Genomic DNA, 87,500 nt, shown 5'->3' on the forward strand with positions numbered 1-87,500 from the left:
ATCTCCCCCAAGAGTCCACATCGACGGGGAGGTTTGGCACCTCGATGTCGGCTCATCGCATCCTGGGGCTGTAGTCGGTCCCAAGGGTTGGGCTGTTCGCCCATTAAAGCGGTACGCGAGCTGGGTTCAGAACGTCGTGAGACAGTTCGGTCCCTATCCGTCGTGGGCGTAGGAAATTTGAGAGGAGCTGTCCTTAGTACGAGAGGACCGGGATGGACGCACCGCTGGTGTACCAGTTGTTCTGCCAAGGGCATAGCTGGGTAGCTATGTGCGGAAGGGATAAGTGCTGAAAGCATCTAAGCATGAAGCCCCCCTCAAGATGAGATTTCCCATAGCGTAAGCTAGTAAGATCCCTGAAAGATGATCAGGTTGATAGGTTCGAGGTGGAAGCATGGTGACATGTGGAGCTGACGAATACTAATAGATCGAGGACTTAACCATATAATATGTAGCAATGTTATCTAGTTTTGAAGGAATATATATTTAAAATTCCTTTTGACATTCTGAAAAGAATGTGTATAATGATAAAAGTCTGGTAATGATGGCAGAGAGGTCACACCCGTTCCCATACCGAACACGGAAGTTAAGCTCTCTAGCGCCGATGGTAGTTGGGACCTTGTCCCTGTGAGAGTAGGACGTTGCCAGGCTTGTATTATTCCGCAGTAGCTCAGCGGTAGAGCTATCGGCTGTTAACCGATCGGTCGTAGGTTCGATTCCTACCTGCGGAGCCATTATGCTTCCATAGCTCAGCTGGTAGAGTACTTCCATGGTAAGGAAGAGGTCACCGGTTCAAGCCCGGTTGGAAGCTTGGAAAAGTTTTTAAATTTTTGGCCCGTTGGTCAAGTGGTTAAGACACCGCCCTTTCACGGCGGTAACACGGGTTCGAATCCCGTACGGGTCACCACTTTTGGAGGATTAGCTCAGCTGGGAGAGCACCTGCCTTACAAGCAGGGGGTCGGCGGTTCGATCCCGTCATCCTCCACCATATATGTTTAAATGTCGGAGGGGTAGCGAAGTGGCTAAACGCGGCGGACTGTAAATCCGCTCCTTCGGGTTCGGCAGTTCGAATCTGCCCCCCTCCACCATTTTCTTAAAAATAACCTGAAAGGGTTTATTTTTTTGAGAAGATAACCATACTAGTAAATATTAATGGGCTATAGCCAAGCGGTAAGGCAACGGACTTTGACTCCGTCATGCGCTGGTTCGAATCCAGCTAGCCCAGCCATTTACGAGCCATTAGCTCAGTTGGTAGAGCATCTGACTTTTAATCAGAGGGTCGAAGGTTCGAATCCTTCATGGCTCACCATTTTCGCGGAAGTAGTTCAGTGGTAGAATACAACCTTGCCAAGGTTGGGGTCGCGGGTTCGAATCCCGTCTTCCGCTTTATTACTAAGGGGCCTTAGCTCAGCTGGGAGAGCGCCTGCCTTGCACGCAGGAGGTCAGCGGTTCGATCCCGCTAGGCTCCATCTAAATAGAAAAAGCTTACATCATATGATGTAAGCTTTTTTGTGTTTAAAAAGACAACTTTTATATTTATCGTTTAAAATGAAGAAAACGTAAAAATAAGGGATGGGGGATAATTGTGAAAGTTGTTATTGCATCTGATTCATATAAAGAAAGCCTAAAAGCTATAGAAGTATGTGAAGCTATTGAAAGAGGTTTTAGAGCAATTTTTCCTAATGCAAAGTATGTGAAAATACCAATTGGAGATGGAGGAGAAGGGACGGTTGAATCGCTTGTTGATGCTACAGGGGGGAGAATTATATCAATTAGTGTGACAGGACCGCTTAGAGAAAGTGTGCAAGCTTTTTATGGCGTGTCTAAAGATAAAAAGACAGCGTTTATTGAAATGGCAGCAGCATCAGGATTACAGCACGTTCCAGTTGAAAAGCGAAACCCACTTATTACAACGACAAAAGGAACAGGAGAACTTATATTACATGCGCTAAATCAAGGGGCGGAGTACATAATTTTAGGACTTGGAGGAAGTGCTACAAATGATGGTGGGGCAGGCATGTTAGCAGCTTTAGGAGTAAGATTTATAAATGATAAGGGTGAAGTAATAGATCCATCTGGAGGTACGTTACATTCGATTGTTGCTATTGATTTTTCACAAATGGACCCACGCTTAAAGGGGGTAAAGATAGAAGCGGCATGTGATGTGGATAATCCATTAGTCGGAATGCAGGGAGCATCTTTCGTATTTGGGAGACAAAAGGGTGCGAATATAGAGATGATGAAAGAGCTAGATGAGAATTTAAAACATTATGCGAATATCCTTAAAAGATATGTATCTTCTGATGTATCTGAAATACCTGGTGCAGGGGCAGCAGGAGGAATGGGGGCGGCTGTTATTTCAGTGCTAAAGGGAGACTTGCGAAGGGGCATTGAAATTGTATTGGATTATACAAATTTCGATAAACATATAGAAGATGCAGATCTCATTATAACTGGTGAAGGTAGAATAGATGAACAAACTGCATATGGGAAGGCTCCTGTTGGTGTTGCGGGGCGTGCGAAACGTTTTTCTGTGCCTGTAATTGCCATTGGAGGGTCTGTATCATCTGATTATTCAGCCGTGTACGAGAAAGGAATAGATGCGGTATTTAGTATTACAACGAGACCGATGACACTAGAAGAAGCATATAGAGTAGCAGAAGAAAATATTGAAATGACAACGAAGAATATTGCAACAGTATGGAAAATAGCGTCAGAAAAACACTTCTAAATGTAGGGGTGTTTTTTTATTATTATTTAATAATAGTGATTGTGATTGTTTCATTAAGTTAACTTTATACATAGAATAGTCTTGAAATTTGATTTTGAACGTGAATATAAGTGAATAATTTGTATAACCATACAGAAAAATGTCGAGTTGAGTCAGACTATATAAAAGATTTAAAATATTTAGTGAAGGCACAGAAGGGGGATACTATCTATGAAAAAAGAAATCTCAGTTATTGGAGTTCCAATGGATTTAGGGCAGATGCGTCGTGGCGTTGATATGGGACCGAGCGCAATCCGTTATGCAGGGGTAATTGAAAGAATTGAAGAAATTGGATATGACGTTAAAGATATGGGAGATATACGTATAGAGAGAGAAAAAGAGATAGATGAAAATACAAAATTAAGAAACCTTACACAAGTTGCAACTGTATGTAATGAATTAGCAAGTAAGGTGGATCATATTATAGAAGAAGGACGTTTTCCACTTGTATTAGGTGGTGACCATAGTATTGCTATCGGTACATTAGCTGGTGTAGCAAAACATTATAAAAACTTAGGTGTTATTTGGTATGATGCACACGGTGATTTAAATACAGAGGAAACTTCACCATCTGGAAATATTCACGGTATGTCACTTGCAGCAAGTTTAGGTTATGGACATTCTTCACTTGTAGATTTATATGGAGCATATCCAAAGGTGAAAAAAGAGAATGTCGTAATTATCGGTGCGCGTGCATTGGATGAAGGAGAAAAAGATTTCATTCGCAATGAAGGTATTAAAGTGTTCTCAATGCATGAAATTGATCGTATGGGGATGACGGCTGTTATGGAAGAAACAATCGCATATTTATCTCATACTGATGGTGTACATTTATCATTAGATTTAGATGGTCTTGATCCTCATGATGCACCAGGTGTTGGGACGCCTGTAATTGGTGGTTTATCTTATCGTGAAAGCCACTTGGCGATGGAAATGTTAGCAGAAGCGGATATTATCACATCTGCTGAATTTGTTGAGGTAAATACGATTTTAGATGAGAGAAATAGAACGGCAACAACAGCAGTTGCTTTAATGGGTTCTTTATTCGGTGAAAAACTAAAATAAATGTAAGAAAAGCAACTGAGAAGTTGCTTTTTTTATTTGAAAATAAGCGTATAATAATGATTTATATTATACTGTACAATAAAAATGTTTGACATCTTACCAATTTGAGCTAAAGGGGGTTGTTTGTAATTGTCGTTTGTTTCATGTATGGTATAATTAACTAGTTGTTGGAAATACATACAGATAGAGCATAAAACAATATTTCAATATATGGATAGAATTGCTCGTAAGTAGGAGGAAGGGATAGCATGCCTTTTGAAGATACGACCATTTTGAAATATCTTAGTACGGCATTAGATATTGCCATTGTATGGTTTATTATATATAAGCTAATTCTTATAATCCGAGGGACGAAAGCTGTTCAACTTTTAAAAGGGATTACAGTTATTATCGTCGTTAAGATGATCAGTATTTTCCTTGAATTGCGTACGCTATCTTGGCTAACTGAACAAGTATTAACGTGGGGATTTTTAGCCGTTATTATTATCTTTCAGCCAGAATTGCGAAGAGCACTTGAGCAGCTAGGGCGCGGGAGTTTATTTTCGCGTGTTGGACCGCATGAGGATGATGAACCTGAAATGGTTGCAACAGCGATAGCAAAAGCAACCGAATATATGGGGAAACGTAGAATAGGTGCATTAATTACTTTGTCAAAAGAGACCGGTATGGGTGATTATGTGGAAACGGGTATTCCGCTGAATGCAAACGTATCATCGGAATTACTTATTAATATTTTTATTCCAAATACACCTCTTCATGACGGAGCGGTAATTATGCAAGGAAGTACAATTAAAGCAGCAGCATGCTATCTTCCATTATCAGAAAGTCCGTTTATTTCTAAAGAATTAGGAACTAGACATCGTGCTGCAATGGGAGTTAGTGAAGTTACTGATAGTATTACAGTAGTTGTGTCTGAAGAAACTGGTCAAATTTCTTTAACGAAAAATGGTAAGTTGCATCGTGATTTGAAGACAGAACAGCTGAAGGATATGTTATTAGCTGAATTTAGTGGGAACGAAAAAACGACTTCTTCGTCTTTATGGAATTGGAGGAGAAAGCGTCATGGATAAGTTAATGGAGAATCATTGGTTTTTAAAAGGGATCTCATTACTATTGGCGTGTATGCTTTTTATGTCAGCGACGTTAACTGAGAAAAATACGACATCAGGTATATTACCTTTTGCAAATGATACGAAAGAAACATTAACTAATTATGAGATTAATCTTAAGTATGATGAGGAGAAATATATTGTAAGTGGTATTCCAGCAGAGGGCGTTAAGGTGAAGTTAGAAGGCCCAAAAGCATCAGTTGCTACAGCAAAAGCAAAAAAACAATTTGACATACCAATTGATTTGCGAGATAGTCCAAAAGGAACTTATGAGATTTCTTTAAAAACGAACGGGCTTCCAGACGATGTGAAAGGAACAGTTCAGCCATCAACAATTAAAGTTACTCTTCATGAAAAGGCGAGAAAATATGTTCATGTAGATTTGAAATTATCAAATGAGGATCAAATGCCAGCGGGGGCTACTCTCGAAAAATCAAGCATTAAACCGGATACTGTTGAGGTAGTTGGGACGAAAGAAGAAATTGAAAGCATTTCATCTGCCAAAGCGTATGTTGATTTAAAAGGTGTTAATAAAACTGTTACAAAAACGCCCGAAGTTACATTATACAATAAAGAAGGAAAACGTTTAAATGTAAGAACAAGTCCATCTAAAATTAGTGTAACGTTGAATGTGGCAACGCAAACTACAGCCAATAATACTGAAAAAACTGTTCCTGTAACGTATACGAAGAAGGGGAGTTTAGCAGAAGGATTGGCAGTTACAAATATCAGTGTCGAGCCGAGAGAGGTAACGATAGCTGGTCCAAAAGATATTTTGGATAATATACAATCGCTAGAGGGGGTCGAAGTAGATCTTAGTCAATTGACAGAGTCTACAACATTCGATGCCTCTGTTTTATTACCCAAGGGTGTAACCAGTGCAAAACCGAATCAAGTGAAGGTTTCAGTGGGAGTGCAAAAAACAAAACAAACGAAAACAAAAACGATTGATGGCATCCCAATCCAAAAAAATGGCCTTTCTAAAGATGTTACGGCTCAGCTAATTTCGCCGCAAGATGGAAAGATAAGTGTTGATATTTCAGGAGAAGCAAGTATAGTAGATAAAATAACAGCTGCCCAAATAACAGCGGTAATTAATTTGCAAAATGTATCTTCAGGGACGAAAGATATTTCTATTCAAGTGAGTGGTCCTGGTAATATTTCAATAGAGCCAAAACAAAAAAGTGCTAAAGTTACTATTGTAAAGAAAGAAAAACCAGATAAAGAAGTACAGGGTAACGGTCAACAACCGGATTCAAACACCAATCAAGAAAATCAAAATGAGAAGCCAAAAAATCCTGAATCCAATCAAGAAAAAGAAACGGAACAGGAAAGTAATCAAAATAAAGATAAAGAAAATAGTCAAGAACCAACGGTAGATAACCATAATCAAAAAGAGCAAGAAAAAGGAGCGAATCATAATGGGTAAATATTTTGGTACAGATGGAGTACGTGGAGTTGCAAATAAGGAGTTAACACCTGAATTAGCTTTCAAAATTGGGCGTTTTGGTGGTTATGTATTAACAAAAGATACAGATCGTCCAAAAGTAATTATCGGTCGTGATACACGTGTATCTGGTCATATGTTAGAAGGAGCTTTAGTAGCAGGTCTATTATCAACTGGAGCAGAAGTAATGCGCCTTGGCGTTATTTCTACACCGGGCGTTGCTTATTTAACAAAAGCACTAGATGCACAAGCAGGTGTTATGATTTCTGCATCTCATAATCCAGTACAAGATAACGGTATTAAATTCTTTGGTTCAGACGGCTTTAAATTAACAGATGAGCAAGAAGCTGAGATTGAAGCTTTATTAGACAAAGAAGTTGATGAACTACCACGTCCGACAGGTACTAATCTTGGACAAGTGAGTGATTACTTTGAAGGTGGACAAAAATATTTACAGTACATTAAACAAACTGTTGAAGAAGATTTCTCTGGCCTACATATCGCTTTAGATTGTGCACATGGTGCAACTTCGTCTCTAGCTCCATACTTATTTGCAGACCTAGAAGCTGATATTTCAACAATGGGAACTTCTCCAAACGGTATGAATATTAACGAGGGTGTAGGATCTACACATCCAGAAGGCTTAGCTAAATTGGTAAAAGAAAAAGGTGCGGATATCGGACTTGCTTTTGATGGCGATGGCGACCGTTTAATTGCTGTAGACGAAAAAGGAAACATCGTTGACGGTGATCAAATTATGTTTATTTGTGCGAAGTACATGAAAGAAACTGGTCAATTAAAACATAATACAGTTGTTTCAACTGTTATGAGTAACTTAGGTTTCTACAAAGCACTTGAAGCAAACAATATTACAAGTGATAAAACAGCAGTTGGTGACCGCTATGTAATGGAAGAGATGAAACGCGGTGGTTACAACTTAGGTGGAGAACAATCAGGCCATATTATCTTACTTGATTACATTACAACTGGTGACGGAATGTTAAGTGCACTTCAACTTGTAAACATCATGAAAATGACGAAAAAACCATTATCTGAGCTTGCAGGAGAAATGACGAAATTCCCACAATTGCTAGTAAACGTTCGTGTAACAGATAAAAAATTAGCATTAGAAAATGAAAAAATTAAAGAAATTATTCGTGTTGTAGAGGAAGAAATGAACGGTGATGGCCGTATTCTTGTTCGTCCATCTGGAACAGAGCCACTTATTCGTGTAATGGCAGAAGCACCAACACAAGAAGTTTGTGATGCATATGTACATCGCATTGTAGAAGTTGTGAAAGCCGAAGTTGGCGCTGAGTAATTAGCTGAATTTATATGAAAAAGGAGCACAAAAAGTGCTCCTTTTTCATATGTTTTATAGACGATGAAAAAAATTTCATTGACGGTTTATCCATGTTTGTTATAAGATGGTCTTGTTCTTTTTCTCAAAGGAAATATTGTAAATTATAAAAGCGCCAGAACTACAAATAGTGTAGTTGACGAGGTGGGGTTTATCGAGATTTCGGCGGATGACTCCCGGTTGTTCATCACAACCGCAAACTTTTACTTAAATCATTAAGGTGACTTAGTGGACAAAGGTGAAAGTGTGATGAGAGAAGAGGAACGGATGAAAACTAGCTGTATAAGTATATACGGACTTAAACCCAATCGAGAGGAAGGTGAAAGCCGTTACAAGCTTACAGGGCTAGCAATATGTAATCCGTTTTTTTAGTATAAATAAAAATGGTATCGGACTATGTCGTTACATGTTCGCAGAGCAGTGTAAGCATTTGTAACGGCGACTAAACATGTGTGGAATCGTAGGATTTATTGGAGAGCAAGATGCAAAGGAAATTTTATTAAAAGGTTTAGAAAAGCTAGAATATCGTGGATATGATTCAGCAGGTATTGCAGTACAAGCAGAGAACGGTGTTGTTGTATACAAAGAAAAAGGCCGTATCGCAAAACTTCGTGAAATCGTAGATGAGAATGTAGCAGCAAGCGTAGGTATCGGACACACACGCTGGGCTACACACGGTGTTCCAAGTAAAGTAAACGCGCATCCGCATCAAAGTACATCAAAACGCTTTACACTAGTTCATAACGGTGTAATTGAAAACTATGAATTAGTGAAAAAGGAATATTTACAAGATGTAACGTTCGTAAGTGAAACAGATACAGAGATTATCGTACAGCTTATGGAACAACAAGTGAGCACAGGATTAAGTGTAGAAGAAGCGTTCCGTAATACGCTATCTCTTTTACATGGCTCTTATGCAATCGGATTACTTGATGCTGAAAATCCAAACATGATTTATGTTGCTAAAAACAAAAGCCCGCTATTAGTAGGTGTTGGTGACAACTTTAATGTTGTGGCGAGCGACGCTATGGCGATGTTACAAGTTACAGATCAATTTATTGAGTTAATGGATAAAGAAATCGTAATCGTAACGAAAGAAAGTATTACAATTAAAAACTTACAAGGTGAAACGATTGAACGTGCACCGTTTACAGCGGAATTAGATGCAAGTGATATTGAAAAAGGAACATACCCTCATTTCATGCTTAAAGAAATCGATGAGCAACCACTTGTAATCCGTAATATAATTCAAAAGTATCAAGATGAAAATGGCGAAATTGAATTAAATCAAGACATTCGCAATGCGATTTTAGATAGCGATCGTATTTACATCATTGCATGTGGAACGAGCTATCATGCAGGTCTTGTTGGAAAACAATTTATCGAGAAGTTTGCAAAAATGCCAGTTGAAGTGCATGTAGCAAGTGAATTCTCTTACAACATGCCATTATTAACAGAAAGACCATTCTTCATTTACATTTCACAAAGTGGTGAAACTGCTGATAGCCGTGCAGTACTTGTACAAACAAATGAAATGGGTCATAAAGCATTAACAATTACAAACGTGCCTGGTTCTACTCTTTCTCGTGAAGCTGATTATACACTTCCGTTATATGCTGGACCAGAAATTGCAGTTGCATCAACGAAAGCTTACACAGCACAGCTTGCAGTACTTTCAATTTTAGCAGCTGATATTGCTAAAGCAAAAGGTGAAGTTCTTGATTTCGATTTAACACACGAACTAGGACTTGTAGCAAATGCAATGATAGAACTTTGTGATCAAAAAGAAGAAATGGACGCATTAGCAAAACAATTTTTAGCGACAACGCGTAACTGTTTCTTCATCGGACGTAGCGTAGACTTCTACGTAGGATTAGAAGGTGCGTTAAAACTAAAAGAAATCTCTTACATCCAAGCAGAAGGATTTGCTGGAGGAGAGTTAAAACACGGTACAATCGCTTTAATCGAAAATGGTACACCAGTTATCGCACTTGCTACACAAGAGCACGTAAACCTTGGAATTCGCGGCAACGTGAAAGAGGTAGTAGCACGCGGTGCTAACCCATGTATCATCTCAATGAAAGGCTTAGAAATGGAAGGTGACAGCTTCGTATTACCAGCTGTACACGAAGCACTAGCACCGCTAGTAGCAGTTATTCCATTACAACTTATCTCATACTACGCAGCACTTCACCGCGAGTGTGACGTTGATAAGCCACGTAACTTAGCTAAGTCTGTTACTGTTGAGTAGGAGATTGGTAGGTTAATAAATATATGAATCGGTACCCCTTTAGATATTGTATCTAAAGGGGTATTTTTTATTGAAAAAGAAAATCTAAAATTGGTAGGTGAATAGAACCCTATAGATTAAATTTTTACTTTATCAGATTTACTTTTATTTATCTGAATTTTCCGCTATCATTTTAAGTATGCGTGAACAATTTTCTTTATTATGAAGAGAAGAGACGATAGATTCATGGACATTATAAGGGGGCTTATTATATGGAAGTGAAAGCAAAAACATATTTAAGTATAGAAGAGATTATTTCATTACCGACCTTAGCGAGTACAAATATAAGTGATGATGGCAAAAACGTAGCATTTGTAAAGAAGACAGCTAACTGGGAAGACAATGCGTATAGAAATCATGTATGGATATATGAGAAAGATAAAGGGCAGAGTTACCCACTAACAAATGGAGATATAGATAGTACACATCCATTATGGTCTCCAGATTCTAAGACTATTGCATACCTTAGCCCAGGTGGGGACGGGGCTAATACAAATCAGATCTTTGTTAAGTCAATAGACGGTGGTAGTGAGGTTCAAATTACGAATGAGAAGGATGGAGTTAATACATTCAAATGGGAGCCTACTGGTAAAGGTTTTTATTATATTGCACAGTCAAAAGAATGTGAGGGCATAAAGAAACGTAAGGAACTATATGGAGATTTCCACCATGTAGGTAAGGAACATCGAAATAATTGTTTATACTACATTGAGATAGAAAAGGTAATACAAAATGATAAAGAGGAACGCGAGATTAAAGGTGCTTATCAACTAACGGATGGTAAGGATTTTTATATACATAACTTTGATATTTCAAATGATGGGAAAAAGGTTGTATGTATGGTTACACCAAACTTAAACGATTATATGAATAGTGATCTATACATATTAGATGTTGAAGCTGGGGCACTACAAAAGATGAATATAAATAAGTTGTTAGGAGCGAGTGTCTGCTTTTCTCCAGAGGGCAGCAAAATTTGTTACTCAGCAAGCATAAGAGAGAAGGATTACTATAGAAACCATATACAAGATAGTACATTAGAGATATATGATATGAATACGGGAGAGGTAATTCAACCTTTAATAAATTTTGATAGTACGGTTATGCCATTACAGTGGACGGCTAAAGGGATTTTAATTAGATGGCAGGATAAAACGAATTACCGTATTGGATTGCTATGTGAGAATGGCACTGTGGAAATGCTAAACGAACCAGTAGATGGGTTTATAATGGATGCCTCTATAACAAAGGATGGCAAATATATATCCTACAATAAGGCAATAACAAATGAAACCTTTGAAATCTATTTAGACAATAAAAAAATAACGGATGAAAATAGCTTTTTCAAAGTGAAACTTAGAAGTAACAGGGAAATCATCTCATGGAAAAGTAGCGATGGTCTTGAAATAGAAGGTGTTTTATCAACGCCAGTAGAGTTTGATACTAATAAAAAATATCCTTTATTAGTAGTAATTCACGGCGGTCCGGCTTGGGCGTCTTTTCCGATATTTTCAGACTGCTTCAATGAGAAATATCCGATTGAACAGTTTATCGAAAAAGGCTTTATCATTTTAGAACCAAATTACAGAGGAAGTTCAGGTTATGGTAATGAATTTTTAAAAGCTAACTATAGAAAACAGGGGATTGCTGACTACGATGATGTTATATCTGGAGTGGATGAACTAGTAGAAAAAGGGATGGTAGACAAGGATAGAGTAGGAGTTATGGGATGGAGCAACGGTGGATATGTATCAGCTTTCTGTTCTACATTTAGTAGTCGATTTAAAGCTATTTCAGTTGGCGGTGGAATCACTAACTGGAGTAACCATTATGTAAATACAGATATACCTTACTTTATTAGAATGTATTTAGGAAATACTCCATGGAATGATCCAGATATATATATGAAGACATCACCTATGACGTATATTAAATCAGCTTGTACGCCTACCTTAATTCAGCATGGAGAAAAGGATGCAAGAATTCCAATTACAAATGCATATGATCTATATCAAGGATTAATGGATATGGAAGTGGATACAGAATTAATTATATTTAAAGGAATGGCATATAGTCCTAATCAGCCGGGAATGAATGTAGCTATTATGAAGCAGAATTTGATGTGGTTTTCACACTATATTCTTGGAGAAAGTATGGAGGGTTTTAGAACTTTATAATGGATGTTTGTACAAGACATAAGGCTGAAACGGTCTTCATCTTGAGATGATTTATTATAAAATATATACTTAAACTAATATCTGTACACACATCAGGGAGGACTAATATGACAGGAAATAAAAATGACTTACTAGTAGAAAAACGTCAAGAGTTATTGAAAGTATTGCAAGCTCGTTTTGAGAAAAATATGAACCGCCATGAAGGTCTTGAATGGGCTAAGGTTGAAGCTAAGATAGAAGCTAATGCTGAAAAATTATGGTCACTTAACGAAATGGAAGTAACTGGCGGTGAGCCGGATGTTGTCGGTTATGATGAAGAAAAGGACGAATATACTTTCTATGATTGTTCAAAGGAGAGTCCTAAAGGCCGCAGAAGTCTTTGTTATGACCTTGAAGCATTAGAATCAAGAAAAAAACATAAACCAGAAAATAACGTTATTGATGTTGCCAATGCTATGGGCATTGAATTATTAACGGAAGAACAGTATCGGGAATTGCAACAACTTGGCGATTTTGACATGAAATCATCAAGTTGGGTACAAACACCTTCAGATATTCGAGAACTCGGTGGTGCTTTATTTTGCGATTATCGCTTTGGACATGTTTTCGTGTACCACAATGGAGCAGACTCTTACTATGCTGCCAGAGGTTTTCGTGGCTCGTTAAAATTTTAAATTAGGATAAATAAGAAAAAGAGCCTATACTCAGGCTCTTTTTCTTATTTATATTTTAAAAGTAAACTGTTACTACGCAGTTTTACTTAATTTATATGTTCCGTGGTTATTTTTACGGAAAAGTTTAGGGAAAACATAGCCATCTAATCCAATACGTCCAGCGTTTTGCCCTGCAACTAAAATGAACATAGTTAAAATAAGCAGATTTGGGTTTACACTAACAGTTCCGCTTAATAAAAATGAAAGATTCATTATGATTCCGAAAAATGCAGCTGTTTTTGTTAATCCGCCTAAAATTAAACCTAGACCTACTAAAATTTCTCCCCATTGAACTAAAAAGCTAAATAGGTCTGCGTTTGGAAGAACAAAATGTTGAAGAAAATCTGCCCACCAACTTTGTACTGCAGGATGGTCACCTGATGCTTGAGCGATAGCGCCCTTTAGAAAACCACTTGCATCAAAAGATTGTCCGAAAACTTTACCTATCCCAGCAGCGAGCCATTTATACCCTATGTAAAGCCGTAAAAGTAATAATATGAAAGCAGCACGTTTATCAGTTCTTAAAAAATTGATAATCATTGAAATCCCTCCAATATTGTATTTACAAGTTTATTATATATCTATTGTGAAAAGATTCACAATGGATAAAGTGTGAACAAAAATGGTGTTTTTATAAAATGAAAAAGGCATATAACAATCATATGTTATATGCCTTTTCTAATATATACTTAGTAACTTATTTAGGTAATGTAAATTTAGCTTTTTTACCTTGTGAAATATCTTTAGCTTCTTTATTTCTCATAGGTCCTAACTCAATCTCAAAGCTTTTGTCTTTCCAAATCTTTTCATACTGCTCTTGATCTAAAATATATACTTGTAGTAACTCTCCAGATGTTCCAGTTTTAACTGCAGCATTATAGTCATAATTTAATAGCATACCTTCATTAATCGTATATTGTGTACCATCATTCACTCTTAATGTAGAGCTTATAGGAGATAGTGAAACGTCTTGAACATCTTTGTTATCAAGCTTGAATTTTACTGTTAACAGAACAAGACCGTTTTTAAAATTTGCAAAGCGTGGAGCTTCGACGGAATTTGGTGTGAATTGAGTGAATTGGTATCCGTCTAATGTAACATTAACAGCGCCTAATTCTTGGTTGTTATTAATACTTGATTTCTCTTTTAACATTTTTTTATCGCCCATGTTATTAGCTGTAGCTTTATCTTGGTAGAAAGTATTATCTGTTGCAACTTTTTCAGCACCCTGTTTGTTTAAACTTAATGAAAAGCTTCCAGGATTTCCGATTGGAGCATCAAATTTTCCTTTATTAGCTTGTGCATTTGGGACTGTGACTGAGACTGTTGAGAGACTTGAAATTTTCGCTAGATCATCTTTTCCAAATGGATAAGCGATATAACCAGAAATAGTTTCTCCTGCTTTTACTAAGTAATCATTCGTTGGAGCAAGTTTAGTTGGGAGCTGATCTTCTTTTGGAATTAAATCTTTATAGTTACTATATGCTTTCTGCGCGCCAGTAAATGACATGTCCAATGCTGGCATATAATAAATATCTTTAGCTGAACTATTTTTTACGCTGTAGTTCACAAGAATAACTCCGCCTTCTGTTTGACGATTAAACGGAATATCGAAGTTTGTATGGAATCCATTTAATTCAACTAATGTGTAACTATTCATTGATACTGAAACATCTTCAGCTTTATAGACTTGTGGTTCTTTATTTTCAAAAAGAACTTTTGTTTTACCACCTGTTTCTTTTTCCATATAGGAAATCAGCTTAGAGTAGTCGCTTGATCCAGTAGCTGTATTTTCAGGCTTTTTATCTTCAGTTTTTTTATCTTCGGATTTTTTTTCAGTAGGTTTACTTTCTTTCGTTGTATCTGTTTTTTCCGTTTTGCTTTCTTTTGTTGCATTCTCTTTTTGTTCTTTATTTGTCGTATCGCTTTGACCACAGCCGGTTATTACAAAAGCTGCTACGATTACTGCAGAAAATAAAGAAAGTAATTTTTTTGACATATTTCTTCCCCCTATTTGTTTAAAACTAAATTCTCACATTAGCCCCACGTTTTATTATAAGAAGGTTAGTCAATATTTACCAGTATTTTTCTGATTATTTCCATTATTTATTATATTATAATATAATAAACTCGATAGAAGTTTGGAATGGAATATTGGTTTTTATTTTTTTATCATTTGAAATAGTACATCATATTGGTATGATAGAAACAGAGATATATGGAAAGGAGACAAGGACTCGATATGTGGATGAACTTGTAATGATTAGAAATTGGATAGATGAATTTTTCTCTCATAAGTGAGGGTTTATTTAGCTATTTGTAAATCATGCAAGGACTGCATAGTTGGCTTGTACATCCCTTTTGTAAGGACAGAGGTCTAGGTGGGGAAATTTATATCTCTTATATAAAATATGCGTCCTTTAAACTTGGAGGAGTATATGATGAAACAATTAAAAAATAAAGTAGCAGTTGTTACAGGCGTAAGTCGTCTAGACGGTATAGGAGCAGCGATTTGTAAAGAATTAGCTGGAGCAGGATACGATATATTTTTTACGTATTGGACAGAGTATGATAAAGAGATGCCTTGGGGCGTTGAGAAAAATGAACAAATACAATTAGAAGAAGAGCTATTACAAAACGGTGTTAGAGTATCGAGCATGGAGTTAGATTTAACTCGGAATGATGCACCGAAAGAGCTTATAAATAAAGTTACTGAACAATTAGGGTACCCTCATATATTAATTAATAATGCAGCATATTCTACGAATAATGATTTCTCTACGTTGACTGCTGAAGAATTAGATAAGCATTATATGGTTAATATTCGTGCGACTACATTGCTCAGTAGTCAATTTGCCCGAGGATTTGATAAGAAATTTGGTGGTAGAATTGTTAATATGACTTCGGGGCAATTTCAAGGTCCTATGGCAGGAGAACTAGCTTATGCGACAACGAAGGGAGCTATTGATGCTCTTACTAGTACGTTGTCAGCAGAGGTAGCTCATTTAGGAATAACAGTGAATGCAATTAATCCAGGACCAACTGATACAGGATGGATGACTGAAGAGATAAAACAAGGGTTAAAGCCGATGTTTCCTTTTGGCAGAATTGGTGAGCCAAAGGATGCAGCTAGACTCATTAAATTTTTAGTAAGTGAAGAAGCTGAGTGGATTACGGGGCAAGTTATTCATTCAGAAGGTGGATTTAAAAGGTAAAGTGAAACTTTAATCAGTGGGGGGGTTCATCACCCACTGATTATTAGTTGAACCAATCGGGCTTTTACTGCCCGTTAATGCGGGATAAAAAGAAGGTATCTCCCCCTGGGGAGATACCTTCTTTTTTAATCTTTCTTCAGTCTTCGTGCAACACCATTTCCTAAAGACTGTAATCCTTGAACGAGGATAATTAAAATAAAGACAGTTGCATACATTACTTCAGGCTCGTAGCGTAAATGTCCGAAGCGGTATGCTAAATCCCCTAGCCCGCCAGCACCCACAAGGCCAGCCATTGCTGTTGCGCCAATTAAGCCAATTGTTGCGATTGTTAATCCAAGTACAAGGGAGGGACGAGCTTCTTTAACCATGACGTGCCAAATGATTTTTATAGTAGAGACTCCCATCGCTTGGTAGGCTTCAATGACACCGCGATCGACTTCTAGTAAAGCTGTCTCCATTAAACGTGCGATATAAGGAGCTGTGAAGACGACAAGAGGTACGATAACACCTTGTACGCCAATGGATGTTCCCATTAGAAACTTTGTAAAAGGTAAGATGAAGAATAATAGAATGATAAATGGAAGAGAGCGAATGATATTAATAATTGTATTAAGAATAGGATAGATGATTTTATTTTCACGCTGCCCACCAGGTCTCGTTAAAACAAGTGTGACGCCAAGTGGCAGTGCAATAAGGATTGAGATGAGTAATGAAATAGATGTCATTTGAAAGGTTTGAATTGTGGCTTCCCATATGACTTTACCCCATTCATCCAAAAAGGACTTGTTTCCCATAATCTGTTCTACCTCCTTCTACAATGATTCCTTGCTCTTGTAAAAATGATAAAGCACGGTGGATTTCATTTTGTTCTCCTTGCATATGAACGACTAGTTTCCCATATGCTTCATGTTTTAACTGCGTAATATTACCGGATAAAATATTCGGATACACTTGGAAACGTTTTGTGGCAACAGCTAAGGCAGGTTCACCTGAAGTAGTGCCAATAAATGAAAGTGTTACAATTTCTCCAGTATTCTGTAGTTCTTTCTGTACCTCTTCTGGAATTTTAGCTGCAAAGGCGCTATTTACAAATTTCTTCGTTGTTACATGTTGTGGGTTTGTGAAAATATCTTTCACAGTCCCGCTTTCGACTACAGATCCATGTTCCATAACGGCAACGCGGTCGCATATACGTTGGATAACGTTCATTTCGTGTGTAATGAGTAAAATCGTAATTCCAATTTCTTCGTTAATCTTTAATAACAAATCAAGAATAGAATCAGTTGTTTCTGGATCTAAAGCACTCGTTGCTTCGTCACTTAATAACACTTCAGGCTCATGTGATAGTGCACGTGCAATTGCAACGCGCTGTTTTTGACCGCCAGAAAGTTCACTTGGATAAGCATCTTTTCGATTGAAAAGATCGACAATGCGTAAATATTTTTCTACCCTTTTTTTAATTTCCACTTTTGGAATACCAGCAAGGCGTAAAGGTAATGCAATGTTTTCATAGATGCTAACAGTTTTAAGTAAATTGAATCCTTGAAAGATCATTCCGATTTTTTGTCTCGCTTTTGCTAGTTCTTTTGTCGATAACGTTGTTAAGTCTTGTTCGTTTACAATGATATTTCCTGTCGTTGGTTTTTCTAATAAATTTACACATCGAATCAATGTACTTTTACCAGCGCCACTATACCCAATGATTCCAAATACCTCGCCTTTTTCTACTTTAAGGGAAGTAGACTTAAGAGCCTCAACATTCCCTTTTTTTGTTGTAAATACTTTGGATATGTTTTTTAATTCAATCATTATCGTCAGCTCCTACCAAGATGGTAAAACTGAACCATCAAATTTTTTCTCGATAAACTCTTTTACTTCTTTAGATTGATAAGCTTTCTTTAATTTATTTACAACGGCATCATCTTTATTTTCAGTACGAACAACAACCCAGTTCACATATGGTGAATCTTTTCCTTCGCGGAAAATAGAATCTTTCGCTGGACTTAATTTTGCACCTAATGCAAAGTTTGTGTTAATTGCAGCTGCTTTCACTTCACTTAGTTGCGTTGGTAATTGAGATGCCTCTAATTCGACAATCTTTAATTTTTTTGGATTTTCAATTACATCTTTTGCAGTCGCTTTTTCTGTAGCCTTTGGATCAACTTTTAAAACCCCTGCTTTTTCAAATAATTTTAAAGCTCGAAGTTCATTCGTTGGGTCATTTGGTACAGCAATTGCATCGCCCTCTTTTAAGTCTTTTACATCTTTTATATCTTTAGAATATACGCCCATAGGGAATGTTACTGTTGAAAATACTTCAGCTAATTTCATATTGCGTTCAGCTTTAAATACATCTAAATACGATTTCGTTTGGTAGCTATTTACATCAAGGCTTTTTTCATCTAAAGATACGTTTGGCGCTACATAATCATTAAATACTTTTATGTCAATTTCCAGACCATCTTTTGCTGCAACTTCTTTTACCTTTTCAAAAATTTGTTCATGTGGTCCACCTGTTACACCGACAGTAATCTTTTTCTCGTCTAATGCTTTTACCTCTTTATCTGAAATCGCGCTACATGCGCCTAATAATAATACTGCTCCGCTTACAATGCTTAATAATACCTTTTTCATCTATAAATCCCCCTTCATATACGTTCCAAAATAAAAAGCACCTCCCAAAAATAAGAGAGGTGCCGAATAGACGAAATAGATTCCTCTCTTATCTTCCAAAACGAAAACTCGTTTTGCAGGAATTAGCACCTTAGCTTATACGTCATAAGCTCGGTTGCCGGGCATCATCGGGCCAGTCCCTCCGCCACTCTTGATAAGAGTATGTGTATGTAGTTTTGAATATGGTACTAATAGTAAATCTTACAAAAAGAATTGTCAATTATATTTTCAGAATATATTTTATTTTAAGGTAATCGAAACATTTCCTTTCTTATGGCCCATTTCTACATACGTATGGGCTTCTACAACTTCTTCTAATCGGTAAGTTCTATCAATAACAGGTTTTAGCTTTTCTGTTTCAGCTAGTTGTTTTAGTAGGTTCATATCTTCTTTACTGACCTTTGCCATCATTCCGTTCACAGATACATATTTTCCATTAGGCATTAATGCATCTGTACAAAGAGACTTTTTATATTTTCCAACTGCGTCAAATATAATATCGTAGTGATCGCCCCGCTTAGTAAAATCTTCTTTCATATAATCAATTACGTTGTCTGCCCCTAAAGCTGTTACTAAATCGAAATTCGAACTACTACAAATGGCTGTGACAGTCGCCCCGAAGTATTTAGCAAGCTGTACGGCAGCTGTCCCTACTGACCCAGAGGCGCCGTATATAAGTACTCGTTGCCCTTTTTTTATCTGTCCTTTTCTAAGGAAGTGCAATGCTGAAGTTCCGCCAAAAGGAATAACGGCAGCTTCTTCATATGTCACATTGGTAGGTTTTAATGCTATTAATCCACTTTCATGCACGCATGTGTATTCCGCATAACCACCAAGGTTTAGTTCTGTTAATGCAAAAACTGGATCTCCTTTTTTAAATTGTGTTACATCTGATCCAATGTCTTCGATTTCACCGGATAACTCTACGCCAAGTATAGGTTTTCTCGGTTTTCTGAAACCTAATATGATCCGCATAGGAATCCAAAATAAGAGGGGGCTATTAAAGCCACGTATTCTACAATCTCCAGTCGATACACTTGTTGCGTGAATTTTAACTAATACTTCATTTTTCTTAGGTTTAGGCTTTTCTATATTTTGAAGCTGGAGAACATTAGGTGGTCCATACTTTGTGCAAATAATAGCTTTCATAATGACCTCCTGAAATGAGTTGTTATTATTTACATCATATTTAAACTTTTTCTCAAACATGTTGCTATATAGGAAATAAATTTAAAGAAGAATATTACGAATTATATAGATTTCATAGGAAAAGAGATGATATTATTTTTGGGAAGGAGGGGACGTTATGAAAAAATTTATTTTAATTTCAAGTTTAGTACTTGCAGTCGGTCTAGGAGTAGGGTGTAGTAATGAGAAAACAAAAAAGACTGATGAGCCGAAAAAAGAAGCTGTGCAGAAAGAAAAGGAATTAACAGCGAAGGATGTTTTCAATAAAGCGAATGAAGCTTTTAAAAACGAAGAAAATGTAACGATGACATATGATGTGGGAATAAAGGCTGAAGGAACAGAGATGAATGTAATAAAGGCCAAAATGCAATTAGAGCCGAAGCAAAAAAATTCTCGTTCTGAAATGAATGTTTCTGGTACAGAGGTTGTTGTTTATGATGTGGGTGGCAAAATTGCTGGTCAGTTGAAAAATCCTAATACGGGTGAAGTGATGTCTGTACCAGAGGAACAATTAAATGCTAACGGAATGAATGCAACTCAAGGAATGGTAGATAATTTAGAGATTCCATCGGAAATTTTAAATAAAGTGAAGATGGAGAAAAGTGGAGATAATTATAAGCTGAAGTTTGCATTAAAAGGGCAAGAGACAGAGAGTATGTTAGCTAGTATGGATGAAAAGCAGAAACAAATGCTACAAGGCCAAAATGCAAAGATAGAAGAAATAGATGGAGAATATATTATTACAAAAGATTTTAAATATGAATCAGCAAAGATAGATATGGTTATGAGTAGCAATGGTGAGGATAAAGCGCACATTATTACGGATGCGAAGTTTACATCGTATGATAAATTTGATCCAATACAATTGCCAGCAGCAAAGTAATCACTGTCAAGAGAGGTACCTGAAAGAACGGGTATCTCTTTTTGTTGCTAGTAAGGAGAGTGTCCTTTGAAAAAAAGAAAGATAGTAGTGGTCATTGTCGCATATACGGTTTTGCTTGCAACGTCTGTACATACGTATAAAAAACAAATTGATCATCCTATTATGAGTGATGTAGGTAAATTGCTTCCGACAAAAATAAAACGTGTTGAAAGTGCTACGGAAGAGCACTCGTTAATAAAATTAGTGCGAGATGCAAAAGTTTCAGGAGAGAAAATTTCCATTGCAGGCATGCAACATAGCCAAGGAGGACAGACATATTATCCGAATGGCACGATGCTCGATATGAAAGGATATAATAAAATATTAGAATTCGATCCAGAGAAGAAGCGTATTACAGTTCAAAGTGGTGTCACGTGGAATGATATTCAGAAGAAAATAAATCCATATGGCCTTGCGGTACAGGTCATGCAGTCTCAAAATATTTTTACTGTTGGTGGTTCATTAAGTGTAAATGTACATGGGCGTGATATTCGTCATGAGGCACTAATTGATACAGTAGATTCATTTAGATTGTTAATGGCAGATGGCACGATACGTAATGTAAGTAGAGAAGAAAATGCAGAGTTATTTCCATATGTCATTGGGGGTTACGGTTTATTTGGAGTTATTTTAGATGTGACGCTGAAGTTAACAGATGATGAATTATATGAAATGCACACAAGAATGATAGATTATAAAGAATACGCATCTTATTTCAAAGAGAAAGTGAAAAGAGATGAGAATGTTCGTATGCACTTAGCGCGTATTTCTGTTGCTCCAAATTCATTTTTAAAAGAGATGTATGTGACGGATTATACTTTGGCACAAAATCAAAATATGAGAGAAGAGTACAGTGAATTAAAGGAAGAAAATATTATAGCTGCACCTAAATTTTTACTTGGGTTATCACGTTATAGTGATTGGGGAAAGAATACATTTTGGGATATACAAAGAGGTTATTTTGAACGTACAGATGGAAAGTATGAGACGCGTAATAATGTTATGAGATCAGATAGTGCTTTTATGGAATATGAAAATCCAAATAGGACCGAAGTGTTACAAGAATACTTTGTGCCTATAGATGCTTTCACGGAGTATATAGATGATTTACGTAACGCATTAAATGAAGAAGAGTTTAATTTACTCAACATTACGATTCGTTACGTGGAAAAGAATGAAAATGCAGTTTTGTCCTATGCGAAAGATGATATGTTTGCGCTGGTTCTTTTGATTAACCAGGGACGCTCAGAGAGTGAGATAAAGAAAACAGAGGATGTCATTCGGAAGATGATTGATGTTACTTTAAAGCATAACGGTAGTTACTATTTGCCGTACTATTCTTATCCAACGAAAGAGCAGTTAAAAAGGGCATATCCTCGTATTGAAGAATTTCTTAAGAAAAAGAAGGAAGTAGATTCAGAAGAGAGATTTGTTAATTTATTTTATAGGGAGTATACGAAATGACATATAGAAGATTTGTGGCTTCGCAAAGTATTATCATGATGGCAGGAAGTATGGTATTTCCTTTTTATATATTATTACTTCGAAACGTTGGAAATAGCTTCTCGCAATTTGGCTGGGCGTATGGCTTATTTGCTTTAACATCAGCACTTGTATATCCACTAGTGGGAAAGGTATCTGATCAAGTAGGTGATAAAAAATTATTAATCATATACGCTTGGTCCATGGCAATCTTAATGCTTTGCTTTCCGATTGCCACGGAAGTATGGCATGTGTATATTCTTCAAATTGTAATGGGAGTTTTAGGTGCTGTGCAGCGTAATACTGAGAAGACTTCATTAGCACGAAAGGTGGCGCAGGAAAAGGCTGGTTATGAGATTGGAAAATACCATGTGTGGACATCCATTGGCGGAGCAGTAGCGGTTATTGCCACGGGATATTTAGTAGATTTCTTTACGATCGGTACAATTTTTTATATTGCATCTATTCTATATGTAGTGAGCGGGATTGTATTAAGTAGTAAAAAAATATAACTATTCCTATTTTCACCTTAATACCCTTTATTTGCTATACTAAAAGGGAATACAAAAGAAAAGGGGACAGTGCCTTTGATGAAATTTGTAGTTTTAGCTATTCTTACTTTGTTTTTGATTCCATGGACAAGAAGTAGTAGTAAGCTTCGAGCAGTGGATAAGAAGGGAGATAAGAAGGTTGTAAAGGGTAAGAAATCATCTATTTTAGTTATTCCTGTTTTATTTTGGATAGGTATTGCAATCTATGAATACTTTTGGCTAATTGATGATCGAGTAGACTCGATTCTTACTCATTATTCTGTTGCAGTAGCAATTTTAATTGGGCTTGTTTTATTTTCACAAGATCAAATAGGGAAATTAGAAGGTACATTAAAAGGACTTCTAATGTTTATTTTACTCGCAAGTTACGGCTACTTTGGTTATTTGCACGATATAGTAATCTCGCAAAAGAAATATGATTCTGTTGTTAAGATAGAGAAAGATATTTCAGAGCCATTTACTGAAAATGATCAGCCGTTTACAGTGCCGCCAAAGACAGCGGAGAATAAGATGAAAAAAGTATTTGGTGATATTCCGAAAGTAGCTTATTTTGAGCTAGGAGAATTAACGCCACAAATGGTAAACGGCGAAGCTTTATATGTAGCGCCGATTGAAGTTTCAGGATTTTTTAAAGCGCGTAAAGCTGAGACAATTCCAGGGTATGTAACGATGTCAGGTACGAATCCTGATGCGGAAGCGAAACTGCACCTCGGTTATAAAATGAAATATGTGCCAAGCATGTTTTTTGGTAATAATTTAGAGCGTGTGGTAAGGCAAGCAGAACCAAATTTAATCTTTAAAGGAAAACCTAAATTTGAGGTTGATGATAAAGGAAAACCATATTATACAATGACGTATGGTGAATTTATTTCAGGAAGATCTGGATTTGAGGTAGAAGGTGTTGTCGTAGTAGATGCACAAACAGGTGAAGTGAAAAGATATGATAAAGGAAAGGCACCTAAATTTGTTGATGGTGTATTAAATCATGAGACTGCATCTACGTTAAATACGTACTTTGGTAAATATATTCACGGATTTTGGAATACGAAATTCTCACAAACAGATATGAAAATTCCGACTGAGTGGGGAACGAAAGAAGGCGTGACCCCGATCTTTGGTAAAGATGGAACACTGTATTATTTTACAGACTTTACTTCTCCAAAAGAAGGAGTAGATTCAGCCCTAGGCTATTCATTAGTAGATGCACGCACAGGCAAGCTATATTACTATAATGGAAAAGAAGTGAAGGGGATTATGGATGGTTCAGCAGCTACAGAAGTAGTGGATAATTCCTTTAAGAGAGAGAAATGGCATGGGACAATGCCTGTCATTTATAACGTATACGGAAAACCAGCTTGGATTATTCCGGTTGTTGATGACGGAGGCCTAGTACGTGCACATACAGTTGTATATGCTGCTAATGCAAAAATATTTGCGACAGGTTCGACGCAGAAAGAAGCGCTTGAGAATTATAAAAACGTAATGAGCGGTAATGGTGATACCTTTAGACCAACCTCAACAGGAAAAGAAGCGCAAAAAGAAGGTATTGTACAACGTGTATATAAAGAGAAATCAGGTGAAAATACAATCGTGTACGTACTTTTAGAGAATGAACAAAAGGTATTTATGATACCAGTGAAGAAATTCCCGTATGCTATGTTTACAGAAGTAGGAGACCCAATTCAAATTACATATTTAGATACAGGAGAGACGATGGCCTCGGTATCTAAATTTACGAATAGCAATGTGAAAAAGTAAAGCGATAGAATTTCTATCGCTTTTTTTTACATTATGAAAGAGGAAAATGCGCTGTACTTGACGTATGTTTATGATGTAACTATAATTGTTACGATTCAGTGTGTATAGGAAAGGGTGAATTGAAAAAGTGAATGAAGTTAATCACGAAATATACAAACCTGTAAAGGCAAACAGGTTATGGATGATTCTTGTATTAGGAACACTTACGGCGATTGGGCCATTATCTATTGATATGTATTTGCCTTCATTACCGAAGTTAACGGATGATTTGCAAACAGGTGCATCCCTAGCGCAGCTTACATTAACAGCTTGTTTGCTTGGGCTGTCAGTAGGACAATTATTTGTTGGCTCAATTAGCGATATTTATGGAAGACGCAAACCACTTATTATTGCTCTTATTATTTATGTTGCTTCTTCTTTACTTTGTGCTGTTGCGCCATCTATTTGGACATTAGTATTATTGCGCTTCCTACAAGGAGCTTCAGGATCAGCCGGGATTGTTATATCACGTGCAATGGTACGTGATATGTACTCAGGTTCTGAAATGACGAAGTTTTTCTCACTGCTTATGTTAGTAAACGGAGCAGCACCTATTTTGGCACCGATTATTGGGGGGCAATTATTACAGTTTACAACGTGGCGCGGTGTTTTCATCGTTCTTGGAGCAATTAGCGTATTCATGTTAATCTCAGCTACTTTTGTATTGCGTGAAACATTACCTCCTGAAGAAAGAGAAACGGGTGGTTTGTCAGGGACTTTGGCGACGTACGGAAAATTGTTAAAGGACCGTCTGTTTATGGGATATGCATTGTCACAAGGATTAGTAACAGCGGCAATGTTTGCATACATTTCGGGCTCACCATTTGTGTTGCAGAACATATACGGAGCATCACCACAGCAATTTAGTTTATTCTTTGCGATTAACGGCATCGGTATTATTATTGCTAGTCAGGTAACGGGTCGTTTAGCGGGGAAAGTGAATGAGAAGACATTATTTGTTGCTGGTATTATTATCGCAGCTGTTGGTGGCCTATCTTTACTACTGACAATCGTACTAGGAATAGGTTTAATCGGTGTTTTATGTTCGTTATTCCTTGTTGTATCAAGTGTCGGGGTTGTATCAACAACTGGGTTCTCATTAGCGATGAGAAATCAGAAGCAAGCTGCAGGAACAGCTTCAGCTTTATTAGGCTTATTACAGTTCATTTCAGGAGCCCTTGTCGCTCCGCTAGTAGGTATTGGTGGGAGTAATACAGCGTTACCGATGGGTGTTGTTATTGCGCTTTGTGAAGTAGGAGCAGTATTATGTTATCTATTTATGGCCAGAAGAAGTGAGAAGCAGTTTGAACTGCAACAAAGACAAAATTTAGAGGCTTAACAAAAAAGAACTGATTCAAAGGGAATGTTTGAATCAGTTCTTTTTTTCATTTCTTTGAAATACCTCATACATATTATTCATGATCGTATCATATAAAACAGCAAGTTTATCCCACACCCAGCGATTACTATCGACTTCTTTTTCCCCACAGTCGATAATATCGGTATGGTCAGTAATTTTATACGCTTTTTTAACGATAATAGGAGCAATCTTCGGTATACGTGGGATTTCCTTTAAGGTATCTGCAAAGTTTCCAATGTAGACATGACCGATGATTTCGATTGTTAATGATTTATCCGATATATTTAGCACGGTATGAAATTGATTTGTATGTTGTTGTTTTAAATATTGAGCTAACTTAAATGGAGCATGCTTCTTCTTTAATACGCGGCGAAGGCTCTCTGTATTTTCGATATGAAGTGATTTTTCGCGAATAAGGACACGAATATCTTCTCCCATAAAAGGCATTGTGTTGTACATAGATGATTCTCCTTAAAACCTTACATATGTTTGCGTTATGCATATGTAAGTCTAGCATGGTTTGTTCTTTATGTGTGCTTACAGTTTTGTAAGGTGATGTAGTAAAGCATTGCAAAAGTTATTTGTATAAAGTGACGATACTGTGACAAACATGTTGGTATATATATTACGATGTCGTCTTAAGTGTAAAAAGTAGGGCGTTCTCGGTATAATAACAAGTGGAGATAAAAGAAACTATAATGAGTAATAGTTGTAGATAAAAGGAGAAGAAGAGATGAAGAAGGTTTTGGGTATTGCTGTAATGGGAAGTATGATCCTTCTAGCAGGATGTAATGGAAATAAAGATACGAAAGAACCGAAAGAAAAGGTAGAGCAATCTGCTGAACAAACAGAAGAGATGAAAGAATACCTTGCAGTACATGAAAAATACGATATAAAAATGAATAAAGAAATTAATAAAGCACTGCAGTTATTTGAAGTGGCAAAAGAAAAGGGCGGTAAGGAAATAACGAATGCTACATATAAAGAAGATGTGCAAAAGGTAACAACGAGCATGTTAGAAGATATTGATCATATACGTAAAGAAATTCGTGTGCCGAAGTCGAAAGAGCAAGAACATGAAGTATATGTTGGTTTCTTGAATGAATCGGAACAAGCGATGAAAAAATTACAGAAGTTAGCTAAAGAAGAAGATTCATCGTTGATTCGTGATATAGAAATTAATTTTGCAACAGCATCGACATACTATAAACGCTTTCAAGCAGAAACGAAAAAATAACCTTGCCTGTGCAAGGTTATTTTTTCTTCTTACCATCTCCGTCTGCATCCTCGGATACTAATATTTTCTGTTCTTCGTGAAATTCGGAAATAGTTTGCCCGGTAATATTATCGAAAGGGGTATAAGAAAGAAGTGATACGTTTCTTTTTAATAAAGAGTTTATAGAAGCCGATGATGACAAGTATAACGATAGTTAAGGATAATCCTATAGTAGCAAGAAGTAAGGGATCCATCTTATAACTCCTTTAACATTATTTCTTTTTATTATAAGCCTGTAATTTCGATAAATGAATTAAAAACTGATTTTTCTAAATTTATCCAATCTGATTGACTTTTCGATTTTTCAGAATTATAATTCGAAATATACAATTTGAACCAAATAATAATATAGCAATTTACTTATCCAGAGAGGTAGAGGGACTGGCCCTATGACACCTCAGCAGCGGGTTCTGTAATAGGAACACCGTGCTAATTCCAGCAAGCAAGTCTTGAAAGATAAGTGATGGGCCTTTGTTTGTTAAGCCTTGATCTTATTTTTTAAGATCAAGGCTTTTTGTATTCTAAAAAGAGAAAAGGAAGTAATGGAAAAAGTACATCCATAAAACAAAGTAAATTCATGTGTTTAGGGGGTTATTGAAGTGTATGTAATTAAAAAATTATCGGTTATGGTGTTTACACTATGGGTTATTACGACAGTGACATTTCTAATTATGCATATTATTCCGGGAGATCCATTTTCATCAGATGCAAAAATCTTTCCTGAAGAAGTGATCCAAAACATGAGAGCGAAGTATCACCTTGATGAACCGTTATGGAATCAATATGTTGCTTATTTAGACGGTGTAGTTCATTTTGATTTTGGTGAATCTGTTCAATCAACCGGGCAAGGTGTATCAGAAATTATAACAACTGGCTTTGGTCCATCAGCAATTATTGGTCTACAAGCACTTGTTATTTCATTGTTAGTAGGAATTGCGGCAGGGACATTTGCTGCTCTCTATCATGGGAGAGTAATTGACTATAGTGTGAGTTTGCTCGCAATTTTAGGTATTTCTATTCCAAGTTTTATTTTAGCGCCACTATTTATACAAGTATTCGCTATCCAATTTGAGTTTTTACCAGTAGCCTCTTGGGGAACATTCGAACATACGGTATTGCCATCCTTTGCATTAGCGTTAGGGCCAATCGCAGTTATTACAAGGTTTGTTCGTTCTAATATGATCGAAGTACTGCAGAGTGATTATATTAAGCTAGCAAGAGCAAAAGGTATACCAATTAAGAAGATTATTATAAGACACGCTCTTCGAAATGCGATTGTTCCAGTACTTACATTTGTTGGACCGTTAATGGCTGGACTCTTAACAGGGACTTTCGTTATTGAAAAAATCTTTTCAATTCCTGGCCTAGGAAAATATTTCGTAGATAGTATTTTTAACCGAGACTATCCGGTGATTATGGGAACAACGATTTTCTATAGTGCATTATTAATTGCTTGTATTTTCATTACAGATATTATTCATCGCATTGTTGATCCACGTATTCGTTCTATTACGTAAGGAGGAGGATATTTAGATGGGAGCTTATGAAATTAATGACCAGATATTAACAAATGAAGAGAAAAAAGAATTAACGATAAATAAAGATCAGCAAAAGATTAGCCGAAAGAAAGAAGTGTTTCGTAAGTTTGTATCGAATCCAATCGCAGTTTTAGGATCAGTGACGTTATTACTCATTATTGTTTTCTCGCTTGTTGGTGAAAGTTTAACGCCATTTACTGCGAGTGAACAAGTAAAAGAGGCCACAAACTTACCACCTAGTAGTGAGCATTGGTTCGGAACAGATGATTTGGGAAGAGATATATGGGCACGTACTTGGGCTGGCGGAAAAATTTCATTAACAGTTGGATTAGTGGCAGCTGCTCTTGATATAGGACTTGGTGTGCTAATTGGAGGATTTAGTGGATATGTGAGAGGGCGCAATCGCTTTGGGACATTAATTGATGAGTGGATTATACGAGGAATCGAAGTGTTATACGGTATCCCGTATTTATTGATTGTTATTTTATTATTAATTGTTATGAAACCAGGTCTTTTTACCATTATCATCGCCCTTGCATTAACAGGATGGATTGGTATGGCACGTCTCGTTAGGGCGCAAGTTTTATCTTTAAAACAAAGAGAGTTTGTTATTGCAGCGGAGCGATTAGGTACATCACATATGAAAATTATATATGGGCATTTAATTCCGAACTTAACAGGCATTATTATCGTAAATTTATCATTTACAATTCCAGCAGCTATTTTCTCAGAATCATTTTTAAGCTTTATCGGACTAGGAGTGCAATCACCGGCAGCAAGCTGGGGGACGATGACGAATGATGCACTTGGGACATTATTGAGTGGGGAATGGTGGCAGCTATTCTTCCCAGCAATCATGATTGCTCTCATTATGTTCGCATTTAATGCAATTGGTGATGGTTTACAAGATGCAATTGATCCAAAAATCGTAAAACAGAATCGAAAGGAGAAAAAACATGGCACAAATCTTATCTTTAGAAAACGTAACGTTAGCCGTTGAAAAAGAGAATAGTAAGCAAGCGATTGTGAAACATGTTTCCTTTTCTATTAACGAAGGTGAAATAGTTGCACTTGTAGGAGAAAGTGGTTCAGGAAAAAGTGTCACAGCACAATCCATTATCGGCTTGAATCAAGAATCAATTCATATCGATGATGGAAATATAGCTTTCCAAGCAAAGGAATTAACGAATTTACAAGAGTCAGAATGGAATCAAATTCGCGGAAAAGATATTTCCTTTATATTTCAAGATCCGCTTTCATCTTTAAACCCAACGATGAAGGTAGGCAAACAAATTACAGAAGTAGTTTTGCAACATGAGAAAAAATCGAAAAGAGAAGCAAAGGAAATTGCGATTAACTTGTTAACAGATTTAGGGATACATGAAGCAGAGAAACGCTTTGAACAGTACCCACATCAATTAAGCGGAGGTATGAGGCAGCGTATTTGTTTAGCAATTGCGTTTGCTTGTCATCCAAAGCTTGTAATTGCAGACGAGCCGACAACAGCGTTAGATGTAACGATTCAGAAACAAATTATGGGGCTATTAAAAGAAAGAAAAGAAAAACAAAATACGAGTATTTTATTAATTACACATGATTTGGCACTTGTACGTGAAGTAGCTGATCGAGTAGTTGTTATGTATGGGGGACGTGTCGTTGAAAAAGGAACGATACAGGAGGTAATAGGTTCTCCTAAACATCCATATACGAAAAGTTTATTACAAGCAATTCCGAATATGGATGATTCCGAAAAGGTATTACGTGCTATAGAAGGAACGACACCTTCCATTGAAACATTAAATAGCTTTGGTTGTCCTTTTGTAAATCGTTGTCCAGTAGCGATAAAAGAATGTATTCATCGTTTCCCAGAGAGAACAACATATTCTAAGGAGCATAGTTCACATTGTTGGCAGCATGTTCTAGAGCATAATAAAGCGAAATCAAAAGAGAAGGTGAATGCCTCATGACGACAGATTTAATTACTGTAAAGCAAGTAATGAAAACGTACGGAAGTAAAAGTAAAGAAATCACAGCGTTAAAAGACATATCACTTTCTATCCCGAAAGGAACAACACTTGGCATTATTGGTGAAAGTGGTTCAGGAAAAACAACACTTGGAAAGCTCATAGCAGGGATTGAGAGTCCAACGTCTGGTGAAATTGATTATAACGGTCAAGTCGTTCACAAGCTGAAGTCGGCTCATAAGCGAGAGTTTTTACAGAAAGTACAGTTCATTTTTCAAGATTCTACAGCTGCATTAAATCCGCGCTGGAAAGTACGCGATAGCGTAACGGAAGGTTATATTTCATTCGGTTTAGGTGATAAAGGGTTGAAGGATAAAGTAGCAGGTGATGCGCTAGAGCGTGTTGGATTAGATAGAAGATATATTGATCGATATCCGCATGAATTTAGCGGAGGACAACGTCAACGTATCGCTATTGCAAGAGCGCTATTATGTGAGCCAGAAGTATTAATTCTTGATGAACCAATTTCGGCATTAGACGTTTCATTGCAAATTCAAATTGTACATCTGCTGCAAAAGATTCAAAAGGAGCAAGGCTATACATATTTATTTATCGCGCATGATTTGCCGATGGTTCACTATTTATGTGAAAAAGTGGCTGTCTTATATAAAGGAGAACTTGTTGAATTTGGAAATACGGACGAAGTGTTCCGTAATCCACAACATTCTTATACAAAAACATTATTAGCATCAACACCAAAAATTTCAGGTTAAAGGAGAATGTAGGATGAAGAAGTTTTTACTGTTTGTCATTATGACTGTTTTAGCGATTACTTCAGTCGCTTGCGGTAAGAAAGAGACGCAAAAGGCGAGTGCCGGTAAGGGAGAAGGAGATCGATTAGTAACGAATATTAGTAGTGATCCATATACACTTGATTCTGCTATTGCAACAGATAGCACGTCAGGTTATATAATTGGGCAGTTGTTTTCAAGTTTATATACGCAAGATAGTGATGGGAAATATCAAAATGAATTAGCAGAGAAAGAAGAAGTAAATGCTGATGGAACTGAATATACAATCCATTTGAAGAAAGATATTAAATGGTCAGATGGTTCTCCTATTACGGCAAATGATTTTGAATTTGCATGGAAGCGATTATTAAATCCGAAAACGGGTTCTATGAATGCGACAGAAATGTATTTCATTAAAGGGGCAGAGGCATATAATACTGGAAAAGGTGAAGAGGGACAAGTTGGTATTCAAGTCGTTGATCCTCAAACATTAAAGGTAACTCTTGAACATCCAGTTGCTTCTATTAAACAAAAATTAGCAAGCTCATTATTTATTCCATTAGCTAAAAAGTCGATTGATGATAATAATAAATTAAAAACAGATCCAAAAGAGTTAATTACGAATGGACCATTCACGTTAAAAGAGTGGAAGCATAACCAGGCTATTACAGTACAAAAAAATAAAGAATACTACGATAAAAAGGTAACTCTAAAAGAAATTGAGTTTCGTATTATTCCAGACTCTAAAACAGCGTATCAATTATTTAAATCAAAAGAATTAGATTTACTAAGTGGTTTACCACAAGAGATGATTGAAAAAGAAAAAGGAAATAAAGAATATAAGCGTGTTGCAGGATTCTCATCTTATATTTATTCGTTTAACGTAGAAAAAGAGCCGTTTACAAATGCGAAGGTACGTAAAGCATTTTCATTAGCGGTTGATCGTAAATTTATCGTTGAAAAATTGTATAAAAATAATGCGCAAGAAGCATATGCATTCGTTCCAGAAGGAGCAAAAACACAAAGTGGGCGTGATTTCCGTAAAGAAAAAGGTGGTTACGTTAAATTTGATCCATCAGAAGCGAAAAAATTATTAGAAGAAGGTATGAAAGAACAAGGGTGGTCTACATTACCTGAAGTAACATTAAAATTCACTACAGATACACAACATAAAAAAGTAGCAGAAGCAATGCAAGAAATGTTTAAGAAAAATCTTGGCGTAGATATTAAATTAGAAAATAAAGAGTGGAAGAGTTACATCGACACATACAAGCAAAGTGATTTCCAATTAGCTTATATGGGATGGGGCGGCTCTTTATTAGATCCAATTACTAAACTAGATTTATATGCAGGTGATGGTCCGAATAACTATGCAAAATGGCATAATAAAGAATTTGACGCTTTAGTAAAAGAAGCAAAAGTTGAACAAAACGAAGATAAGCGTTTTGACTTATTGCATAAAGCGGAAGATATTATGTTTACAGATTCACCATTAATCCCAATTATTTTCCCAAGTGCTTCATATTTACAAAAACCATCAGTATCTGGTGTTCAGTTCATTATCGGTTCTAGTCCAGAACTAAGATACGCAAAAATTAAAAAATAAAGAAGTAGGCAATTGCCTACTTCTTTATTTTATTTCTCTTTTATATTCTTTTTTCGTTCCATCAGAGAAGACAACTTCTAAATCGAATTTTTGGTAGTCTTTATCAAGTTTGAACACGTTCACTACTTGATCGATTACTTCTTGGTCAGCAGTATCTTTATCAAATTTTAATTCTTGTAGAAGTGGGCTTAATTTTGTGATAGCCTCATCTCCTGTTAATTTTACATCTGCTTTATGATCTTCAATTTTTGCTTCCATTTTTTTATCAGCTGCTACATTTTTATAGTCTGCTTCGTAGTCTTTCTTAGTATCTTGGTAGTCTGCCTTTAAATCGAATTCATTGAAATTTAGTTTTAAATCAGCAGGGGCTTCATTCTTCGCCTCTTCTGTAGTCTTTTTATTAGAAGTCGTGTCTTCCTTTGCAGGAGCTTTACATCCTGTTAATGCAGGTACTAGCATAAGAGCTAATAAAACTGATAGTAAAATTCTCATTATAAATTCCTCCTTATGTAAATTTGTTCTATACAAGTTTTTCCTAAAATCATGTAATTATGTATGTGTTGAAAATAAAATTTTGACTTGTAGCTTCAAGGATTAATCCGCAATTTAAATCAAAAATGATTTGTATGTATATGGTAAATTGAAGTTGTGAGGGAGGTACTGAAATGCTTTCTAAAACGTATCAAACCATTTCAAGTAACATATGCAGCAAATGGCTATTATACAATAATATTCGGAGGAGTTAGTTTAGAGAGAAATATTATTTCATTATTAGTTATTGTATTGGTTACACAATTAGTAGCAGTGAAGACTTTAGCTATAAAAGGAATGATAAAGGGAAGAAGAAGCTCTGTAGTTAAAGTTGTATAAAAGTAAAAAGGTATCCTTTGTAGGATACCTTTTTACTTTTGTTATTTTGCAACTTCTGTCCACTTGTAGTTAAATTCACCGCCGAAGTCAGTCGTTACAAGTCCTTTAATGAAAGAGCGTTGTAAGTAAGAACGACCTTGTTGGTATAAAGGAGCGACAGCGCCGTCTTGTAATAGAATTTTTTCAGCTTGCTTCATTGCTTCAAAGCGTGCTTTTTCATTGCCAGCTAAATCTGTTTTCACTTTATGAATTAGCTCATCGTACTCTTTGTTAGAGTATTTATCGAAGTTATAAGCACTATCTGTTGTAAATAAATCTAAGAATGTAATTGGATCAGCGAAGTCAGGGCCCCAGCCGTCAATACCAATTTCATAGTCACCACTTAATAGTAGTTTCAACTGTTGTTTACGTGGTTGTGGTTTTAAATTCACTGTTAATCCATCTAGGTTTTTTTCTAATTCACCTTTTAAATATTCACCAGTCTTTTTAGCTAAAGCATTGTCACTTGTTAATAGTTCGATTGTTACTTTGTCAGTACCAAGTTCTTGTTTTGCTTTTTTCCAGTTTTCTTTCGCTGTTTTCACATCATCCTTGACTAGATTTCCATTTTCTTTACGGAAGTCATTGCCTTCTGGACTCTTTGCAAATTTCGCAGGAACCATTCCTTCAGCTGGAATAGCACCGTTATTTAAAATTGTTTCTACGTAAGCCTTTTTATTCATTGCGCCGTTAATAGCAAGGCGTGCATGTTGATTTTTTAATGTTTCATTTTTCTGATTTAGTCGTAAGAATTGAATGCCGACTTCAGCGCGTTCCTTGAAGTTTGGATCGCTCTTATATTTATCAACAAACTCTGCAGTTAAAGCAACGCGATCAATTTGTCCTGAATCATATAAGTTCACTTCTGTAGACTTATCTTTAACGACATTGAAGTTGATTTCTTCTAATTTTACCGTTTTAGCATCCCAATAGTTAGGGTTTTTCTTCAATTGGAAACTTTGTTCGTGTTTCCAGTTATCTAATGTGAAAGCACCGTTGTAAATTAAATGATTTGTTTCTAAACCGTATTTATCGCCCTGAGACTTTAAGTACTCTTCATTAATTGGCAAGAATGTTGAGAATGTCGTTAAGCTTAAGAAGTAAGGAACAGGACGGTCTAGTTGTACTTCTAACGTTTTGTCATTAACAGCTTTGACCCCTAGTTGATCAATTGGTAATTGTTTTTGGTTTATTTGTTTCGCATTCTGTACATCGAAGAATAAGAATGCGTATTCAGCTGCTGTATCAGGATTTACGGCACGTTGCCAAGCAAAGACGAAGTCCTTTGCTGTAACAGGAGTACCGTTTGACCATTTTGAATCACGCAGATGGAATGTATATTTTGTTTTATCGGGACTAATGTCAACCGACTCAGCAACACCAGGAATCGGTTTATTATCTTCTCCCATTGCATATAAGCCTTCAAAAACATTGCGCATTACATTCATGGATTCCCCATCCGTTGCTTTTGCAACATCCATTGTTGGAATTTCTGAAGCGAATGATAAGTTAATTGCTTGTTTATCAGGTACTTTATCGTTTGCTTTCGCTCCGCCTGCATTATCTTTATTTCCCCCGCAAGCAGTTAGTAATAGACTTGCCCCTAAAACAGATGCAACAACAGGTACAACTTTTTTCTTCATTGTTCGTTCCTCCCTAAATGTGTTGTTCGTAACGTCATAATGTCCATGTCTTGAAGTGGCTATAGAAGGAGATGGAACCTATTATAAATATTTGTTTATAGGTAATCAGGTGTTCTATATGTATATACATGTTGAGCTATAATCTATCGTTATATGTTTCAACTTAGTAGACATTATATTTTGATGGTGAAATATTTTGTTTCTTTGATTATTTAGAATATTAACACTGGAAAGAACTATATGTCAATAATAAAAATAGAATGTTAATTTCTTGGAATAATATATTAAAAAAGTATATTCTCTTGTGTGAGAGAACCTACTTTTAATATATTTTGCTAAAAAAACAATTGGTGTGGGCTAATAATAAGTGGGGATGAAGAACCCCCACTTATTACGGTTTTACTTTATTTTTCAATTTTTGCCCACTTGAAGTTTAATTGACCCGCAAAGTCTACTTGCACAATTCCTTTCACATAAGAACGTTCTAAATAAGATTCGCCTTTTTGGTAAAGAGGAGCGATAACAGAGTCTTTAAATAATATTTTCTCGGATTCTAGTAATGCTTCCCAGCGAGCTTTTTCATCACCAGCTAAAGTTGTTTTCACTTTTGCTATTGTTTCATCGAATTCCTTATTAGAGTAATGATCTAAGTTATAAGGGTTATTCGTTGTAAATAGCTCAAGGAATGTAATTGGATCCGCAAAGTCAGGGCTCCAGCCGTCAATTCCGATTTCGTAGTCACCTTTTAATAAAAGCGAAACTTGTTGCTTACGCGGTTGCGGTTTTATATTTACTGTTAATCCATCTAGATTCTTTTCTAGTTGCCCTTTTAAGAATTCACCAGTTTTCTTATCAAGGTCAGCATCACTCGTTAATAATTCTAATGTTATCTTTTCAGAACCAAGCTCTTGTTTAGCTTTTTTCCATAATTCTTGTGCAGATTTTGTATCAACTTTTGTTAAATCGCCGTTTGCAGTACGGAAGTCTTTTCCTTCAGGTCCTTTTGCAAAGTTTTTTGGAACGAGACCAAATGTTGGTGTAGAGCCATCATTTAATAACGTATTTACAAAGGATTTTCTATCAATTGTTTGATCGATTGCTTGGCGTGCAGAAACGTTTTGAAGTACTTTGTTTTGTTGATTCATGCGTAAAAATTGTACGCCTACATTTGGACGTTCTTTAAAGTTAGCATCTTTTTTATATTTATCAACGAAGTCAGATGTTAGTTTTATACGATCTAATTGTTTTGACTCGAATAAATTTACTTCTGTTGATTTTTCTTTTACGACGTTAAAATTGATTTCTTCTAGTTTGACAGTATCTTTATCCCAATAAGTAGGGTTCTTCTTAAATTTAAAGCTTTGTTCGTGCTTCCAATCGCTTAGTGTAAAAGCTCCATTGTACAAGATTGTATTATCTTCTAAAGCGTACTTATCACCTTGTGCTTTAAAGAATTCCTCGTTAATTGGTAGAAATGTTGGGAACGCTGTTAAGCTAATAAAATACGGAACAGGACGCTCCAATTCTACCTCAAACGTATGGTCATCAACTGCTTTTACACCAAGTTGGTCGGCTGGAAGTTCTTTGTTGTTAATTTTTGTTGCATTTTTAATATCAAAGAATAGAAATGCATATTCAGAGGCTGTTGCTGGATCTACGGCTCTCTGCCAAGCGAACACAAAATCTTTCGCTGTAACAGGAGTGCCGTTTGACCATTTTGAATCTCGCAAATGGAATGTGTATTTCGTTTTATCGCCACTTACTTCATGAGATTTTGCAACACCAGGAACAGGTTTGTTACCTTCACCAAGATTATACAAACCTTCAAATACGTTTCTCATTACTTGACCAGAATCAGTATCTGTAGCACGGGCCGTATCCATTGTTCGTATTTCAGTAGGTGAAGATAAATTTAAAACCTGTTTGCTAGGTGCCTCGTCTTTTGCATTTGCTCCGCTTGCTTCGTTTTTATAACTACCGCAACCAGTTAATAAAATACTTACTCCTACAACTGATGCAATACCGGGTACAAACTTCTTTTTCATTTGATTTTCCTCCTAAATAATTAAGTTTGGATGATGATGAGGGAAATGAAAAATAAAAAATCCCTCTTTTCATATTGAGAAAGAGGGATTTTTACGTACAAGTTATGCACCCGTATATAAACGAAGTCCCTCATTCTATCTTTCAAGCATAAAGCTTGCAGGAAGTGGCACAGTATTCAAAATGAACCTGCTGCCGAGGTTTCAAAGGGCCAGTCCCTCCACCTCTCTTGATACAATGAGTAAACGAATAAATTTTATTAATTTTTGTGTTTCTTTGATAATTCAAAATCTTACACCTTGAATAATGAAGTGTCAACCAAATGAAATATAGTTTAAATTTTCAGTTTTCTTAAACGAAAAAACCACTGCATATGGCAGTGGTTTTTCTACTAGAAGTTAAAGTTATCTGGATCTGGACCAACGCGACGATCTTCATTTAAAGCTTGAATTGCTTTCATATCATCAGCACTTAATTCAAAGTCGAAGATGTTTGCATTTTCAATAATGCGATGTTCTTTAATTGATTTAGGGATTGTTACAACTTCGTTTTGTAAATCCCAGCGTAAAATAATTTGCGCAGTTGATTTATTATATTTTGTCGCAATTTCTTGTAACGTTGGATTATCTAGTAGTTGTCCTTGCATTAATGGTGACCAAGCTTCAAGCTGGATATTATGTTCTTTACAGAATGCATGTAGCTCTTCTTGTGCTAAACGTGGGTGATATTCCACTTGGTTGATCATTGGCTTAATTTCAGCAATTTCAAATACGTCTTGTAAGTGGTGAATGTGGAAATTACTCACACCGATAGCGCGAACACGGCCATCTTTATAAAGTTTTTCTAATGCTTTCCATGATTCAGTATATTTCCCTTTTACAGGCCAATGTACTAAATATAAATCTAAATATTCTAGACCTAATTTCTCTAATGTAGTTTCAAATGCTTGAAGTGTAGTTTCATATCCTTGATCGCTATTCCATACTTTTGAGGTAATAAATAATTCTTCACGTGAAACACCGGATTCACGAATCGCTTGTCCAACGCCTTCTTCATTTTGATAGATTGCTGCAGTATCGATGCTGCGGTAGCCATTTTTAATTGCTGCTTTTACAGAATCAATTACTTCTGAACCATCTTCTACTTTAAAAACACCTAAACCAAACCAAGGCATTTTTACACCGTTATGTAATGTTGTATAATCTTTTAAACTTGTTAAAATCATATTATTTCCCCCTAGCTTTTTTGTTTGTTGCTTCTACTGCTTTTTGAATTGCCTCTGAAAAATTATATTCGTATAAAGTTTTGAGACCCTCAGCTGTGGAACCACCTGGCGTTGTTACTTGTTCGCGGAGGTTAGCTGGATTTTGCGTTTGCTCGAGCATAGAAGCAGAGCCAGAAATCATTTGAATGACAAGATGTTTTGCGGTTTCTTCATCGACTCCATAACTTTTTGTTGCTTCAATTAAGCTTTCAGCAAAGTAATAAAGGAAGGCTGGTGCACTTCCAGTAACTGCAGTAAGCTGATGAACTTCTTCCTCAGTACAAAGTTGCGAAGTACCAATACCTCTTAAAAGCAGTTGCAGGGTTTCTTGATGCATCTCGGTTACTGATTGTCCTATTGTATATAAGGAGATAGACTTTCCAATTTCAGCAGCTGTATTAGGCATAATCCAAGCAACAGGTGTGCCTTTTGGGAGTCTAGCTTCTAAATAAGATGGTCCAATGCCAGCTGCTACTGTTACGACAAGTTGATTTGATATTAACGGAGATAGCTCAGCTAATAATTCTTCATGAGCAGAAGGTGGCATTGCTAAAACAACCGTATCGACAGATGTAATATGCTGCTTCCAATCCGTTGTAATAGACACATTATATCGCCTTTGTAATTGTTCTAACTTTTCTACGTTGCTTCGGTTAGAGATGATAATTTCTTCGATGTATTCTTTGCTTGTTTTAAGTAATCCGGAAAATATAGCTTCTGCCATACGACCAGCACCAATAAATAAAATTCGATGTTTGTTAGGCATATCCTTTATTCCTTTCTAGTAGAGATATGTTATAAAAACGATATCATCTTTAAGAGAATTTTGTAAAAAGAAAAGACTTACCGTAGATGGAATGGATAATGAGAAGGAGGAAATTCATGGTAAAGGAAAGGGCTATTCCTTATACTGGTGATAGGGAATTTATTACACATCTGGGGAGAGATAAATATGGTTAGAAGTCCACTTTTTTTACTTGTTTCTAGTATTATTTGTGTATTAGTTGGATTGTATATTCAATCGAGTTATATTGAAATTTTCGCATCAATTATGGGAATCATTAATGTTTGGTTATTAGCGAGAGAAAAAGTATCCAACTTTTTATTTGGCATGATTACTGTTGCGGTATTTCTATACATTTTTATTACACAAGGTTTATATGCAATGGCAGTATTAGCCGCTTTTCAATTTATATTTAATGTATATGGTTGGTATTATTGGATTGCACAAAGTGGGGAGGGAGAAGTAAAAGCAACAGTTCGTTTAGATTTGAAAGGGTGGACTTTTTATATAAGTTTTATTTTAGTTGCTTGGATTGGTTGGGGTTATTATCAAGTCCGTTATTTAGATTCAACAAGTCCATATTTAGACGCTTTAAATGCCGTATTGGGACTAGTGGCTCAATTTATGTTAAGTCGAAAAATATTAGAAAACTGGCATTTATGGATTTTATATAACGTAGTTAGCATTGTAATTTATATTTCTACTGGTTTATACGTCATGCTAATATTAGCTATTATTAATCTCTTTATATGTGTAGCTGGTTTGCTAGAGTGGAAGAGCAATTATAAGGGGCAAGAACATACAAATAATTATATCTAGAAAATAATTAGAATTAAAAAACCCCTGAAGTACATATGCTTCAGGGGTTTACTAATAGAATATAAGATTATGCTTTTGTCATACCAAGTAATACAGCGCCGCCGATAATTAAAACACTACCTAGTGCAATAAAGATCAATTGACGTTTTGTTTTCTTTTCACCTAAGAATACAATCGCACCGAATGTTGAGATAACGATTCCAGTTTGAGATAATGGGAAGCTTGTTGCTACTCCAACACGTGGTAATGAAAGAAGTAAGAATAAGTTTCCAGTTCCCCATAGTAAACCAGATAAAGCATTACGGATTGCATATTTGTTAAATGGTTTATGTTTAGATGTCAGTACAACCGCACCAACAAACATACCAACTGCTTGTGGTAAAATAGCAGACCAACCATCGATATTATACCAACGAATAATAATTACATATACAAGATAGCCGAAAGTAGAAACAATTAAAGTAAGAAGTCCTTTTTTCAATTGTCCTGGTGGCTGAGCATTTTCTTTATCATCTAGTGATGTGAATACAACACCAACTACGATTAATAGGATTGCAATCGTTCCCAGAATAATCGTTGTAGTAGTAGTCCACTCACGGAAAGCGATAACCCCAAAGATAGAAGTTGCAACAAGTTGCATACCAGTAGAAATTGTTACGGTAGTTGAAACACCTAGTTTTTCAACTGTTTTTAATTGGTTTACTTGTCCTAAAGCCCAGAATAAACCTGAAATAAACCCAACAATTAAGACTGTCATTGTTAAAGCTGGTTGAGTAAATACATACATAATTGTTGCGAAGAATAGAGCACCGATTGTCATACCTACCGTTTGGCTATATGCACCACCGCCCATTTTTACGCTTACTAATAAGATGTTTCCCCATGCAATTGCAGGAAGAAGCGCTAATAAAATGTCCATTACAAGACTCCCTTCGGTTTGCTATACCAATATAGTTACATATCGTTCTAACGATCGGTAATGCCCCACTAATAGAGTAGAAGATTACCGATCGCTAAAACAGGATGAAGAATTCACGATATAAATGCGTTTTCATTTCTTCATTTTTTGAAACACCTCCATATAATAACAGGAAATTGCCTATTTTAGAAAGTGAATTCAAATAAAATGTATATTTAAATAAGAGGTAAAATTCAGTTATTTCCCGGTGGTATATTTTATTTCCTAAGAAATAAAGAAGCAGCTTCCAAAAAAGCTGCTTTAAGGGTTAGTAATTCTTTTGTTAATAAGCTGAATACATAGCAGAAATAGGAGTGACATACTAATAGTGATAACCACAAGTGTCCAGGCGAGTTGCATATTACTTGCGTCAATGGCCATGTAAATTGCAGTCGGGATTGTCTGTGTTTTACCAGGGATATTCCCGGCAAACATGAGTGTAGCACCAAACTCACCGAGCGCGCGGACAAAGCTCAAAATCATCCCGCTTAGTAATGCAGGAAATGCGAGCGGAAGTGTAACGTGCAGAAAAACTTGATATTCACTTGCGCCAAGGTCACGAGCACTTTCTTCAATTTGTACATTTGCGATAGAAAATCCCGTTTTCGCTGATTGGTACATAAGCGGAAATGCAACAACTGTAGAAGCGATGATCGCAGCGGTAGATGTGAACATAATAGACTGCTGAAATAATGATTCAACCCACCTTCCGATCGGGCTGTTGTTTCCAAAAATGATAATGAGAAAGAAGCCGATAACAGTTGGTGGAAGTACCATTGGTAATAAAAATATGGTTTCTAATAGTACTTTATATCGCCATGAGGAGCGAGCTAGTGCTCGCCCGACAATCGTCCCTAAAATTGTAACGAGAATAGTGGCACACGCAGCTACTCTTAAAGATAGAAAGACAGGCGATATAATAGCATCAATGCTCATAGTAATTACGACAGGACTGTAAATCCATATTTCTTAAAGATAGATTGTGCATCTTTTGACTGCAAATACTCATAAAATGAAGTCGCCTCTTTCTTATGTTTAGATTCCTTTATAACACCTAAAGGATACTGGATTGGCTCATGAGAAGTAGCTGCTGCTGTTTCACCAATTTTTACTTTATCTGAAATGAGAGCATCTGTTTTGTATACGATACCAGCATTGACATTTCCTGTTTCTACATATGTTAACACTTGGCGAACATCTTTTGTAAATACGACTTTATTTTGAACATCATTCCAAAGGTTTTCGTGTGTTAGAGAGGCCTTTGCATATTTGCCAGCAGGTACAGATTCAGGTGTACCAAGTGCGATTTTTTTGATTTTCTCATCTTTTAAATCTTGAAATTTTGTAAGAGAACTATCTTTAGGGATGACTAGAACTAGTTCATTTCCAAGAAGATTTTTCCCTTCTTTTTCATTAATGAATCCTTTTTTTACAAGGATTTGGAATTTATCTTCTGCAGCAGAGAAGAATAAATCAGCAGGTGCACCTTGTTCAATTTGTTGTTGAAGTGCTCCAGAAGCACCGAAGTTAAAAGAAAGTTTAATATTTGGTTCTTTTTCTTTATATTGTTTTTCAATTTCTTTTAATGCATCTTGTAAGCTTGCAGCAGCTGAGATAGTAAGTTCAACTGCTTTTCCTTCTTTAGCAGTTGATTTCTCTTTCTTATCTCCGTTTGTACATGCAACACTAAATATAAGAAGAAAAGAAAGTATAAGTGCCCCAATCGAACGTAATGTAAATTTATTCATAAAAAAATCCCCTTTCGTTTTGACACATCTAATTATAACTAAATATAACTAAATATAACTAGTTATAATTGAATATAATTTGAACATATATCTATTTTTAAAAAATAGGAGAAATATTCTTTTCTTTGTTACAATGAAAGAAGAAAGTGAGGAATCGTCTATGGATCATCATTCCTACACAACGGAAGAAGTAGCAAAGCGATTAAAAGTATCAAAATTAACTGTATACGACTTAATTAAAAAAGGAGAACTTCCTTCTTATAGAGTTGGTAGACAGATGCGCATTGATGCAGCAGATTTAGATCAATATATAAAACAAATGAAAACAGGAAAGGTACAAGTTACTCCTGTAAAAAACGATGGTAGTAGTATCTTGAACACGTGTATTATTAGTGGTCAAGAACTAACGTTAGATATGTTAGCTAAACGTATAGAAAATCGTTTGCCGAGTTCTAATGTTTTAAGGGCGTATCAAGGTAGCTTAACAAGTTTAGTGAAAATGTATCAAGGAGAAGGAAGTATCGTTAGTTTGCATTTGTTTGATGGTGAAACGGGTACATATAATGTTCCTTATGTAAAACGCATTTTAGTAGGCCAGCCATGTATTATGATTAATTTATTGTCCAGAAATGTAGGATTTTATGTCCAAAAAGGAAATCCGAAGAAAATAAAGACATGGGCCGACATATCCAGATCCACTATAAAGTTTGTAAATCGAGAAAAGGGTTCTGGTATTAGAGTGTTAGTGGATGAACAATTACGAATCCGAAAATTAAATAAAGCTGATATTAGTGGATATGAATGGGAAGAATCGAATCATCTGGGTGTTGCCACGCAAGTTGCAAATGGAAAAGCTGATGTAGGAGTAGGTTCAGAAAAGTTTTCGCAAATTGTAAATGTGGACTTTATTCCAATCATGAAAGAACAGTATGATTTAGTAATTTTGAAGAATAAAGAAAATGAAGAGCTGATTGAAGTCGTGAAAGACATTCTGCAATCGGAAGAATTTCATAATGAATTAAATGCGATTGGCGGATATGATATTACGAAAACAGGTCAAATTATATATGAAACAAACTAAAAAGCTGCTTGTCTATAAGACGAGCAGCTTTTTCTATATATAAAGGGGTTTGGGGAAACAAAGTGTTAAACAAGACCTTGAGCAAGTGTATAAATGAAAGCCGTAAGAAGAGTAGCTCCACTTGCAAGTCCGATAAAGTCTGATTTGTTGAAAGTAATGTTGTTCATTATAATCTCTCCTTATTTGTTTAATGTAGTTGCAACAGCTTTTGCATCGACAAGTGCGGATAGCACCATGCCCATTGTATTTAAAAATTTATTTGATTTCATATTGTTCATCATGCGTATCCGCTCCTTTTCGAATTGTTGTTGCCCTGCTTATGTCTTAATTATAGGAAATATGTCCACTTGCAACTATCGAATTAGCTTACGAAAGACTTACACTTTTGTAAGAATGTCTTTCACAGCATATTGATATGATGATGTTCTTCAATTGTTTTTAAAAAACTACGCATTGAATTCGTCATATAGCTATCTTTACGGCGTATGAAAACCGTTGAAATACTGCCGTATTTTTCAGGGATTGCATGACAATGTACCTTACCTGCTTTAGAAAGATGATGGACAGCAGACTGTGGTACGAGTGTAATTCCGAGGCCGAGTGCAACGCTGTTTAATATTGTCTCTAATATATTGAATTCCATAATTCTTTTTGGTAGCAAACCTTCGTCTTTAAGCCAACGTTCTAGTTTGGAACGGTATCCGCATCCTTGGTTAAAAACGAGTAGAGGCGTTGTTGTAAATTCTTCTATATGAAAGGCTTTATTTTGTGTTATAAGCATTAATTTCTCTGTACTAACATCGTATTGTTCGATTAGTGGATGTTTAATAGGACCTGATATAAAGGCGCCATCTAATTGATGATCAAGTACTTCTCTAATTAATTCTTCTGTTAGACCCGCTTGTAATGATAAATCGACATTCGGATAGCTTTTATAGTAAGAAGATAAAATGGTAGGCAGTGTACTTACTGTTTCGACTGTACCGATTTTTAATATACCGCAGGGTGTTTCGCTATCTAAAAATACTTGTTTTAGTTCGTCGACATCTTGCAAAATTTTACTAACATAAACGAGCATTTTTCTTCCTTCAGCTGTTAAAGTCATTCCTCGTTTATGGCGGTAAAAGAGTGGGGTTTTTAATTCGTTTTCTAGTTGTTTAATACGTGCAGTTACATTTGATTGTACATAATTTAATTCCTTTGCTGCGTTACTTACACTACCCTGGTCGGCAACGCTTTTAAAGATTTGTAAGTCTCTTAATTCCATTTTGTAATCCCCCTTGATGTTAACTATCATTATAAATGATAGTTAACATCATTTTGAATCATTTTACGTGATATATTTTTTCTTTTACAATTCTCTTTGTGCAAATAGAAAGAAACGGGGGATTGCGGTGAGAAGAGGTCAAATGATAATAGGGGCTTTAGCGTGTTTAATTGCGAGTATGTCATGGGGAGCGATGTTTCCAGTTGCTGATCATGCGCTAGAATACATAGATCCATTTTATTTTTCGCTTATTCGTTATGGAGCAGTGGCGATAATGCTGATTGTATTGTTGTTAATGAAAGAAGGAAAACAGGCATTTCGTTTAGAGGGAAGAGGAAAGTTACTCGTCTTTTTTGGAACGATGGCATTTACAGTATATAATGTCCTCATATTTTTAGGGCAAATGTTAATGGGTAAGTCGGGTGTAATGGTAGCTTCCATTATGGAATCACTTATGCCGATGATTTCTATTTGTATTTTATGGGGATATAAGCATATAAAACCGAAGAAGTATATGATAACGAGTATGGTTATTGCTTTTGTAGGAGCTGTGTTTGTTATTACAAAAGGTGACATGAGTTTCTTTGTAACATTGAAAGATAATATGTTCTCATTAGCATTTATATTTATTGGTGTTGTAGGCTGGGTTATTTATACGATGGGTGGTCAAACGTGTAGTGATTGGTCAACATTACGTTATTCTACGTTGACGTGTGTATTCGGTACGACTGTTACAGGAATTATAACGGTAATTATTACGTCGCTTGGATATGTTTCAGTTCCTAGTATGGGAACGATTTCTATTGTGAAGTACGATTTGTTATTTATGATGACATTGCCAGGTATTGTAGCGCTACTTGCTTGGAACTATGGTGTGAAAATTTTATCATCCATTAATGGGATTTTATTTATTAATTTTGTACCAATTACGACTTTAGTTATTATGATGATGCAAGGGTATCAGATCACAATGTTTGATATTATAGGGACTGTACTTGTTATTGCAGCGCTTATTCGCAATAACGTTTGTCAGAGAAAAGAAGAAAATATAAATAAGAGAGTTTTACAAGAAGAGCAATTACGTCAAGCTGTTTAATAGGCAAATGGAGGATTTCACATGTTAGAAAGTTTATTGTTTTTCTTCGCCGTCGGAGTTGCCTGTGAGCTTGCAGCAATTAATCGAAATGGTCGTAAAAAGATAAAACAACAAGCTGAGCTGATACAGCTTTTAAAAGAATTGAAAGAAAGAAAAAATTAAAAAGACGACCGGGCATAGACGGTCGTCTTTTTCTATATAAAGGGGAAAGGGGACACAAAGTTATACAAGCGTAGCAGCGTAAATGAAAGCAGTAAGAAGAAGAGAGCCGCTAGCTAATCCTAAAAAATCTAATTTGTTAAAAGCAATGTTATTCATAATACATTCTCCTTACTTGTTTAATATAGAAGCAACAGCTTTTGCATCGAAAAGAGCCGATAATACCATGCCCATTGTATGTAAGAAATTGTTCGTTTTCATTTTGTTCATCATATTGATCCACTCCTTTTCGAATAATTGTTGCCCTGTTTCTGACTTAATTGTATGAAATATAGTAAGAAGTAACTATCGAATTAGCTTACAAGAAAATTACACTTTTGTAAGAATTGAAATTTAACAATTCATCCTTAATTTTATTACCAACTCCTAAAACTTAGTGTTATAATTATTGTAAGAATATGATTATACTTCGGATGTTTAGAAAGGAACGAAATAAATGTATAAACCAATTACATTTTTGTTGAAATATATATTTAAAACAGCTGGGAAAGTAGAAGTACAAGGAAGAGAAAAGCTACCAGAAGGTGGACCGTATGTTGTTGCATGTACACATACAAGTTTTATGGATGTATTAATGTTAGCTACAGGGATGTATCCAACTCAAATTCATTACATGGCCAAAAAAGAATTATTTGAAGGGAAATTCAAAAATTGGTTCTTTAAAAATGTAAATGCATTCCCTGTAGATCGTGCGAATCCAGGACCAAGTACACTTAAAATTCCATCACGTTTATTAAAAGAAGGAAAGGTAGTAGGGATTTTTCCGAGTGGAACAAGATCAGCGGAAGATGTTTCATTAAAAGCGGGTGCTGTGACAATTGCGATGCGTTCTAATGTACCTTTAGTGCCGGCAGCTTATGTTGGTCCATCAAGTGTAAAAGAATTAATAAAGGGGAAAAAGGCACAATTGATTTTTGGAGATCCAATTCAAATTGAGGCTGGAGAACAAATAGATCGAAAGACCGCTATGAAAATGATGACAGATCAATTAAATGAGAAGTTTGAGGAGTTAAAAGAAGCTTTGCAATCAAATCAAAAATAAGAAAAGACGACCGGGCATAGACGGTCGTCTTTTCTATTACTATTTATAATAAAGGGGAAAGGGGACACAAAGTTATACAAGCGTAGCGGCGTAAATAAAAGCAGTAAGAAGAAGCGAGCCACTAGCTAGTCCTAAAAAATCTAATTTGTTAAAAGTGATGTTATTCATAATATATTCTCCTTACTTGTTTAATGTAGAAGCAACAGCTTTTGCGTCGATAAGAGCGGAAAATACCATGCCCATTGTATTTAAGAAATTGTTCGTTTTCATTTTGTTCATCATATTAATCCGCTCCTTTTCGAATAGTTGTTACCCTGTTTCTGACTCAATTGTATGAAATGTTGCGGAAAGTAACTATCGAATTAGCTTACAGAAAAATTACACTTTTGTAAGAGAAACGAATGAAGGTGTAATGATAAGAAGATTTGACATATGTTCATGAGATTCATTAAGTTAAAGGTAGAGGTGAGTGTATGGCTAATATTAAAGATATTGCAAAGATGGCGGGAGTTTCAGTTACGACTGTTTCGAGAGTGTTGAATGATCACCCATATGTAAGTGAAGAAAAAAGGAAAGCGGTTATAGAGATAGTTGAGAAATTGAATTACTCGCAAAACGCAAATGCTGTTCATTTATCAAAAGGAAAAACGAATATTGTTGGTGTGATTTTACCGTATATTAATCATCCGTGTTTTGATGCGATGGTGAGCGGAATGATGGAGACTGCGTTAGCGCATAATTACAGGGTGCTACTTTGCCAAACGAATTATAATAAAAAAGAAGAAATGAAAAGTTTACATATGTTAAAAACAAAACAATTGGATGGTCTTATTATTTGTTCACGTGCAAATGATTGGGAAACGATAGAACCGTATGCTTCTTACGGCGCAATAATTGCTTGTGAAGACAATGATATTTCAAACATCTCAAGTGTATATACGAATCATTCAGCGGCCTTTCAATTAGGAATGGATTATTTGATTGAGAAAGGTTATAAAAAAATTGGTTATTGTACGGGAAGAAAATTAGGGCCGAGTAGTCAAAAGCGTTTTGATGTTTATAAACAGCAATTGCAATCTATAGACGAAGAGGTTAATGAAGAATGGATTTTTACAGAATGTTTTACACTAGAAGATGGTGTAAAAGTGGCTCATAAGTTAAAAGAGATGCAGGATCTTCCTGAAGCATTAATAGTAGCAGGTGATGAAGTTGCGATTGGGGTTATGACAGAGGTTGAAAAATTAGGGATTCAAGTTCCTGAGGATTTAGCGATTATTGGCTTTGATAATCAACCTATCTCGCAAGTGTTACAATTGACAACTATTGATCAAAATTTAAAGGAGATAGGGAAAACTGCTTTTGAAATGTTGCATAGAAAAGTGAATGACGAGAGTTCTGGACAAGAAAAGCTGGAAATTCCATACGAACTTGTGGAACGCTCTACAGTTTAATCGTAATCCGTTATGTGTATAATCGCATAACGGATTATTTTTTTGAAATATCTTTGACAGGAAACGCGTTTCATACTTTATAAAGGAGTTAAACCGGTCTGTAATAATCCATGGATTCTTTTCAAGTGTTAATGCAGTGAATAGAATTTGGAGGAATATGCATGAATGAACTTTTATCGAGTATGAAAAAGTATGTAGATGATGATGAAAAGATTCTGGCTTTTGTGGTAGGGATATTTGAGAAGGATAATTTTATATTATCGTATCAACATGGGGTTTTTGTTGCCACTACTAGACGTCTCCTTTTTTACGGGAAATTTCCGTACTATTCTTCAACATTTAAAGAGTATTCATATTTGCATATAGATAGCATAGATTTTCATCCGTATTTTGAATTTACTTGTAGTCATGAAACCATTCGCGCTAAGTATATTCAGAAAGGGAATGTGGAGCGATTTGTCCGTGCAGTTAGAGCAAATATGAATAATTAATCAACCCTCTGTTTAAACATAATATTTCAATTTTTAAGAGGGAAAATGCGGAATAAAAACCACTTCTAAACCTCTAGGAGATAGTGATACAATGTCAAATGGGGGGAGGGTATGAACTATGGTTAATCAACGTATAAAGGAAATAACACTAATTACAATTGGTTCATTATTATTCGCAATTGGTATTAATTACTTTGCAATTCCAAACCGTTTATCGGAAGGTGGAATTATTGGTTTAACGGTTGTTACGTACTACTTATTTGATTGGTCACCAGGAATTGTGAACTTTGCTATAAATGCAATTTTACTAGCTGTTGGTTATAAATTTTTTGATAAGAAAACAATGATTTATACAATTTTAGGGATTGTAGAAACATCTTTGTTTTTATACGTTACAGAACATATTGAGTATCATGTAAATAGTGATACATTATTAGCAGCTTTATTTGCTGGTTTATTTGTGGGCATTGGATTAGGCTGTATGTTCAAAGCCGGAGGTACATCGGGAGGATCAGCAATCTTAGCTCAGTTAGCAAATCAATATTTAGGTTGGAGTGTAGGGAAAGGCGTACTAATTATTGATATTGTTGTAATTGCTGGTTCTGTATTTATAATAGGGCAAGAAAAGGCAATGTATACACTTGTGGCTGTGTTCATTGGAGCGAAGGTGATTGATTTCATTGTAGAAGGAATGGACACAAAAACGGCTGTTACGATTATTTCGAATCAACCAGATTTAATTCGTGAAGCTATTACGAAAAATATGACACGCGGTGTTACTGTATTAGAAGGGCGCGGCGGATATACTGGTAAAAATAAAGAAGTTTTATATGTTGTTATTAATAAACAAGAGCTTGTTAAGTTAAAACAAGTTATTAGCCGGGTAGATGAAGATGCTTTCGTTGTTATACATGATGTACGTGATGTACTTGGCGGTGGCTTTAAAGCGAGCTAAAAGGTGAACGAGTAAATTCGTTCACCTTTTTTAATTCTTACAAAAATGTAAGTGTAATGTAATGAGATTCAATAGTAGATTTTATTCCCCCTTTTTAAAATGGATGTATATATATCCTGCAGAGGAGGAATGTTTATTATGAAGAAAAAAATGATCACTACTATAATAGCGATGATAGTGATAGTAGTAATGTTACTGCCTACGAAACTTGGACCGGTTATCGATAAATATAATCCACTGTATAAGACGAAAGAATACTATACGGTTGTGAATACAATTGGTCAGCATATCGGTGATGAGTGGTATGAATATGAATTTATTGCATTCGATGAACGTGGTAGAGAGCAGAAAATAAAGAAAACGGTTAAGCATATGTTAAAGAGAGATGAAGCATTAAAGGTTTTTGCAAAAGGGCGTTACGGTGAGTCCATTGAAGAGATTGAGGTTGCAAATATTCCTATAAATGCGAAGAGTAAACTTTTAACGGTGAGATAGCGAAATATACCCCCAGCTATTTTTTGTCGAAAATAAAAATACTGGGTAAGGGTATTTTTAAGGTTAACAAAAAAGCCTTAGTCCATATAGACTAAGGCTTTTTTGTTATATAAAGGGGAAGGGGGTACATTGTAGTAGCATGGGTGAAAGGTATAAGAAGAGTAGCTACTAGCAATGTAATTTGGTTATGTGATTGTTCTTCTTATTTGGCTTACTTTCTAACTTTATTGTACGAAATATAAATAAGGAGAACTATCGAATTACATTACACATAACTTACAAACATGTAAGCCTTCTGTAATGTAATTCGATAGTTAAAAGATAGTAATTTTCATATAGTGTAACTAGAAAGTATCAATGTATTACTTTCTGTTTGTAATGAAGAATGAAAAACCAACTAATTTTTAATAATCCTCATCTGAATAAAGATGGGGATCTTTTTTAAACCTTACAACATTGTAAGGTTTACGTAAGTTAATTCGATAGTAAATTTGTCATATTTTTTGCATAATAGATACAGATAGAAAAATAATTAGGGATCTAGTAAGAAGGGAGAAAAATGGGATGCGTAAAGAAGAAGTAGTGAAGTTACCAATTAAAGATTTCTGTAGCTACTTTACTGTTGCCGTAGTGTGTATTGGATTATTTGATATCATAACAAACTTAATTGTTAAATAATATAGATGCTAAAACAAGAAAGGAAGTCCTTTCTTGTTTTTTTTATGGGGGCATAAAGATGAAATGGATTGATAGTCATATACATGTTGATCAATATAAGGATGAAGAGAAGAGCAGATTACTAAAAGAGGTGGAAAATAGTAAAGAAATAAAGGGGCTTATTGCGGTATCTATGAATTATCAATCTTGTAAGGAAACGTTATCTTTAGCGAAGAAGTATCCCTTTATATATCCAGCGTTAGGGTTTCATCCAGAGCAACAGATTCATAAAGAAGAGTGTGAACAGATTTATCAACTTATTGAACAGAACGCAGAGGAAATTGTTGCGATTGGTGAAGTAGGTTTGCCCTATTATTTGAGAAAAGAAGATGAAAGAATTGCTGCAGATCCATACATAGCTGTATTGAAAAAATTTATAGAACTAGCTAGTAAGTATAATTTGCCGATTGTATTACACGCAGTTTATGAAGATGCTGACATTGTATGTGATTTGCTAGAGAAATATAAAGTTTCACGTGCACACTTCCATTGGTTTAAAGGAAGCGATGAAACAATGAAACGGATGATGAGAAATGGTTATTATATTTCGATTACACCGGATGTTTTACATAAGGAGAAGATTAGAAAAATCGTTTCGTATTATCCGCTTGAATATATGATGGTAGAAACAGATGGTCCGTGGGAATTTCAAGAGGATGTTATAACGCACCCAAGAATGATTCGAGAGGTATTAAAGGAAATTAGTTCTATAAAAAACATATCCATTGATAAGGTCGCAAAAACAATATATGAAAATACAAGTCAATTTTATTTGAAAGGATAGGGGAATTATAGTTTTAATCATGTAACGGAAAAAGTAAAAGTTGAATTTATTTAGTAAAATGCCACGGTTTGATATATGACAAAAAACCACCAAGCGTTCCGCTCGGTGGTTTTGTATTAGGATTCTAATTTTTTCGCACGTTTTAATAATAAAAGAAAGACAATGATAACGAATCCTAGTATAAGGAAGAAGCCATATTGCTTTATATAATCAATTATGTCATTTGCACTTGTTGGTTTTTTAACGTGAATGCCGTCTTTATTCGTAGTAATATGAATATCTTTCATTTTTACTTCATTCTTTTCCTTTTGTAAATCAATCCATTCTATATTTGGAATACTCTCTAGATCCTTTAACACTTCTTTTAATGGTTTCACACCTAAGTAAGGATGATAGAATGCTCCAATAATCCCATCGGATAATTTAGCAACAGATAAAGCATTTGCTTTCATTTTAGCAATAGCTTGTGGCTTATCTTCTTCAATAAAACCGACTGTTTCAGGCATTAATTTCATTCCATGTAGAAATGATGGTGTACTTCTATATGCTGGAGAGTGCATGGATTTCCAAGTTGTATCACTTAACTGTAGTTGTCCTACATAAGTTGAAAAGTATCTTGATAATATTTCATACCCTTTTTGAGACATTGTGTAATGAGGTGCTTCAAAGGCGACAGGATATAGTTTAGCATCTACAAGTTCTTGAATCCCCTTTTCGATATGATCTGTCGTATATTTTTCCTCAAACTCTTCCCCTTTTTTTACATATTGGTTATATGACTCTATATTTGGAAATTCATCTTTTCTCTTCGGTTTTTCATGTTTCGATTGGCGAATTGGTTGATCCGTCTTTACGTCCCAAAATTCAAAACCTTCCCCAGTTTCACTATCATAAAATTGGTGAGTGTAACCATGCATAATAATCGCTGCGCCATCATCTTGCATAGAGCGTAAAAGATCGACTAGTTCGGGTTTATCTTTTAAATGTAGTGTTTTACCTGTATCTGGATCTGTATATACAGGAATAACAGTGATCATGTAAGGGATCTTCTTCTCTTTTAGTAATTCAGCAATTTCTTTCAATTGATTTATATCTGCTGCTGGGTGAACATCCTCAAGACGTAAATAAGCTAATTTTTTATTGGTTTCGGGTTTTTGCTGAAAATAAGAAAATAGGCTTTCGCCAATATAATAAGATATCCAATCAAAGAGGTTAGAAGTAGCTACATAATAAGAATTATTTTGCTGTACAATTAATGGATAAGTATTATTTCCTCTTAAAGCATGTGCGAGAATTGTTCCGTTTGTATCAAGTTGTTTAATTGATCTTTCTTCTTCTAATATATTCTTTAGTTTACGTGTTGGATATTCAATTGTATCAGAGTTTATATCTTCATTTTTAAGTGTGATAAATGAAAAACGAGTAGATAACTGTTCTATATTTTGACCTAAAACTAGTAATGGTCCTGGGAAGCCTTCTAGAAATTCCTTTGCTTCAGTAGAAAGTTCTTCTTGTTTTTCACCCATGTAAATAACATGTGTATACGAAGATTTATCAGTTATTTCAGCTAACTGTTTTATGTTTTTAATTGTTATATTATTAGTGAAATGCCCTACTTGTGTATTAAGTATTTGGATATCGCTTGTAATTTGATCATCGTTTGAACTATATAAAATAAGGGTTTTTGGTTGTTCAGTTTTTTGTGCGGAAATAGGGACAGGAATTAATAGTAGTAAACTAAATAAGAGTAACAGCCATTTTTTCATATTATTATTCTCCTAGTTTATATTTAGAATTCAATTTACAATTATATACAATAAATGCGTTATAGTCTATGAAAGTTACATTTTTGCACGTATTTACCAGCTGTTTTTTCGCAAAATCGGTCTAAAGCATGATGATAATATGTATAGTTATTTGCTATGATAAAAGAGTAATAGAATGTAGGTAATTGTAAAGGGAAGGCTGAAAGGGGAAAAATTTCAGCGGAGAAAGAGGTAGAGGTAGTGAAGAAATTCTTTGTAGGATTTTTAGTTGTTCTTGGAGTATATTTATATTTCCAAGGAAAGTCTGAAGGAATGGATAAGCTAGTGAATGGAACAAGCTATGTTGATTCAGAAGAAGCAAAACAGGTGAAACAAATCATTATAGAGGAAGCGAAGAAAGTAAATCTTCCGGAATGGATACCTCTTGCAATTGCTGAGCATGAAAGTCGATTAAATCCAAGGAGTGTTGGAGATAATGGAACTTCATTCGGATTGTTTCAACTGCACCGCGGCGGCGGGCTTGCACCAGAACATTTAACTGATGATGAGCTAAAAGATCCACGTACAAATGCACAAATTGCAATGCCGCATTTACTGAAAGGATATAAGCGCGGGGTGCAAAAAGGTTTGACTGATTTTGCATTACTGAAATATATAGCGAATACATCTGGATGGCCAGGGAATTTAGGGCCAGAGTGGACGGATAATAACATGAAGTATAACATCGGATTAGAAGATGTGTACTATCGAAATAAAGGTGTAATAAAAGAGTAGGTTTTAACCTACTCTATTTTTTTTGGTAATCGTGTCATTTTGTGAAATACTCCGCTAGTTGTATTTTTACGTCTTCTAGTTTTGTAGAAACTTGAGGTATTTTATATCCTACATACAGCGGTGAAACGACAAACCTAGGAACAACTTTACAAATAATTTTTCCATTTAAGTAATAGAAGAATAAGTTATAACTACTGCATCCTTTATGGAAATCTGTCAGTATGTAACGTACAGTTTGCTGAATGTAATTTGCCATATCATCTATATATGAAATATTATCAATGATTATATTGAATTCAGTGAAGCCAATAATGGGACGCTCTGAAATGTTAAGCTCAATGCGTTCGTTTTTTTGAACAATTACCCCTTGGAAATTTTCTTCTTCAATATTTTCAAGATAATCTACATGTTTCATTCCGATAATTTGCATGTGTGCATGATGCAAACTTCCACCTGAAAATGGACCGTGATTTTTGTATAAAATCACAGACGCGAACTCTTCTTTCTTCTGTAAGTGTAACCAATGTTGAATAGAAAATTGCATTAATTTCCGCATATGTTCTTCTGTATATGTTGCGATATGATCTTCGCAATTATCGGTTTCAATTAACACTGTTTGAAATGTATCTTGTAATGTAGGAAATTTATTTTTTAACCAAATAATAGAACCATCAGTTGCTAAAATATCCGTTAAATGTTCTTTATCGCAAAATGGACATGCAGCGCTTCTATTCCGAATACTTTCTGGTTTTTGTTTACCGATATCGTTTAAAAAATATAGTTGTTGTGTATCCATTTATATATATGCCCCTTTAAAATATGTGTAAAAATCCCGCTTAATACATTCGGGAAAAGGAGAAGGAAATCCTCTAAAGGCAATATAGAAAAAATAAAAGACAAGATATCCTCATTACGATAGGGTACCTTGTCTTTTATTTTTTCTCTAATAGTGTGTATGGATAATATAGAACATTTTCATTATTTCTCTTTTTTCTATTTTTTATTGTGTATAAAGTAATTGCTGTGCTTGCAATGATAATAATGGCTTTCTTCATATTCATATACCCCTTTTTATTGTTGGTTTAATTCTTGGCTAACTGCTTTTGCATCGACTAAAGCGTGTAAAATCATTTTCACCATGTTCATCATATTTCTTCACTCCTTTTTATAGTTCATTTAGTTCTTTTACAACTGCTTGTCCGTTCACTAATACCTCAAAGATTGTTTTTACGATTTCTTTCATCATGTTTGTTTCCTCCTTTTGTTTGTCTCTCTTGTTTACATCTTTATTGTATAGGGAGGCATCTTTTCGTACTATCGCTTTCCATTACGTGAACATAACAGTTTTGTAAGATTTGATGTCACTTATTGAAATGTTTAGTCTATCTTCATTATTTTCAGAAAAATGACTATTCAAACATGAAATTGGAAAGTATAATAAAGAAGTAAGTATTAAATTCCGTACGAAAGGGGTGAATGAGATGAAACGTTCTTTAGCTGCACGTGCCAAATTTTTAGATTTTATCTATTTTTGTCGTGCGATTTTTCATGATGTAGTTGTTAACGGGATACGTATGCCCTTTTTTAACAATTGCATAGTGACTATTGAACGATAGAAATCTCTTCACCCATTTTTAATAAACGTGTGAAAAGGGAGCTATTTGGCTTCCTTTTTCTATGCCGAAAACCATGGGGAATGTTTCTTTCTCATGGTTTTTTATATTGAAAGGAGTACGGAAAATGACTATTTGTAGTGTAAATAATGTAACGAAATCTTTTGGTGGAAACACTATATTTGAAAATATATCGCTTGAAATAAAGAATGGTGAACGTGTTGGATTAGTTGGTCGTAACGGTAGTGGGAAGACAACAATCTTTGGGCTTCTAACGGGAATGGAGAGTTTGGATGCAGGAGCCATTCATATGAAGAAAGGTACACGTATTGGTCATGTCGCACAAATTCCGAAGTTTGATGAGGCTATGACTGTATATGATGTATTGAGTTCTGCTTTTAAAGTAGAAAAGGAATTAGAAAAAGAAATGCATGCTTTAGAAAAAAATATGGCGGTGGAACAGGAACAATCTGCTTTGGAAAAGCTAATGGAGAGGTACGGAGTCATTCAAGAAAAATTTGCGTTTCTCGGTGGTTATGAAATCGAGGCAAATATAATGAAGGTAGCAAATGGCTTACAAGTGACAGACTTATTTTCAAGAGTATTTACGGAATTAAGTGGAGGAGAACAGACGAAAGTAAGCCTTGCATATATGCTATTGCAGAAACCAGATTTACTTCTATTAGATGAACCAACAAATCATTTAGATTTATTTGCAGTTGAATGGTTAGAGCAATTTTTAAAAGAATACACTGGAACAGTTATGGTTATTTCACATGATCGTTATTTCCTTGATGAAGTTGTAACGAAAATTTTTGATTTGGAAGATGGAGAGATTCACGTGTACCATACGAATTATTCTCAGTTCGTTGAGGAGAAGGAAGAAAGATTACTTCAAGAGTTTCAAGCTTATCAGGAGCAACAAAAGAAAATAAAGAAAATGAAAGAAGCAATTAAGCGTCTACGTGAATGGGCAAATCAAGCGAACCCTCCGAATGAAGGATTGCATAAAAGAGCGAGAAATATGGAACGTGCGTTAGAACGTATAGAGAAATTAAAGAGGCCAATTTTAGAACGAAAACAGATGGGTCTTCAGTTTGAAGGGCAAGAGAGAAGCGGGAAAGATGTTGTTGTAATGAAAGAAGTGAGTAAAGGTTTTGCTGGTCGACCTTTATTTGAACAAGCGAATTTACATGTTCGTTTTCAAGAGCGTGCGGCTATCGTTGGTCGTAATGGTACAGGAAAGACTACATTATTAAAACTACTATTAAAAGAAATAAATCCAGACGTTGGTGAAATTCGAATTGGTAGTAGTGTCAAAATTGGTTATTTATCACAGCATACGTATGGAAATGTGAAGAGTAATGTATTGGAAGCGTTTAGAGAGTATGTAGCTGTAACAGAAGGAGAAGCAAGACATATATTGGCTAAGTTTTTATTTTATGGTCCAGCAGTATTTAAGAAAGTAACGCAACTGAGCGGTGGAGAAAAAATGAGGTTAAGACTTGCGCAACTTATGTATCAAGACATCAATTTTTTAATTCTAGATGAGCCGACAAACCATCTTGATATTGAATCAAGGGAAGTTTTAGAGGAAGCCCTTGAGCAATATAATGGAACAATCCTAGCTGTTTCACATGATCGTTATTTTTTAAATAAGTTATTTGAAAAGACGTACTGGATTGATGAATGTAAATTATTTGAGTTTGCAGGAAACTATGCATGGGCTCGTCAAAAATGGGAAGAAAAGCTTGAGAAGCAAGTAATAAAGCAAAAACGCCAAGGGAGAAAGAGTGTTGAAATGGTTCCAGTAAAAGAGAAAAAAGCTAGGAATCTTGAAGAGATTGAAAATGAGTTAATGCATGTAGAAGAAGATATATATGCAATAGAATGTGAAATGGAACATGTAGCTGATGTTGAAAGACTTGAAAAATTATATGAGGAAAAAACGATGAAAGAGTTGTTGCGAGCGAAGTTATATAGTGAGTTAGAGAATATTGTGGAGTAAAGAGTAGAAAGCCACTTCCTTTCAGTTTTGCTGGAGGAAGTGGCTTTTTCATAATGATATTTTGCTTTAAAGATTAAATGAAGCGATGTGTTTCACGTGAAACAGTAACTTAGATAAATCCGTGTTCCTCAATTTGCATAGCTTGTGAAGCGTATGAAATGATAAGGTGAAAAATAAATGCCATTAGTGGCTGTTCAATAGGAGTAATCACAAAAACAAAGGCTAATTATTTCCCGAGAGATAAAGTGAAACTTTAATCAGTGGGGGGGTTACTGCCCGGCAAATAGCGGGATAAATATGTGTAACAGAGACTAGTGATTGAAAACGAAAAGAGAGCAAAGTTACAGCTTTACGCGCTGAACTCTGCTCTCTTTTTGCGTGGCATCTTCTCTCGTTGAAATTATAATAGCGATCCCGAGCATGATAAAAAAAGCTAAAAAGAGGACGAACTTTGGGAAGAACGGGAATAGTAATAGCGCCCCGACTATCATAATTGTTAATAATACGTAGTGCAGGACGTATTGGAATAGGTTGTCCATATTTTCGCCCCCTTTTTGGTAATTGGTTATTAGTATTCTATGTTTCATGCTGAAGAAATAGAAGTAGATTTTTAAGTTTTTAATACGAATTATAGCTGAGTTTTCTTAAAGTATAAGGATAGAGTGATAATTTTGGAAAAATTCTCAAAATATTTATTTAGAAAGAATTGACAAAATATACTGAACGATATAAGCTAATAACCATAAAGTCTACCGGAAAGGTCGGAATAAGATTGTTACCCCTCAAAAACATCTATTTTTTTCTGATTAAAACCGACTTTTCCGATTGGCTATAAATGTGCTGTGGGAGGCATACATAAGCTAATAAGTTCAAAGGGTATAACTATTAAACAGTTAGGGTGGGGACAATGAAGAAAAAGACAAAAAAATGGGCTGGTGTATTTTCAGTATTACTTAGTAGTTCGCTTGTGTTATCTGCTTGTGGGGGACAGGAGGATACGGCTTCTACAGAACCAGTAAAAAAGCAGGATTTAAAAGATTCTAAGATTGAATCAATTCCAGCTACAGATAAAAAGAAAAGTCCAGAGAAAGCAAATCAACGAAAAGATACTTTCATTACAGCCATTTCTAAGCCAGGGGGAGTTTTCCTTCCGTATTTCCAAGATAATGGTTGGGATGGAAATGTAACGTCGGTTATTTTTGCTTCATTAGTAACAACAGACAAACAAAGTAAACCTGTTCCGGATCTTGCAGAAAAATGGGATATTTCTGCTGACCAGTTAACATATACATTCCATTTACGTAAAAATTTAAAATTTAGTGATGGGTCGCCTCTAACAGCGGATGATGTAGCATTTACATTAACACTACTTCATGATAAAGCGTATGAAGGTGGATTGGATATTGCTCAGTATGCTGTTAAAGGTGGGAAAGAATATAAAGAAGGAAAAGCAACTTCTATTGAAGGAATCCAAGTTGTTGATCCACAGACAATTAAAATTACAACTGAAAAAGTTAATTCACAGGCGCTAACGAATTTAGGTGGCCCAGTGCTATCAAAAGCTTATTATGGAAAAGATTATAAACAAAATACAAGTTTAGACTATTTAAAAGCATTATATGGGCAACCAATTGCAGCGGGTCCATATAAATTTGAAAAATATGTTCCAGGTCAAGAAGTCCGCTTTGTTGCTAACGAAAATTATTATGCAGGTAAACCAAAAATTAAAAACTTTATTTACAAAATCACATCAGGTGATACTGGATTCCAATTATTCCAAACAGGTGAACTGGACTATAGTGGATTTAGAGCGAACCCTGAAAATATAGAACAATTAAAAGGATTGGAGTTTGCAAATATTAATCTTGAATCATCAAGTGATATTGCTTATATCTATGTAAATAATAAGAAGTCGTATTTGAAAGATAAAAAGGTACGCCAAGCACTTACTTATGGATTAGACCGTAAGAAGTATGTGGATACAGCTTTACAAGGCTATGGCTCTGTCGCTAACGTACCAATTGCTCCAGTTTCATGGGCATATACAGAAGAAGGTATTAATAAATATCCGCACGACGTAGAAAAGGCTAAAAAATTATTGGATGAGGCTGGTTGGAAAGTAGGTTCTGACGGGGTTCGTGAAAAAGATGGTCAAAAATTAAAATTAACATACTACGCATCAAATACAGGTAAAACAAATGATATCTTTATTCCAATTGCAAAAGAAAGTTACAAAGAAATTGGTGTTGAATTAAATCCAGAGTTGATGGACTTTAATACGATGCTTTCAAAAGTAGGAAAAGGTGACTACGATTTAGCGGCAGTTTCAACACCAGGAATTAGTGATCCAAGTGAAGTTGTAAGTGAGTACTTATCAACTAATCCAAAAAGTGATACGGGTTATAATAATCCGAAAGTAGATGATTTGATTGTAAAAGGTATAGGAACGACAGATATTGAAAAACGTAAAGCGATTTATAAAGAGCTGTATAAAGAGTTAAGTGATGATCCACCAGTTATTTTATTAAACTATCGTAAACTACTTTATGCTCATAATGCACGTATAAAAGGAATTGATCCAGAAAAGTATGATAGCATCAGTTCCAACTTACCAGTGTTATCTATTGAACAATAAGGGTTGACCTAACTAATAGAAGACGTTTTTTCACACAGCAATGGAATGGTAGCTGTTTTGAAAAAATGTTCTTCTATTTTTAAGTAAATAGGATTGGGGAGACAAAAGGTGAAAACATATATCATTCGTAGGTTTCTACAAATGATTCCTACATTGTTTGGTACGTCTATTATTATCTTTTTCTTATTTGCACTCTTACCGGGTGATTATATCGATTCAAATCCGAAATTAACACCAGAGAGAGCTCAAGAATTAAGAGAGTTGTACGGTTTAAATAAACCGATTATTGAAAGGTATTTTCATTGGCTAGTGAATGCTTTGCATGGTGATTTTGGATTTTCTTTACAGTACCAAGAACCGGTAACTTCATTACTTAATAAATTCATTTGGAATACATTTATTGTTGCTGCTGCAGCTTTATTTTTCACTTGGATTATTGCTCTTATTATTGGGGTTATTTCTGCAACAAAGCAGCATTCTTGGTTTGATAGATTGGTAACAATCGGTGTCTTTGCAGCAATGTCATTTCCATCATTCTTTATCGGACTATTTTTAATTAAATTATTAGCAGTTGATTTAAAGTTATTACCTATTGGTGGCATGATTGATATTGGGAGTAACTCAACAGGGATAGCATACATATTAGAAGTATTACGTCATATGATTCTACCTGTATTTATTTTAACGCTTCTTGGTGTAGGATCGTTAACACGCTATTTTAGAACGGGCATGTTGGATGTTATTAGGCAAGATTATATTCGTACTGCTCGTGCAAAAGGTTTAAAAGAAAGAACCGTTATTTATAAACATGCATTGAAAAATGCAATTTTGCCAGCAATTACATTACTCGCTTTTGAATTACCGGGTTTATTTTCAGGAGCCATTATTATTGAACAGATTTTTAATTGGCCCGGGATTGGGAGTATTCAATTAGAAGCATTAAACTTTCGTGATTATACGGTATTAATGGCCTTTACAATGTTTCTTTCTTGTTTAACAATTACGGCTAATTTCTTAGCTGATATTGTCTATGCGTTTGTTGATCCAAGAATTCGATTGAAGTAAGGGGGGAAAGATATGGAGACTATTACACCTATAATAGAGAAAAAGAAAGAACGGAAAAAGAGAAATGAATCATCACCATGGCGCCAAGCGTATAAAAAAATCAAGAAAAATAAGATGGCACTGTGTGGCTTATACGTTTTAATATTTATGTTTTTATTTAGTTTTATCGGTCCAATCTTTTCACCGTATGCTGATGGGAAAGTACAAGTAACACAAATTAATAAACCACCCAGCCTGTCACATTGGCTTGGGACAGACCAGTTGGGACGGGATATTTTAACTAGACTTATGCAAGCAGGGCGTATTTCATTAACAATCGGTTTAGCGTCGATGCTACTATCCGTTATACTAGGAGCTCTATTAGGAGCAATTGCTGGTTTTTATCGAGGAGTTGTAGATCATTTAATTATGCGTGTTGCAGATGTGTTAATGTCCATTCCAGGATTACCACTACTTATTATAATGGGGGCAATTTTATCAGAATGGAAATTACCATCGGAGTACCGTTTATATGTTGTAATGATTATTTTAAGTTTAGTAGGATGGCCAGGACTTGCACGTCTTGTGAGGGGACAAATTTTAACATTGCGGGAGCAAGCCTTTATGCAAGCGGCAGATGTATTAGGATTAAAAGATTCTCGAAAAATCATTCATCATCTAATTCCTAACGTTTTTCCGTTACTTATTGTTGTAGCAACTTTGGGTGTGGCTGGATCTATTTTAAGTGAGTCCGCGCTAAGCTACTTAGGTCTCGGCGTCGTCCCACCTACACCATCATGGGGGAACATGATTAGCGCAGCTAACTCATTAATTGATTTCCAAAAGCGTCCGTGGTTATGGATTCCGCCTGGTTTTGCAATCTTTATAACAGTTGTATCAATTAATTTACTTGGTGATGCACTTCGTGATGCGTTAGATCCAAAGATGAGACGGTAGGTGAGAAGGTATGAGTAGAGCGGTAGTAGAGCTAAAAGACTTACAAACACACTTTCAAACGGAGGAAGGGACAGTGAAGGCTGTAAACCATGTTAGCTTTGCTGTTCGAGAAGGTGAAACGGTTTGTGTAGTAGGAGAATCAGGTTGCGGGAAGAGTGTAACGGCTTTATCTATTATGGGGCTTATTGCTGAATCTGGCAGTGTAGTAGGTGGAGACATTTTATATGAAGGAAAAAGTCTTTTAGGAATGAAAGAGAAAGAACTTCGTAGTTTACGAGGCAATGATATTGCGATGATTTTCCAAGAACCGATGACATCGCTAAATCCCGTCTTCACTGTAGGTGAGCAAATTGTAGAAACGCTAAGGGAGCATGAATTACTTAGTAAAAATGAAGCGTATAAGAAAGCAATTGAGTTAATTCGTAAAGTTGGCATAGCCCGTGCTAATGAAATTGTTCATTCTTATCCGCATGAATTGAGCGGCGGGATGTTACAACGTATTATGATTGCTGTTGCGCTTAGTTGTAATCCTAAGTTATTAATTGCAGATGAACCAACAACAGCTCTTGATGTTACGATTCAAGCTCAAATATTGGATTTACTAAGACAAGTGAAAGAAGAATTTAAAACGTCGATCTTATTAATTACACATGATTTAGGTGTCGTAGCAGAAATGGCTGATTACGTTGTCGTTATGTATGGCGGGAAAGTTATTGAAGAAGCTCCAGTACTAGAGATATTCCAAAATCCAAAACACCCTTATACGAAAGGATTGTTGAAATCAAAACCAGTAATGGGAAAACGAATAGATAAACTATATTCTATTCCAGGGCAAGTTCCGAATTTAGTTGGTTTAGGTGAGTTTTGCTACTTTAGTGGGCGTTGTGAGCATTGTATGGAAATATGTGAAAAAGAAGCCCCAAATCTAAATGTAAATGATGAAAATCATAAAGTAGCTTGCTGGTTATATGAGGAGCGTGCGGAACAATGAGTGAACCATTATTAGAGGTGAAAAACCTAAAGACATATTTTCCAATTAAAGGTGGCATATTTAGTAGAACGATCGGGCATGTAAAAGCAGTTGATGGAGTAAGTTTTACTATTAATAAAGGTGAAGTGTTTGGTCTCGTTGGCGAATCAGGGAGCGGAAAAACAACGATAGGAAAAACAATTTTACGCCTCGTTCAAAAAACGGAGGGGGAAGTGAAGTTTAAAGGGAAAGATGTTCATTCTTTATCCAAGGATGAATTGAGAAAACATCGCCCTAATATGCAGCTCGTTTTCCAAGATCCATTTAGCTCATTAAATCCGAGAATGAGAATTGGTGAAGCGCTTGGAGAGCCGATGTTGGCCCACGGATTAGCGACGAAAGAAAATGTTCGTGAAAAGGTAATTGAAGTATTGGAGTTATGTGGCTTAGCTCCTTATCATATTGACCGGTATCCCCATGAGTTTTCTGGTGGACAACGTCAGCGTATCGTAATAGCAAGGGCTATGGTATTAAATCCAGAATTCATTGTAGCTGATGAACCTGTGGCGGCACTAGATGTATCTATCCAAGCACAAATTATTAATTTATTTAGTGAGTTACAGGAGAAAAAGGGATTATCTTATTTATTCATTTCACATGATTTGAGTGTAGTAGAACATTTATGTACGAAAATCGGAATTATGTATTTAGGTACAATTGTGGAGACGGCGCCGCGTGATGAGTTATTTACCAATCCGCTACATCCGTATACAAAAGCATTGTTATCAGCTGTTCCAATACCAGATCCAACAGTGAAGCGAGAGCGAATTATACTAGAAGGGGATATTCCAAGTCCAGCAAATCCACCTTCGGGTTGTCGTTTTCATACACGTTGCCCGTTTGCAACAGATGTTTGTAAAAAAACAATACCAGAATTTCGTAATGTTGGTGATGATCATTTTGTTTCTTGTCATCATGTATAAAAAAAGGACTCTTTCAATTTGAAAGAGTCCTTTTTTTATTTACTAGATGAAGTTTGTTTCAATACAAATTGCTCGATTGCATGAGAAACACCATGTTCATTGTTTGTTAATGTTACAACATCACATAGTTTTTTTATATCTTCTTCAGCGTTGCCCATTGCAACAGATAAGCCTGCTACTTCTAGCATTGGTACATCATTAAAATTATCACCAATAGCAACTGTATCTTCAATAGGGATATTAAAATGAGCTGCCATCTGCTGTAGCCCGTTTCCTTTATGTCCATTCTTATCCATAATTTCTAAGTTAGTAGGAGCTGATGCTGTAACCATAATATCAGCGTCTTCTTGTAACACGCTTAATAGCTGTGCACGATGCGCTGCATTAAATGTTGAAATGAAGAATTTAGATATTTCTAGTTCTTGGTTATTTACAACATCTTCTATTTTTTTGAAATCAGTAATTAGGTTCGATTTCTTTTGCTTTTCTGTAATTCGTTCAAGTTCCTCTAATGTAACATCGAGCGCATGCTTATTTTCTTCGAACGCTTGCATCACTTGATCTTGCCATGTATATGGAGAATAAACTCCTTTATTCGTATATAGCTTATATGGGAAACCTTCAGATTCTAGTAATTTTGCAAGTTTGTACACTTTGTCGTTTTGTATACAACGAGAGTTAATTACTTTTCCATCCACATAAACAATAGCCCCATTGCTTGCTCCGACTGGAAGAGATAATTTATATTCTTCCAATAGCTTTAAAGCATCCTCTTTCGCACGACCAGAACAAATCATTACAATATGACCAGCTTCTTGAGCAGTTTGGATTGCTTGTAGGTTTTCTTTGGAGATTTCAAGATTAGATGATAGTAGTGTACCATCCATATCTAATGCGATTAATTTCAAAATGACCACCTCTTTGTTTTTATTATACATAGTTATATAGAGGAAACATATAAACTTATCTTGGAAAGACGGTATTTTATCTCATATTAAAAGTAAGTAAAGATTAGATAGGTTTAGTGTCACTAAATAAACTGTTTGTAACAAAAATAGAGAGGAGGATGACTATATTTCACTTTACGACTTTAATATTACACGAATGTTACAAACGTGAACTTAGTGAAAAGTGCATTAAATAAGGCTTCTTGGGGAGTATTATAAAAAAACGTAAAAAAAGTGTAATAAATTTCACGTTATTATATTGCAACGTAACAATAGTTATGTTACATTAATGTTACAAACGTTACGTTATCAAATTTAATGTAACGTTAACATAAAAACTATGAAATAAACATTTCTTAGAAATTACATATAGATAACTTATAAAAAGGGAGGATAAATGATATGAAAGAGCAAGTATTACAAGTAACAAAAGGTGACTTCGTAGGATCAGCAAGTGGAGCAGTAGTATTAACAGCATTAATCGTATTTTTATCAAGCGTATTAGTATAATAGAAACTTTGTAACAAAAGAAAAAGAAGGGAGAATGAAAGATATGAAAGAGCAAGTATTACAAGTAACAAAAGGTGACTTCGTAGGATCAGCAAGTGGAGCAGTAGTATTAACAGCATTAATCGTATTTTTATCAAGCGTATTAGTATAATAGAAACTTTGTAACAAAAGAAAAAGAAGGGAGAATGAAAGATATGAAAGAGCAAGTATTACAAGTAACAAAAGGTGACTTCGTAGGATCAGCAAGTGGAGCAGTAGTATTAACAGCATTAATCGTATTTTTATCAAGCGTATTAGTATAATAGAAACTTTGTAACAAAAGAAAAAGAAGGGAGAATGAAAGATATGAAAGAGCAAGTATTACAAGTAACAAAAGGTGACTTCGTAGGATCAGCAAGTGGAGCAGTAGTATTAACAGCATTAATCGTATTTCTATCAAGCGTATTAGTATAATAGAAGTTTTAAATCAAACAAAAATGGAAGGAGAATGAGGGATATGAACAGTGAACAAGTGTTTCAAGTAACAAAAACGGATTTATTAGGATCCTTAGGTGGAGCGGTAATATTAACATCATTTATTCTATTCCTTGCAAGTGTATTAGTATGATATATGTAAATACAACCATTCAAAAAAAATAAAGACTCTAACGTATTAGTAAGCAGTTAATATGTTGGAGTCTTTTTTATTTTCTTCTTATATACCTTCAAGTATTAAAGTTACCTCATTATTTAGCATCCATGGCTAATTAGACGCTGCGGTTGCAACTTGATTCAACGAATAATCAAAAATCCACTGAGTAAAAGCCTGATTGGTGAGGGCTGATTAAAGTTTCACTTTATTTTAAAGAGAAAAAAGTCGAATTTTATATGTAAGAAAAAAAGAGGAATTTGACAGAAAAGATAGAAAATTTTAAAGGTCAGAATTTGTTAGCTTGCTAACTAATTTCTATTTATTTATGTTGGAAGCGTTTTCGGTTGGTTTTAAGTATGGACCATTTAATCTATTTACAGGGGGATGAAGATATTATGAAACAAAAATCTATGGATACGCTAGCTGCACAAATGGAGGACTTTTTTCCAGTACGTGATGTAGATCATTTGGAATTTTACGTAGGGAATGCAAAGCAATCGAGTTATTATCTTGCGAGAGCATTCGGATTCAAAATTGTGGCTTACTCTGGATTAGAAACTGGAAACCGTGAAAAGGTATCTTATGTTCTTGTGCAAAAAAATATGCGTTTTGTTGTGTCTGGAGCTTTAAGTAGTGAAAATCGTATTGCGGAGTTTGTAAAGACTCATGGTGATGGCGTCAAGGATGTGGCACTACTTGTTGATGATGTTGATAAAGCATACTCAGAAGCAGTGAAACGTGGTGCCGTCGCAATTGCTCCACCAGAGGAATTAACAGATGAGGACGGTACATTGAAAAAAGCAGTTATTGGTACGTATGGTGATACAATTCATACGCTTGTAGAGCGTAAAAATTATAAAGGGGCATTTATGCCAGGATTCGAAAAGGTAGAGTTTAATATTCCATTTGAAGAGTCTGGCTTAATTGCTGTCGATCATGTAGTTGGTAATGTTGAAAAAATGGAAGAGTGGGTTAGTTATTACGAGAATGTCATGGGCTTTAAACAAATGATTCATTTTGATGATGATGATATTAGTACAGAGTATTCGGCTTTAATGTCGAAAGTTATGACAAATGGAAGCCGTATTAAGTTTCCTATTAACGAACCAGCAGACGGAAAGAGAAAGTCACAAATTCAAGAGTATCTAGAATTCTATAATGGAGCTGGTGTACAGCATCTTGCTTTATTAACAAGTGATATTGTTAAAACGGTTGAAGCGCTTCGTGCAAATGGGGTGGAGTTTTTAGATACACCTGATACTTATTATGATGAGTTAACTGCACGAGTTGGAAAAATCGATGAAGAAATTGATAAGCTAAAAGAATTAAAGATCTTAGTAGATCGTGATGATGAAGGTTACTTACTACAAATCTTTACGAAACCAATTGTAGATCGCCCGACTTTATTTATTGAAATCATTCAACGTAAAGGTTCTCGTGGATTTGGTGAAGGAAACTTTAAAGCGTTATTCGAATCAATTGAAAGAGAACAAGAACGTCGCGGAAACTTATAAGATTTGTATCCACCAGCAAAAGTCCCTTTGCTGGTGGAAATTTCATTTTTATAAGGAGGAATCAGGATGAAATTTGTTACATTTCGTCTTCCTTCAAAAGAAATACGGGCTGGATGGCTTGAAGGTGACAAAGTAATAGATATGAATCTTGCTAGTGAAGGGAAAATCCCTTCTTCTATGATGGCTTTTTTAGAGAAAGCTGATGAGTATGTAGAAGTAGTGCGGAATATTAAGAATCCAAATAAGGGTATATATGCTTTAGAAGAAGTACAATTGACAGCTGCTCTGCCTAATCCGAGTAGTATTCGAGATTTTTACGCATTTGAACAACATGTAAAAACAGCTCGTGGACGAAGAGGACTAGATGTTGTGCCTGAATGGTATGATATTCCGGTTTTTTATTTTACTAATCATCGTGCTGTAATTGGTTCCGGTGATTTTGTAATTGGTCCGAAAAAGTCTAAAAAGCTTGATTATGAGCTGGAGATTGCTTGCGTAATAGGAAAAGAAGGGCGAAATATTTCTCGTGAGCAAGCAGAGGAATATATTTTTGGTTATTGTATTATGAACGACTGGAGTGCGAGAGACTTACAAGCAACAGAAATGAAAGTAGGTCTCGGTCCTGCGAAAGGAAAGGACTTTGCAACTTCGTTAGGAGCACATCTTGTTACGAAAGAGGAATTAGATGTTTATCGTAATGGTGATCGATATGATTTAGAAATGACTGCTCATGTAAATGGGAAACTATTATCAAAGGGAAACTTCCAAGATATTTACTATACATTTGCTGAAATGATTGAACGTGCTTCAGAGGACGTGACGTTATATCCAGGAGATGTGATTGGTTCTGGGACAGTAGGAACAGGCTGTATTTTAGAACTTGGTACAGAAGAGTGGCTACAAGATGGAGATGTTGTAGAGCTGTCGATTACTGGTTTAGGTACACTACGTAATACGATCAAAAAAGAAAAGGAAGCGGGTGATGGGCATGTTTTATCGTCAAATGGGAGAACTACCTCATAAACGACATGTACAATTTCGTAAAAAAGATGGATCGCTTTATCGTGAACAGGTAATGGGAACGAAAGGATTTTCTGGTACGCAGTCTATTTTGTATCATCACTATATGCCAACAGAAGTAGGTCATTCTGCATTATCGCATTCTTGTCAGTTGCAGTATGAAGAGGATGTTGCCCTTTCTCATCGCCACTTCCGAACGAAAGAAAATAAAAAAAGTGGTGATGCAATAAGTGGACGAAATTTCATACTTGGAAATGAAGATTTGTTAATTGGAGTAGTGAGCCCAACAGAAAAAATGGATTATTTCTATCGTAATGGTGATGGCGACGAAATGTTATTTGTTCATTATGGAACAGGGAAAATTGAAACAATGTTTGGAACGATTCACTATAGAAAAGGCGACTATGTAACGATCCCAATTGGAACGATTTATCGTGTTATTCCAGATGAAGGAGAGACTAAGTTTCTCGTTGTAGAGGCGAATAGCCAAATTACAACGCCGCGTCGTTATCGAAATGAATACGGACAATTGTTAGAGCATAGTCCGTTTTGTGAAAGAGATCTTCGTGGTCCAGAAAAATTAGAGACATATGATGAAAAAGGCGAGTTTGTCGTAATGACAAAATCAAGAGGCTATATGCATAAACATGTTTTAGGACACCACCCGTTAGATGTTGTTGGATGGGATGGCTATTTATATCCGTGGGTATTTAATGTAGAGGATTTTGAACCAATTACAGGGCGCATTCATCAGCCACCGCCAGTACATCAAACATTTGAAGGGCATAATTTTGTTATTTGCTCTTTCGTACCACGTTTATACGATTATCATCCAGAGTCAATTCCGGCACCATATTATCATAGTAATGTTAATAGTGATGAAGTTCTTTACTATGTAGAAGGAAACTTTATGAGTCGCAAAGGTGTGGAAGAAGGTTCTATTACACTTCATCCGAGCGGGATTCCCCATGGGCCGCATCCGGGGAAAACAGAGGCAAGTATAGGGAAGAAAGAGACACTTGAATTAGCTGTTATGATAGACACATTCCGTCCGCTTCGTATTGTAAAACAAGCACATGAAACAGAAGATGAAAAGTATATGTATAGCTGGATTGAACAAGGTTCATATACTGTGAAATAAGTAAAAAAAGGTATGCTCTCAATAAGGGAGCATGCCTTTTTTGTGGAATCGACATGTATAATAATACCAAAAAGAGTTGTCGAAAGATATATAGAAAGAATGATAAGGATAGTGCATATTCAGAAGAATTTCTACTTGTTTCGACAAAAGTATTGACTAGGAAAAGCGTAATGAGTAAAATAAAAAAGCGAATTGAAAATTTTCAGAAAATTTAAAACTTGGAGGAGTGAAAGATGAAGCAAATTTTTCAAAAGAAGCCAATTGCAAAGTTAATGCAAGAAAGTAAGCAAAAAACGTTAGCAAGAACATTGGGCGCGCTAGATTTAACTATGCTTGGAATCGGAGCAATTGTTGGAACTGGTATTTTTGTTCTAACGGGTGTTGTGGCAGCGAAACATTCTGGGCCAGCTATTATATTATCATTTGCGATTGCCGCGCTAGCTTGTGCCTTTGCTGCATTTTGTTATGCTGAATTTGCTTCTTCAGTTCCTGTCTCGGGCAGTGTGTATACGTATACATACGCGACGATGGGGGAAGTATTCGCATTTTTAATTGGCTGGGACTTAATGCTTGAATATTTACTTGCTACATCTGCTGTAGCAAACGGTTGGTCTGCATATTTTCAATCTTTATTAAAGGGGTTTGGAATCCACATTCCGACTATTCTCTCCTCGGCTCCTGGTACAGGAAAGGGTGGAATAATTGATCTACCTGCAGTTCTAATTATTTTAGTGATGACAGTTCTTTTATCTAGAGGTGTTCGTGAAAGTGCACGAGTAAATAACATTATGGTATTTATTAAAATAGCAGTTGTTCTTATTTTTATTTTTGCTGGTTTTAATTATGTGAAACCTGAAAACTGGACGCCTTTTATGCCATTTGGTTTAGATGGTGTAATGGCTGGAGCGGCCACAGTATTCTTCGCATTTATAGGATTTGATGCAGTTTCAACAGCGGCAGAAGAAGTGAAACGTCCGCAACGTGATTTACCAATTGGTATTATTGCATCGTTATTAATTTGTACAGTTCTTTATATCGTTGTTTCGCTTATTTTGACAGGAATTGTTCCATACGGTCAGCTAAATATATCAGATCCAGTTGCTTTTGCACTGCAATTTATTGGACAAGATGGCTTAGCGGGGGTAATTTCAGTAGGAGCAATTACAGGGATTACAACAGTAATGCTAGTTATGATGTATGGGCAAGTTCGTGTTTCTTATGCGATGAGCCGAGATGGTTTATTACCGAAGCGTCTTGCTAAAGTTCATCCGAAATTTAAAACGCCATTTTTAAATACATGGACAACGGGAATTATTGCGGCACTGATTTCAGGATTAATAGATTTAAATGTTTTAGCACATCTTGTAAACATGGGGACATTGTCAGCATTTGCACTCGTAGCTGTTGCGGTAATTGTAATGAGAAGAACCCATCCAGACTTACCAAGGGCATTTAAGGCTCCGCTTGTACCATTTTTACCAGCGTTAACAGTGATTTTCTGTTTATACTTAATGCTTCAATTATCGGGGACAGCATGGATTAGTTTTGGGATATGGATGGTTATTGGTATAGCGGTTTACTTCTTATATAGCCGAAAACATAGTGCTTTAAATAATAGTAAAAAAGAAGAAGATGTTGCGAATTTATAAGCGAAAAAAATCCATTCTAATTCTGTTAGAATGGATTTTTTTATTTGAAAATTTACATTTTTCTGAACTTATTATAAGATAATTGTTGGCTAACTAAAGGAGTGAAATGATGAAAAATACGTGGCGTGAGTTAAGGGAGATGGACCGTAACGTATGGATTCGATTTATTGGAGAGACGTTAAATGGAATTGCAATGATGATGTTAATGCCTTTTTTTGCATTATATTTAAAAGATAAGGTAGATTCGTTGTTGGAAGTTGGGGTTATTATGGCGCTTTCTCCAATTGCTGCAAGCTTTGGTTCACTTATAGGAGGGAGAATTGCTGACATATATGGAAGAAAGCCGATTATGATATTTTCTATGGCAAGTAATGCATTATTAATGCTCGGTTTTCTATTTATAGAAGGATTTATTCCATATGCAATTTTATCTATTTTTTTAGGATTGAGTAATTCTTTATTTCATCCAGCTGCATCAGCTATGGTCGCAGATGTAACAGCACCAGAAAAAAGAACAGAGGCATATGGTTTATTACGAATGGGTCACAATATAGGTGCTGCGATTGGTCCGATAATGGGAGCATCAGTAGTTGTGTTGTCAAAGAATCTTGTGTTTATTATTGCCTCTTCTACAATGCTATTTTATGCGTTACTTGTATTGCTTCTTATTCAAGAGACGATGCCAAAGAGGACAGATAAGGAAGAACATAAAGAAAAGGAATCTGGGGCAGTTTGGAAAATTGTCATGCGAGATAAGGCATTAATGATTTACTTATTAGCAGGTATTATCATTTCGATGGGGTTTTCTCAAACAGAAGGCATGTTGCCACTACATTTTGATAACGAAATGAAGCGTATTTTTGGAGCGAATAATCCATATCCATATTTAATGGCGTTAAACGGACTATTAGTTGTTTTATTCCAATTTCAAATTTCAAAATGGGCTACGGATAAACCAGTCGGGAAGACGATGTTATATGGTGCATGTTTGTTCGGGATTGGATTGTTTTTTATAGGGTGGTTACCGAAGTGGTTTGGAGAGTTTAATACAAATGCTACAGTTATTTTAATAACACTACTGTTCGTTTATGCTATATATACGTTAGGTGAGATGATTATGTCGCCTGTACAGATGACATTTGTAGCAAACTTGGCCCCTGAGCATTTGAGAGGGACTTATATGGGCGCTGCAAGTTTGCAGTGGATTACAGGAAGCGCATTTGGTCCACTTTTGGGAGGTTTTTTATTAGATCGATTACTTGGCCACTTGCTATTTACAATTTTAGCTGTAGGATGTGTAGTTGCAGGTATTGTATATATTTCTTTAGATCGCCTTGTTGAGCAAAGGCAAAAAGATACACTAACCAAGAAATCTTCTTAGTAAATAGGTGACATACACAAAAAAGGGGATTTCTACATATTTTAGGTACATAACTAGATAGGATTACCATTTCATTTTAAAATTCACCTTTGTATAGTAGTGGAATAGAAAAAGTGTAGAAAACCAATAAGTGGTGTCATTTAATTATTTGTGGAAGTTACATTTTATTTCAAATAGGAACTACCTATTTTTATAAAAAGTGCTAAAATAGAAAAATGAAAACAATTGGTTAGGGTGATTTCAGTGACAAAAATTAAATTAGGTTTATTATATGGTGGAAAATCAGCTGAGCATCAAGTTTCGTTACAGACGGCTCTTGCTGCTATTAAAGCGTTAAATCAAGATAAATTCGAGATTCATCCAATTTATATTACAGAACAAGGTCAATGGGTACGTGGTGAGCGTATTGAAGGTGAAGTAACAGATGTTGAAGCTTTAAAAATGAGTGGTGCAGAAAATGCGATTTCTCCGTTATCATTAAGTACAGAGATTATTCCATCTGTAGCTTCTGAGGAAAATGCTATTGATGTTATTTTCCCATTACTACATGGACCAAACGGTGAAGATGGAACGGTTCAAGGATTATTAGAATTGATGAATATTCCTTATGTAGGAAATGGTGTTCTAGCATCATCTGCTGGTATGGATAAAGTTGTTATGAAAAACATCTTTGCAGAGGCTGGTTTAAAACAAGCAAAATATGCGTCTTTCATTCGCAGTGCATGGGAAAAAGATCGTCAGGAAGCTTATTCTAAAGTAGAAGATAAGTTAGGATATCCTTGTTTCGTAAAACCAGCAAACCTTGGTTCAAGTGTTGGTATTAATAAGTGTAAAAATCGTGAAGAACTTGAGAATGCATTTGTAGAGGCATTCCAATTTGATCGCAAAATTATTGTAGAAGAAAATATTGTAGGTCGTGAAGTAGAAGTTGGGGTACTAGGTAATGATGAGCCGAAATGTTCAGTTGTAGGTGAAATCGTTCCGAAAAAGGACTTCTATGATTATAAGTCGAAATATATCGATGGTGATACGGCGTTAATTATTCCAGCTGAAATGACAGAAGAAGAATCTGATGTGATTAAGCGTGATGCAATTATTGCGTTCCAATCATTAGATGGTGCAGGCTTAACGCGAGCTGATTTCTTCTTAACGAAAGACGGAGAAGTGTATATTAACGAAGTAAACACTATGCCAGGATTTACACCGTTTAGTATGTTCCCTCTATTATGGCAACATACTGGGTTACCGTATCCAGAGTTAATCGAAGAGTTAATTCGTTTAGCGATTGAACGTCACGAAGAAAAACAAAAAATTAAATATACAATCTAACAAAAAAAGGAGGAAGCACTATTCGTAGGAATAGTGCTTCCTCTATGTAAGGAGCGTTTCTATATGATAAAGCGAATGTTAAAGCAAGTAGAACAGATGGTAAATGGTACTGGATTAGCAGAGCAATATGAGGGAACTATTATTCAAGGCGTGTCTATTGATACGAGAAAAATTGAAAAAGGAAACTTATATGTTCCGATTCAAGGGGAGCGTTTCGATGGACATGCTTTTGTAGATAAAGCAGTTGAAAATGGAGCTGTAGCTACATTGTGGATGAAAGATGTAGCAAATCCACCCGAGAATCTTCCGGTTATTTTTGTAGAAGATACGCTATCTGCACTGCAAATGTTAGCGAAAAACTATCGCGATCAATTGGATGTTAAAGTTGTTGGTGTGACAGGTAGTAACGGTAAAACATCCACGAAAGATATTGTGACAAGTATTCTCGCGACTAAGTTCAAAGTTCAAAAAACAGAAGGAAATTTCAATAACCATATTGGGTTACCTCTCACTATTTTAAACTTAGAAGAAAATACAGAAGTAGCTGTATTAGAAATGGGTATGTCAAGCCGAGGAGAGATTGAATTTTTATCTAAGTTAGCTCGTCCTAATGCAGCTATCATTACGAATATTGGTGAAGCACATTTAATGGATTTAGGATCTCGTGAGGCCATTGCTGAAGCGAAATTAGAAATTGTTACAGGGTTACAAGAAGGTGGCGTGTTCGTATATAATGGAGATGAGCCGTTATTAACGAATCGTGTTCCTGAAATGAATTTAGCAGCGGAAACAGTTACGTTTGGTGATGCAAGAGCCAACGATTACTATCCAACAACTGTAACATTACAGGCAACTGGGACACATTTTAAAATGAATAGAGATGAAAATATTTCATTCTACCTACCGGTGTTAGGAAAACATAATGTGTACAATACACTTGCTTCAATGGCAATTGCGACACATTTTGGTGTGACGTGGGAAGAAATGAAACAAGGTTTAGTAACACTTCAAATGACGGGCATGCGTATGGAGATTGTAAAAACGGATAGTGGATTAACAATTATCAACGATGCTTATAATGCAAGTCCGACGGCTATGGAGGCAGCATTCCATTTAATGAATGGTTTAGATGGATTTACTAAAAAAATCGTTGTGCTTGGTGATATGTTAGAACTTGGAAATCAAGAAGTGCAGTTCCATTATGAGGTAGGTAAATTAATCGATCCAGCAAAAATCTCACATGTATTCACATACGGTAGATTAGGAGCTCAAATTGCTGAAGGAGCGAAAATTAATTTCCCTAATGAACGTGTAAAGGCGTATGATAATAAAGCAGAGTTAGTAAGAGATTTACAAGCAGTAGTCGATGCGAAAGATGTTGTATTAATAAAAGCATCTCGCGGTATGAAATTAGAAGAAGTAATTACGATGTTGAAATAATTGGTGTATATAAATAGGGATGATAGTCACGAAAATAGAAGAAACTTATAATAAGCGCTTACAGTAAATGATAAAAAAATAAAAGTAAAGAAAAAGGCCCTGAATATAAAATAAGGTAACAGTTGGGTTTGCTTTTTACACATACAAAACTTATAATTGATAAAGTGTAATAACGTTTAGAAGTATTTTCGTGAAGAATATACGCCCGGTTATATACGTGAGCATTCAGGAAAAGGGCTTTTCCGCAAATTCGGAAAACGCCTTTTTTTAAATGATAAGTATAGGATAGAAAAGGAGAAGTAACATTGACAACATTTCGAGAATTAGGATTAAGTGAGTCTTTACTGCAATCGGTTGAAAGTATGGGCTTTGAAGAGGCTACGCCGATTCAAGCTGAAACAATTCCACATGCATTGCAAGGTAAGGATATTATTGGGCAAGCGCAAACAGGTACAGGGAAAACAGCAGCATTCGGATTACCACTATTAGATAAAGTGGATACAAATAAAGAAGCAGTTCAAGGTATTGTTATCGCGCCAACGCGTGAATTAGCAATTCAAGTTGGAGAAGAGCTATACAAAATTGGTAAACATAAACGTGTTCGTATTCTACCAATTTATGGTGGTCAAGATATTAACCGCCAAATTCGTGCTCTAAAAAAACACCCACACATTATTGTTGGTACGCCGGGTCGTATTTTAGATCATATTAACCGTAAAACACTTCGCTTACAAAACGTAGAGACTGTTGTTCTTGATGAAGCGGATGAAATGTTAAACATGGGCTTCATTGAAGATATTGAAGCGATTTTAACAGATGTGCCAGAAACACATCAAACATTATTATTCTCAGCGACAATGCCAGATCCAATCCGTCGTATTGCTGAGCGTTTCATGACTGAGCCTCAACACATTAAAGTAAAAGCAAAAGAAGTAACAATGCCAAACATTCAGCAGTTCTATTTAGAAGTGCAAGAAAAGAAAAAGTTTGACGTGTTAACACGCTTACTAGATATTCAATCTCCAGAGCTTGCGATCGTATTCGGTCGTACAAAGCGTCGTGTTGATGAATTATCAGAAGCACTAAACTTACGTGGTTATGCAGCAGAAGGTATTCATGGTGACTTAACACAGGCGAAACGTATGTCTGTATTACGTAAATTTAAAGAAGGTGCTATTGAAGTTCTTGTTGCAACAGACGTTGCTGCACGTGGTCTTGATATTTCAGGCGTAACACACGTATACAACTTCGATATCCCACAAGATCCAGAATCATACGTTCACCGTATCGGTCGTACTGGCCGTGCAGGTAAAAAAGGTATTGCAATGTTATTTGTAACACCACGTGAATCAGGACAATTAAAAAATATCGAGCGTACAACAAAGCGTAAAGTTGATCGTATGGAAGCACCGACACTTGATGAGGCATTAGAAGGTCAACAACGTTTAATCGCTGAAAAACTTCAAAGCACAATCCAAAATGAGAACTTATCATACTACAAGCGTATTGCAGAAGAAATGTTAGAAGAGAATGACTCTGTAACAGTAGTAGCTGCTGCTTTAAAAATGATGACTAAAGAGCCGGATACAACTCCGATCGCTTTAACATCAGAACCACCAGTTGTTTCAAGAGGTGGCGGTTCTAAAAAACGTGGCGGTAACGGAGGCGGATACCGTGATGGTAACCGTAATCGTAGTCGTGACGGACGTGGCGGTGGCGATGGTCGTAACCGTGATGGACGTAATCGTGACGGAAACCGTGATCGCAATCGTGATGGAAACCGTGATCGTAATCGTGATGGTGGTAGTCGTGGTCGTAGAGGTGAAGGTCAAGGTCGCCCAGGATCTTCAAATGGACGCGGCGAAAGAAAACATCATAGCCGTCCACAAGCTTAATAAAAAAGAGAATGCCCTTTGTTGGCATTCTCTTTTTTTATTTCTGTAATTGTGCATACTACATAGTAGTTATGATAGAAAAGGGGCTGTTATATGCTTGTAAGGCTTGGTTACGTTGCGATGAGTGTGCATTTGAAGAATGCATCCCCATCTCAAACGATGACGTACGCACAGTTTCAGAAAATAGATGATCGTGATGCTGCAATTCGTAAACTTGAAAGAATTGCTAATTCCAATTTGGAAAATTGTTTACGTTTATTAAAGCATAATAAGGGACATGACATATCTTTCTTTCGGCTTAGTTCTAAGCTCATTCCTTTAGCGAATCATGAGGAATTGCTAGAGTGGAACTATATTCGTCCTTTAAAAGAAAAATTGAAAGAATTAGGTGAATATGCAATTCATATGAATATGCGAATTGATTTCCATCCAGATCATTTTGTTGTACTAAATTCACCTGAGGAGAGTGTTTTTAAACAAGCTGTAAAGACATTGCAGATGCACAAAAAATTATTAAAAGGCATGGGGATTGAACATAAGCAACGATGTGTACTACATGTTGGAGGAGGGTATAAAGATAAAGAACTTGCATTAGAGCGTTTTATAGAGAATTGGTCTAATGTCCCAAGGGGTATTCAAGAAATGATTATATTAGAAAATGATGATACAACTTTTACGTTAGAGGAAACATTATATTTAGGAGAAAAATTAGATATTCCCGTCGTGTTTGATTTGCATCACCATATGATGAATAATGAGCAAGAAGATTGGTATGAAGATTGGCCACGTGTTGTTCATACGTGGGAAACATCTTTGTTACCGGTTAAAATGCATATCTCTAGCCCTAGAGAGGGAAAAGATCCAAGAGCTCATGCAGATTATATTAATGTAGACGCATTTTTATCTTTTTTAAGAAGGATAAAGGGAAGTGTTCCGCAAATTGATTGTATGATTGAGGCGAAGATGAAGGATGAGTCTTTATTTCAATTAATGAGGGATTTAAACGAACAGGTAGATGTAGAAATTATCGATGGTGCAAGCTTTTATATTAAATAAGCTTTGCACCATCGTTTTTTTTTGTTAAAAAGGGAGTTAAAATGCCGCCGGTTATTAAACCTGTTAAATGACTGATCGGATTGGCGGAAGGATTAAAGAAAGTAAATAGCAGTAATAGAAGTATCATAATTGAGAAAATGGCAATTTCTTTTGGTTTTGAAGAGCGGTATCGATTGTACAATAAAAATAATTGTGCGCCTAATAGTCCGAAAATACCACCTGATGCACCTGCGTGAATATATTCAGGAGGCATAATAATATAGGAAGAAATATTTCCGGAAATTCCAGAAAGAAAAAATAGAATAAAAAAAGAAAAGTGTCCGAGTTGCTTTTCGATAGAAGAACCAAGTGCAAATAAAAAAATACTATTAGAAAGAAAATGTTGTAAGTCTACGTGTACCAGAAGGGAAGTTATGACACGCCACCATTCTCCTTTAGCGATATATTCATTAGAGGCTGCCAGTGGGAAGAGGAAAAAGTCGCCTAATATCATCATGACTAAGTGAATAAAAAGTAAGGTGAGAATAGTCGGTTGTAAAGAAATCTGAGTAGATCTTATTAGCATACGGTTACTACCACCCCTTTTGCATCAGAAAGATTCTCTGTTATTCTTATCAATATGAAAGAAGAAAGTTAAATAGAAGAAGGGGATTTTGAAATGATTATAGGGATTGGAATCGATATTATTGAATTAAATCGTATTGAAAAAATGCTAGATGGAAAGCTTAAATTTATGGAACGTATTTTAACAGAAAATGAACGTAATGTTGCTATGGAGCTGAAAGGAAGTCGTCTTACAGAGTTTGTAGCTGGAAGGTTTGCAGCGAAAGAGGCGTATTCAAAAGCTGTAGGTACTGGTATCGGGAAAGAAGTAAGCTTTTTAGATATTGAAGTGAAAAATGATGAAAGAGGTAAGCCGATTCTGATTACAAGTACAGAGTATGTTGTTCATTTATCAATTAGTCATAGTAAGGAATTTGCTGTTGCTCAAGTTGTTTTAGAAAGCTCGTCACGCTAGTCTGCATATTTTATATCTTTGTCTCATATATTTGAGGTAGCGATAAGGAAGGTACATCTTCCATTCATTTATAGGGGCAAAGGGGCTGAAGTGATGAAAAGGCGTCTGTTTTTAGTTCTTGTCGGTTTGTTGACCGTTTTTGTGTTGGCGGGTTGTGTGGAAAAGAAACAAGATGATGTCGTGAGAGATTTAGAAGCGAAAGTAAAAGGGATGAAAAGTTATCAAGCTGAAGCGAAATTATCTATTAAAACAGGAAATGAGCCTCAGGAGTATAATGTAGAGATTTGGCATAAGGAACCGTCTTTTTATCGTGTGAATTTAAAGAATGCAAAAAAAGATCAGAGCCAAATCATTTTAAGAAATGAAGAAGGTGTATTTGTATTAACGCCAGCACTTAATAAGAGCTTCCGTTTTCAAAGTGATTGGCCGCAAAATAGCAGCCAGGCTTATTTATATGAATCACTTGTAAGAGATATTTTGCAGGATAAGAAAAACCTTACTTTCGAGAAAACAGATAAGTATTATATTTTTAAAACAAAAACAAACTATCAACATCAAAATATGTTGCCGAAACAAGAGATTACGCTGAAGAAGAGCGATTTGACTCCAGTTTCAGTGAAGTTAATGGATAATGATCAAAATGTTCTTGTAAAAGTAGATTTCTCTAAGGTGAAATTCGATGCGAAATTTGATAAAGGTGCATTTGATACGAAACAAAATATGTCTAGAGCGCAGGTAGATGTTCAAACAACAGCGAAAGAAGACAAACCGTTTGCTATTTTGTATCCACTTGATACACCGCAAGGTATGACTCTGCAAGATGAAAAAGAGTTGAAGACAGACAGTGGCAAGCGTGCGATACTCACATACACTGGAAATAAGAAATCCTTTACTTTAATACAAGAAAAGGCAAAAGTTGCAGAGGCTTCATCAGCGGTAAGTGTAAGTGGAGAACCAGTTGATCTTGGGTTTACGATTGGTGCATTGACGAAAGACTCTGTAACGTGGTCGCATAACGGAGTAGAATATATGCTCGTGTCTAAAGGTTTAGAGCCGAAGGAGCTACTAATGGTTGCTCGTTCAGTTACAGCGAAGCAGGTGAAGTAGACTTCTTAGACGTGGTGATATATGTGCACCACGTCTTTTCTTAGTTTGAAGGTGGATTTCATAAAAGAAGCATATAAAAGAATAAGCTTCGCATATCGTGTATAAGGAAGTGTATTTATGGAAGAAGCACCATTTTACCGTGACACTTGGGTGGAAGTGGATTTAGATGCCATTTATAACAACGTTACACATATTAAAGAGTTCATCCCAAGTGATGTAGAGATTTTTGCTGTAGTTAAAGCAAACGCGTATGGGCACGATTATGTACCGGTGGCTAAAACGGCATTAGAAGCGGGTGCAACAAGGTTAGCTGTGGCTTTTTTAGATGAAGCTTTAGTGCTTCGGAGGGCTGGTATTACTGTGCCGATTTTAGTGTTAGGTCCCTCGCCGCCGCGTGATGTAAATGTAGCTGCTGAAAATGATGTAGCGCTAACTGTTTTTCAAAAAGAATGGGTGGACGAAGCAATTAAACTTTGGGATGGTTCATCTGTGATGAAATTCCATATTAACTTTGATAGTGGTATGGGGAGAATTGGAATACGTGAAAGAAAAGAACTGAAAGCATTTTTAAAGAGTTTAGAAGGTGCACCGTTTTTAGAGTTAGAAGGAGTATACACGCATTTTGCAACGGCAGATGAGGTTGAGACTTCGTATTTTGATAAGCAATATAACACGTTCTTAGAGCAGTTAAGTTGGTTGAAAGAATTCGGAGTGAATCCTAAGTTTGTCCATACAGCTAATAGTGCTGCTACGTTACGTTTTCAAGGGATTACATTTAATGCAGTGCGAATTGGGATTGCAATGTATGGATTATCTCCTTCTGTAGAAATACGTCCTTTTTTACCATTTGAATTAGAACCGGCGCTATCACTGCATACGAAAGTAGCTCATATTAAACAGGTGATTAAAGGTGATGGAATTAGTTATAACGTCACTTATCGAACGAAAACTGAAGAATGGATCGCGACTGTAGCGATTGGTTATGCAGATGGATGGCTTAGAAGATTACAAGGATTTGAAGTGCTTATAAATGGTAAAAGGGTACCGATTGTAGGGCGAGTAACAATGGATCAGTTCATGATTCATCTTCCTTGTGAAGTGCCGCTTGGTACGAAAGTTACGCTTATTGGAAGGCAGGGAGATGAGTATATTAGCGCTACAGAGGTTGCGGAATATTCAGGGACTATTAATTATGAAATTATTGCAACGATCAGTTTCCGTGTGCCAAGAATATTTATACGGAATGGTAAGGTTGTAGAGATAATTAATTACTTGAACAATATATAGAAGGTAGTATGATTGCTTCTTGTCATTGGAGTGACTGTTCATTGCTGGATAATAAGCTCTTTTTGATGAGAAGCTTTTTACTTATAATCATTTTTTATATAAGTTACACGTAAGTTTTGAAGAGGAGTTCTATTGTTTTTAGTTAGTTATGAGATAAAAAATTTAAGAAGATGAATGTTTTGTTTGTGAATTGGAAAACATAAGCAAGGAATAAGGAAGTCTTTGCAACAGGCTCCATACAATGGTATTATTACAATAGGTGTCATATATATATTTGGGTGTGTAGTTGACGGTGGAGGTGTATTTTTGTGTCCGAATCAAGTGTAACTACTGAAATCGTGGTTCGGTTGCCAAAGCAAATGGTAACGGAATTGGACGGAATTGGAAAACAAGAGAATAAGAATCGCCATGAACTAATTTGCCAGGCAACACAATTGTTATTGCGTCAACATAAGACGAAGAAACGCTACCAACATGAATCAATGCGACGTGGGTATATTGAAATGGGAAAAATTAATCTTGGTATTGCATCTGAAGCTTTCTTAGCGGAGTATGAAGCAGCTCATACAGTAGAACGCTTAGTTAGCGGGGGGTAATATTTTGATTGTAAAACGCGGCGACGTGTATTTTGCAGACCTTTCCCCAGTTGTTGGTTCTGAGCAAGGAGGCGTTCGTCCGGTTCTTGTCATTCAAAATGACATCGGAAATCGTTTTAGTCCAACGGTGATTGTAGCGGCTATTACTGCACAGATTCAAAAAGCGAAATTACCCACTCATGTGGAAATTGATGCGAAAAAGTATGGTTTTGAGAGAGATTCTGTTATTTTACTTGAGCAGATTCGAACAATCGATAAGCAACGCTTAACGGACAAAATCACTCATTTAGATGAAGTGATGATGAGTCGTGTAGATGAAGCGTTACAAATTAGTTTAGGACTAATAGATTTTTAAATCGGCAGTTTAAGTTGCTCTCTTTGAAGGGCAACTTTTTTTTATTATAGAGGAGGTTACGGTTGTATATGGAAATGGTAGATAATCGACAAGCGTTAATGAAAATGTTAGTGAAAGAATTAGGCTTTAGCGAAAAGCAAGTTCGTCATGTTATTCAATTAACAGAAGAAGGTAACACAGTTCCATTTATTGCTCGTTACCGAAAAGAATGGACAGGCTCTTTAGATGAGGTGCAAATTCGTGCGATTTTAGAGAGATGGCAATATATGATGCAACTTGAAGATAGGAAGGAAGAAGTTATTCGTCTTATTGATGAGAAGGGAAAACTGACAGGAGAGCTAAGGCAGCAAATTGTTAAAGCTACAAAGTTGCAGGAAGTAGAAGATTTGTATCGTCCATATAAAGAGAAAAGAAGAACGAAAGCAACGATTGCAAAAGAAAAAGGGTTAGAACCGTTAGCTAAATGGTTATTGTTATATAAGAAAGAAGAACCGGCTAAAAAGGCAGTGGAATTTATTAATGCAGAGAAAGAAGTGCAATCTGCAGAAGAAGCTTTACAAGGTGCACAAGATATTATTGCAGAAATGATTTCAGATGAAGCTGCGTATCGTAGTTGGATTCGAAATGTTACTTTTAGAAAAGGTATTATGTCTTCGTCTGTAAAAGGTGAAGAAAAAGATGAAAAGAATATATATGAAATGTATTACAGTTATGAAGAACCATTGCAAAAAGTAGTACCGCATCGTGTATTAGCAATGAATCGCGGTGAGAAAGAAGATATATTGAGAGTTTCTGTTGTCCCACCAGTAGATGAGATATTAAATTTCTTATATAAGAAAGTAATTCGTGATAACGATTCTAAAAGTGCGCATTATGTACAATTAGCGATTGAAGATGGTTATAAACGATTAATTCAATCTTCAATTGAAAGAGAAATTCGTAAAGAATTAACAGAAACAGCTGAAGAACAAGCGATACATATTTTCTCTGAGAACTTACGTAACTTATTATTACAACCTCCGATGAAAGGGAAAGTCGTGCTAGCGGTAGATCCGGCATATAGAACTGGTTGTAAATTGTCTGTAGTAGATGATACGGGGAAAGTACTACATATTGATGTTATTTATCCGCATCCGCCTGTTCGTAAATATGATGATGCAAAAACGAAAGTTCTTTCTATTATAGATAAATATCAAGTTGAAATGATTGCAATTGGTAATGGGACAGCATCTAGAGAAACAGAGGAATTTATAGTAGATGTATTACAAAGTGTGAAACAGGAAGTCTTTTATATTATTGTAAATGAAGCGGGTGCTAGTGTATATTCAGCTTCTGATTTAGCTCGTGAAGAATTCCCAAATTTACAAGTTGAAGAGAGAAGTGCCGTTTCTATTGGAAGACGTCTGCAAGATCCACTGGCTGAACTTGTGAAAATTGATCCTAAATCAGTTGGGGTTGGACAATACCAACATGATGTATCTCAAAAGAGATTGAATGAGTCATTAACATTTGTAGTAGAGACAGCTGTTAACCAAGTTGGGGTTAATGTAAATACGGCTTCGGTTGCATTGTTACAATATGTTTCAGGTTTATCGAAAACTGTTGCGAAAAATATTGTGGCAAAGAGAGAAGAGGATGGGAAATTCACAAAGCGCACGGAATTAAAGAAAATCCCACGTTTAGGTGCAAAGACGTACGAACAATGTATAGGTTTCTTGCGTATATTAGAAGGAGCGAATCCATTAGATCGAACAGGTATTCATCCCGAACAATATAAAAATGTTGAATTGTTATTGAAGAGTTTAGGGTTATCGATAGATGACGTAGGACAACCGCAATTACAAAAGAGATTGGAAGAAGTAGAGATTTCTAAGTTGTCTCAAGAAACGGGGGTTGGGGAGCCGACGTTAGTTGATATTATAGATGCGCTCATTAGCCCAGAACGAGATATGAGGGATGAGTTGCCTAAACCACTTCTGAAAAAAGGAATTTTGAAATTAGAAGATTTAAAACGTGGTATGGAACTAGAAGGAACAGTGCGTAACGTTGTTGATTTTGGTGCTTTTGTTGATGTAGGCGTAAAGCAAGATGGTTTAGTGCATATTTCTAAGCTTAGTAAACAGTTTGTAAAGCATCCGTTAGATGTTGTATCAGTAGGACAAATTGTAAAAGTATGGGTAGATGATATTGATACAAAAAAAGGACGCGTTGCACTATCTATGTTGCCGATTGAATAGTAAGAGAAGAGAGCAGATGAAACTGCTCTTTTTTTATAGAATAAAAAGTGTAATGGATTATGAGTTTTGATGTATTTTGCTATAATAAAACCAGCATTCATTTAGCAATCTAATTTGATACCGGTTTTTTTCGAAATATGCACGTTGCATCTGTTTTTTTAGCCACGTAGGCATAGGAATCCCTCCTTGTTTAATCCTACTCTCAAAAATCTAAAGTGCTATTGATGAGAGGTTGGTGAGTGGATTTCTATTCATGTTGTGTTTTTAGAAACCACGCGTCTTGAATGAGGATGGGTATATGTACTATTTAATATATGTATAAGAAGCGTGAAAAGTGTAAAAATATTTTTTTGTTTAGGAGGAATGAGAATGGACGAGGAAGAAATTCAACGGCTAGTGGAAGAAGTATCGCTACAATACTTCGGAATGCCATTTTTACATAAAGCAACGTTCAATAGTAGGCTGCGTACAACTGGTGGGCGTTATCTGTTGAAGAGTCACAATGTTGAACTGAATTATCGATATTACGAAATGTATGGTAAGGAGGAGTTAATCGGAATCATCAAACATGAACTGTGTC

The 87,500-nt window shown here is 35.7% G+C and carries 85 protein-coding genes, 9 tRNA genes, 2 rRNA genes, 3 pseudogenes and 3 riboswitches (2 of these 102 cut by a window edge); of the genes and pseudogenes, 72 read left to right on the plus strand and 27 right to left on the minus strand.

Features of this window, described 5'->3' with window-relative positions:
- The 20 genes and pseudogenes from ACUXVC_RS00885 to ACUXVC_RS00980 form a co-directional block, all read left to right on the plus strand.
- Positions 1-441 (plus strand): 23S ribosomal RNA (locus ACUXVC_RS00885); it begins 2,481 nt to the left of the window's first position.
- 90 nt (positions 442-531) lie between these two features.
- Positions 532-647 (plus strand): 5S ribosomal RNA (gene rrf, locus ACUXVC_RS00890).
- Between the two features lie 9 nt (positions 648-656).
- Positions 657-731 (plus strand) — tRNA-Asn (locus ACUXVC_RS00895).
- Between the two features lie 4 nt (positions 732-735).
- A tRNA-Thr gene (locus ACUXVC_RS00900) sits at positions 736-808 on the plus strand.
- A 21-nt stretch (positions 809-829) separates the two neighbouring features.
- Positions 830-904: transfer RNA gene (locus ACUXVC_RS00905), tRNA-Glu, on the plus strand.
- A 5-nt stretch (positions 905-909) separates the two neighbouring features.
- Positions 910-985, plus strand: a tRNA-Val gene (locus tag ACUXVC_RS00910).
- Between the two features lie 16 nt (positions 986-1,001).
- A tRNA-Tyr gene (locus tag ACUXVC_RS00915) sits at positions 1,002-1,085 on the plus strand.
- 65 nt (positions 1,086-1,150) lie between these two features.
- Positions 1,151-1,225: transfer RNA gene (locus ACUXVC_RS00920), tRNA-Gln, on the plus strand.
- 5 nt (positions 1,226-1,230) lie between these two features.
- Positions 1,231-1,306, plus strand: a tRNA-Lys gene (locus ACUXVC_RS00925).
- A 5-nt stretch (positions 1,307-1,311) separates the two neighbouring features.
- A tRNA-Gly gene (locus tag ACUXVC_RS00930) sits at positions 1,312-1,383 on the plus strand.
- Between the two features lie 10 nt (positions 1,384-1,393).
- A tRNA-Ala gene (locus ACUXVC_RS00935) sits at positions 1,394-1,466 on the plus strand.
- 116 nt (positions 1,467-1,582) lie between these two features.
- Positions 1,583-2,728, plus strand: coding sequence for a glycerate kinase (locus ACUXVC_RS00940; RefSeq protein ID WP_086422769.1), 1,146 nt, complete (start codon positions 1,583-1,585; stop codon positions 2,726-2,728).
- A 210-nt stretch (positions 2,729-2,938) separates the two neighbouring features.
- Positions 2,939-3,832: an arginase gene (gene rocF / locus ACUXVC_RS00945; RefSeq protein WP_000711574.1), complete on the plus strand. Its 894-nt coding sequence runs from the start codon at positions 2,939-2,941 to the stop codon at positions 3,830-3,832.
- A 248-nt stretch (positions 3,833-4,080) separates the two neighbouring features.
- Positions 4,081-4,902, plus strand: coding sequence for a diadenylate cyclase CdaA (gene cdaA, locus ACUXVC_RS00950; RefSeq protein ID WP_053565445.1), 822 nt, complete (start codon positions 4,081-4,083; stop codon positions 4,900-4,902).
- Positions 4,895-6,370: a CdaR family protein gene (locus tag ACUXVC_RS00955; RefSeq protein ID WP_064531579.1), complete on the plus strand. Its 1,476-nt coding sequence runs from the start codon at positions 4,895-4,897 to the stop codon at positions 6,368-6,370. Before cdaA ends, ACUXVC_RS00955 begins: the two co-directional genes overlap by 8 nt.
- On the plus strand, positions 6,363-7,709 hold the full coding sequence (glmM, locus tag ACUXVC_RS00960; RefSeq protein WP_446025902.1) for a phosphoglucosamine mutase: 1,347 nt from the start codon (positions 6,363-6,365) through the stop codon (positions 7,707-7,709). The genes ACUXVC_RS00955 and glmM overlap by 8 nt, the downstream gene beginning before the upstream one ends.
- A gap of 288 nt (positions 7,710-7,997) precedes the next feature.
- Positions 7,998-8,184 (plus strand): annotated as a pseudogene (locus ACUXVC_RS00965) (hypothetical protein).
- Between the two features lie 12 nt (positions 8,185-8,196).
- Positions 8,197-9,999, plus strand: a complete 1,803-nt coding sequence (glmS, locus tag ACUXVC_RS00970; RefSeq protein ID WP_000334155.1) for a glutamine--fructose-6-phosphate transaminase (isomerizing) — start codon at positions 8,197-8,199, stop codon at positions 9,997-9,999.
- Positions 10,000-10,250: 251 nt separating this feature from the next.
- The gene (locus tag ACUXVC_RS00975; RefSeq protein WP_095689906.1) at positions 10,251-12,215 is read left to right on the plus strand and encodes a S9 family peptidase; all 1,965 of its coding nucleotides are present in this window, start codon (positions 10,251-10,253) and stop codon (positions 12,213-12,215) included.
- 107 nt (positions 12,216-12,322) lie between these two features.
- Positions 12,323-12,889 (plus strand): DUF4256 domain-containing protein, encoded by a 567-nt coding sequence (locus tag ACUXVC_RS00980; RefSeq protein ID WP_095689905.1) that lies wholly within the window; start codon positions 12,323-12,325, stop codon positions 12,887-12,889.
- 72 nt (positions 12,890-12,961) lie between these two features.
- Here the strand turns inward: ACUXVC_RS00980 and ACUXVC_RS00985 are convergent, their stop codons facing one another.
- Positions 12,962-13,468, minus strand: coding sequence for a DoxX family membrane protein (locus ACUXVC_RS00985; RefSeq protein ID WP_064531583.1), 507 nt, complete (start codon positions 13,466-13,468; stop codon positions 12,962-12,964).
- Between the two features lie 157 nt (positions 13,469-13,625).
- Entirely contained in the window at positions 13,626-14,927 is a 1,302-nt protein-coding gene (locus ACUXVC_RS00990; protein ID WP_095689904.1) for a DUF5068 domain-containing protein, read from the minus strand.
- A gap of 439 nt (positions 14,928-15,366) precedes the next feature.
- Between ACUXVC_RS00990 and ACUXVC_RS00995 the strand changes: the two genes are divergently transcribed.
- Complete coding sequence (locus ACUXVC_RS00995; RefSeq protein ID WP_141240953.1) at positions 15,367-16,143, plus strand: SDR family oxidoreductase; 777 nt, start codon at positions 15,367-15,369, stop codon at positions 16,141-16,143.
- Positions 16,144-16,268: 125 nt separating this feature from the next.
- Here ACUXVC_RS00995 and ACUXVC_RS01000 read toward each other — a convergent pair whose 3' ends face one another.
- The 4 genes from ACUXVC_RS01000 to ACUXVC_RS01015 form a co-directional block, all read right to left on the minus strand.
- Positions 16,269-16,937, minus strand: a complete 669-nt coding sequence (locus ACUXVC_RS01000) for a methionine ABC transporter permease (protein WP_000527151.1) — start codon at positions 16,935-16,937, stop codon at positions 16,269-16,271.
- Entirely contained in the window at positions 16,912-17,952 is a 1,041-nt protein-coding gene (locus ACUXVC_RS01005) for a methionine ABC transporter ATP-binding protein (RefSeq protein ID WP_069354751.1), read from the minus strand. The genes ACUXVC_RS01000 and ACUXVC_RS01005 overlap by 26 nt, the downstream gene beginning before the upstream one ends.
- 12 nt (positions 17,953-17,964) lie before the next feature.
- Positions 17,965-18,777 (minus strand): MetQ/NlpA family ABC transporter substrate-binding protein, encoded by an 813-nt coding sequence (locus tag ACUXVC_RS01010; protein ID WP_095689901.1) that lies wholly within the window; start codon positions 18,775-18,777, stop codon positions 17,965-17,967.
- Between the two features lie 85 nt (positions 18,778-18,862).
- Positions 18,863-18,977: riboswitch (SAM riboswitch) on the minus strand.
- Between the two features lie 79 nt (positions 18,978-19,056).
- The gene (locus ACUXVC_RS01015; protein WP_095689900.1) at positions 19,057-19,965 is read right to left on the minus strand and encodes an NAD(P)-dependent alcohol dehydrogenase; all 909 of its coding nucleotides are present in this window, start codon (positions 19,963-19,965) and stop codon (positions 19,057-19,059) included.
- Between the two features lie 157 nt (positions 19,966-20,122).
- Here ACUXVC_RS01015 and ACUXVC_RS01020 point away from each other — a divergent pair, with 157 nt between their 5' ends.
- From ACUXVC_RS01020 to ACUXVC_RS01040, 5 genes are all read left to right on the plus strand, one after another.
- Positions 20,123-20,887 (plus strand): DUF6612 family protein, encoded by a 765-nt coding sequence (locus ACUXVC_RS01020; protein WP_000713524.1) that lies wholly within the window; start codon positions 20,123-20,125, stop codon positions 20,885-20,887.
- A gap of 66 nt (positions 20,888-20,953) precedes the next feature.
- Positions 20,954-22,390, plus strand: a complete 1,437-nt coding sequence (locus ACUXVC_RS01025; RefSeq protein ID WP_048655824.1) for an FAD-binding oxidoreductase — start codon at positions 20,954-20,956, stop codon at positions 22,388-22,390.
- The gene (locus ACUXVC_RS01030) at positions 22,387-22,920 is read left to right on the plus strand and encodes an MFS transporter (protein WP_000222367.1); all 534 of its coding nucleotides are present in this window, start codon (positions 22,387-22,389) and stop codon (positions 22,918-22,920) included. Before ACUXVC_RS01025 ends, ACUXVC_RS01030 begins: the two co-directional genes overlap by 4 nt.
- Before the next feature lie 78 nt (positions 22,921-22,998).
- A complete protein-coding gene (locus ACUXVC_RS01035; protein ID WP_069354754.1) occupies positions 22,999-24,717 on the plus strand; it encodes a DUF3981 domain-containing protein in 1,719 nt (572 codons plus the stop codon).
- 118 nt (positions 24,718-24,835) lie between these two features.
- Positions 24,836-26,095, plus strand: coding sequence for a multidrug effflux MFS transporter (locus ACUXVC_RS01040; RefSeq protein ID WP_223266695.1), 1,260 nt, complete (start codon positions 24,836-24,838; stop codon positions 26,093-26,095).
- Between the two features lie 33 nt (positions 26,096-26,128).
- Here the strand turns inward: ACUXVC_RS01040 and ACUXVC_RS01045 are convergent, their stop codons facing one another.
- Positions 26,129-26,575 (minus strand): hypothetical protein, encoded by a 447-nt coding sequence (locus tag ACUXVC_RS01045; RefSeq protein WP_000282869.1) that lies wholly within the window; start codon positions 26,573-26,575, stop codon positions 26,129-26,131.
- Between the two features lie 274 nt (positions 26,576-26,849).
- Here ACUXVC_RS01045 and ACUXVC_RS01050 point away from each other — a divergent pair, with 274 nt between their 5' ends.
- Complete coding sequence (locus ACUXVC_RS01050; protein ID WP_144465772.1) at positions 26,850-27,353, plus strand: hypothetical protein; 504 nt, start codon at positions 26,850-26,852, stop codon at positions 27,351-27,353.
- 16 nt (positions 27,354-27,369) lie between these two features.
- On the opposite strand, the pseudogene ACUXVC_RS01055 reads toward ACUXVC_RS01050, so the two are convergent.
- Positions 27,370-27,586: pseudogene (locus ACUXVC_RS01055) on the minus strand (DUF3951 domain-containing protein).
- 163 nt (positions 27,587-27,749) lie between these two features.
- Positions 27,750-27,855: riboswitch (SAM riboswitch) on the plus strand.
- A 136-nt stretch (positions 27,856-27,991) separates the two neighbouring features.
- Here ACUXVC_RS01055 and ACUXVC_RS01060 point away from each other — a divergent pair.
- From ACUXVC_RS01060 to ACUXVC_RS01080, 5 genes are read left to right on the plus strand one after another with little or no spacing between them, the layout of a single operon-like run.
- Positions 27,992-28,909, plus strand: coding sequence for an ABC transporter permease (locus ACUXVC_RS01060; protein ID WP_000289326.1), 918 nt, complete (start codon positions 27,992-27,994; stop codon positions 28,907-28,909).
- Between the two features lie 16 nt (positions 28,910-28,925).
- Positions 28,926-29,930 carry an ABC transporter permease gene (locus ACUXVC_RS01065; protein WP_095689898.1) on the plus strand — a complete coding sequence of 335 codons (1,005 nt, stop codon included), beginning with the start codon at positions 28,926-28,928 and terminating at the stop codon, positions 29,928-29,930.
- Positions 29,887-30,897: an ABC transporter ATP-binding protein gene (locus ACUXVC_RS01070; RefSeq protein WP_000057270.1), complete on the plus strand. Its 1,011-nt coding sequence runs from the start codon at positions 29,887-29,889 to the stop codon at positions 30,895-30,897. Before ACUXVC_RS01065 ends, ACUXVC_RS01070 begins: the two co-directional genes overlap by 44 nt.
- Entirely contained in the window at positions 30,894-31,667 is a 774-nt protein-coding gene (locus tag ACUXVC_RS01075; protein ID WP_016083990.1) for an ABC transporter ATP-binding protein, read from the plus strand. The genes ACUXVC_RS01070 and ACUXVC_RS01075 overlap by 4 nt, the downstream gene beginning before the upstream one ends.
- Positions 31,668-31,680: 13 nt before the next feature.
- Complete coding sequence (locus ACUXVC_RS01080) at positions 31,681-33,291, plus strand: peptide ABC transporter substrate-binding protein (RefSeq protein ID WP_144465771.1); 1,611 nt, start codon at positions 31,681-31,683, stop codon at positions 33,289-33,291.
- 24 nt (positions 33,292-33,315) lie between these two features.
- Here the strand turns inward: ACUXVC_RS01080 and ACUXVC_RS01085 are convergent, their stop codons facing one another.
- A complete protein-coding gene (locus ACUXVC_RS01085) occupies positions 33,316-33,783 on the minus strand; it encodes a YusW family protein (RefSeq protein ID WP_001221551.1) in 468 nt (155 codons plus the stop codon).
- Positions 33,784-33,956: 173 nt separating this feature from the next.
- Here ACUXVC_RS01085 and ACUXVC_RS01090 point away from each other — a divergent pair.
- Positions 33,957-34,161 (plus strand): annotated as a pseudogene (locus ACUXVC_RS01090) (hypothetical protein).
- A gap of 41 nt (positions 34,162-34,202) precedes the next feature.
- On the opposite strand, the gene ACUXVC_RS01095 reads toward ACUXVC_RS01090, so the two are convergent.
- The 4 genes from ACUXVC_RS01095 to proC all read right to left on the minus strand — a co-directional run bounded on the left by ACUXVC_RS01095 (position 34,203) and on the right by proC (position 39,916).
- Positions 34,203-35,843, minus strand: coding sequence for a peptide ABC transporter substrate-binding protein (locus tag ACUXVC_RS01095; RefSeq protein WP_144465770.1), 1,641 nt, complete (start codon positions 35,841-35,843; stop codon positions 34,203-34,205).
- 404 nt (positions 35,844-36,247) lie between these two features.
- The gene (locus ACUXVC_RS01100) at positions 36,248-37,888 is read right to left on the minus strand and encodes a peptide ABC transporter substrate-binding protein (RefSeq protein ID WP_053565427.1); all 1,641 of its coding nucleotides are present in this window, start codon (positions 37,886-37,888) and stop codon (positions 36,248-36,250) included.
- A 132-nt stretch (positions 37,889-38,020) separates the two neighbouring features.
- A riboswitch (SAM riboswitch) is annotated at positions 38,021-38,125 on the minus strand.
- 152 nt (positions 38,126-38,277) lie between these two features.
- A complete protein-coding gene (locus tag ACUXVC_RS01105) occupies positions 38,278-39,111 on the minus strand; it encodes an aldo/keto reductase (protein WP_446025903.1) in 834 nt (277 codons plus the stop codon).
- A 1-nt stretch (position 39,112) separates the two neighbouring features.
- Positions 39,113-39,916: a pyrroline-5-carboxylate reductase gene (gene proC / locus ACUXVC_RS01110; protein ID WP_063546217.1), complete on the minus strand. Its 804-nt coding sequence runs from the start codon at positions 39,914-39,916 to the stop codon at positions 39,113-39,115.
- Positions 39,917-40,102: 186 nt separating this feature from the next.
- Here proC and pnuC point away from each other — a divergent pair, with 186 nt between their 5' ends.
- Positions 40,103-40,753, plus strand: a complete 651-nt coding sequence (gene pnuC, locus ACUXVC_RS01115) for a nicotinamide riboside transporter PnuC (RefSeq protein WP_053565424.1) — start codon at positions 40,103-40,105, stop codon at positions 40,751-40,753.
- A gap of 67 nt (positions 40,754-40,820) precedes the next feature.
- Here pnuC and ACUXVC_RS01120 read toward each other — a convergent pair whose 3' ends face one another.
- The 3 genes from ACUXVC_RS01120 to modA form a co-directional block, all read right to left on the minus strand.
- Entirely contained in the window at positions 40,821-41,672 is an 852-nt protein-coding gene (locus ACUXVC_RS01120) for a GRP family sugar transporter (RefSeq protein ID WP_000353546.1), read from the minus strand.
- Between the two features lie 300 nt (positions 41,673-41,972).
- Positions 41,973-42,647, minus strand: coding sequence for a molybdate ABC transporter permease subunit (modB, locus tag ACUXVC_RS01125; RefSeq protein ID WP_002152004.1), 675 nt, complete (start codon positions 42,645-42,647; stop codon positions 41,973-41,975).
- A 5-nt stretch (positions 42,648-42,652) separates the two neighbouring features.
- Positions 42,653-43,459, minus strand: a complete 807-nt coding sequence (gene modA, locus ACUXVC_RS01130; protein WP_088025498.1) for a molybdate ABC transporter substrate-binding protein — start codon at positions 43,457-43,459, stop codon at positions 42,653-42,655.
- A gap of 160 nt (positions 43,460-43,619) precedes the next feature.
- Here modA and ACUXVC_RS01135 point away from each other — a divergent pair, with 160 nt between their 5' ends.
- On the plus strand, positions 43,620-44,540 hold the full coding sequence (locus tag ACUXVC_RS01135; protein WP_053565533.1) for a substrate-binding domain-containing protein: 921 nt from the start codon (positions 43,620-43,622) through the stop codon (positions 44,538-44,540).
- Positions 44,541-44,605: 65 nt separating this feature from the next.
- Here the strand turns inward: ACUXVC_RS01135 and ACUXVC_RS01140 are convergent, their stop codons facing one another.
- Together ACUXVC_RS01140 and ACUXVC_RS01145 are read right to left on the minus strand one after the other, a co-directional pair.
- The gene (locus ACUXVC_RS01140; protein WP_001060018.1) at positions 44,606-44,707 is read right to left on the minus strand and encodes a DUF3948 family protein; all 102 of its coding nucleotides are present in this window, start codon (positions 44,705-44,707) and stop codon (positions 44,606-44,608) included.
- A 233-nt stretch (positions 44,708-44,940) separates the two neighbouring features.
- Positions 44,941-45,807: a LysR family transcriptional regulator gene (locus ACUXVC_RS01145; protein WP_446025904.1), complete on the minus strand. Its 867-nt coding sequence runs from the start codon at positions 45,805-45,807 to the stop codon at positions 44,941-44,943.
- A gap of 127 nt (positions 45,808-45,934) precedes the next feature.
- On the opposite strand from ACUXVC_RS01145, the gene ACUXVC_RS01150 reads away from it, so the two are divergent.
- Positions 45,935-46,903, plus strand: coding sequence for a DMT family transporter (locus tag ACUXVC_RS01150; RefSeq protein WP_002004285.1), 969 nt, complete (start codon positions 45,935-45,937; stop codon positions 46,901-46,903).
- 21 nt (positions 46,904-46,924) lie between these two features.
- Positions 46,925-47,065 (plus strand): YrzO family protein, encoded by a 141-nt coding sequence (locus tag ACUXVC_RS01155; protein WP_000894065.1) that lies wholly within the window; start codon positions 46,925-46,927, stop codon positions 47,063-47,065.
- Between the two features lie 60 nt (positions 47,066-47,125).
- Here ACUXVC_RS01155 and ACUXVC_RS01160 read toward each other — a convergent pair whose 3' ends face one another.
- Positions 47,126-47,221 carry a DUF3948 family protein gene (locus ACUXVC_RS01160; RefSeq protein ID WP_001059387.1) on the minus strand — a complete coding sequence of 32 codons (96 nt, stop codon included), beginning with the start codon at positions 47,219-47,221 and terminating at the stop codon, positions 47,126-47,128.
- A gap of 337 nt (positions 47,222-47,558) precedes the next feature.
- Here ACUXVC_RS01160 and ACUXVC_RS01165 point away from each other — a divergent pair, with 337 nt between their 5' ends.
- Positions 47,559-48,164 (plus strand): lysophospholipid acyltransferase family protein, encoded by a 606-nt coding sequence (locus tag ACUXVC_RS01165; protein ID WP_000277778.1) that lies wholly within the window; start codon positions 47,559-47,561, stop codon positions 48,162-48,164.
- A 72-nt stretch (positions 48,165-48,236) separates the two neighbouring features.
- Here the strand turns inward: ACUXVC_RS01165 and ACUXVC_RS01170 are convergent, their stop codons facing one another.
- Complete coding sequence (locus ACUXVC_RS01170; protein ID WP_001060007.1) at positions 48,237-48,332, minus strand: DUF3948 family protein; 96 nt, start codon at positions 48,330-48,332, stop codon at positions 48,237-48,239.
- Positions 48,333-48,637: 305 nt separating this feature from the next.
- Between ACUXVC_RS01170 and ACUXVC_RS01175 the strand changes: the two genes are divergently transcribed.
- The 5 genes from ACUXVC_RS01175 to ACUXVC_RS01195 all read left to right on the plus strand — a co-directional run bounded on the left by ACUXVC_RS01175 (position 48,638) and on the right by ACUXVC_RS01195 (position 53,057).
- Positions 48,638-49,615, plus strand: a complete 978-nt coding sequence (locus ACUXVC_RS01175; RefSeq protein ID WP_446025905.1) for a LacI family DNA-binding transcriptional regulator — start codon at positions 48,638-48,640, stop codon at positions 49,613-49,615.
- A 161-nt stretch (positions 49,616-49,776) separates the two neighbouring features.
- Positions 49,777-50,106, plus strand: a complete 330-nt coding sequence (locus tag ACUXVC_RS01180; protein WP_001004245.1) for a PH domain-containing protein — start codon at positions 49,777-49,779, stop codon at positions 50,104-50,106.
- A 118-nt stretch (positions 50,107-50,224) separates the two neighbouring features.
- Complete coding sequence (locus ACUXVC_RS01185; protein ID WP_000248045.1) at positions 50,225-51,061, plus strand: YitT family protein; 837 nt, start codon at positions 50,225-50,227, stop codon at positions 51,059-51,061.
- 138 nt (positions 51,062-51,199) lie between these two features.
- Positions 51,200-51,556 carry a YxeA family protein gene (locus tag ACUXVC_RS01190; RefSeq protein ID WP_000728426.1) on the plus strand — a complete coding sequence of 119 codons (357 nt, stop codon included), beginning with the start codon at positions 51,200-51,202 and terminating at the stop codon, positions 51,554-51,556.
- Positions 51,557-52,292: 736 nt separating this feature from the next.
- Positions 52,293-53,057 carry a TatD family hydrolase gene (locus ACUXVC_RS01195; protein WP_446025906.1) on the plus strand — a complete coding sequence of 255 codons (765 nt, stop codon included), beginning with the start codon at positions 52,293-52,295 and terminating at the stop codon, positions 53,055-53,057.
- A gap of 116 nt (positions 53,058-53,173) precedes the next feature.
- On the opposite strand, the gene ACUXVC_RS01200 is transcribed toward ACUXVC_RS01195, so the two are convergent.
- Positions 53,174-54,823, minus strand: coding sequence for a DUF2334 domain-containing protein (locus ACUXVC_RS01200; RefSeq protein ID WP_053565420.1), 1,650 nt, complete (start codon positions 54,821-54,823; stop codon positions 53,174-53,176).
- Between the two features lie 240 nt (positions 54,824-55,063).
- On the opposite strand from ACUXVC_RS01200, the gene ACUXVC_RS01205 reads away from it, so the two are divergent.
- Entirely contained in the window at positions 55,064-55,597 is a 534-nt protein-coding gene (locus tag ACUXVC_RS01205; RefSeq protein ID WP_000713252.1) for a transglycosylase SLT domain-containing protein, read from the plus strand.
- Positions 55,598-55,631: 34 nt separating this feature from the next.
- Here the strand turns inward: ACUXVC_RS01205 and ACUXVC_RS01210 are convergent, their stop codons facing one another.
- Together ACUXVC_RS01210 and ACUXVC_RS01215 are read right to left on the minus strand one after the other, a co-directional pair.
- Positions 55,632-56,393: a DUF4931 domain-containing protein gene (locus ACUXVC_RS01210; protein ID WP_053565419.1), complete on the minus strand. Its 762-nt coding sequence runs from the start codon at positions 56,391-56,393 to the stop codon at positions 55,632-55,634.
- Between the two features lie 136 nt (positions 56,394-56,529).
- Positions 56,530-56,658 (minus strand): hypothetical protein, encoded by a 129-nt coding sequence (locus ACUXVC_RS01215; RefSeq protein WP_053565418.1) that lies wholly within the window; start codon positions 56,656-56,658, stop codon positions 56,530-56,532.
- Positions 56,659-57,078: 420 nt separating this feature from the next.
- On the opposite strand from ACUXVC_RS01215, the gene ACUXVC_RS01220 reads away from it, so the two are divergent.
- The gene (locus ACUXVC_RS01220; RefSeq protein ID WP_000830643.1) at positions 57,079-57,213 is read left to right on the plus strand and encodes an RAxF-45 family protein; all 135 of its coding nucleotides are present in this window, start codon (positions 57,079-57,081) and stop codon (positions 57,211-57,213) included.
- 73 nt (positions 57,214-57,286) lie between these two features.
- Positions 57,287-59,218 (plus strand): ribosomal protection-like ABC-F family protein, encoded by a 1,932-nt coding sequence (gene abc-f, locus ACUXVC_RS01225; protein WP_140155682.1) that lies wholly within the window; start codon positions 57,287-57,289, stop codon positions 59,216-59,218.
- 341 nt (positions 59,219-59,559) lie between these two features.
- On the opposite strand, the gene ACUXVC_RS01230 is transcribed toward abc-f, so the two are convergent.
- Positions 59,560-59,757 carry a hypothetical protein gene (locus ACUXVC_RS01230; RefSeq protein WP_000369254.1) on the minus strand — a complete coding sequence of 66 codons (198 nt, stop codon included), beginning with the start codon at positions 59,755-59,757 and terminating at the stop codon, positions 59,560-59,562.
- Positions 59,758-60,125: 368 nt separating this feature from the next.
- Between ACUXVC_RS01230 and ACUXVC_RS01235 the strand changes: the two genes are divergently transcribed.
- The 5 genes from ACUXVC_RS01235 (at position 60,126) to ACUXVC_RS01255 (ending at position 65,807) form a co-directional block, all read left to right on the plus strand.
- Complete coding sequence (locus tag ACUXVC_RS01235; RefSeq protein WP_446025907.1) at positions 60,126-61,853, plus strand: ABC transporter substrate-binding protein; 1,728 nt, start codon at positions 60,126-60,128, stop codon at positions 61,851-61,853.
- 108 nt (positions 61,854-61,961) lie between these two features.
- A complete protein-coding gene (locus tag ACUXVC_RS01240; RefSeq protein ID WP_141240950.1) occupies positions 61,962-62,918 on the plus strand; it encodes an ABC transporter permease in 957 nt (318 codons plus the stop codon).
- Between the two features lie 12 nt (positions 62,919-62,930).
- The gene (gene opp4C / locus ACUXVC_RS01245) at positions 62,931-63,854 is read left to right on the plus strand and encodes an oligopeptide ABC transporter permease (protein WP_000447957.1); all 924 of its coding nucleotides are present in this window, start codon (positions 62,931-62,933) and stop codon (positions 63,852-63,854) included.
- 10 nt (positions 63,855-63,864) lie between these two features.
- Positions 63,865-64,845 (plus strand): ABC transporter ATP-binding protein, encoded by a 981-nt coding sequence (locus tag ACUXVC_RS01250; protein WP_065229648.1) that lies wholly within the window; start codon positions 63,865-63,867, stop codon positions 64,843-64,845.
- On the plus strand, positions 64,842-65,807 hold the full coding sequence (locus ACUXVC_RS01255; RefSeq protein WP_001294500.1) for an ABC transporter ATP-binding protein: 966 nt from the start codon (positions 64,842-64,844) through the stop codon (positions 65,805-65,807). Before ACUXVC_RS01250 ends, ACUXVC_RS01255 begins: the two co-directional genes overlap by 4 nt.
- A 35-nt stretch (positions 65,808-65,842) precedes the next feature.
- Here the strand turns inward: ACUXVC_RS01255 and ACUXVC_RS01260 are convergent, their stop codons facing one another.
- Positions 65,843-66,715 carry a Cof-type HAD-IIB family hydrolase gene (locus tag ACUXVC_RS01260; protein ID WP_053565412.1) on the minus strand — a complete coding sequence of 291 codons (873 nt, stop codon included), beginning with the start codon at positions 66,713-66,715 and terminating at the stop codon, positions 65,843-65,845.
- A 441-nt stretch (positions 66,716-67,156) separates the two neighbouring features.
- On the opposite strand from ACUXVC_RS01260, the gene ACUXVC_RS01265 reads away from it, so the two are divergent.
- From ACUXVC_RS01265 to uvsE, 14 genes are all read left to right on the plus strand, one after another.
- Positions 67,157-67,264, plus strand: coding sequence for a DUF3948 family protein (locus ACUXVC_RS01265; protein ID WP_000664237.1), 108 nt, complete (start codon positions 67,157-67,159; stop codon positions 67,262-67,264).
- A gap of 34 nt (positions 67,265-67,298) precedes the next feature.
- Entirely contained in the window at positions 67,299-67,415 is a 117-nt protein-coding gene (locus tag ACUXVC_RS01270; RefSeq protein ID WP_000654250.1) for a DUF3948 family protein, read from the plus strand.
- A gap of 34 nt (positions 67,416-67,449) precedes the next feature.
- On the plus strand, positions 67,450-67,566 hold the full coding sequence (locus ACUXVC_RS01275) for a DUF3948 family protein (RefSeq protein ID WP_000654250.1): 117 nt from the start codon (positions 67,450-67,452) through the stop codon (positions 67,564-67,566).
- A 43-nt stretch (positions 67,567-67,609) separates the two neighbouring features.
- On the plus strand, positions 67,610-67,717 hold the full coding sequence (locus ACUXVC_RS01280; protein ID WP_000664237.1) for a DUF3948 family protein: 108 nt from the start codon (positions 67,610-67,612) through the stop codon (positions 67,715-67,717).
- A gap of 43 nt (positions 67,718-67,760) precedes the next feature.
- Positions 67,761-67,871, plus strand: a complete 111-nt coding sequence (locus ACUXVC_RS01285; protein ID WP_001083691.1) for a DUF3948 family protein — start codon at positions 67,761-67,763, stop codon at positions 67,869-67,871.
- A 419-nt stretch (positions 67,872-68,290) separates the two neighbouring features.
- On the plus strand, positions 68,291-69,409 hold the full coding sequence (gene hppD / locus ACUXVC_RS01290) for a 4-hydroxyphenylpyruvate dioxygenase (protein WP_053565411.1): 1,119 nt from the start codon (positions 68,291-68,293) through the stop codon (positions 69,407-69,409).
- 66 nt (positions 69,410-69,475) lie between these two features.
- Entirely contained in the window at positions 69,476-70,432 is a 957-nt protein-coding gene (locus ACUXVC_RS01295) for a fumarylacetoacetate hydrolase family protein (protein WP_095689886.1), read from the plus strand.
- The gene (locus tag ACUXVC_RS01300; protein ID WP_095691513.1) at positions 70,398-71,570 is read left to right on the plus strand and encodes a homogentisate 1,2-dioxygenase; all 1,173 of its coding nucleotides are present in this window, start codon (positions 70,398-70,400) and stop codon (positions 71,568-71,570) included. Before ACUXVC_RS01295 ends, ACUXVC_RS01300 begins: the two co-directional genes overlap by 35 nt.
- Before the next feature lie 233 nt (positions 71,571-71,803).
- Positions 71,804-73,219, plus strand: a complete 1,416-nt coding sequence (locus ACUXVC_RS01305) for an amino acid permease (protein WP_000809361.1) — start codon at positions 71,804-71,806, stop codon at positions 73,217-73,219.
- Between the two features lie 109 nt (positions 73,220-73,328).
- The gene (locus ACUXVC_RS01310; protein WP_089170294.1) at positions 73,329-74,600 is read left to right on the plus strand and encodes an MDR family MFS transporter; all 1,272 of its coding nucleotides are present in this window, start codon (positions 73,329-73,331) and stop codon (positions 74,598-74,600) included.
- Positions 74,601-74,843: 243 nt separating this feature from the next.
- Positions 74,844-75,929 (plus strand): D-alanine--D-alanine ligase, encoded by a 1,086-nt coding sequence (locus ACUXVC_RS01315; protein ID WP_095689885.1) that lies wholly within the window; start codon positions 74,844-74,846, stop codon positions 75,927-75,929.
- Positions 75,930-75,992: 63 nt separating this feature from the next.
- The gene (gene murF / locus ACUXVC_RS01320; protein WP_089170295.1) at positions 75,993-77,369 is read left to right on the plus strand and encodes a UDP-N-acetylmuramoyl-tripeptide--D-alanyl-D-alanine ligase; all 1,377 of its coding nucleotides are present in this window, start codon (positions 75,993-75,995) and stop codon (positions 77,367-77,369) included.
- A gap of 305 nt (positions 77,370-77,674) precedes the next feature.
- Complete coding sequence (locus ACUXVC_RS01325; RefSeq protein WP_000206602.1) at positions 77,675-79,264, plus strand: DEAD/DEAH box helicase; 1,590 nt, start codon at positions 77,675-77,677, stop codon at positions 79,262-79,264.
- Positions 79,265-79,357: 93 nt separating this feature from the next.
- A complete protein-coding gene (uvsE, locus tag ACUXVC_RS01330; RefSeq protein ID WP_446025908.1) occupies positions 79,358-80,320 on the plus strand; it encodes a UV DNA damage repair endonuclease UvsE in 963 nt (320 codons plus the stop codon).
- On the opposite strand, the gene ACUXVC_RS01335 is transcribed toward uvsE, so the two are convergent.
- The gene (locus tag ACUXVC_RS01335) at positions 80,313-80,885 is read right to left on the minus strand and encodes a rhomboid family intramembrane serine protease (RefSeq protein ID WP_000908525.1); all 573 of its coding nucleotides are present in this window, start codon (positions 80,883-80,885) and stop codon (positions 80,313-80,315) included. The two genes, uvsE and ACUXVC_RS01335, sit on opposite strands and share 8 nt — an antisense overlap.
- Before the next feature lie 93 nt (positions 80,886-80,978).
- Between ACUXVC_RS01335 and acpS the strand changes: the two genes are divergently transcribed.
- The 6 genes from acpS (at position 80,979) to ACUXVC_RS01365 (ending at position 86,920) form a co-directional block, all read left to right on the plus strand.
- Entirely contained in the window at positions 80,979-81,338 is a 360-nt protein-coding gene (gene acpS, locus ACUXVC_RS01340; RefSeq protein ID WP_000583418.1) for a holo-ACP synthase, read from the plus strand.
- Positions 81,339-81,494: 156 nt separating this feature from the next.
- On the plus strand, positions 81,495-82,445 hold the full coding sequence (locus ACUXVC_RS01345) for a LolA family protein (protein WP_002094231.1): 951 nt from the start codon (positions 81,495-81,497) through the stop codon (positions 82,443-82,445).
- A gap of 117 nt (positions 82,446-82,562) precedes the next feature.
- The gene (gene alr / locus ACUXVC_RS01350) at positions 82,563-83,732 is read left to right on the plus strand and encodes an alanine racemase (RefSeq protein ID WP_098127574.1); all 1,170 of its coding nucleotides are present in this window, start codon (positions 82,563-82,565) and stop codon (positions 83,730-83,732) included.
- A gap of 308 nt (positions 83,733-84,040) precedes the next feature.
- Positions 84,041-84,328, plus strand: coding sequence for an antitoxin EndoAI (locus tag ACUXVC_RS01355; protein WP_000004570.1), 288 nt, complete (start codon positions 84,041-84,043; stop codon positions 84,326-84,328).
- 4 nt (positions 84,329-84,332) lie between these two features.
- On the plus strand, positions 84,333-84,683 hold the full coding sequence (ndoA, locus tag ACUXVC_RS01360) for a type II toxin-antitoxin system endoribonuclease NdoA (protein ID WP_000635965.1): 351 nt from the start codon (positions 84,333-84,335) through the stop codon (positions 84,681-84,683).
- Positions 84,684-84,751: 68 nt separating this feature from the next.
- Positions 84,752-86,920, plus strand: a complete 2,169-nt coding sequence (locus tag ACUXVC_RS01365) for a Tex family protein (RefSeq protein ID WP_144465766.1) — start codon at positions 84,752-84,754, stop codon at positions 86,918-86,920.
- Positions 86,921-86,977: 57 nt separating this feature from the next.
- On the opposite strand, the gene cmpA is transcribed toward ACUXVC_RS01365, so the two are convergent.
- Positions 86,978-87,094, minus strand: coding sequence for a cortex morphogenetic protein CmpA (gene cmpA / locus ACUXVC_RS01370; RefSeq protein ID WP_098127572.1), 117 nt, complete (start codon positions 87,092-87,094; stop codon positions 86,978-86,980).
- Positions 87,095-87,289: 195 nt separating this feature from the next.
- Here cmpA and ACUXVC_RS01375 point away from each other — a divergent pair, with 195 nt between their 5' ends.
- Positions 87,290-87,500 carry the beginning of a SprT family protein gene (locus ACUXVC_RS01375; protein WP_016083957.1) on the plus strand. The gene runs 248 nt beyond the window's last position, so only the first 211 of its 459 coding nucleotides appear in the window; the start codon lies at positions 87,290-87,292; its stop codon lies off the right edge, out of view.

The sequence above is a fragment of the Bacillus sp. N6 genome (assembly GCF_052805735.1).

Excerpts from the sequence above, each read along its gene's own strand:
- ACUXVC_RS01310 (WP_089170294.1), top strand. The coding sequence starts at position 73,329 with ATGAAAAATACGTGGCGTGAGTTAAGGGAGATGGACCGTAACGTATGG.
- ACUXVC_RS00990 (WP_095689904.1), bottom strand. The coding sequence starts at position 14,927 with ATGTCAAAAAAATTACTTTCTTTATTTTCTGCAGTAATCGTAGCAGCT.
- ACUXVC_RS01185 (WP_000248045.1), top strand. The coding sequence starts at position 50,225 with ATGGTTAATCAACGTATAAAGGAAATAACACTAATTACAATTGGTTCA.
- uvsE (WP_446025908.1), top strand. The coding sequence starts at position 79,358 with ATGCTTGTAAGGCTTGGTTACGTTGCGATGAGTGTGCATTTGAAGAAT.
- ACUXVC_RS01020 (WP_000713524.1), top strand. The coding sequence starts at position 20,123 with ATGAAAAAATTTATTTTAATTTCAAGTTTAGTACTTGCAGTCGGTCTA.
- ACUXVC_RS01210 (WP_053565419.1), bottom strand. The coding sequence starts at position 56,393 with ATGGATACACAACAACTATATTTTTTAAACGATATCGGTAAACAAAAA.
- ACUXVC_RS01120 (WP_000353546.1), bottom strand. The coding sequence starts at position 41,672 with ATGGACATTTTATTAGCGCTTCTTCCTGCAATTGCATGGGGAAACATC.
- ACUXVC_RS01235 (WP_446025907.1), top strand. The coding sequence starts at position 60,126 with ATGAAGAAAAAGACAAAAAAATGGGCTGGTGTATTTTCAGTATTACTT.
- ACUXVC_RS01200 (WP_053565420.1), bottom strand. The coding sequence starts at position 54,823 with ATGAAAAAATGGCTGTTACTCTTATTTAGTTTACTACTATTAATTCCT.
- ACUXVC_RS01005 (WP_069354751.1), bottom strand. The coding sequence starts at position 17,952 with ATGATTGAATTAAAAAACATATCCAAAGTATTTACAACAAAAAAAGGG.
- ACUXVC_RS01140 (WP_001060018.1), bottom strand. The coding sequence starts at position 44,707 with ATGAACAACATTACTTTCAACAAATCAGACTTTATCGGACTTGCAAGT.
- ACUXVC_RS01295 (WP_095689886.1), top strand. The coding sequence starts at position 69,476 with ATGAAATTTGTTACATTTCGTCTTCCTTCAAAAGAAATACGGGCTGGA.
- ACUXVC_RS01175 (WP_446025905.1), top strand. The coding sequence starts at position 48,638 with ATGGCTAATATTAAAGATATTGCAAAGATGGCGGGAGTTTCAGTTACG.
- ACUXVC_RS01145 (WP_446025904.1), bottom strand. The coding sequence starts at position 45,807 with ATGGAATTAAGAGACTTACAAATCTTTAAAAGCGTTGCCGACCAGGGT.
- ACUXVC_RS01300 (WP_095691513.1), top strand. The coding sequence starts at position 70,398 with ATGTTTTATCGTCAAATGGGAGAACTACCTCATAAACGACATGTACAA.
- ACUXVC_RS01160 (WP_001059387.1), bottom strand. The coding sequence starts at position 47,221 with ATGAATAACATTGCTTTTAACAAATTAGATTTTTTAGGATTAGCTAGC.
- ACUXVC_RS01105 (WP_446025903.1), bottom strand. The coding sequence starts at position 39,111 with ATGATTTTAACAAGTTTAAAAGATTATACAACATTACATAACGGTGTA.
- ACUXVC_RS01365 (WP_144465766.1), top strand. The coding sequence starts at position 84,752 with ATGGAAATGGTAGATAATCGACAAGCGTTAATGAAAATGTTAGTGAAA.
- ACUXVC_RS01100 (WP_053565427.1), bottom strand. The coding sequence starts at position 37,888 with ATGAAAAAGAAGTTTGTACCCGGTATTGCATCAGTTGTAGGAGTAAGT.
- ACUXVC_RS01030 (WP_000222367.1), top strand. The coding sequence starts at position 22,387 with ATGACATATAGAAGATTTGTGGCTTCGCAAAGTATTATCATGATGGCA.
- ACUXVC_RS01255 (WP_001294500.1), top strand. The coding sequence starts at position 64,842 with ATGAGTGAACCATTATTAGAGGTGAAAAACCTAAAGACATATTTTCCA.
- hppD (WP_053565411.1), top strand. The coding sequence starts at position 68,291 with ATGAAACAAAAATCTATGGATACGCTAGCTGCACAAATGGAGGACTTT.
- ACUXVC_RS00955 (WP_064531579.1), top strand. The coding sequence starts at position 4,895 with ATGGATAAGTTAATGGAGAATCATTGGTTTTTAAAAGGGATCTCATTA.
- glmS (WP_000334155.1), top strand. The coding sequence starts at position 8,197 with ATGTGTGGAATCGTAGGATTTATTGGAGAGCAAGATGCAAAGGAAATT.
- ACUXVC_RS01275 (WP_000654250.1), top strand. The coding sequence starts at position 67,450 with ATGAAAGATATGAAAGAGCAAGTATTACAAGTAACAAAAGGTGACTTC.
- ACUXVC_RS01155 (WP_000894065.1), top strand. The coding sequence starts at position 46,925 with ATGTTAGAAAGTTTATTGTTTTTCTTCGCCGTCGGAGTTGCCTGTGAG.
- ACUXVC_RS01285 (WP_001083691.1), top strand. The coding sequence starts at position 67,761 with ATGAACAGTGAACAAGTGTTTCAAGTAACAAAAACGGATTTATTAGGA.
- ACUXVC_RS01230 (WP_000369254.1), bottom strand. The coding sequence starts at position 59,757 with ATGGACAACCTATTCCAATACGTCCTGCACTACGTATTATTAACAATT.
- ACUXVC_RS01170 (WP_001060007.1), bottom strand. The coding sequence starts at position 48,332 with ATGAATAACATCACTTTTAACAAATTAGATTTTTTAGGACTAGCTAGT.
- ACUXVC_RS01050 (WP_144465772.1), top strand. The coding sequence starts at position 26,850 with ATGAAGAAGGTTTTGGGTATTGCTGTAATGGGAAGTATGATCCTTCTA.
- rocF (WP_000711574.1), top strand. The coding sequence starts at position 2,939 with ATGAAAAAAGAAATCTCAGTTATTGGAGTTCCAATGGATTTAGGGCAG.
- ACUXVC_RS01000 (WP_000527151.1), bottom strand. The coding sequence starts at position 16,937 with ATGGGAAACAAGTCCTTTTTGGATGAATGGGGTAAAGTCATATGGGAA.
- ACUXVC_RS00985 (WP_064531583.1), bottom strand. The coding sequence starts at position 13,468 with ATGATTATCAATTTTTTAAGAACTGATAAACGTGCTGCTTTCATATTA.
- ACUXVC_RS01195 (WP_446025906.1), top strand. The coding sequence starts at position 52,293 with ATGAAATGGATTGATAGTCATATACATGTTGATCAATATAAGGATGAA.
- ACUXVC_RS01065 (WP_095689898.1), top strand. The coding sequence starts at position 28,926 with ATGGGAGCTTATGAAATTAATGACCAGATATTAACAAATGAAGAGAAA.
- ACUXVC_RS01305 (WP_000809361.1), top strand. The coding sequence starts at position 71,804 with ATGAAGCAAATTTTTCAAAAGAAGCCAATTGCAAAGTTAATGCAAGAA.
- ACUXVC_RS01070 (WP_000057270.1), top strand. The coding sequence starts at position 29,887 with ATGGCACAAATCTTATCTTTAGAAAACGTAACGTTAGCCGTTGAAAAA.
- cdaA (WP_053565445.1), top strand. The coding sequence starts at position 4,081 with ATGCCTTTTGAAGATACGACCATTTTGAAATATCTTAGTACGGCATTA.
- ACUXVC_RS01265 (WP_000664237.1), top strand. The coding sequence starts at position 67,157 with ATGAAAGAGCAAGTATTACAAGTAACAAAAGGTGACTTCGTAGGATCA.
- ACUXVC_RS01335 (WP_000908525.1), bottom strand. The coding sequence starts at position 80,885 with ATGCTAATAAGATCTACTCAGATTTCTTTACAACCGACTATTCTCACC.
- ACUXVC_RS01180 (WP_001004245.1), top strand. The coding sequence starts at position 49,777 with ATGAATGAACTTTTATCGAGTATGAAAAAGTATGTAGATGATGATGAA.
- ACUXVC_RS00995 (WP_141240953.1), top strand. The coding sequence starts at position 15,367 with ATGATGAAACAATTAAAAAATAAAGTAGCAGTTGTTACAGGCGTAAGT.
- pnuC (WP_053565424.1), top strand. The coding sequence starts at position 40,103 with ATGGTTAGAAGTCCACTTTTTTTACTTGTTTCTAGTATTATTTGTGTA.
- ACUXVC_RS01075 (WP_016083990.1), top strand. The coding sequence starts at position 30,894 with ATGACGACAGATTTAATTACTGTAAAGCAAGTAATGAAAACGTACGGA.
- ACUXVC_RS01165 (WP_000277778.1), top strand. The coding sequence starts at position 47,559 with ATGTATAAACCAATTACATTTTTGTTGAAATATATATTTAAAACAGCT.
- ACUXVC_RS00975 (WP_095689906.1), top strand. The coding sequence starts at position 10,251 with ATGGAAGTGAAAGCAAAAACATATTTAAGTATAGAAGAGATTATTTCA.
- ACUXVC_RS01215 (WP_053565418.1), bottom strand. The coding sequence starts at position 56,658 with ATGAATATGAAGAAAGCCATTATTATCATTGCAAGCACAGCAATTACT.
- ACUXVC_RS01190 (WP_000728426.1), top strand. The coding sequence starts at position 51,200 with ATGAAGAAAAAAATGATCACTACTATAATAGCGATGATAGTGATAGTA.
- glmM (WP_446025902.1), top strand. The coding sequence starts at position 6,363 with ATGGGTAAATATTTTGGTACAGATGGAGTACGTGGAGTTGCAAATAAG.
- cmpA (WP_098127572.1), bottom strand. The coding sequence starts at position 87,094 with ATGCCTACGTGGCTAAAAAAACAGATGCAACGTGCATATTTCGAAAAA.
- ACUXVC_RS01085 (WP_001221551.1), bottom strand. The coding sequence starts at position 33,783 with ATGAGAATTTTACTATCAGTTTTATTAGCTCTTATGCTAGTACCTGCA.
- modB (WP_002152004.1), bottom strand. The coding sequence starts at position 42,647 with ATGAGCATTGATGCTATTATATCGCCTGTCTTTCTATCTTTAAGAGTA.
- ACUXVC_RS01270 (WP_000654250.1), top strand. The coding sequence starts at position 67,299 with ATGAAAGATATGAAAGAGCAAGTATTACAAGTAACAAAAGGTGACTTC.
- ACUXVC_RS00980 (WP_095689905.1), top strand. The coding sequence starts at position 12,323 with ATGACAGGAAATAAAAATGACTTACTAGTAGAAAAACGTCAAGAGTTA.
- ACUXVC_RS01035 (WP_069354754.1), top strand. The coding sequence starts at position 22,999 with ATGAAATTTGTAGTTTTAGCTATTCTTACTTTGTTTTTGATTCCATGG.
- ACUXVC_RS01015 (WP_095689900.1), bottom strand. The coding sequence starts at position 19,965 with ATGAAAGCTATTATTTGCACAAAGTATGGACCACCTAATGTTCTCCAG.
- ACUXVC_RS01220 (WP_000830643.1), top strand. The coding sequence starts at position 57,079 with ATGAAACGTTCTTTAGCTGCACGTGCCAAATTTTTAGATTTTATCTAT.
- ACUXVC_RS01080 (WP_144465771.1), top strand. The coding sequence starts at position 31,681 with ATGAAGAAGTTTTTACTGTTTGTCATTATGACTGTTTTAGCGATTACT.
- ACUXVC_RS01010 (WP_095689901.1), bottom strand. The coding sequence starts at position 18,777 with ATGAAAAAGGTATTATTAAGCATTGTAAGCGGAGCAGTATTATTATTA.
- opp4C (WP_000447957.1), top strand. The coding sequence starts at position 62,931 with ATGGAGACTATTACACCTATAATAGAGAAAAAGAAAGAACGGAAAAAG.
- ACUXVC_RS01045 (WP_000282869.1), bottom strand. The coding sequence starts at position 26,575 with ATGTACAACACAATGCCTTTTATGGGAGAAGATATTCGTGTCCTTATT.
- murF (WP_089170295.1), top strand. The coding sequence starts at position 75,993 with ATGATAAAGCGAATGTTAAAGCAAGTAGAACAGATGGTAAATGGTACT.
- abc-f (WP_140155682.1), top strand. The coding sequence starts at position 57,287 with ATGGGGAATGTTTCTTTCTCATGGTTTTTTATATTGAAAGGAGTACGG.
- proC (WP_063546217.1), bottom strand. The coding sequence starts at position 39,916 with ATGCCTAACAAACATCGAATTTTATTTATTGGTGCTGGTCGTATGGCA.
- ACUXVC_RS01250 (WP_065229648.1), top strand. The coding sequence starts at position 63,865 with ATGAGTAGAGCGGTAGTAGAGCTAAAAGACTTACAAACACACTTTCAA.
- ACUXVC_RS01135 (WP_053565533.1), top strand. The coding sequence starts at position 43,620 with ATGGATCATCATTCCTACACAACGGAAGAAGTAGCAAAGCGATTAAAA.
- ACUXVC_RS01280 (WP_000664237.1), top strand. The coding sequence starts at position 67,610 with ATGAAAGAGCAAGTATTACAAGTAACAAAAGGTGACTTCGTAGGATCA.
- alr (WP_098127574.1), top strand. The coding sequence starts at position 82,563 with ATGGAAGAAGCACCATTTTACCGTGACACTTGGGTGGAAGTGGATTTA.
- ACUXVC_RS01095 (WP_144465770.1), bottom strand. The coding sequence starts at position 35,843 with ATGAAGAAAAAAGTTGTACCTGTTGTTGCATCTGTTTTAGGGGCAAGT.
- modA (WP_088025498.1), bottom strand. The coding sequence starts at position 43,459 with ATGAATAAATTTACATTACGTTCGATTGGGGCACTTATACTTTCTTTT.
- acpS (WP_000583418.1), top strand. The coding sequence starts at position 80,979 with ATGATTATAGGGATTGGAATCGATATTATTGAATTAAATCGTATTGAA.